The 91,136-nt window shown below is 63.4% G+C and carries 73 protein-coding genes, 1 tRNA gene, 1 pseudogene and 1 other annotated feature (1 of these 76 only partly in view); of the genes and pseudogenes, 31 read left to right on the top strand and 44 right to left on the bottom strand.

The annotated features are described in order from the left end of the window. Positions 1–346: 346 nt before the first annotated feature. From prfA to HGB41_RS14750, 3 genes are all read right to left on the bottom strand, one after another. The gene (prfA, locus tag HGB41_RS14760) at positions 347–1,423 is read right to left on the bottom strand and encodes a peptide chain release factor 1 (RefSeq protein WP_171085657.1); all 1,077 of its coding nucleotides are present in this window, start codon (positions 1,421–1,423) and stop codon (positions 347–349) included. A gap of 91 nt (positions 1,424–1,514) precedes the next feature. Beyond that, positions 1,515–2,795: a glutamyl-tRNA reductase gene (hemA, locus tag HGB41_RS14755; protein ID WP_171085655.1), complete on the bottom strand. Its 1,281-nt coding sequence runs from the start codon at positions 2,793–2,795 to the stop codon at positions 1,515–1,517. 85 nt (positions 2,796–2,880) lie between these two features. After that, positions 2,881–3,570 carry a response regulator transcription factor gene (locus HGB41_RS14750; protein WP_171085653.1) on the bottom strand — a complete coding sequence of 230 codons (690 nt, stop codon included), beginning with the start codon at positions 3,568–3,570 and terminating at the stop codon, positions 2,881–2,883. Positions 3,571–3,756: 186 nt separating this feature from the next. Here HGB41_RS14750 and HGB41_RS14745 point away from each other — a divergent pair, with 186 nt between their 5' ends. Beyond that, the gene (locus tag HGB41_RS14745) at positions 3,757–4,305 is read left to right on the top strand and encodes a hypothetical protein (protein WP_212760947.1); all 549 of its coding nucleotides are present in this window, start codon (positions 3,757–3,759) and stop codon (positions 4,303–4,305) included. A gap of 234 nt (positions 4,306–4,539) precedes the next feature. Here the strand turns inward: HGB41_RS14745 and minE are convergent, their stop codons facing one another. Genes minE through minC form a run of 3 tightly spaced genes read right to left on the bottom strand, consistent with a single transcriptional unit; the run spans position 4,540 to position 6,459 of the window. Beyond that, a complete protein-coding gene (gene minE, locus HGB41_RS14740; protein WP_171085651.1) occupies positions 4,540–4,791 on the bottom strand; it encodes a cell division topological specificity factor MinE in 252 nt (83 codons plus the stop codon). A 1-nt stretch (position 4,792) separates the two neighbouring features. Then, entirely contained in the window at positions 4,793–5,608 is an 816-nt protein-coding gene (gene minD, locus HGB41_RS14735) for a septum site-determining protein MinD (protein ID WP_171085648.1), read from the bottom strand. Between the two features lie 41 nt (positions 5,609–5,649). Next, the gene (gene minC, locus HGB41_RS14730) at positions 5,650–6,459 is read right to left on the bottom strand and encodes a septum site-determining protein MinC (protein ID WP_171085646.1); all 810 of its coding nucleotides are present in this window, start codon (positions 6,457–6,459) and stop codon (positions 5,650–5,652) included. A 282-nt stretch (positions 6,460–6,741) separates the two neighbouring features. Between minC and HGB41_RS14725 the strand changes: the two genes are divergently transcribed. From HGB41_RS14725 to HGB41_RS14695, 7 genes are all read left to right on the top strand, one after another. Next, positions 6,742–7,920 (top strand): acetyl-CoA C-acetyltransferase, encoded by a 1,179-nt coding sequence (locus HGB41_RS14725; RefSeq protein ID WP_171085644.1) that lies wholly within the window; start codon positions 6,742–6,744, stop codon positions 7,918–7,920. An 86-nt stretch (positions 7,921–8,006) separates the two neighbouring features. Further along, positions 8,007–8,747: an acetoacetyl-CoA reductase gene (gene phbB / locus HGB41_RS14720; protein WP_171085642.1), complete on the top strand. Its 741-nt coding sequence runs from the start codon at positions 8,007–8,009 to the stop codon at positions 8,745–8,747. A 171-nt stretch (positions 8,748–8,918) separates the two neighbouring features. After that, complete coding sequence (locus HGB41_RS14715; protein ID WP_171085640.1) at positions 8,919–10,238, top strand: amino acid deaminase; 1,320 nt, start codon at positions 8,919–8,921, stop codon at positions 10,236–10,238. Positions 10,239–10,286: 48 nt separating this feature from the next. After that, positions 10,287–11,243 (top strand): prolyl aminopeptidase, encoded by a 957-nt coding sequence (pip, locus tag HGB41_RS14710; protein WP_171085638.1) that lies wholly within the window; start codon positions 10,287–10,289, stop codon positions 11,241–11,243. A gap of 75 nt (positions 11,244–11,318) precedes the next feature. Beyond that, positions 11,319–11,765: a DUF2721 domain-containing protein gene (locus HGB41_RS14705; protein WP_171085636.1), complete on the top strand. Its 447-nt coding sequence runs from the start codon at positions 11,319–11,321 to the stop codon at positions 11,763–11,765. Positions 11,766–11,790: 25 nt separating this feature from the next. Continuing rightward, complete coding sequence (locus tag HGB41_RS14700) at positions 11,791–12,243, top strand: hypothetical protein (protein ID WP_171085634.1); 453 nt, start codon at positions 11,791–11,793, stop codon at positions 12,241–12,243. A 54-nt stretch (positions 12,244–12,297) separates the two neighbouring features. After that, entirely contained in the window at positions 12,298–14,331 is a 2,034-nt protein-coding gene (locus tag HGB41_RS14695) for an NADPH-dependent 2,4-dienoyl-CoA reductase (protein ID WP_171085725.1), read from the top strand. A gap of 197 nt (positions 14,332–14,528) precedes the next feature. On the opposite strand, the gene HGB41_RS14690 is transcribed toward HGB41_RS14695, so the two are convergent. Next, the gene (locus HGB41_RS14690; RefSeq protein ID WP_171085631.1) at positions 14,529–15,650 is read right to left on the bottom strand and encodes a beta-ketoacyl-ACP synthase III; all 1,122 of its coding nucleotides are present in this window, start codon (positions 15,648–15,650) and stop codon (positions 14,529–14,531) included. A 112-nt stretch (positions 15,651–15,762) separates the two neighbouring features. Further along, positions 15,763–17,184 carry a S41 family peptidase gene (locus tag HGB41_RS14685; protein ID WP_171085629.1) on the bottom strand — a complete coding sequence of 474 codons (1,422 nt, stop codon included), beginning with the start codon at positions 17,182–17,184 and terminating at the stop codon, positions 15,763–15,765. A 740-nt stretch (positions 17,185–17,924) separates the two neighbouring features. Here HGB41_RS14685 and HGB41_RS14680 point away from each other — a divergent pair. Both HGB41_RS14680 and HGB41_RS14675 read left to right on the top strand, forming a co-directional pair. Then, positions 17,925–19,976 (top strand): M13 family metallopeptidase, encoded by a 2,052-nt coding sequence (locus tag HGB41_RS14680; protein ID WP_371868523.1) that lies wholly within the window; start codon positions 17,925–17,927, stop codon positions 19,974–19,976. A gap of 86 nt (positions 19,977–20,062) precedes the next feature. After that, entirely contained in the window at positions 20,063–22,135 is a 2,073-nt protein-coding gene (locus HGB41_RS14675; protein ID WP_171085627.1) for a M13 family metallopeptidase, read from the top strand. 93 nt (positions 22,136–22,228) lie between these two features. On the opposite strand, the gene HGB41_RS23240 is transcribed toward HGB41_RS14675, so the two are convergent. Both HGB41_RS23240 and HGB41_RS14660 read right to left on the bottom strand, forming a co-directional pair. Then, a complete protein-coding gene (locus HGB41_RS23240; protein ID WP_212760946.1) occupies positions 22,229–23,971 on the bottom strand; it encodes a hypothetical protein in 1,743 nt (580 codons plus the stop codon). Positions 23,972–24,464: 493 nt separating this feature from the next. Continuing rightward, positions 24,465–24,907 (bottom strand): annotated as a pseudogene (locus tag HGB41_RS14660) (transposase); the annotation flags it as partial. Beyond that, positions 24,513–24,629: a sequence feature (AL1L pseudoknot), on the bottom strand. It overlaps the preceding pseudogene by 117 nt. Positions 24,908–25,322: 415 nt before the next feature. Here HGB41_RS14660 and HGB41_RS14655 point away from each other — a divergent pair. Continuing rightward, positions 25,323–26,222 carry a galactosyl transferase gene (locus tag HGB41_RS14655; RefSeq protein WP_212760945.1) on the top strand — a complete coding sequence of 300 codons (900 nt, stop codon included), beginning with the start codon at positions 25,323–25,325 and terminating at the stop codon, positions 26,220–26,222. Between the two features lie 659 nt (positions 26,223–26,881). Here HGB41_RS14655 and HGB41_RS14650 read toward each other — a convergent pair. The 3 genes from HGB41_RS14650 to HGB41_RS14640 form a co-directional block, all read right to left on the bottom strand. Then, complete coding sequence (locus tag HGB41_RS14650) at positions 26,882–27,085, bottom strand: hypothetical protein (RefSeq protein ID WP_171085624.1); 204 nt, start codon at positions 27,083–27,085, stop codon at positions 26,882–26,884. A gap of 153 nt (positions 27,086–27,238) precedes the next feature. Further along, positions 27,239–29,458 carry a hypothetical protein gene (locus tag HGB41_RS14645; protein ID WP_229423029.1) on the bottom strand — a complete coding sequence of 740 codons (2,220 nt, stop codon included), beginning with the start codon at positions 29,456–29,458 and terminating at the stop codon, positions 27,239–27,241. A gap of 226 nt (positions 29,459–29,684) precedes the next feature. Continuing rightward, positions 29,685–30,575 carry a c-type cytochrome gene (locus HGB41_RS14640; RefSeq protein ID WP_171085622.1) on the bottom strand — a complete coding sequence of 297 codons (891 nt, stop codon included), beginning with the start codon at positions 30,573–30,575 and terminating at the stop codon, positions 29,685–29,687. A gap of 195 nt (positions 30,576–30,770) precedes the next feature. Between HGB41_RS14640 and HGB41_RS14635 the strand changes: the two genes are divergently transcribed. Together HGB41_RS14635 and HGB41_RS14630 are read left to right on the top strand one after the other, a co-directional pair. Then, positions 30,771–30,846: transfer RNA gene (locus HGB41_RS14635), tRNA-Arg, on the top strand. A 129-nt stretch (positions 30,847–30,975) separates the two neighbouring features. Next, positions 30,976–31,986, top strand: a complete 1,011-nt coding sequence (locus HGB41_RS14630) for an acyltransferase family protein (RefSeq protein WP_171085620.1) — start codon at positions 30,976–30,978, stop codon at positions 31,984–31,986. A gap of 9 nt (positions 31,987–31,995) precedes the next feature. Here HGB41_RS14630 and HGB41_RS14625 read toward each other — a convergent pair whose 3' ends face one another. Together HGB41_RS14625 and HGB41_RS14620 are read right to left on the bottom strand one after the other, a co-directional pair. Then, the gene (locus HGB41_RS14625) at positions 31,996–32,637 is read right to left on the bottom strand and encodes a hypothetical protein (RefSeq protein WP_171085618.1); all 642 of its coding nucleotides are present in this window, start codon (positions 32,635–32,637) and stop codon (positions 31,996–31,998) included. Between the two features lie 553 nt (positions 32,638–33,190). After that, positions 33,191–34,159: a hypothetical protein gene (locus HGB41_RS14620; protein ID WP_171085616.1), complete on the bottom strand. Its 969-nt coding sequence runs from the start codon at positions 34,157–34,159 to the stop codon at positions 33,191–33,193. Positions 34,160–34,586: 427 nt separating this feature from the next. On the opposite strand from HGB41_RS14620, the gene HGB41_RS14615 reads away from it, so the two are divergent. The 6 genes from HGB41_RS14615 (at position 34,587) to HGB41_RS14590 (ending at position 43,459) form a co-directional block, all read left to right on the top strand. Beyond that, entirely contained in the window at positions 34,587–35,876 is a 1,290-nt protein-coding gene (locus HGB41_RS14615; RefSeq protein ID WP_171085613.1) for a nucleotide sugar dehydrogenase, read from the top strand. A gap of 84 nt (positions 35,877–35,960) precedes the next feature. Further along, complete coding sequence (locus tag HGB41_RS14610; RefSeq protein ID WP_171085605.1) at positions 35,961–37,022, top strand: SDR family oxidoreductase; 1,062 nt, start codon at positions 35,961–35,963, stop codon at positions 37,020–37,022. Between the two features lie 17 nt (positions 37,023–37,039). Then, entirely contained in the window at positions 37,040–38,443 is a 1,404-nt protein-coding gene (locus tag HGB41_RS14605) for a TIGR03013 family XrtA/PEP-CTERM system glycosyltransferase (RefSeq protein ID WP_171085603.1), read from the top strand. A gap of 78 nt (positions 38,444–38,521) precedes the next feature. Next, positions 38,522–40,627, top strand: a complete 2,106-nt coding sequence (prsK, locus tag HGB41_RS14600) for an XrtA/PEP-CTERM system histidine kinase PrsK (RefSeq protein ID WP_171085601.1) — start codon at positions 38,522–38,524, stop codon at positions 40,625–40,627. A gap of 13 nt (positions 40,628–40,640) precedes the next feature. Continuing rightward, on the top strand, positions 40,641–42,002 hold the full coding sequence (gene prsR / locus HGB41_RS14595; RefSeq protein ID WP_171085599.1) for a PEP-CTERM-box response regulator transcription factor: 1,362 nt from the start codon (positions 40,641–40,643) through the stop codon (positions 42,000–42,002). Then, positions 41,999–43,459: a right-handed parallel beta-helix repeat-containing protein gene (locus tag HGB41_RS14590; RefSeq protein WP_171085597.1), complete on the top strand. Its 1,461-nt coding sequence runs from the start codon at positions 41,999–42,001 to the stop codon at positions 43,457–43,459. The genes prsR and HGB41_RS14590 overlap by 4 nt, the downstream gene beginning before the upstream one ends. Here the strand turns inward: HGB41_RS14590 and HGB41_RS14585 are convergent. From HGB41_RS14585 to HGB41_RS14560, 6 genes are read right to left on the bottom strand one after another with little or no spacing between them, the layout of a single operon-like run. After that, a complete protein-coding gene (locus tag HGB41_RS14585; RefSeq protein ID WP_171085595.1) occupies positions 43,369–44,664 on the bottom strand; it encodes a glycosyltransferase in 1,296 nt (431 codons plus the stop codon). The genes HGB41_RS14590 and HGB41_RS14585 overlap by 91 nt on opposite strands. After that, positions 44,658–45,515 carry a hydrolase 1, exosortase A system-associated gene (locus HGB41_RS14580; protein WP_171085593.1) on the bottom strand — a complete coding sequence of 286 codons (858 nt, stop codon included), beginning with the start codon at positions 45,513–45,515 and terminating at the stop codon, positions 44,658–44,660. Before HGB41_RS14580 ends, HGB41_RS14585 begins: the two co-directional genes overlap by 7 nt. Next, positions 45,505–46,353, bottom strand: coding sequence for a hydrolase 2, exosortase A system-associated (locus tag HGB41_RS14575; protein ID WP_171085591.1), 849 nt, complete (start codon positions 46,351–46,353; stop codon positions 45,505–45,507). Before HGB41_RS14575 ends, HGB41_RS14580 begins: the two co-directional genes overlap by 11 nt. Beyond that, complete coding sequence (locus HGB41_RS14570) at positions 46,350–46,598, bottom strand: acyl carrier protein (protein ID WP_171085588.1); 249 nt, start codon at positions 46,596–46,598, stop codon at positions 46,350–46,352. The genes HGB41_RS14575 and HGB41_RS14570 overlap by 4 nt, the downstream gene beginning before the upstream one ends. A gap of 10 nt (positions 46,599–46,608) precedes the next feature. Further along, complete coding sequence (locus HGB41_RS14565; protein WP_171085586.1) at positions 46,609–47,649, bottom strand: GNAT family N-acetyltransferase; 1,041 nt, start codon at positions 47,647–47,649, stop codon at positions 46,609–46,611. Continuing rightward, positions 47,646–48,863, bottom strand: coding sequence for a DegT/DnrJ/EryC1/StrS family aminotransferase (locus HGB41_RS14560; protein ID WP_229423028.1), 1,218 nt, complete (start codon positions 48,861–48,863; stop codon positions 47,646–47,648). Before HGB41_RS14560 ends, HGB41_RS14565 begins: the two co-directional genes overlap by 4 nt. Positions 48,864–48,992: 129 nt before the next feature. Here HGB41_RS14560 and HGB41_RS14555 point away from each other — a divergent pair, with 129 nt between their 5' ends. Further along, a complete protein-coding gene (locus tag HGB41_RS14555) occupies positions 48,993–50,567 on the top strand; it encodes an acyl-CoA ligase (AMP-forming), exosortase A system-associated (RefSeq protein WP_171085582.1) in 1,575 nt (524 codons plus the stop codon). A gap of 4 nt (positions 50,568–50,571) precedes the next feature. Next, complete coding sequence (locus tag HGB41_RS14550) at positions 50,572–51,807, top strand: pyridoxal-dependent decarboxylase, exosortase A system-associated (RefSeq protein ID WP_171085580.1); 1,236 nt, start codon at positions 50,572–50,574, stop codon at positions 51,805–51,807. A gap of 14 nt (positions 51,808–51,821) precedes the next feature. On the opposite strand, the gene HGB41_RS14545 is transcribed toward HGB41_RS14550, so the two are convergent. From HGB41_RS14545 to HGB41_RS14465, 17 genes are all read right to left on the bottom strand, one after another. After that, positions 51,822–52,763 carry a polysaccharide pyruvyl transferase family protein gene (locus HGB41_RS14545; RefSeq protein ID WP_171085578.1) on the bottom strand — a complete coding sequence of 314 codons (942 nt, stop codon included), beginning with the start codon at positions 52,761–52,763 and terminating at the stop codon, positions 51,822–51,824. Continuing rightward, entirely contained in the window at positions 52,760–53,971 is a 1,212-nt protein-coding gene (locus HGB41_RS14540) for a glycosyltransferase family 4 protein (protein ID WP_171085576.1), read from the bottom strand. The genes HGB41_RS14545 and HGB41_RS14540 overlap by 4 nt, the downstream gene beginning before the upstream one ends. A 26-nt stretch (positions 53,972–53,997) precedes the next feature. Continuing rightward, positions 53,998–55,443, bottom strand: coding sequence for a lipopolysaccharide biosynthesis protein (locus HGB41_RS14535; protein ID WP_171085574.1), 1,446 nt, complete (start codon positions 55,441–55,443; stop codon positions 53,998–54,000). Continuing rightward, complete coding sequence (locus HGB41_RS14530) at positions 55,440–56,432, bottom strand: polysaccharide deacetylase family protein (protein ID WP_229423027.1); 993 nt, start codon at positions 56,430–56,432, stop codon at positions 55,440–55,442. Before HGB41_RS14530 ends, HGB41_RS14535 begins: the two co-directional genes overlap by 4 nt. A gap of 13 nt (positions 56,433–56,445) precedes the next feature. Then, positions 56,446–57,855, bottom strand: a complete 1,410-nt coding sequence (locus HGB41_RS14525; protein WP_171085572.1) for a putative O-glycosylation ligase, exosortase A system-associated — start codon at positions 57,853–57,855, stop codon at positions 56,446–56,448. Positions 57,856–57,980: 125 nt separating this feature from the next. After that, positions 57,981–59,174 carry a glycosyltransferase family 4 protein gene (locus HGB41_RS14520; RefSeq protein ID WP_171085570.1) on the bottom strand — a complete coding sequence of 398 codons (1,194 nt, stop codon included), beginning with the start codon at positions 59,172–59,174 and terminating at the stop codon, positions 57,981–57,983. Continuing rightward, the gene (locus HGB41_RS14515; RefSeq protein ID WP_171085568.1) at positions 59,171–60,385 is read right to left on the bottom strand and encodes a TIGR04063 family PEP-CTERM/XrtA system glycosyltransferase; all 1,215 of its coding nucleotides are present in this window, start codon (positions 60,383–60,385) and stop codon (positions 59,171–59,173) included. Before HGB41_RS14515 ends, HGB41_RS14520 begins: the two co-directional genes overlap by 4 nt. Before the next feature lie 51 nt (positions 60,386–60,436). Beyond that, positions 60,437–62,389, bottom strand: a complete 1,953-nt coding sequence (locus HGB41_RS14510; RefSeq protein WP_171085566.1) for an XrtA/PEP-CTERM system amidotransferase — start codon at positions 62,387–62,389, stop codon at positions 60,437–60,439. After that, positions 62,377–63,558 (bottom strand): TIGR03088 family PEP-CTERM/XrtA system glycosyltransferase, encoded by a 1,182-nt coding sequence (locus tag HGB41_RS14505; RefSeq protein ID WP_171085564.1) that lies wholly within the window; start codon positions 63,556–63,558, stop codon positions 62,377–62,379. Before HGB41_RS14505 ends, HGB41_RS14510 begins: the two co-directional genes overlap by 13 nt. 1 nt (position 63,559) lies before the next feature. Then, entirely contained in the window at positions 63,560–65,119 is a 1,560-nt protein-coding gene (gene xrtA / locus HGB41_RS14500; protein WP_171085562.1) for an exosortase A, read from the bottom strand. Then, positions 65,110–66,303: a TIGR03087 family PEP-CTERM/XrtA system glycosyltransferase gene (locus HGB41_RS14495; protein WP_171085560.1), complete on the bottom strand. Its 1,194-nt coding sequence runs from the start codon at positions 66,301–66,303 to the stop codon at positions 65,110–65,112. The genes xrtA and HGB41_RS14495 overlap by 10 nt, the downstream gene beginning before the upstream one ends. Positions 66,304–66,306: 3 nt before the next feature. Then, a complete protein-coding gene (locus tag HGB41_RS14490; protein ID WP_171085559.1) occupies positions 66,307–67,404 on the bottom strand; it encodes a FemAB family XrtA/PEP-CTERM system-associated protein in 1,098 nt (365 codons plus the stop codon). A 20-nt stretch (positions 67,405–67,424) separates the two neighbouring features. Continuing rightward, positions 67,425–68,309: an XrtA system polysaccharide deacetylase gene (locus tag HGB41_RS14485; RefSeq protein WP_171085557.1), complete on the bottom strand. Its 885-nt coding sequence runs from the start codon at positions 68,307–68,309 to the stop codon at positions 67,425–67,427. After that, positions 68,306–69,346: an XrtA/PEP-CTERM system-associated ATPase gene (locus HGB41_RS14480; protein ID WP_171085555.1), complete on the bottom strand. Its 1,041-nt coding sequence runs from the start codon at positions 69,344–69,346 to the stop codon at positions 68,306–68,308. The genes HGB41_RS14485 and HGB41_RS14480 overlap by 4 nt, the downstream gene beginning before the upstream one ends. Positions 69,347–69,360: 14 nt before the next feature. Continuing rightward, positions 69,361–70,950, bottom strand: a complete 1,590-nt coding sequence (locus HGB41_RS14475) for a TIGR03016 family PEP-CTERM system-associated outer membrane protein (RefSeq protein WP_229423026.1) — start codon at positions 70,948–70,950, stop codon at positions 69,361–69,363. Continuing rightward, positions 70,931–71,911, bottom strand: coding sequence for an XrtA-associated tyrosine autokinase (locus HGB41_RS14470; protein ID WP_171085552.1), 981 nt, complete (start codon positions 71,909–71,911; stop codon positions 70,931–70,933). Before HGB41_RS14470 ends, HGB41_RS14475 begins: the two co-directional genes overlap by 20 nt. Before the next feature lie 19 nt (positions 71,912–71,930). Beyond that, positions 71,931–73,460, bottom strand: a complete 1,530-nt coding sequence (locus HGB41_RS14465) for an XrtA system polysaccharide chain length determinant (protein WP_171085550.1) — start codon at positions 73,458–73,460, stop codon at positions 71,931–71,933. Positions 73,461–73,842: 382 nt separating this feature from the next. Between HGB41_RS14465 and HGB41_RS14460 the strand changes: the two genes are divergently transcribed. The 7 genes from HGB41_RS14460 (at position 73,843) to HGB41_RS14430 (ending at position 79,398) form a co-directional block, all read left to right on the top strand. Then, on the top strand, positions 73,843–74,658 hold the full coding sequence (locus tag HGB41_RS14460) for a S1 family peptidase (RefSeq protein ID WP_171085548.1): 816 nt from the start codon (positions 73,843–73,845) through the stop codon (positions 74,656–74,658). Between the two features lie 140 nt (positions 74,659–74,798). Next, positions 74,799–75,410 carry an XrtA/PEP-CTERM system exopolysaccharide export protein gene (locus HGB41_RS14455; protein WP_171085715.1) on the top strand — a complete coding sequence of 204 codons (612 nt, stop codon included), beginning with the start codon at positions 74,799–74,801 and terminating at the stop codon, positions 75,408–75,410. Between the two features lie 182 nt (positions 75,411–75,592). Next, complete coding sequence (locus tag HGB41_RS14450; protein WP_171085546.1) at positions 75,593–76,153, top strand: hypothetical protein; 561 nt, start codon at positions 75,593–75,595, stop codon at positions 76,151–76,153. 24 nt (positions 76,154–76,177) lie between these two features. Then, positions 76,178–76,450, top strand: coding sequence for an HPr-rel-A system PqqD family peptide chaperone (locus tag HGB41_RS14445; RefSeq protein ID WP_171085544.1), 273 nt, complete (start codon positions 76,178–76,180; stop codon positions 76,448–76,450). Further along, positions 76,444–77,397 carry an HprK-related kinase A gene (locus HGB41_RS14440; RefSeq protein WP_171085542.1) on the top strand — a complete coding sequence of 318 codons (954 nt, stop codon included), beginning with the start codon at positions 76,444–76,446 and terminating at the stop codon, positions 77,395–77,397. The genes HGB41_RS14445 and HGB41_RS14440 overlap by 7 nt, the downstream gene beginning before the upstream one ends. Beyond that, a complete protein-coding gene (locus tag HGB41_RS14435; protein ID WP_171085540.1) occupies positions 77,394–78,527 on the top strand; it encodes a nucleotidyltransferase domain-containing protein in 1,134 nt (377 codons plus the stop codon). The genes HGB41_RS14440 and HGB41_RS14435 overlap by 4 nt, the downstream gene beginning before the upstream one ends. 133 nt (positions 78,528–78,660) lie before the next feature. Next, complete coding sequence (locus HGB41_RS14430) at positions 78,661–79,398, top strand: GAF domain-containing protein (protein ID WP_171085538.1); 738 nt, start codon at positions 78,661–78,663, stop codon at positions 79,396–79,398. Positions 79,399–79,501: 103 nt separating this feature from the next. Here the strand turns inward: HGB41_RS14430 and HGB41_RS23550 are convergent, their stop codons facing one another. Beyond that, entirely contained in the window at positions 79,502–80,380 is an 879-nt protein-coding gene (locus tag HGB41_RS23550) for a PEP-CTERM sorting domain-containing protein (protein ID WP_229423025.1), read from the bottom strand. A 247-nt stretch (positions 80,381–80,627) separates the two neighbouring features. On the opposite strand from HGB41_RS23550, the gene HGB41_RS14420 reads away from it, so the two are divergent. Further along, positions 80,628–81,452: a HesA/MoeB/ThiF family protein gene (locus tag HGB41_RS14420; RefSeq protein ID WP_171085536.1), complete on the top strand. Its 825-nt coding sequence runs from the start codon at positions 80,628–80,630 to the stop codon at positions 81,450–81,452. Here the strand turns inward: HGB41_RS14420 and HGB41_RS14415 are convergent. The 4 genes from HGB41_RS14415 to HGB41_RS14400 all read right to left on the bottom strand — a co-directional run bounded on the left by HGB41_RS14415 (position 81,449) and on the right by HGB41_RS14400 (position 86,571). Next, a complete protein-coding gene (locus HGB41_RS14415; RefSeq protein ID WP_171085534.1) occupies positions 81,449–82,303 on the bottom strand; it encodes a PEP-CTERM/exosortase system-associated acyltransferase in 855 nt (284 codons plus the stop codon). The genes HGB41_RS14420 and HGB41_RS14415 overlap by 4 nt on opposite strands. A 27-nt stretch (positions 82,304–82,330) precedes the next feature. After that, positions 82,331–83,200 carry a PEP-CTERM/exosortase system-associated acyltransferase gene (locus tag HGB41_RS14410; RefSeq protein ID WP_171085532.1) on the bottom strand — a complete coding sequence of 290 codons (870 nt, stop codon included), beginning with the start codon at positions 83,198–83,200 and terminating at the stop codon, positions 82,331–82,333. 61 nt (positions 83,201–83,261) lie between these two features. Further along, complete coding sequence (prsT, locus tag HGB41_RS14405) at positions 83,262–86,042, bottom strand: XrtA/PEP-CTERM system TPR-repeat protein PrsT (RefSeq protein WP_171085531.1); 2,781 nt, start codon at positions 86,040–86,042, stop codon at positions 83,262–83,264. A gap of 226 nt (positions 86,043–86,268) precedes the next feature. Beyond that, positions 86,269–86,571: a hypothetical protein gene (locus HGB41_RS14400; protein WP_171085524.1), complete on the bottom strand. Its 303-nt coding sequence runs from the start codon at positions 86,569–86,571 to the stop codon at positions 86,269–86,271. 121 nt (positions 86,572–86,692) lie between these two features. On the opposite strand from HGB41_RS14400, the gene HGB41_RS14395 reads away from it, so the two are divergent. Together HGB41_RS14395 and HGB41_RS14390 are read left to right on the top strand one after the other, a co-directional pair. Further along, positions 86,693–86,962, top strand: a complete 270-nt coding sequence (locus HGB41_RS14395) for a MoaD/ThiS family protein (RefSeq protein ID WP_171085522.1) — start codon at positions 86,693–86,695, stop codon at positions 86,960–86,962. Between the two features lie 4 nt (positions 86,963–86,966). Continuing rightward, complete coding sequence (locus HGB41_RS14390; RefSeq protein ID WP_171085520.1) at positions 86,967–88,055, top strand: WD40/YVTN/BNR-like repeat-containing protein; 1,089 nt, start codon at positions 86,967–86,969, stop codon at positions 88,053–88,055. A gap of 44 nt (positions 88,056–88,099) precedes the next feature. On the opposite strand, the gene icmF is transcribed toward HGB41_RS14390, so the two are convergent. After that, positions 88,100–91,136 carry the 3' portion of a fused isobutyryl-CoA mutase/GTPase IcmF gene (icmF, locus tag HGB41_RS14385; RefSeq protein ID WP_171085517.1) on the bottom strand. The gene runs 251 nt beyond the window's last position, so 3,037 of the gene's 3,288 nt are visible here — the last part of the coding sequence; its start codon lies off the right edge, out of view; it ends in the stop codon at positions 88,100–88,102.

The following is a 91,136-nucleotide window of genomic DNA, read 5'->3' as shown; positions in this document are numbered from 1 at the left end:
AACGAGCATCACCGATACTGATCCAAAATCGCTGCACGCGACGCTCGACAAGAGACAACGTGCCCGCCCCTATCGCGTCGATTTACCAGCCGCCATCATCACGCAGGGCACCACGGCAGCGAAGAAAGCATCCGCTCAAAAGCGAGTGTGACTTTTGGAAAACGGACATTTTAACTTTGCTAAAAGCGGACATTTCTACTTTGCTGTTACAGGGTGGGCAGATTCTGCCCACGCGTTCAAATCCCATATGAACAGACACAAGATGGTTGATCACGGGCCGGTTGAACGCGCGGGCGGGAGTGATTCAGGCCAGTGGCCTGAATCACAAACCGCCCACCCTACAACATCAATCCCCCAACGCCGCCAGCAATTCCGCCTGGTGCTCCGCCGCCAGCGCATTGGTCAGGTCGATCAAATCGCCATCCATGATGAAGTCCAGCTTGTACAAGGTCAGGTTGATGCGGTGGTCGGTCAGCCGTCCCTGCGGGAAGTTGTAGGTCCGGATACGCTCGCTGCGGTCGCCCGAGCCGATCAGGCTCTTGCGGGTGGCCGCTTCTTTCGACTGCTGCTCACGCAGCTGCACGTCCTTGATGCGCGCCGCCAGCACTTTCAGCGCCTGCGCCTTGTTCTTGTGCTGGCTGCGGTCGTCCTGGCATTCCACCACGATGCCGGTCGGCAGGTGGGTCAGGCGCACCGCCGAATCGGTCTTGTTGATGTGCTGCCCGCCGGCGCCCGAGGCGCGGTAGGTGTCGATGCGCAGGTCGGCCGGGTTGATGTTCACGTCCTCGACCTCGTCGGCTTCCGGCATCACGGCCACGGTGCAGGCCGAGGTGTGGATGCGGCCTTGCGTCTCGGTGGCCGGCACGCGCTGCACGCGGTGGCCGCCCGATTCGAATTTCAGTTTCGAATACACGCCGTTGCCGATGATGCGCACGATGACTTCGCGGTAGCCGCCCAGGTCCGAACTCGATTCCGACACGACTTCCACCTGCCAGCGGTTGCGTTCCGCGAAGCGCGTGTACATGCGCAGCAGGTCGCCGGCGAACAGCGCCGATTCGTCGCCGCCGGTGCCGGCGCGGATCTCGAGGAAGATGTTGCGCTCGTCGTTGACGTCCTTCGGCAGCAGCATTTTTTGAAGATCGAGCTCCAGCGCGGCCAGGCGCGCCTTGGCTGCTTCGATCTCGTCCTGCGCGAACTCCTTCATCTCCGGGTCCTGCGCCATCTCCTGGGCTGCGGCCATGTCGCCCTGGGCGGCGCCGTACTGGTGGAACAGCTCGACCAGTGGCGCGAGCTCGGCGCGTTCGCGCGTGAGCTTGCGGTAGCTGTCCATGTTGGCGGTGGCGCCTTCGCACATCAGGAGCTCGTCGAGTTCGACGAAGCGGTTGGCCAGTTGCTCCAGCTTGGCCAGCATGGATGGTTTCATGGGAATACTCGGTAAAGTCGGATGAATTCGGAAGCCGCAATGCGGCCGGCACGCGTCTCGTGAAAGACGCACAACGAAGGGGGAAGGGCCGCTAACGGCGGCCGCGGAACAGCTGCGGCAGCAGGGCTGCCAGGCGGGCGCGCTCGTCGCCCTGGGCATGGTGCAGCGCCTGCTGCGGGCCATGCAGGAACTTGGCGGTCAGGCCGCGCGACAGCGCCTCTAGCACCGCTTCGGGATCTTCGCCGCGCGCCAGCAGCTTGCGTGCGCGTTCGAGTTCGGCCAGGCGCAGCGCCTCGCTCGACTCGTGCAGGTCGCGGATCACCGGCACCACGGCGCGGTCGCCGACCCAGTGCATGAAGGACTGGACCCGGGTCTCGATGATGGCTTCGGCCTGCGACACGGCGGCCTGGCGGCTCTCCATGCCCGTTTGCACCACCTGCGCGAGGTCGTCGACGGTGTACAGGAAAACGTCGTCGAGGCGCGCGACTTCGGGTTCGATATCGCGCGGCACGGCCAGGTCGGCCATGAAGACGGGACGGTGGCGGCGCGCCTTGATCGCGCGTTCGACCATGCCCAGGCCCAGCAGCGGCAAAGTAGAGGCGGTGCAGGAGACCACGATGTCGAACTGGTGCAGGCGTTCGGGCAGGTCGGCCAGCAGGATCGCCTCGCCGTTGTAGCGGGTGGCCAGGTCCTGGCCGCGTGCCAATGAACGGTTGGCGATGGTGACCGATTTCGGGTTCTGCGCCGCGAAGTGGGCGGCGCACAGTTCGATCATTTCGCCGGCGCCGATGAACAGCACGTGCTGGTCGGCGATGGAATCAAAAATGCGCTGCGACAGGCGCACCGCGGCAGCTGCCATGGAGACGCTATGGGCGCCGATCTCGGTGGTGCTGCGCACTTCCTTGGCCACCGCGAAGCTGCGCTGGAACAGCTGGTGCAGATAGGTGCCCAGGCCGCCGGCCTGGTCGGCGGTGCGCACGGCATCCTTCATCTGGCCCAGGATCTGCGGCTCGCCCAGCACCATCGAATCGAGCCCGGAGGCGACGCGGAAGGCATGGCGCACCGCGCTGTCGTGCGGCAGCATGTACAGGTGGGGGCGCAGCTCGGAGAAATTGAGGGCGTGGTAATGGGCCAGGAACTGGGCCGAGGCGTCGAGCGGATTGGGCGCGTCGCAGGCCGCGTACATCTCGGTGCGGTTGCAGGTCGACAGGATGGCGGCCTCGTTGCTGGCGCCGCTGCCGCCGCCTTGGCGCGCAAACCAGCCGCGCGCCGCCTGCACTGCCCCGCCGAGCTGCTCAGGCCCGAGCGCCAGCTGCTCGCGGAGCGAGACCGGTGCGGTCGTGTGGTTCAGGCCAACGGCAAGCAGTTGCATGGAGGGACGGGGTGGACGGTATGCGCCCATTATACCCTTGTCCGAGCAGGGTTTCAGCGGCCGCGGGGGGCCGCCATGAGGATGCTCAGGCGCCCAGTTTTTCCAGGCGGTAGCCGTAGCTGTACACCGGCACCAGGCGGAAACCGTTTTCAGGACGCAGGCTCAGCTTGTTGCGCACGCGCGAGACGTGGGTGTCCATGGTGCGCGAAGGCACGTCGGTATCGCGGACCCAGACCGACTCGTGGATGTAGGCGCGCGACAGCGGGCGGCCGATGTTGCGGAAAAACAGCAGCGCCAGCGAGAATTCCTTCTGGGTGACGTCGACCACCGAACCATCCTTGATCAGGCGGCCCGGGCGGGTTTCGAAGATATACGGGCCGAACTGCAGCTGTTCGGCGCTGTTTTGCGACGGGTAGGCGCGGCGCAGCAGGGCCGAGACGCGTGCCACCAGCTCGCCGCGGCGCAGTGGCTTGACCAGGTAGTCGTCGGCGCCGGCAGTCACGCCCGCGATGATGTCGTCCTCGGCATTGTTCGCCACCAGGAAGATGGTCGGGGCATTCGACGCCATCTTTTCCTTGGCGCGGCGCAGCACTTCGGCGCCTTCCATATCCGGGACATTCCAGTCCATGACGAGCATGTCGGCAGTTTCCTTGCGCAACTGTGCCAGGCATTCCCGGGCGCTGTCGAACGCCTGGCAGCTATGGCCGGCAGCGGTCAGCACCTGGCAAATAAGCTCTGCCTGGGCACGGTCTTGTTCCAGAATCGCAATCTTCATGGGTCATTTACTGGTAAGGTTACTGTTGTAGGAAGACTCCTACAAAGTTAAACCGAATATATCAGACTTTCACAAAATAGTGCTATAGGAAAACTAGGAATTTGCAATCGGAACCTTTGTTCTGTTGTGTTAAGGGGATAGCAGGCTCCGCGTTACACTTTGTTCAAACAGTAACCAGGAGGCGATATGTTGTTTCGACGCAAAAACAAGGACATTCTTTCGACGGAAGCGCCATTGGTGCCGGTCAGTGGCATCGGGGTCGAACTGGCGCGCGAGCGCTGCCGCGAGATGGTGCGCAAGCGGGCGATGGTGTCGGCCGGCGTGGCTGCCATTCCCCTGCCGGGCGTGGATATCCTGTCGGACCTGACCACCTTCGCGGTGCTGGTCGAAGAGGTGAACAAGGAGTTCGGGCTCAGCCAGAAGCAGATCGAGCGCCTGAACCCACAGCGGCAAGTGCTGATCTACCGTGCAGCAGCTTCGGTCGGCGGCATGTTGGTGGGTAAATTGGTAACACGCAAGCTGGTGCTGGCTGTGTTCCAGCGCGCCGGCATCCGGATCGCGGCCAAGACAGTGGCCAAGGTGGTGCCGATCGCGGGGCAGGTGGCCTCGGCTGCGATCGGGTTCGCGCTGTTTCGCAAGATGGGCAACCAGCACGTGGAGGCCTGCGCGCAGGTGGCGCGGGAGCTGGAGAGCTTGAACGTGATCGATACGGGGAGTACGGTGGCGCCGATGTGAGCTGCTGGCACACCAGCAACGTGGGTTCCGGCCTTTGCCGGAAGTCGTAGCCGCCAGTGGCGCGTACGACGGTTTCCAGGCCATTAGAGGAACAGCGTTAACGGTCTGTTGACCAATTCTCCAAGAACGTCACCCCGGCGCAGGCCGGGATCCAAGTTCTTATCGCAGCCACAGCCGTCACACCTAAACAAATGCCCGCATCAAACGGGCATTTGTTTATTCAAAACACCGGAATCACGCGTCCGGCAACACCACGTTCACGTCCAGCACTTCCAGGTTGCCCTGGCGGTCGAGCGAGATCTTGATGTCGTCCGCGTTGACCTTGGTGTACTTCGAAATCACCTCGATCAGCTCGCGGTGCAGCGCCGGAAGGAAGTCGGGGCCGGCACGGTTGGTCCGCTCGCGCGCGATGATGATCTGCAGGCGTTCCTTGGCAGCTGTGGCGCTCTTCTTCTTCTCCGGGAACAGGAAATTGAGCAGTGGCATATCACTTGGCTCCAAAGATGCGCTGGAACAGGCCCGGCTTTTCGTAGTTGGTGAAACGCAGCGGACGGTCTTCGCCCAGGAAGCGGGCGATCACGTCCTCGTAGGCGTCGGCCACGTCGGTCCCCTTGAAGTGGATCGCCGGGTTGCCCTGGTTCGAGGCGTGCAGCACCGATTCCGATTCCGGAATGATGCCGATCAGCGGGATGCGCAGGATTTCCTGCACGTCCTGGTAGGACAGCATTTCGTCGGCTTCGACGCGCTTCGGCGAGTAGCGGGTGATCAGGAGGTGCTCCTTGACCGGCTCCGAACCGCTCTGGGCGCGGCGCGACTTGGCCTGGATGATGCCGAGGATGCGGTCCGAATCGCGCACCGACGATACTTCGGGGTTGGTGACGATGATCGCCTCGTCGGCAAAGGTCAGCGCCATCAGGGCGCCGTGCTCGATGCCGGCCGGCGAATCGCAGATAATGAACTCGAAGCCCATCTGGACCAGGTCGTTCAGCACGCGTTCCACGCCTTCTTCGCCCAGTGCATCCTTGTCGCGCGTCTGCGACGCCGGCAGGATGAACAGGTTGTCGGTGTGCTTGTCCTTGATCAGCGCCTGGTTCAGGGTCGCTTCGCCATTGATGACGTTGATCAGGTCGTAGACGACGCGGCGTTCGCAGCCCATGATCAGGTCGAGGTTGCGCAGGCCGACGTCGAAGTCGATGACCACGGTCTTGTGGCCGCGCAGGGCCAGGCCGCTGGAGAAGCTCGCGCTCGAGGTGGTTTTGCCCACTCCGCCCTTGCCGGACGTTACAACAATAATTCGTGCCACAAAAAATCCTTTACAGTATCTAGCAGTATCTAGGCCGGGGGTTACGCGCGCGACGAAGCCGGAGCCAGCGATGATATATCGAGACGGTCGCCGACCAGCCGGATTTGTGCAGGCTGGCGGGTCAGGTCATTGGGGAAACCGTCGTCGAAGGTGCGGTACACGCCCGCGATCGACACCAGTTCCGGCTGCATCGACAGGGCGAAGATGCGCGCCTCCGGATTGCCGGACGCGCCCGCGAGAGCCCGGCCATTCAATGGTGCGTACACATGGATGCTGCCGTCAGCAATAATTTCCGCACCATTGTTGACGACGGCGGTAATGATCAGGTCGCTGCCGCGCGCATAGACACGCTGGCCGGCACGCACCGGGGTGTCGATGATCATGGCCGACACGGGCAGCGGCGCCGCAGCCGGCGCCGGGATCGGTTCCGCCGGCGCCGGGGCAGGCGCTGCAGCGGTTTCCACCACGGGCGCAGCAACCGGGGCTGCGGTCGTTTCCGGCGCACGCACGCCGCTCGAGCCATCGTCCAGCGACAGGCCATGGGCGCGGATTGCGTCTTCCATGCCTGGTGCGGCGCCGCGCACGGCAACCGCGTTCAGGCGGTATTTCTTCAGCAGCGCCACCAGGGCCGGCCAGTCGATGGCCGGGGCCGCGGTGGCGGACCATTCATGCGCAATGGCGGCGACGTCGATTACCGCGAACTCGTCGTCGAAGAAGTCCGCGACCCCGCCGGTCATCTGGTGCAGCGCCCCATCGATCGTGGCCGGATCGGCCGAATGCAGGATCGTCGAAATGGCGACGACCGTGGAGATCTTGATTTCAATGGGCAGCGAGCTTGGGGTTTTGGTCATAAAGCAGTCTGGTTGGCGTTGCGCTCGTGCATTCTACTGTGAAATTTGACCGAAAGGAGAGTTGCGTACACATCATTCCAGTAGGAAACGAACCTTGCTGGGATGTTCAAAAACCACCTGACAACACCGCTAGGGCGCTCGCATCAGGCGGTTGTAATCTGTGGATTAGCTGATAATATTGGTTTTCCTCAAACGTCGTTACAGCACGCACTTTAAGATGCATGGTTTCGCAACCTGCAGTCTCAACAAATCCCCGGCCAGACCGGGACTAGGGAGATCCAAATGGAAGACGTCGTCATCGTGGCCGCCGGCCGCACCGCGGTCGGTAAATTCGGTGGTTCGCTGGCCAAGATCCCTGCGACCGAGCTCGGCGCACAGGTGATTCGCCAGCTGCTGGCCAAGACCGGTATCGATCCCGCCTCGGTCAGCGAGGTCATCATGGGCCAGGTCCTTACCGCCGGCGCCGGCCAGAACCCGGCGCGCCAGGCCGTGATCAAGGGCGGGCTGCCCGACATGGTGCCGGGCATGACCATCAACGCTGTCTGCGGCAGCGGCCTCAAGGCCACCCACCTGGCGGCCCAGGCCATCAAGAGCGGCGACGCCCAGATCGTCATCGCCGGCGGCCAGGAAAACATGTCCGCCTCGCCGCACGTGCTCAACGGCTCGCGCGACGGCTTCCGCATGGGCGACGCCAAGCTGGTCGACACCATGATCGTCGACGGCCTGTGGGACGTCTACAACCAGTACCACATGGGCGTGACCGCCGAGAACGTCGCGCGCAAATACGACGTCTCGCGCGCCGAGCAGGACGACTTCGCGCTGCAGTCGCAGCTCAAGGCCGAAGCTGCCCAAAAAGAAGGCAAATTCAAGGACGAAATCCTGCCGATCGAGATCCCGTCTAAAAAAGGCGCGACCGTCTTCGACACCGACGAATATCCGAAGCACGGCTCGACGCTCGAGGCGCTGTCCGGCCTGCGCCCTGCCTTCAACAAGGAAGGCAGCGTCACCGCCGGTAACGCTTCCGGCCTGAACGACGGCGCCGCCGCTGTCATCATGATGAGCGCTTCGAAAGCCAAAGAACTCGGCTTGAAACCGCTGGCGCGCATCAAGGCCTACGCCTCGGCCGGCCTGGACCCGTCGATCATGGGCATGGGCCCGGTGTCGGCCACCCGCCTGTGCCTGCAGAAGGCCGGCTGGACCCACGAAGACGTCGACCTGATGGAAATCAATGAAGCCTTCGCCGCCCAGGCCATCGCCGTCAACAAGGAAATGGGCTGGGACACCTCGAAGATCAACGTGAACGGCGGCGCGATCGCGCTGGGCCACCCGATCGGCGCCTCCGGTTGCCGCGTGCTGGTCACCTTGCTGCACGAAATGGTGCGCCGCGACGCCAAGCGCGGGCTGGCCAGCCTGTGCATCGGCGGCGGGATGGGCGTGGCGCTGGCGGTCGAGCGCGACTGATTGCAAGACGGAGGGGAGCTGGCAGCCGCGCACGGTTGCCCGGCTCGATGATGAGGTAGTGACTGACAATAAAACTGGAGAAGACAATGGCTAGAGTTGCATTAGTAACGGGTGGCATGGGCGGTCTGGGCGAAGCGGTCTGCATCAAGCTGGCCGCCTTGGGATACCGTGTTGTCACCACCTTTTCGCCAGGTAGCAAGAAGGCGGACACCTGGCTGGGCACGATGCGCGAGCAGGGCTTTGACTTCAAGGCCTATGCCTGCGACGTGTCCGACTACGACTCGGCCCAGGAATGCGTGCGCCAGGTCGAGAAGGACGTCGGCCCGATCGACGTGCTGGTCAACAACGCCGGCATCACGCGCGACATGACTTTCAAGAAGATGGACAAGCCGAACTGGGACCTGGTCATGAAGACTAACCTGGATTCCGTGTTCAACATGACCAAGCCGGTCTGCGACGGCATGGTCGAGCGCGGCTGGGGCCGGATCATCAACATCTCGTCCGTCAACGGCCAGAAGGGCGCCTTCGGCCAGACCAACTATTCGGCCGCCAAGGCCGGCATGCACGGCTTCACCAAGGCCCTGGCCCTGGAAGTGGCGCGCAAGGGCGTGACCGTCAACACCATCTCGCCAGGCTATATCGGCACCAAGATGGTGATGGACATCCCGAGCGAAGTGCTGGAAACCAAGATCATCCCGCAAATCCCGATGGGCCGCCTGGGCAAGCCGGAAGAAGTCGCCGGCCTGGTGGCTTACCTGTCGTCGGACGAAGCAGCATTCGTCACCGGCGCGAACATCGCGATCAACGGCGGGCAGCACATGTCGTAATCGCGGCCGCGTGCCACCGAGAGCACCGCTGCGGCGGTGCTTTTTTTTGCGCCGCCATTCCTGAGGCGCTTGAGCAGCCGAGCTTCGTAGGGTGGGCAGATTCTGCCCACGCGTTCAACCACCGTTAGAATAGCCGTACTGGCATTCCACACCCGTGTAACCGGAAAACCCATGCACACCCTCCCCCGCGACGGCCTCGCCCTCTCCAGCCTCGACGAACAACTCCTCCCACCCGGCACCAAGGGTCTCCCGATCACCGAACCCCTGCGCCAAGGCGCCATCGGCGTCCAGGGCTGGAACGTCCTGCGCGGCGACACCTCCTTCCCCGTCGCCGTGCTCAAGGAATCCGCCCTGCAGCACAACCTCGCGTGGATGAAGAATTTTTGCGAGCGCCACGGCGCCACGCTGGCGCCGCACGGCAAGACCACCATGAGCCCGCAGCTGTTCGGCGCCCAGCTGGCCAATGGCGCCTGGGGCATCACGCTGGCCAGCGCCACCCAGGTGCAGGTGGCGCACCGGTTCAACGTACGCCGCGTGCTGTTGGCCAACCAGCTGGTGGCGCGTGCCGACATCGAAGCCGTGCTGGCCCTGCTGCACGACGATCCCGATTTCGAGTGCTTCGTGCTGGCCGACTCCATCGAGGGCGTGACGCGCCTGTCACAAGCGGTGCAGGCGCGCGGCCTGGCGCGCCCGCTGCCGGTGCTGGTCGAACTGGGCCTGCCTGGGAAGCGCGCCGGCTGCCGCACGCCCCAGGACGCACTGGATGTGGCGCGCGCGATCGCCGGCGCCGATGGCCTCCTGCTTGCCGGCATCGAAGGCTACGAGGGCCTGCTGGTCAGCGACGACTTCGACGCCGACGTGCGCGCCGTGAACGCCTTCCTGGCCGGGCTGGTGGACTTGGTGAACTCGGCCGATGCCGAAGGCTTGTTCGGCAGCGCCGAGATCCTGCTGTCGGCCGGCGGCTCGGCCTATTTCGACCTGGTGGCGCGCGGCTTCGCCGGCGTGGAGGGATTGTCGCGCCCGGTACGCGCCGTGCTGCGCAGCGGCTGCTACCTCACCAGCGACCACGGCTCGTACAAGCGCCTTCTGTCCAGGCTCGATGCGCGCGAGGCCCATGGCGAAGGCCTGCGCCCCGCGCTGGAAGTGTGGAGCACCGTGCAATCGCGTCCCGAGCCTAGCCTGGCCATCCTCACCATGGGCAAGCGCGACGCGTCCTACGACATCGACCTGCCGGTGCCGCTGTTCATGCACCGCCCGGGCAGCGATGACAAACAGCCGACCGCGCTGCCGCCAGGCTGCGCCATCGTCAAGATGAACGACCAGCACGCCTACCTCACACTGCCGGAAGGCGAGGTCCGCGAACAGGTCAAGGTGGGCGACCTGGTCGGCTGCGGCATCTCGCACCCGTGCACGACCTTCGACAAATGGCAGGTGCTGCTGGCGGTCGACGACGCCTACACGGTGACCCAGGCCCTGAACACCTTCTTCTGAAAGGGGGCGTACGCTACAATCGGCACCTAGCCTGCAGAGAGAGCCGCCATGCCCGCCACACCGCCGTCACTGTTCCCCCCGATCCAGCCCATCCGCCACGGCATGCTCGCCGTCGACGAGCTGCACACGATCTATTGGGAAGAAGTCGGCAACCCCAACGGCATCCCGGTGCTGTTCCTGCACGGCGGGCCGGGCGCCGGCCTGTCGCCCCAGCACCGGCGCTTCTTCGACCCGAACGCCTACCGCGTGATCCTGTTCGACCAGCGCGGCGCCGGCAAGTCCACGCCGCTGGGCGAATGGCGCAACAACACCACCCAGCTGCTGATCGACGACATCGAGCGTCTGCGCGCCATGTTCGGGATCCAGCAATGGCTGGTGTTCGGCGGTTCCTGGGGCTCGACCCTGGCGCTGGCCTATGGCCAGGCCCACCCCGAGCGCTGCCTCGGCTTCGTGCTGCGCGGGATCTTCCTGTGCACGAAAGCAGAAGTCGACTGGTTCCTGAACGGCGTCCAGTGGTTCTATCCCGAGCTGTACGAAGAATTCGTGGCGCCGATCCCGGTGGCCGAACGCGGCGACCTGCTCACTGCCTATACCTCGCGCCTGCTGTGCGACGACCCGGAGGTCTACTGGCCGGCAGCGCGCGCCTGGAGCCGCTTCGAAGGACGCCGCGTGTTCCTGCTGCCGCAGCCCGAGGAAGCTTCGTCCGACGCGCTCGACCTGGGCGTCGGCCGGCTCGAATCGCACTACATGCTGCACGGCGCCTTCCTGGAAGAAGACCAGCTGCTGCGCGACATTGGCCGCATCAGCCACCTGCCGGCGGTCATCGTGCAGGGCCGCTACGACGTGATCTGTCCGCCGCTGTCGGCCTGGCGCCTGCACCAGGCTTGGGCCGGCGCGAAGCTGCGCATGGTTCCCGACGGCGGCCATGGCGCGCTGGAGACCGGCATCGCGCGCGCGCTGGTGGGCGCCACGGAGCAGTTCAAGCGCCACGGACGCTTCGATTGACCGCTTTTGGCTGCCCGGGCCGCACCGCGGCTGCTACACTAAGGCCAACTTGACAATCATTTCTCACGTGTTCCCATGAATATCCAGATCAGCGACATCGGCCACGTCATCCAGCTGGCGATCGCGCCGGTCTTCCTGCTGACTGGCGTGGCGACCAAGCTGACGGTCCTGACCAACCGCCTGGCGCGCATCATCGACCGCACCCGCGTGCTCGACGACCAGCTCAAGGAAGGCGCCAACGCGGAATATTCGGCCGAGCGCGAGACGCTCTACACCCGCGCCCACCTGATCAACACCGCCATCACGTCCAGCACTGCCTGCGGCCTCATGGTCTGCCTCGTGATTGCCCTGCTGTTCCTGGGAGATACCACCAATCTGCCGCTCGACCAGTACATCGCCGGCCTGTTCGTGATCGCCATGCTCGGCCTGATCAGCAGCTTCGTCTTTTTCCTGCGCGAGATCTTCATCGCCTCGCGCTTCATGCGCCTGCAGCACACGCTGTCGCTCCAGCAGTCCCGCTAACGCTTTACTCGAACGGTTTTATCTTATGCACGACTACCAACGCCCCCCGACCCTGTACCGCTACGCGCCGCAGGACGAACTCGAAGCCGCGCTGCGCGGCCAGTTCCGCCTCCTGCCCGACGGCGGCTTCCTGGCCCTGTCGTTTTCGACCGCCTGGGACAAGCAGCTGTTCGACGTCTTCAGCCCGGCCGACCGCTGCCTGGTGATCCACAATACCGAGGAATTCGGCGAACGCCTGCACCGCGCGGTACAGCGCACGCTGCCCAACTGGGCCGGCATCGACGGCGAGGTCGCCTACGGCGTGCGCTCGCCGCTCGGCGCCGCCTTCACCAAGAGCCTGGGCCAGTCGCGCGAACAGGAATGGCAGTTCGCCTGGCGCTCGATGTCGCCCGGCGCCAGCCTGAATCCGGTCGTCATCAATATCGGCAACATCGAGCAGTTCGCCGAACTGCGCGAACCCGACAGCCGCCTGTCCTGAGGCGGAAAAGCCGTTTAGTAACATCCCTCCACGAAATCACGGTGTAATGCCGTGATGACGCATCCTACCTATCCACATCTCCTCGCCCCGCTCGACCTCGGCTTCACCACCCTGAAGAACCGCGTGATCATGGGCTCCATGCACACCGGGCTCGAAGACCGCTTCTACAACTACGGCAAGCTCGCCGCCTTCTACGCCGAACGTGCGCGTGGCGGCGCGGGCCTGATCGTCACCGGCGGCATCTCGCCGAACCGCCAGGGCTGGCTGCTGCCTTTCGGCGGCACCCTGAACTTCCTCGGCGACGTGCCCAACCACCGGCGCGTCACGCGCGCGGTGCACGAAGAGGGCGGCAAGATCGTGCTGCAGATCCTGCACGCGGGCCGCTACGGCTACCAGCCCTTCGTGGTGTCGGCCTCCAGCATCAAATCGCCGATCTCGAAATTCAAGCCGAAGGCGCTGGATGCGCGCGGCATCGAGCACACCATCGCTTCCTACGCGCGCTGCGCGAAGCTGGCGAAGATGGCCGGCTATGACGGCGTCGAGGTGATGGGCAGCGAAGGCTATTTGCTGAACCAGTTCCTGTGCGCGCGCACCAACAAGCGCACGGACGAATGGGGCGGTTCGATCGAGAACCGCATGCGCCTCGCGGTCGAGGTGGTGCGCCGCATCCGCGCAGCAAGCGGTCCCGAGTTTATCCTGATGTACCGCCATTCGGTGCTCGACCTGGTCGAAGGCGGCAATACCTGGGACGAAGTGGTGGCGGTGGCCAAGGCTTTGGAGGCGGCCGGCGTGACGATCCTGAACACCGGCTACGGCTGGCACGAGGCGCGCGTTCCCACCATCGTCACCTCGGTGCCGCGCGCGGCATTCGCGCAAGTGGCGGGGCGCCTGCGCCGCGAAGTGAACATTCCTGTGGTGGCTTCCAACCGCATCAACATGCCGGATGATGCCGAAGCGCTGCTGGCGCAGGGCAGCGCCGACATGGTGTCGATGGCGCGCCCCTTCCTGGCCGACGCCGACTGGGTCGCCAAGGCGGCGGGCGGCCGGGTCGACGAGATCAATACCTGCATCGCCTGCAACCAGGCCTGCCTCGACCACACCTTTCAAAACAAGCGCGCCAGCTGCCTGGTGAATCCGCGCGCCTGCCACGAGACCGAACTGGTGTTCCGCAAATCCGCGCGCCCGCGCCGCGTCGCCGTGGTTGGCGCCGGCCCGGCCGGCCTGTCGGCCGCCACCGTCGCCGCCGAATGCGGGCACCGTGTCACGCTGTTCGACGCACTCGGCCATATCGGCGGCCAGTTCAACGTCGCGATGCGCGTGCCGGGCAAGGAGGAATTCGCCGAGACCATCCGCTACTTCGGGCGCAAGCTGGAATTGACTGGCGTGGATGTGCGCCTGGGCGAACGCGTCACGCGCGAAGCATTGCTGGCCGAGGGCTATGACGACGTGATCGTCGCCACCGGCATCGTCACGCGCAAGCCGAAGATCGAGGGGATCGACCACCCGAAGGTCCTGAGCTATCTTGACGTGCTGCGCGACGGCCAGCCGGTGGGCCGGAAGGTGGCGATCATCGGCGCCGGCGGTATCGGTTTCGACATGGGCGAGTTCCTGGTACACGACCCGAGCGTGCCGCTGCCGGTGCCGGCCGGGCACTGGATGGCGGAGTGGGGCGTCGATCCGGCATCCAACGAGCCGGGCGGCCTGGCGCCGCAGGTAGCACCGCATCCGCCGCGCCAGGTCTGGCTCCTGCAGCGCAAGACCACGCGTCCCGGCGCAGGCCTGGGCAAGACTTCGGGCTGGGTGCATCGCGCCACCCTGGTGCGCAACGGCGTGCAGATGCTGGCCGGGGTGCAGTACGACCGCATCGACGACGCGGGCCTGCACATCACGGTCGGCGGCGAGCAGCGCCTGCTGGAGGTAGACAACGTGGTGATCTGCGCGGGGCAGGAAAGCCTGGCGGAGCTGATGCCGGCCGAAGGGACTACCGGCGGGCCGCGCTTCCACAAGATCGGTGGGGCGGCGCTGGCGGCGGAGCTGGATGCGAAGCGGGCAATACGGGAGGGGGCGGAATTGGCTGCGCGGCTTTGATGTTGCCGGTGCCGGCTGTTCACTAAACTTGGGTCTCGGCCTTTGCGGGACGATTGCGAATTTGTAGGGTGGGCGGGTCTCCCGCCCACGCGGTGATAGTTGGCGGGTGATGAGCCGCGCCGATTGTTTTAACGTGATTTGAACGCGTGGGCAGAATCTGCCCACCCTACGGTTCGTGGCAGATCCGACGCGAACGATTACTTTTTGCGCACTACCACACACCCGATCGAATACCCCGCCCCGAACGAGCAGATCACGCCGTTGGCGCCGCTCGGCATGTCGTCCTGGTACTTGTGGAAGGCGATGATCGAGCCCGCCGACGAGGTGTTGGCATAGGTATCGAGGATCACCGGCGCCTCGTTTGGCTCGGCGTCGCGCCCCAGCAGGGTGCGGGCGATCAGCAAATTCATGTTCAGGTTCGCCTGGTGCAGCCAGTAGCGCGAGACGTCCTTGATCTCCAGGCCGGCGTTCTTCACCGTGTCGGTGATCATCTCGGCGGCCATCGGGCAGACTTCCTTGAACACCTTGCGGCCCTGCTGGCGGAACAGCTTGTCCGGCGCGCCGATGCCGGCTTCGTCGAAGCGGTTCATGAAACCGAAGTTGTTGCGGATGTTGTTCGAGAACTTGGTCTTGAGTTTCGTGTCCAGGATCTCGAACTGGTAGCGGCTGGTGGCCGTTTCCGCCGCTTCGATGACGACCGCGGTGCAGGCATCGCCGAAAATGAAATGGCTGTCGCGGTCGCGGAAGTTCAGGTGGCCGCTGGTGATTTCCGGGTTCAGCATCAGGACGGCGCGAGCGCGGCCGCTCTGCACCGCGTCGACCGCGGTGGCGATGCCGAAGGTGGCCGACGAGCAGGCCACGTTCATGTCGAAGCCGAAGCCCTCGATGCCGAGCGCTTCCTGCACCTCGACTGCCATGGCCGGATAGGGACGCTGCATGTTGCTGCAGGCGACCAGCACCATGTCGATGTCGGACGGCTGTTTGCCCGCACGGTCCAGCGCTTCACGCGCAGCCGCCACGCACATCTCGGCCTGCAGCGAGACCTGGTCGTCGGCGCGCTCGGGGATACGGGCGGTCATGCGCGCCGGGTCGAGGATGCCTTCCTTTTCCATCACGTAGCGCGACTTGATGCCGGACGCCTTTTCGATGAAGCCGCTGCTCGACGCTTCGAGCGCGGTCACCTCGCCGGCAGCGATCGCCGCGGCGTTTTCCTGGTTGAACAGCTCGACATAGGCGTTATAGGCCGTCACCAGCTCGTCGTTCGAGATGGAAAACGGTGGCGTAAACAGGCCGGTGCCGCTGATGACGACAGGTTTCATGGTGGGGACTTTCAAAGAAAATAACAGGCGTTACCTGGGAGATGCGGCGATTCTACACGCTCGCGCCGGGCCTGGGAATTGGCTGGCCCGACAACAAAGACGCCCGCTGCGTTCAGCGCGCGTGCTGGGCCAGGGTGGCGCCGCCGGCCCGGCGCGACAGCTGGACCTTCTGGCCTTTCAGGTGGCGTAGCGCTTGCGCCAGCTGGAAGTCGCTGGCGCTGCCGTAATCGAGCGGCTTGCGCTGGCGCGCCTCGGCCAGCAGCCGCATCTGCTCTTCGATATCGTCTTCGCGGGTCGCGGCCTCTTTGTCGCGGTCGTTCGACAGGTGGCGCTCGAGGTCGGCCTCGCGCATGCGCAGCGCGTTCAGGCCGTCGCCATCAAGGGTTTCGTCGACCGGGAGGTCGGGCAGGATGCCGCGCGCCTGGATCGAGCGCCCCGCCGGGGTGTAGTAGCGCGCAGTGGTCAGCTTGACCGCGGCATCGTGGCCGATCGGGCGGATGGTCTGGACCGAGCCCTTGCCGAAGGTCTGGCTGCCAAGGATGGTCGCGCGCTTGTAGTCCTGCAGCGCGCCGGCCACGATTTCGGAGGCCGAGGCGGAGCCGGTATTGACCAGCACGACCATCGGCAGGGTTTTAAAAGTCTCGGGCAGGTTCGAGAGCGGATCGCCCCCGCTGCGCAGCATGTAGAACTCGGGCCGGCCATAGAAGCGCTGGCGCGAATCGGCCAGCTGGCCATTGGTCGAGACGATTTCGGCGTCTTTCGGCAAGAAGGCGGCGGCCACGCCGATAGCGCCCTGCAGCAGGCCGCCGGGATCGTTGCGCAAATCGAGCACGATACCTTTCAGGTCCGGGTCCTGGCGGTACAGCGCCTGCAGCTTGGCGGCCATGTCGTCCACGGTCGGTTCCTGGAATTGCGAGATACGCAACCAGGCATAGCCCGGTTCGACCATTTTTGCCTTGACGCTTTTCTGGACGATTTCGCTGCGCGCGATGGTGAAGCGCAGCGGGGCAGGGGCGTCCTTGCGCGCGATGGTGAGCGTGACCCGGGTGCCCGGTTCGCCGCGCATGCGCTTGATCGCTTCGTCGATCGGCAGGCCCTGCACCGGATGGCCGTCGATCTGGGTAATCAGGTCGCCTTCCTTGATGCCGGCGCGCCAGGCGGGGGAGTCTTCGATGGGGGCGACGATCTCCACGAAACCCTCGTCGCTTTCGGAAATCTCGATGCCGAGGCCGACGAAGCGGCCCTCGGTGCCTTCGCGCAGCTCGCGGTAGGCGCGCGGGTCGAGGTAGGCGGAATGCGGATCGAGCGAGGCGACCATGCCGGAAATGGCTTGCGACAGCAGCGCCTTGTCTTCGACCGGCTCGACATAGGTGGACTTGATGACGCCATAGACGTCGGCCAGCTGGCGCAGCTCGGCCAGCGGCATGCCGGCGTCGACCGGCTTCTGGGCCAGGGCGGAGAACTGCATGGTAAGGGCGACCCCGGTGATGGCGCCGAGGCCGACGAGACAGGAATTCTTGAAAGTGGAGCCCATGGTTCACCCGGTGTGGCCGCATACGGCCGTCGCGCATGAGATAGCGCCAGTCCAGTATAAACCTGAAATTTGGAGGCTGCCCTGAACCTGGCCAAACTTCGAAGCAATACATATGCGTGGCCTGCCTTGAGGCTTCCCTGTTACGACATCTTTAGCTTGGTAAGCAATTGTAAGAGTCTAAGCGAGCGCGAGGGGTGCGTCCTATAGTCAATCTCAGTTTTTCTCTCTCTCCACTTTTTTGAAGTGGTCTTGCCCGCGGCCCCCTCCGCGGGCTTTTTTGTGTCCCTCGCTTCCTGCGCTCCCCCTGTTGCATGCCATGAATTTGCCTTTCGCTAGCGTGTTGTTGTGGCGTACCAACACATGCATACGCGATAACACCCGTCTTGCATGTATCGAAAAGTAAAAAAGCACTGCTGGGCGTTGCCGCCTCATGCGCACGGGCTAGAATGGAGATGGCCCCTGCCGTCCTGGACGGTGGGAGCACTACCGGGATAAGCCCCTAAGTAAAACAATAAAGACGCATGAAGAGACTCGTATCGATCGCCTGCTGGCGACGCCCGCCCAACCGGGCCCGACGGCGCGTTTCATGACCCTGCCCGCAGTCTTTACCTCGACCCAGGCGCGCACCTACGCGACTGTCGGTGTGCGCCTGGAGCTCAAGCTCCGATGACGCACGTTTTGAAGAACGGCCACAAGCCGCTCATTTTCCAGCAACCTTCCCAGCAACTGAGGACACCCCCGTGAAGCGACTCCTTTTGAGCACCCTGACCCTGTCGATGATGGCGGCTTTCGCCCATGCGGCGGATCCTGCCCCAGCCAAGCCGTCCGGCGCGCCGATCTCGGGCATCGACACGCAGTTTATCGACACCAGCGTGCGCCCGCAGGACGACTTCTTCACCCACCTGAACGGCAAATGGCTGAAGACCACCGAGATCCCGAGCGACAAGGCCAGCTGGGGCACCTTCATGAAGCTGCGCGACGACACCACGCCGCAGATCAAGGCCATCATCGAGGCCGCGCAGGCCGACAAGACCGCCAAGGCCGGGTCTGAAACCCAGAAGATCGGCGACCTGTACGCCAGCTACATGGACGAAGCGCGCCGCGAAGCGCTCGGCACCAAGCCTTTGAGTAGCGAACTGCAGAAAATCCGTTCGCTCAAGGACAAAAAGGGCCTGCCGAAGCTGGTGGCGCACCTGTCGAAGATCGGCGTATCGACCCCGTACGGCATTTATGTCAACCAGGACATGCGCAAGTCGACCGAGCATGCCGTGTACATCTCGCAGAGCGGCCTTGGCATGCCTGACCGCGACTACTACCTGAAGCAGGACGACGCCAAGCTGGCCGAAGTGCGCGCCAAATACCTGAAGCACGTCGAGCAGACCCTGGCGCTTGCCGGCGAGAAGAACGCCGCGGAGCAGGCCAAGGACATCGTCGATTTCGAGACCGAGCTGGCCAAGGTGCAGTGGACCCGCGTCGAGAACCGCGACCCGGTCAAGCGCTACAACAAGATGACCGTGGCCGAGCTGGGCAAGCTGGCGCCGGGCTATGACTGGAACGCAGCCCTGGCCGCGGCTGGCGCGGGCAACAAGGTCGACACCATTATCGTCAACCAGCCGAGCTATTTCACCGGCCTGAACGAGGTGCTGGCCAAGACCGAGCTGTCGACCCTGAAGTCCTATTTCGAATGGCAGCTGCTGCGCGAATTCTCGCCGGTCCTGTCGAAGGCCTTCGTGGCGCAGAGCTTCTCGTTCTACGGTACCGCGCTGTCGGGCGTGAGCGAGCAGGCGCCGTTGTGGAAGCGCGGCGTGGGCACGGTCGAAAGCTCGCTGGGCGAAGCGCTCGGCAAGCTGTACGTGAAGGAGCATTTCCCGGCCGAGCGCAAGGCGCGCATGGAAGAACTGGTGAAGAACCTGATCATCGCCTATGGCCAGTCGATCGACAACCTGGAGTGGATGAGCCCGGACACCAAGAAGGAAGCCCGCGCCAAGCTGGCCAAGTTCACGCCGAAGATCGGCTACCCGGACAAGTGGCGCGATTATTCGAAGCTGAGCATCAAGCGTGACGACCTGGTCGGCAACGCGATGCGCACCGCGACCTTCCGCTACAACTACCAGCTGAACAAGCTGGGCAAGCCGGTCGACCGCACCGAATGGGGCATGACGCCGCAAACCGTCAACGCCTACTACCGCAGCACCACCAACGAGATCGTGTTCCCGGCCGCGATCCTGCAGCCGCCGTTCTTCGACATGCGCGCCGACGATGCGGTGAATTACGGCGGCATCGGCGCCGTAATCGGCCACGAAATCGGCCACGGCTTCGACGACAAGGGCAGCCAGTCGGACGGCGACGGCAACCTGCGCGACTGGTGGAGCGAAGCGGACCGCGTCGCCTTCAAGGCCCGCACCGACAAGCTGGTCAAGCAGTTCAACGGCTTCTCGCCGCTGCCGGGCTATAACGTGAACGGCGAACTGACCCTGGGCGAGAACATCGGCGACAACGCCGGCCTGTCGATCGCCTACAAGGCCTACAAGATCTCGCTGAACGGCAAACCGGCCCCGGTGCTCGACGGCCTGACCGGCGACCAGCGCTTCTTCATGGGCTTCGGCCAGGTGTGGCGCTCGAAGATGCGCGAAGCCCAGCAGATCAACCAGGTCAAGACCGATCCGCACTCGCCGGGCCAGTTCCGCGCCAACGGCACCGTGATGAACATGCCGGAGTTCTACGAGGCCTTCGGCGTGAAACCGGGCGACAAGATGTACCTGGCGCCGCAAGATCGCGTGATCATCTGGTAATCTCGCAATAGCAAGCACAATCTGGACGGGTCGGCGCAAGCCGGCCCGTTCAGCATGACGACAATAGAAAACACACGGAGAGACGCATGAAACGACATTTGCTCAGCGCTGCGGCGCTGGTCCTGGTGGCCTCGATGGCCCAGGCCGAAACCGGCGCCGGCGCTGCAGCCAGCGCCAAGAGCGGCGCCAAGGCGGCCGCGCTATCGTCTGGCATCGCGCTGGAATACGTGGAACCTGCGGTGCGCCCGCAGGACGACTTCTTCCAGCACCTGAACGGCAAATGGCTCAAGACGGTCGAGATCCCGGCCGACAAGTCGACCTGGGGCGCCTTCCACCAGCTGCGCGACGATACCCTGCCGCAACTGCGCGCGATCATCGAACGGGCCGCCGCCGACAAGAACGCGGCCGCCGGTTCGGAAACCCGCAAGATCGGCGACTTCTACGCCAGCTACATGGATGAAGCGCGCCTGGAGCAACTGGGCATCTCGCCCCTGAACGGCGAACTGGGCAAGATTGCCGCCCTGAAGGACAAATCCGAGCTGCCGGCAGCCTTTGCCCGCCTCGGCCGCCTCGGCGTGACCGTGCCCTTCGTGTTTTACATCCACCAGGATGCCAAGGATTCGACCAAGTACGTGGCCGACCTGTACCAGGCCGGCCTGGGCATGCCGGACCGTGACTACTACCTGAAGGGCGACGACGCCAAGCTGGCTGACATCCGCGCCAAATACCAGCAGCACGTCGAAAAGCTGCTGACCATGGCCGGCAACAAGAACGCTGCCGCCGACTCCAAGGCGGTCGTCGACCTGGAAACCGAACTGGCCAAGGTCCAGTGGACCAAGGTCGAGAACCGCGACCCGGTCAAGACCTATAACAAGGTCGAGCTGGCCAAGCTGGCCGAGCTGGCGCCCGGCTATGACTGGAACGCCTGGCTGGATGCGGCCGGGCTAAAGGGCAAGGCGTCCTACCTGATCGTGAGCCAGCCGAGCTACCTGAAGGGCTTCGCCGAAGTCCTGAACCGCGTGCCGCTCGAGACCTGGAAGACCTACCTGCAACTGCATACCGTGAACGGTTATGCCGGCTTCCTGTCGAAAGCCTTCGTCGACCAGCGCTTTGCCTTCAACGGCACCGTCCTGTCCGGCATTCCGCAGCTCGAACCGCGCTGGAAGCGCGCGGTATCGACCCTGGAAACGGGCGTGGGCGAAGCAGTCGGCAAGCTGTACGTGAAAGAGCACTTTCCGGCCGAGCGCAAGGCGCGCATGGAAACCCTGGTGAAGAACCTGCTGGCGGCATACAAGGACTCGATTAATACCCTCGACTGGATGAGCCCGGCGACCAAGAAGGAAGCCCAGGCCAAGCTGGCCAAGTTCACCCCGAAGATCGGCTACCCGAACAAGTGGAAGGATTACTCGGCGCTGAGCGTCAAGCGCGATGACCTGGTCGGCAACGTGATGCGTTCGCGCGAAGTGGAATACAACCGCGAGATCAACAAGCTGGGTAAACCGATCGACCGCGACGAATGGGGCATGACGCCGCAGACCATCAACGCCTACTACAACCCGGAACTGAACGAGATCGTGTTCCCGGCGGCGATCCTGCAGCCGCCGTTCTTCGATGCGAAGGCCGATGACGCGGTCAACTACGGCGGCATCGGCGCGGTGATCGGCCACGAGATCAGCCACGGCTTCGACGACCAGGGTTCGCAGTACGACGGTGACGGCAACATGCGCAACTGGTGGACCGCCGAAGACGGCAAGCGCTTCGCCGAAAAGACCAAGGTGCTGGTCAGCCAGTACGCCGGCTACAGCCCGCTGCCTGGCTATAACGTCAACGGCGAACTGACCCTGGGCGAGAACATCGGCGACAACTCGGGCCTGGCGATTGCCTACAAGGCCTACAAGCTCTCGCTCAAGGGCAAGAAGGCGCCGGTCATCAACGGCTTGACAGGCGACCAGCGCTTCTACATGGGCTGGGGCCAGGTGTGGCGCACCAAGATGCGCGAGCCGGCGCAGATCGCCCAGATCAAGACCGACCCGCACTCGCCGGGCCAGTACCGCGCCAACGGCACGCTGAAGAACCAGCCGGGCTTTTACGAGGCGTTCGGCGTCAAGCCGGGGGACAAGATGTACCTGGCGCCGAAGGATCGTGTGATTATCTGGTAGGCAGATAGGTTTGCGCAGGCGTTAAAAAGGGGCCGCGATGAAGATCGCGGCCCCTTTTCTATTGGTGGCGCCGGTATGGCGCTGCGCTGCTGATTAACGTACGAGGCTGGAGTAGCTGCACGATTTTGTCATGCCGAGCTTCGGGTCGCCAAAGACGGCATTGGAGCATGCAACCGAACCGGTCACGATCTTTGTTGCAAAACTGCCGGCAACACCGTAGCGTACTTCACGTGTACCCGGCACGACACAGGTGCCGAATTCACCGGCGCAATGGGTCCAGGTTGCCGTCGTTGGCGTTGGCGAAGGTACTGGCGCAGGTGCCGGAGCTGGAGCTGGAGCCGGGGTTGTGGTCGTCGGCGTCACGGTCGTGTTGCCGTAGCTGCAGCTCTTCACGGAGCCTGGAGCCGGATCACCGAACACGGTATTGGTGCAGATCGTCGGACCAGTCAGGGTCTTGGTGACATACTTCGTCGCCGTGCCGTAGCGGACCTGGCGGGTGCCAGTGAACGAACAGGTGCTCCATTCGGCAGCGCAGGTGGTCCAGCCAGTTGGGGTTGGCGCAGGTGCGGGCGCCGGTGCTGGTGCAGGCGTTGGCGCAGGAGCCGGCGAAGGGGTTGGTGCCGGGGTTGGTGTTGGTAGGGTAGTAACCGCAGCCGCTTCGTACGCGCCGATATCGAGCAAGCCTGACACCGGGCGGGTTTCACCCGATGCCGAATGCTTGTACTGCGCAACTGCTGCCAAGGAGAAGCCCGAGGTTGCATTGCCCGGCGCCGAACCGGCATTGATGACCAACGCGCTTGCCGTCGGACGCAAATCGTACGCTGCACGGTTGACGAAGCCCGGCGCGGTGGCACGGTAGTTGGTCTTTTCAATTGCGCCAACCTGGTTCGTCAAGGTACCAATACCGGCGAAGATATTGTTTTGCAACAAAATTTTCTTGGTAACGCCGGAGCCGACCATCACAAAATTGCCGCGCGAGCTGTCATCGTTCAGGAATGTATTGTTGACGACATACAGGTCGTGACCAGGGTTGCTCGCACCTTCGGCGCCATAGGCGACCAGGTTCGGGTTGTCGTGCGCGGCCGGCTGCTGGATAACGTTACCGATGATGTAGGAAGTGCCTGCATTTGGCAGGTCGATCTCGTAGCTCGGCCGACCGGTAGCAGTTGTGCCCGTCTGGCCAGGCGCCGTGCTAGAGAAGCGGCTGTAGACAATGGTGTTGACGCGTGCGCGCGACTTCAGGTTGTGGCCGATGACGGCGTCATGTGAGAAGTTGTAGCGGAAGGTCAGGCTGCCGACGTTGCCGATGTATAGGTTGTGGGTCTGGCCAGTGCCATTGCCGTTGTGACCGAACTCGCTATATTCAATCAAGATGTTGCTGGCAGTATTAGCACCGGTCAGAATACCGTTCTCGTTATCATGGAGGAAAGCGTTGCGCAGAGTGAAGTTCGTCCCTTCTAGACGCAAGGCAGCGCCGTTCCGGTCGGGAACCTTCGCACCGAACATCTCGACATTATCGATGGTGATGTTCTGGCCGCTCACGACCCAAGTGCCCTTGCCAAGCGCATTCATGCCGTTGGCGTTAATTTTTGGACGACCGTTAACGCCGCGGATTGTCAATTTGTTCGCGTAAATACCGCAGACGTCACCGGTATAGGTTTGATTTCCCTGGATCTCGACAAGGTCGCCTTCCTTAGCGACTGCGAAAGCTTTGCACGGCGTGGCATAGGTCTTACCAGTGCCAACCGACAACGTCGCAGCCGAAGCCGGAATGGCCGATAAGATACCTGCAAGAACGATGGTGGTTTGCAGAACAGAACGGGAAGATTGGCGCATCACGATACCTCTGGTCAGAATAACAAAGTTTGTGTCTGAAAGAAATTTCCTGCGACACATTTCTGGCCAGCATATATGATGCCGTGCGTAAAATCACGTAACCAATTGTAACAATAAGGGATTCAAGCAAATTTTTACAAAATCTGAGTTGGCCGTTCTACTGCGATCTGTGCGTCATCGTGATCTCTTCTACGGAATATCAAGAATAAAGTGCTAGGTATAGGTACACCGCTGGCGAAGTTTATTTTTTACAAACTGTCAAAACTGTTCTATAAGTCGCGCTCTACGTTCAGCGGCATCGATCCTCGTTAAAGACATGCAGAAGAGCTGGAGGAGGAAGCCGGTCTCGAAAGGATGTACGTCGAGGAGCGTCTCAAGGCTGGATCGCGGCAGACATGCTCACAAAAAATGGTTATCGCCATCTCAGCGACGTGAGGTGGCGCATGTGAATCGCCGGCTTTTGTGGAGGCCGGATAGTGTGAGTCAGGCCGGAACGCCTTGACGGGTTGTGCTGTGCCGCCGCGTTGCGCCAGTAGCCCGACGGCGCGACCTGCATCACCTTGCAGATCGGCTCGACACCTTCGGCATGACGGTACCGATCGATGAACGCTCTCACGGCTTGAAGTGGCGGGCGAGCTCCGCCTGGGCGAAAAAAGCACTCGCAAGGCGCAGGATCTCGTTAGCCTTGCGCAGCTCGCGAACTTCTCGCTCGAGCGCCTTGACGCGTTCTTCTTCGGCAGTGATTGGTCCTGGACGCTGGCCGGTATTACGTTCCTGCTGGCGTACCCAGCGACGCAGCGTCTCCGGAGAGCAGCCGATCTTGGCGGCGATCGACGTGATCGCCGCCCACTGGGACCCATACTGGCTGCCAGCTTCGCTGACCATGCGCACGGCGCTCTCGATGACTTCAGGGGAGTACTTGGGTTGCTTTTTCATAGCTCCATTTTCTCAAAGAATGGCCTCTACCAAACCCGGGGCAATTCACATGTGCGGTAACGGAGCAGCCAACCATAGTCAAACTGACGTGTGAGGCACAGAAGCCCGAAGTGAGTCCGGAGCGCCGAAAGGCCCACGAAAGACAGTCCATTCATTCAAACACCGGCGGTCGCGGAGCCAAAAATTGCATTCAGGAATGCGCGGCGACCTCGTCGAAAGAATCTCGACTATGCGGCGAAATCGTTAGCTGATCAGTACTTCTTTAGGCAGAAGAGCTACCCGCACGAATCCATTTGTGTCACCGCATTTTACGGGGTTTGCATTCCGTGGCGGAAACGTATCAGTTTCATAAATGTGTTTACATTCGGAAAGCCCATCGTTAATCTGACAAGTACAAAAATTATTAAAATTCATCATGCAGCCTACCCTTACCTTTGTCATCCCTGTCCGCCATCCGTCCAATGCTCGAGATTGGAAAGAATTAAAAAGCAATCTTGCAATAACGCTGCGGTCGATTAGTAATCAAGCGGAAATTGGCTGGAGCGCAATTTTGGTAGCCAATCGAGGCTCCGATCTACCGGCATTGCCACCGGGTGTGCGTGTCAAGTGGGTAGATTTTCCGCCCAACCCGCTGCATGAACAGGGATTGGCGCACAAAGAGCAATTTCTTGAAGCAGTTAGGCTGGACAAGGGCCGTCGTATCCTTGCAGGCATGCTTGATGCAAGTGCGACCGACTATTTCATGGTCACTGACGACGATGATTTAGTCAGCAGTAGATTGACCGGTTTCGTTAAAACGAACCGTGGTCAAAACGGCTGGTTCGTCCGTCATGGTTATATATGGAGTCCGGGTAGCCGCCTGCTTTACCGCCATCCTGACTTTTCAATGGTATGTGGGACGTCGCATATCGTACGCGCTGATCTGTTCGAACTTCCGCAGAGTATAGAGGAGGCGAGTGACGAGTATATTAAGCAAATGCTTGGTAGTCATATATTTATCACCAAACATCTGAAAGAACATCAGACGCCGTTATTACCCTTGCCCTTTGTTGGAGCGGTTTATCGCACTGGCCATGTGGGTGCTCACAGTCGTTCAAAGGACATATTTTCGACCTATCTCATGGATGCGTGGCTTTTGAAGAGCCCTGGCGAATTGTCGCGTCGTATTTCCCGCCTGCGCATTTTGGGGCAAGGCATTCGTCATGAATTTTTTGGCCCCTATGCGACAGCCGCTCATGCACAACGTTCCCTTTCGGAGAGCAACGAAATGGTACTTGACGACGACATTTTGCAAGCGAGCGACAACAACGCCTGACAAGCTGCCTGACTTCACGTAACTGCACGTTTCAGCATGATGACACTTGAAAGAATTGCAGGCGTGCGGGCGCCTTGCCGCAAACCACATTGCGTCAGTGTAAACCCTCCTACTAGGGGCCACTGCCGGCACGGCGTATTGCGTTCCATGACTGATGGTTAAGATCGCTACCAGAACACTCTGGCTGACCGAATTAAAGGTACCTTGAACCTAGCTCTTGACTGCACTACCTTAAAGTCGGTACCACGCAGCAGTCTTGGTGCGCCAGTCCGTACGCATCGATAACATGAGGAGCCGCATACGGCGTTGAAATACAAAACGCCCGATATAGTTCATTGCGCATCATTAATCTTGGATTCAAAAGGAACGAAAGAGGACGTAACTTTCAACCTATCCCAGGATGAGACACTAGGAAGTTACAGTGTTTCGTGTAGTAAGTTCCTGCTCACATGGACACGGACGAGATACAGCGCTCGTGGGCCCAAACCTCCAGACATAGCTCTTCTGCACTGTGGTCTTATCAAAGTGTTGATTCGTAGGCCCTGATGTCTAGCGCCCCCACTTTCGAGCGGCGCGCCCGCGGCTGGGGTGATACACAGCACAAGACTTCAGGTCCACGCCGATAGCAGCATAACCCGGCGCCGAGGCTGTGCCGCTCGTTAAGGCGTGGCGATTGGGCGTAGATCGAAGGCGCCACAGTTGACGAAACCCGGCGCCAGTGCACCGTAGTCGGCCTTCTCCGATGCGTCAACCTGGGTTGTCAAGGTGCCGGTGTTGCCAAATATGTTGTTCTGCAGGAGAACTTTCCTGGTCACGCCTGAGCCGACGAGCAACGGGGTGTCGCTGAAACGGCTGTCGTTCATGGTATTTAGCGCCATATTGCTAATTTTTAAAAACATAAAGCAGTTTTTCTATGTAACGACAGGCCAGACAATTGCAGAACGTAAAGGCCGAGAAAGCCCGATGGATCCACCGGGCTTGCGGAATCAGGCAGAGCGTGGCGCCTGCTTTTGAACTTAGCGAGGGACGATGTCGAACTGTGGACCGAATCGGTAATCCGGCTTGACGGTACGGGCCATAAACACCGACCAAGCTTTGGCGCCGTCCGCGCCGCCGACATCGGCCGCATAAGCCAGTGCAGGCTGCATGTTCGACGGGTAGCCGGCATAAGCAGCCGAGTAACCGGTCATCTCGCCTACTTTCAGTTTAAGTGCAGTGGCCATCGCTGCGCTGCCGCACTGCATGGTCGAGAACCCTGCTGGCATTTCTGCTGCATCGCTAGCCTTGAAGGCCTGGCCGATCGTCGTATAGTACGGGCTGGTTTGGCTGTCGCGGACCATCATCGAGTACATCGCGCCGCGGATATAGCAGGTGCCTTCGCCCATCATGCGCTGGATCGGGAACTGCGCTTTCCACTTCAGCATCGTTGTCGCTTTCGTGAAGCCGAGGTCATGCGCATGGCCGATCGCCGCAGTGAAGAAGTCATCCATCCAGGGAGCCATGCCGCGGTTGCTCGAATAGACCACTGCATACCCGTTGACGATGATGCCCAGCTTGTTGGCATTCGGATTGTTCGGGTAGTTCTGGTTATACCAGTCGAGATTGCTGTCCAGGATGCGGTTGAAGTGTTCCTTCAGGCGGTCATTGTCTGGCGTGATGTATGCCGCTTCCGCCAGCGTACGCAGTGCCCATGCCTGGCCACGCACCTGTTCCGGCTTGAGCAGGCCTTTGATGTTCTCGCGGTAGCCCGGGTTCGAATTGAACACGTTGTACATGCCCCAGAACTGCAGCTCTTCTAAGAAGAAATGGTCGCCCGTAAGCATGTATGGCATGTAAGCGAAGGCCGGCTGGTGCGATACGTCATGGGTGTACGGGGTCGTGCACGCTGTCGTGGTCGCGCATTTCGGAAACGACTCGTACTGCTTCGTCGCAGGATTCATCGTGTCGCCAGGCGTACCCACCAGCGTCATGTATGGGTAGTCGATCAGGCTGACGGGCTGGCCGGTCTTCTTGTCGCGGTAGTGCGCCGAATAGCTGCCGGCCTGTTCGGCCGTACCTAAGGTAACATCGCGTGCGCGGCGGTCCATGCTCAGCAGGTGCACCACAGCCCATTGCGGCAGCATGCCGATGTCGTCGCGGCCACCAGTTGTTGGCATATAAGGAATGGCTAGGCCGCTACCCATCGGTTCGATGGCGGCACCCGTCCATTTCGACTTCAGGTTGTTCAAGACGCTTTCCGGGATGCTCAGCGTGCGGTTGTAGTTCGGCAGCGCACGGCTGTCGATCAGGTAGCCCGAGTTGTGTTTGATATTGATTTCCGGTGCAGCGCCATTCCACCAGAACATCTTGCGCCAGCGGGCATGGTGGAAGTGCTGCAGCGCGGGCTTGGCGTAGACCGACTTGCCGCCCACCAGGATGTCGGCATCATAGGTGACGTTTTGCGGCGCCGCTTCATAGGCCCAGTTATTTTCGATCACGACATCGACGCGGGCTTTCTTGACCGCGTCATACCAGCGCACCGAGAAGCGGGCGGTTAAGTGAGGGTGGGCCACGCCGGCGCTGGTGGTCAGCGGGGCCGATACCTGCCATTCGCTGGCGGTCGAGCCGTTCAGCCATGCCGTCGCCAGGGCTTTCTTGATCAGCTCATCGGCCGAAGCGGAATAGCGCACGCCGGCAATGGTGGCGTTGACCGATGCGGTGAAGCCGGAATTCATCAGCGCCGCGGTGGTCGCCGTAGTGGACGCGGTAGCCGCGTCGCGGTTCAGCGTCATGGTGCGGACTTCGCCGGCGGCCAGCGAAGGCAGGACGGCGGAGATAATGGCGTGACGCACACTACCGTCGGGATGCTTGGCCTTAACATCGAGCTGCAGCGGGATCGTAACGCCGTTGTCGAGGCGGCCGGACAGCGAGGCGGCCGAGGCCAGGTGGCCGGGCGCGAATACCTGGCCGAAGGTCACGGGCACGTTTGATTGCGCTGCTGCGGCCGTGCTTTCGAAGCGCACGTCGGTGATACTCGAGGTGGCTGTGCTGGTCGTGCTGGTCGAAGTGGCGGCCGTGGCGCGGCTCTGCGGAATATAGGTGGACGATGAAGTAGCGGCCAGGGAACGGGTGCCGTCGATGCTGGCAGATAGAGTTGCTGGCGGTTCAGAAGTCGAACCGCCGCAAGCAGCCAGGGCTGCGCCGAGCAGCAGGGCGGTGGCAGTGCGGAACTTCAGGGAGTGCACAGAATTTTTCATTTGGAATCTCTTCAGGAATGCGGGGTATTGGTACCCCTGTCAGACCTAAAGGTTACTCCATGAAAAAATAGATTCCTAGAGGAATCTCAAATTCCTGTTCGAAATTTTTCCCATGCGCAACGTAAAATTATCGGATATTTAACCAATATTATTTGGCAGCAATCGTTTATAGCTATTTTTTCACTGGCGGTTTGACAACCTTAAGCAATTATGTAAAAGCGAGGTTTTACTTCGACGATGCGACCATATAGTCGACTGCCGCCTTCACATCGGCATCCGGAGCCGGCGATCCGCCTTTTGGCGGCATGACGCCGGCCTTGCCTTGGAAGCCCTTGATGGCGTGTTCATACAGTACGGCGCTGCCCTGGCCGATGCGAGCCGTCCAGGCGGCCTTGTCGCCGAGCTTCGGCGCACCGGCGATGCCGGCGCCGTGGCAGGCCACGCATGCACTGTTATAAAGGGTTTTGCCTACGTCGGCTGCCGAGGCGACGGCCGGGGCCGGGGAGACCGGTGCAACGGCGGCCGCAGCCGCAGGTGCGGCAACCGGGGTAGCAGCAGGTGCTGCAGCCGCTGCCGCTGCCGCTGCCGGGGCAGCCGTGGCTGCTGGCGCAGGCGCTGCTGGTTCCTTGAACGATGCGCCGCTTTTGTTGGCGAGGTAGACGACCGCGCGTTCGACTTCGAGGTTGTCGAGATCCGGGTTGCCGCCCTTGGCAGGCATGGCGCGGATACCTTCGATGGCGTGCTTGACGACGGTATCGTAACCCTGGGCCAGGCGCGCGCTCCAGGCGCCGCTGTCGCCCAGTTTCGGCGCACCGGCCGCGCCGCTGTCGTGGCAGGCCGCGCACACTGCCGCGTAGACGGAATTACCCGCTTGCAGCACTTTCGGCGCATTCGCGTCGACCAGCGTGAAGCCCTCTTCGGCGACCGGGCGCAGGCGGGCATTTACCGCCTCGGCGCCCTGGCTGTTGCTGCCGGCGCCGACCAGGCGGTCATTGGTAGCGAAAATCACGAGCAGGATGATGCCGATGACGATAACCAGGAAGAACCCTGCGACGGCAGCAATGAGCTGTTTCGGGGTACGGATCAGGGATTGGTGTTCATTATGTGCGTCGCTCATGATTTCCTTAATTCTATTAAAAAAACCTGCCACTACCGGGGCGTGCAATTACATGTTTTTTTTGCAAATGCCATCAAACGGCCGATTATAGACGTAAAGCTGCCGTAGTGTAACGAAATTCAAATACACCGAGAGCTTGCCCATGGACGCAGTGGGCGAAAGACTGTATCCTTCGCATCACTTCTTTCCCTTCACGCGGCTGTAGCTCAGTGGATAGAGTATTGGCCTCCGAAGCCAAGGGTCGTGGGTTCGATCCCCGCCAGCCGCACCATCTTCCCCCCGTTTGTTAGCATGTTTCCGTTCCTGTGTACGTCTAACCTCAGGGACAGATCCTGGCAGTTGAGCTGGCAGCATGTTGTATGTTACGGTGGAAAGTATTTACTCCATCTGCATACCAGCCATGTCACTGAACATCCTGATTGAGCCGTGTACCGTCCCGGCTGGCACCGAGGTGGCACGGCCCCCGGCAGAAACGTCCGCGGTCAGCGTCAATTATTCGCTCGCCAAGGTCGTTGCCATTTTAACGGTCACGGCAGGACACTGGTTCACGGGAACCATCCTCTGGATCCCAGTCACGTTCGGCCTGATGGTATTCGCTTTTTCTTCCGGCTATTTCACCTCCGCGCACTACGGCCCCCGCGTCGACCGCCAGCGCTTCTGGCGCAAGAAGCTCGAACGCCTGGGCCTGCGCTACTGGATACTGCTTGGTTTTATTGCTGCGCTGGTCGCGCTGAAAGGCGGCACGGTTGCCCATTGGCATTCGCTGGTACACCTGTTCGGATTGTCCGGCGTGCTGAACTGGGCAAACGTTTCCAGCGCCAGCGGAATGGGCGCCGGACTGTGGTTTTTCACCCTGCTGTTGCTGTTCTACCTCACCTATCCCTATCTTGCCCAGGCGGTTGCCTCGAAACGGGCGGCGGTGATGGTGGTGGCCGGCGGCTTCGTGTTGGCGGTGCTGCTCGAAGAGCAGGTAAAGGTTGGGCATGAACTGTGGCTGACCACGTTTGGTTTTGTCGCGGGCGTTGCGTGGGGTGCGCACCGGCCCCGCCTGCCTGCAGGGTGGATGCTGGCACTGACGATGCTGCTCTGGGGATTGCTGCTCGCGCTGAATGTGCTCGGCATCAAATATATGAATACCGTGCTGATTGCGTCTGGTGGACTGGCGGTGGCGATCTGGCTGACCGTCGCCGAACTGCCGCGTTTGCGCGTCCTGAAAGGGGTGGCCATCCTCGACAAGTACCTGCTCGAGATTTTCCTCGTGCACACTTACCTGTTCGTCCATCCGACCGGCGTCTCGGGCATGGACTTCGCCATCTCGCTGGTGCTCATTATGGCCGTGTCCGTCCTGCTATCCGTACTGGCCGATAAAGTGTCGGCCCGGATGTTCCGTGAGCGGGCCGGCGAAAGGTAGGCAACCGTGCTAGCCGGCGGCAGCCGCCTTCGTCGTTCCTTCTGCGCCGTACAGCAGTTCAGGGGCATGCTCGGCCGCGGACCAGTCTTGCGGCGCGCGCATCTTGCGGGCCGCGTGAAGGCACAACGGGTTCTGCATATAGAGCTGGCGCGCTTGGTCCGGATGCGTCTCGATCCAGGACAGCACCAGCTCGCGCACGGTCTTCGGCATCAGGTGGATGGGCAGGCTGCGCACGGCGAGATGTTCGCGTGCGGCGCGGTTCTCGAGATCGCCCTGTGCCTGGCGGAAGCGGCGCTTGAACTGCCCGGTGATGTTCTTGATGGTCAGGTCTGCCAGGCCGGGAACATCCCAGGTCGCTTCCGGATTGACGACGATCCGGCGCGGCTCCCAGCCGTGTGCGGCAGGGTCGAGGCCGAACATCAGCACCGCACCGATCAGCGAATCGGTACGGTAGAGTCCGAGCGGCAGGCGAAATCCGATGGCGCGCAGTTGCGCCATTGCGTGTGCGGCGATCGCGTGCATGTTGCCATGAAAGCCGCCGATACGCAGCATCTCGGCGCGCAGCGCCGGGGCCGAGCGCCCGCTGCTGGGAACGCCGGTGGCGCCGCAGGCTTCCGGCGCCTGCGCCAGGCTCGCGGCCAGTTGCGACAAGCCGTTCGCCCGCGGCTGGGCATAGCCGTCGAGGAAGAAGGCGGTTCGGCCGGCCGGCCAGATGCGGTGTACATACTCGTTCCAGGTATGTGCTTTGTCGCCTTGCGGAATCGACCAGACCCTGATTGCGGCATTCGGAGAGGAAACACGAACCCAAGATGCTATTTCCCCAGCCAGGACGGAATTTCCATTGACTAGTACATCGATGATCACATCTTGTCCGGCCGATGCACTGCGGGCCGCGCCGATGGTTTGCTTCAGTGTCTCCGGGATTTCGCGTGCGGCGATAATGGCCAGGGCCCAAGGGAGGTTGGTAGGCATGTACTCAATACGATGGATGCAATCTTGGCATTTTAATCGAACTCGCTACCTGCCATGACAGCTTACCGGGACGCGCACTTCTTGCTGAAGTTACTGCCGTGGCGAGGGCTACTCATCTTTCATGTGCTTGGCATTGCGTCTTGGATACTGTGCTAATTGCAGCTGGTGGTCGGGCTGTAGCGGTCCGTGTAAGCCGACGAAGCGTTTGCCTGGATCGGTGACGGATATGGAGCTAGCTGACGGCTGTCGTTTTCATCGTAATTTTTGCGGAGTATAGTAATTCTGGAGGATAATTTGCTCTCGACCAATTCCGTAATACGCGAACTTTCCAAGCGGCGTAGTAGCAGAGCGGACGCTTTAGGAACAGCGAGCGTGCCTGGACCGGTTGAGCTGTTAGCCATTGGGCGATCAGGTCGGCAACCGTGAGTGGGAGTTGATTGGAAGGAAGTTGCTGTACGGCTAGATGTTCACGCGCAGCGCGATTTTCCAACTCCCCCTGCGCCTGACGCAACATGCGCTTGAAATGCGCTTTTACATTCCCCCAAGTAATATCTTCGATCCCATCAACGTGCCAGGTGGCAGTTGGCTCAACAGCAATACGGCGTGGATCCCACGTGTTGTTTGCCGGATCCAGCCGGAACATCAAGACAGAGCCGATCAGCGGGTCGGTTCGATAAATTCCCAAAGGTAGTTTGAAGCCGACCCGGCGAATCCCACGCATGCCCTCTGCAGAAATAGCAAAAAGGTTACCGTGAATGCCGCCCTTGCGCTTCATCTGCTCGCGAATTGCTGTTGCAGAGCGACCACAAGTTGGCACACCTGTAGCGCCCAGTGCGTCAGGCGTCATCGCAAGGCGTCGTTCCATCGCCGAAAGCGCATCAGTCCGCACCTGTGCATACCCATCAATGAAGAACGTTATGCTTTCGGGCTCCCAGATCCGGTAGACATACTCATTCCAAGTGTGGGCTTTGTCGGGCTCTGAGATTGACCAAACGCGCAGTTTGGCTTCTCCACAATCGAGATTTCGTGCGATAGCTAAAAATTTTTCGGCAAGCTCGGCGTTTCCATTGATCAAGACATCGATGACTAATTGCCGCCCAATAGAAGCTGCAAGCGCAGCGCGTACACAACGTGCCAGAGTATCAGTAGTTTCGCGCGCCGCAAAAATCGCAATCGACCAAGAGATAAGAGTGGTAGTCATATGTGGAAACTTAATTTTTTATGACAAGCTATTCTAGTCTGGAATTCAGAGCAGAAACTTCTTCACAAGGAGGCATACCTTGTGAAGGGCGCACGATTGAAGTGTCAAGAAACTTGATTCTCAGAAAATGCTAAAATTGCATTGATTGCAGTAGCGAAACAACAGCAGCTACAAGGCATCATTTTGGTACTATGAGGAACGCGTACAAAGCATAAAGCGCTGGGCCAACTTGGCTGCGTGCAAACATGCCAGTAACAAAGAGTCAATGCGGGATACTAAGGTGGTTTAGTAGTATTTAGATACTATTTTCCGGTGTTTGTTGTTGCGCCCAGCCAAATCTGTGTGCCTTGTTGAGTACGGCTGAGCTTCCGTGATATATTGGAAGTTAGCATAATAGCAAAATCTAATTCTTGAACGGAATCCGATAATGAAAGTAGATGAAGTAGTCGCCGTAGTAGGGCTGGGATATGTCGGTTTGCCGCTGGCAGTTGAGTTCGGCAAGAAGGGACGCACCATCGGCTTTGATCTCTCGAGCGCGAAGATCGAGAACTACAAGCAATTCGTGGATCCCACCGGCGAAGTCTCGGGCGACGAACTGAAAGCAGCACGCCACCTCGAGGTCACGACCGACCCGGCGATGCTCGCACAGGCGGACTACATCGTGGTTGCCGTGCCGACCCCGGTCGACATCGCGCACAATCCGGATTTCACGCCGCTGATCGGCGCCAGCAAGTCGGTCGGCATGCACATGAAGCGTGGCGCCATCGTCATCTATGAATCGACCGTCTATCCTGGCGCGACGGAAGAGGTCTGCATCCCGCTGCTGGAAGAGAAATCGGGCCTGAAGTGGAAGCAGGACTTCCACGTCGGCTTCTCGCCGGAGCGCATCAACCCGGGCGACAAGGAACACACCCTGACCACGATCCTCAAGGTCGTCTCGGGTGACGACGACGAGTCGCTCGAGCGCATCGCCCAGCTGTACGAGTCGGTGATCACCGCCGGCGTGCACCGCGCGTCCAGCATCAAGGTGGCCGAGGCCGCGAAGGTCATCGAGAACACCCAGCGCGACCTGAACATCGCACTGATGAACGAGCTGGCCATCATCTTCGACAAGATCGGCATCGACACGCTCGAAGTGCTGAAGGCCGCGGGCACCAAGTGGAACTTCCTGCCCTTCCGCCCGGGCCTGGTCGGCGGCCACTGCATCGGCGTCGATCCCTACTACCTGACCCACAAGGCAGAGATGGTCGGCTACCACCCGCAGGTGATTCTGGCTGGCCGCCGCATCAACGATGGCATGGCCAAGTTCGTGGCCGAGAAGACCGTCAAGTCGATGATCTCGTCGGGCTTCCACGTCAAGGGCTCGAAGGTCAACGTGATCGGCCTGACCTTCAAGGAAAACTGCCCGGACCTGCGCAATTCGAAAGTGGCCGACATCGTCCACGAACTCGAATCGTATGGCGTCGAGGTGCACGTGTTCGATCCGCAGGCCGATGCCGCCGAAGCGCAGCACGAATATGGCATCAAGCTGGAAAGCTGGGACGACCTGCCGCAGGCCGACGCGCTCATCGCTGCCGTCCCGCACAAGGAAGTGCTGGCCATGTCGCTGGCCGATTTCCAGTCCAAGCTCAACCCGAACGGCTGCTTCATCGACGTGAAGTCGCAATTCGATGCGAAGGCCCTGCAGGAAGCCGGCTACTGCGTCTGGCGCCTGTAACCCGCTAGCCCCGCCCCGGCCGCTGTGCGCAAGCGCGGCGGCAACGCCGGCCACGGGCCGGCGTGACCGAGAAAGTATTCGAACGTGAACAAGTTTCAAGACGTCCAGCAACACCTGCTGCAGCACCGTTACCACTGGCTCGTGACCGGTGCGGCTGGCTTCATCGGTTCGAACCTGGTCGAGGCGCTGCTCCGGCTCGGCCAGCAGGTGACCGGCCTGGACAATTTCGCGACCGGACACCGCTACAACCTCGACCTGGTACGCGACGCCGTCGGCGCCGAGGCGTGGTCGCGCTTCTCCTTCATCGAAGGCGACATCCGCAGTGAAGCCGACTGCACCACGGCCTGCGGTGGCGTCGATTTCGTATTGCACCAGGCGGCACTGGGTTCGGTCTCGCGCTCGATCGACAACCCGGCCATGACCAACGAGGTCAATGTCACCGGCTTCCTCAACATGCTGGTCGCCGCACGCGACGCCAAGGTGAAGCGCTTCGTCTATGCCGCCTCGAGCTCGACCTATGGCGACCATCCCGACCTGCCGAAGATCGAGGAACGCATCGGTAACCCGCTGTCGCCCTATGCCGTGACCAAATACGTCAACGAACTGTATGCGAACGTGTTCGGCCGCACCTACGGGATGGAATCGATCGGCCTGCGTTACTTCAACGTATTCGGCCCGCGCCAGGATCCGAACGGCGCCTATGCTGCCGTGATCCCGCAATGGGTCGCGGCGCTGATCCGGAATGACGCGCTGCGTATCAACGGCGACGGCGAGACAAGCCGCGACTTCTGCTACATCGACAATGTGGTGCAGGCGAACATCCTGTCGGCGCTGTCTGCAAGCGAGGCCGCGAACCAGGTATTCAACATCGCGGTCGGCGACCAGACCACCCTGAACCAGCTGTATGAGACCATGCGCGGCCTGTTGCGCGGGCAGTTCCCGCACCTGGACGCGCACCAGCCGCAATACGTCGACTTCCGGCGCGGCGACGTGCGCCACTCGCAGGCGGACATTTCGAAGGCGGGAACCCTGTTGGGTTACCAGCCCACGCACCGGATCGGGGAAGGCCTGCAACAGGCGATGGCGTGGTACGTGCAGCACCTTGCGCCATCTGAGAGCACTAATGCACAAACAAACAAGCAATAAAAATCGGGGGCGCTACCGTGTTCAGGATCTCTAACCACTACGTGTCGAAGATCGTCTTTCTTCTGCTGTTCGTCGAAGTAATCGTGCTGCTGGGCGCGGCCTACATTGGCGCGGCGGTACGCATGCTGGAGTTCGGTGACGTTTCGACGGTGGCGCACCTCGATCACTTCTTCACCTCGGCCGTCGCATTCACCGTCGCGATCATCTTCAGCATGAGCGCGATGGGCATGTACCAGCTCGACTACGACGAAGGCCTGCGCCACCCGTTCTTCATGAAGCTGATGCCGTCGTTCATGATGGCCTTCGCCATCCTGGCGCTGGTGTTCTACATGGCGCCGGAGCTGTCGTTCGGGCGCGGCACCATGGCCGTCGTGTTCATCCTGGCCGCCGTCGGCATCTTCCTGGCCCGCATGGCCTTCTTCAAGTCGTCCGAGGCGCGCATCCTGCAGTCGCGCATCATGTTCCTCGGTGGCGGCCCGCTGGCCAAGGAATGCAGCGAGCTGGCGGCCAAGAATTCGAACTACCACAAGTACAACATCGCCGGCTTCATCCCGAGCCCGAGCGAAGAGCTGTGCGTCCCGGCCGAGAACCTGCTGAAGGTGCGCGACGGCGATTCGCTGGTCTCTCTGGCGCGCCAGTACAACGTGTCGGAAATCGTGGTCTCGGTGCAGAACCGCCGTGGCGGCTTCCCGATCAAGGAGCTGCTCGACTGCAAACTGCAGGGCATCCGTGTTACCGACGCCGCTACATTCTTCGAACGCGAGACCTGCCAAATCCGGGTCGACTCGCTGCAACCGTCGTGGCTGGTGTTCGGCGGCGGCTTCGACCAGAGTTTCGTCCGTACCTTCATGAAGCGCACCTTCGACCTGGTGTGCAGCCTGCTGATCCTGCTGATGGCCTTCCCGCTGATGCTGCTGGCGGCACTGGCCGTGAAGCTCGAGGATGGCGGCCCGGTGTTCTACTCGCAGGAACGGGTCGGCAAGGATGGCAAGACCTTCCGCGTCCACAAGTTCCGCAGCATGCGCGCCGATGCAGAAAAATGCGGCAAACCGCAATGGGCCGCGCAGAACGACCCGCGCGTCACCCGCTTCGGCAACTTCATGCGCAAGACCCGGATCGACGAGCTGCCGCAGATCCTCAACGTGTTCAAGGGCGAGATGTCCTTCGTCGGCCCGCGTCCGGAGCGTCCATATTTCGTCGAGCAGCTGATCGAGGTGGTCCCGTATTACAATGTGCGCCACAGCGTCAAGCCGGGCATCACCGGCTGGGCCCAGGTGCGCTACGGTTACGGCTCGTCGGCCGAAGACGCACTGCAGAAACTGCAGTACGACCTCTACTATGTGAAGAACAACAGCCTGTTCCTCGACGTGCTGATCCTGATTAACACCCTCAAGGTCGTCCTGTTCCGCAGCGGCCGCTAACGCGTCTACGCCCCCGGCAGGGTACACCTGCCGGGGACAACCCAACCGCCACCGCACCGCGCCGCCACCATCGACTTCATGGATGTTTCCCTGACCAGCATTGCGGCCTACAGCTACGCGCTGGTAGCCGTCTGCTTCCTCGTGCTGGGCGCGCCACTGGCCGTACGCCAGCGGCGCCGCCACGACGTCGCGCTCGGCCTGGCCTGCCTGTCCAGCGTGCTGTGGGGCGCGGCGCTGGCCTGGGAGGCTGCAGCCGGAAACATGTGGTCGCCGCTGACCGATTGCGCCGAACTGCTGCGCAATGCCGGCTGGTCGGTATTCCTGGTGGTGTTGCGCGGCCATTTCACCGATCCTGCCAGCCGCATGCCGCTGCGCCTGCAACCGGCGCTGGTGCTGGGCGCGCTCGTCTACCTCGGCTGCCTCGGCGCCGCGCTCACCGGCCACTGGGACCTGGCGCAGCTCGAGAGCTCGGGCGCGATCCCGATCGCGGTGCGGGTCGCCATGGCGGTGTCGGGCATGGTGCTGGTCGAGCACGTGTACCGCAACCGCACGCTGCACGAGCGCTGGGCAGTAAAATTTGCCTGCCTAGGCATCGGCGCCATGTTCGCCTATGACTTCTACCTCTACAGCCATACCATGCTGTTCCGCAGTGTGGATCCCGATATCTGGGCGGCGCGCGGGATCGTCAACGCCGTCACCGTCCCACTGATCGCCGTCTCGCTCGGGCGCAGCAAGCTCTGGTCATCGCCGCTGGCGGTGTCGCGCCGCGCGATGTTCCATTCGGCCACGCTGTTCGGCTCGGCCCTGTACCTGCTGGCGATGGGCTCGGCCGGTTACTACCTGCGCTACTTCGGCGGCAGCTGGGGCACCGTGATGCAGGTCACCTTCCTGTTCGCCGCGCTGATCCTGCTGGCCGGGGTGCTGTTCTCGGGCAGCTTCCGGGCCCGCCTAAAGGTCTTCATCAGCAAGCACTTCTATCGCTATAACTACGACTACCGCGAAGAATGGATGCGCTTCACGCGCACCCTGTCCAAGCCGGGACCGGACCTGGGCGAGCGCGTCATCGAGGCCGTCGCCGCACTGGTGGAAAGCCCGGGCGGCGCGCTGTGGCAGCGCCGCGAATCGGGCAGCTACGAGCCGGTGGCGCATTGGCAGGTACCGGTGGTGGCCGCGCTCGAACCGGCCGATTCCGCATTTTGCCAGTTCCTCGAGTCCAGCCAGTGGGTAGTCGACCTGCACGAGTACGCGCACACTCCCGACAAGTACGACGCCCTGGTGCTGCCGGAATGGCTGGGTGGCTACCTGCGCGCCTGGCTGGTGGTGCCGCTGATCCTGCACGGGCGCCTGTTCGGCTTCGTGCTGCTGCAGAATGCGCGCAGCCCGGTGAAACTGAACTGGGAAGTCATCGACGTGCTCGAGATCGCGGGCAGCCAGGCCGCCAGCCAACTGGCGCAGCAGGACACCGCCAACGCCCTGATGGTGGCGCGCCAGTTCGAGTCGTTCAACCGCATGTCCACCTTCGTCGTGCACGACCTGAAAAACCTGGTGCTGCAGCTGTCGCTGATGAATGCCAACGCGGCGAAGCACAAGGACAATCCCGAGTTCCAGGCCGACATGCTGGAAACCGTCGACTATTCGGTGCAGAAGATGAAGATCATGCTGCAAAAGCTCAGCCGCACCGAGAACCACGAGCAGCCCTTGCCGCTGGCAGTGGAGAAAGTCGTGGGCCAGGCGGTGGCGCTCAAGGCCGCGTTCGAGCCGCGTCCGCAGCTGCTGGTCGAGGATCCTTCGCTGCGCGTGCTGGCCGACCGCGAACGCCTCGAGCGTGTGGTGGGCCATTTGATCCAGAACGCGATCGAAGCGACCCCGCGCACCGGCAGCGTCCGGATCCGCCTGGCGCGCGAAGGCAAGCCGGGCGAGGCGGCGCAGGCGCTGATCGAGATCGTCGATACCGGCGAAGGCATGAGCGAAGAGTTCGTCCGCGAGCGCCTGTTCAAGCCGTTCGACTCGACCAAGTCGGCCGGCATGGGCATCGGCGTGTTCGAAAGCCGTGAATACATCTATGAACTGGGCGGCAGCCTGGAGGTGAGCAGCACGCCGGGCGCCGGCACCACTTTCCGGGTCATGCTGCCGCTCCACCAACAAGAAATGCAGGCGGAGCACAATGCACCGCGCGCCGCCTGATACGAGGAATACCGTGACCCAGACCAAACAGAAACTGCTCATCATCGAAGACGACCCGGGCCTGCAGAAGCAGCTGCGCTGGAGCCTCGATGCCTATGACGTGGTGGTAGCCAGCGACCGCGAGGCGGCCCTGGCCCAGATCCGGCGCCACGAGCCGGCGGTATGCACGATGGACCTCGGGCTGCCGCCCGATCCGGACGGCTCGACCGAAGGCCTGGCGACGCTGCAGCAGATCCTGGCGCTGGCGCCGGATACCCGCGTCATCGTCCTGACCGGCAACCAGGACCATGCCAACGCGGTCAAGGCGATCGCCATGGGCGCCTACGATTTCCACCAGAAGCCGTGCGACCCGGAAGTGCTCAACCTGGTGATCCAGCGTGCCTTCTTCCTGAACAACCTGCAGCTGGAAAATCGCCGCATGCAGCAGTCGCAGGCCGATTCGCCGATGTCCGGCGTGATCTCGCGCGACCCCGGCATGCTCAAGGTCTGCCGCAACATCGAAAAAGTCGCGCCAACCTCGGCCTCGGTCATGCTGCTGGGCGAGTCGGGCACCGGCAAGGAAGTGCTGGCGCGCGCGCTGCACCAGCTGTCGCCGCGCTCCAAGGAGCGCTTCATGGCGATCAACTGCGCGGCGATTCCGGAAAACCTGCTCGAGAGCGAACTGTTCGGCTACGAAAAAGGCGCCTTCACCGGCGCGGCCAAGCAGACCAAGGGCAAGGTCGAGCTGGCGCACGGCGGCACCTTCTTCCTCGATGAAGTGGGCGACCTGCCGATGCCGTTGCAGGCCAAGCTGCTGCGCTTCCTGCAGGAGCGCGTGATCGAGCGCATCGGCGGGCACGAGGAAATCCCGGTGGACGTGCGCATCGTCTGCGCAACCCACCAGAAGCTCAAGGAACTGTGCGCCCAGGGCCGCTTCCGCGAAGACTTGTACTACCGCCTGTCCGAGATCGTGGTGACCATCCCGCCGCTGCGCCAGCGCGAAGGCGACGCGGCGCTGCTGGCCCACCATTTCAAGAACAAGTTCTGCGCGGCGGAGTCGCGTCCATCGCTGCACTTTGCGCCGGATGCGATCGCCGCGATCGAAGCCTACGGCTGGCCGGGCAACGTGCGCGAGATGGAGAATTACATCAAGCGCGCGGTGATCATGGCCGACGGGAACACCATCGTCGCCGACGACCTCGGGCTGCCGGGCGAGGATGCGGAAGAAGAACCGATCAACCTGCGCCAGGTACGCGACGAAGCCGAGTACAAGGCCATCATCAAGGCGCTGGCACGGGTGGACGGCAACATCGTCAAGGCGTCCGAAGTGCTGGGCGTGAGCCGCCCGACCCTGTATGACTTGATGGGGCGCCACGGCATCAAGACCGGGGCATGAAGGCGCGCTGGTTGCTGGCCCTGCCAGTGCTGGCCGCCCTGGCCGGCGCCGTCGGCGGGGTGCTGTACCTGCAAGGCGAGGGCGTGACGCCGCGTGCACTGGCTCCGTATATCGAAAAGCGTACGTCGGGCCATAACGCGGTGATCGTCGCCGGCGGCCGGTGGGCCGGCGCCGTCCTGCGCCGGCTCGACCGCGGCGAGCAGGCGCCATATGCGCTGCCTGCCCTGGCCATCGGCGCCCAGCCCGTTCCGGCCGCGGCGCCCGTCGCCGGCACGCCGATGCTGGTGGCCTCGGTGGACGCGGCGCGGCGTGCCTTCGCAGCGGCCCTTCCGGGCGAGGTCATCACCTTTGCCCCGGGCGTGTACCGGATTAACGGATCCCTCCACGCCGCCCGTCCAGGCACCGCCGGCATGCCGGTCGTGGTGCGTGCCGAACGGCCGGGCAGCGTCACCATCGAATTCGCCACCCGCGAAGGCTTCGTGGTCGCGGCCCCGTACTGGACTTTCGAAAACCTCGATATTCGCGGCGCCTGCGCCCAGCCGGCATTCTGCGAACATGCCTTCCACGTGATCGGCCGGGGCGCGCATTTCGTCGCCCGTAACAACACCATCACCGACTTCAATGCCCATTTCAAGATCAATGGCGACCGTAACGGCTTCCCTGACAATGGCCTGATCGAAGCCAATACCCTCACGAACAGCGCGCCGCGGCCGACCCACAATCCGGTGACGCCGGTCGACCTGGTGGCCGCCAACGGCTGGATCATCCGCGGCAACCTGATCACCGACTTTATCAAGGCCGACGGTGACCGCGTCAGCTACGGCGCCTTCGCCAAAGGCGCCGCCGCCAACACCGTGTTCGAACGCAACGTGGTGCTGTGCGAGCAAAAGCTGCAAGGCCTGCCCGGCCAGCGGGTCGGCCTGTCGTTCGGCGGCGGCGGCACCGGCAAGCAGTATTGCCGCGACCGCAAATGCATCACCGAGCACGATAAGGGCGTGATGCGCGCGAACCTGGTGGCCGCCTGTTCCGACGCCGGCATCTACGTCAACAGCGCCGCCGGCAGCCGGTTGACGGACAACACGCTGCTTGACACCGCCGGCGTGCAGGTGCGCTACCCGGAAAGCAGCGCGCAGCTCGACGGCAACCTGATCGACGGCGCGGTCACCAACCGTGACGGTGGGGTGGTGCGGGAAGGCGACAACCGCAGCGGCTCGGTCGCGGCGCTGTATGCGGGGCTGCATCCGCAACGCGCCCTGTTTGCGGCGCCAGGCATGCTCGACCTGCGCTGGAGCGGCGCCGCGCCGCGGCACAGCGTCCAGGAACGCCTGCCGGACCTGTGCGGGGCCGCGCGCCCGGCATCGATGGCCTACGGCGCCTTCGAGGATTTCGCGGCCTGCCTGGCGCCGCGCAGCGCGCTGTCTTCGGCCAGCACCGCGTCGAACAGCGCGCCCAACTGAACGGTGCGGGCGCCACGTTCCTGGGTCCGCACCATCGCATCGGTTGCCAGCGGCGCGCTGCCTTGCGCCACCAGGTCGAGGAAGCGCTCCAGCGCCTGGGCGATGCCCTCGGCGTCGTCGAGCGGCCCGATGGTGTCGATGCCCAGCTTGCGCAGCGTCCGGGCGGTGTCGCCGTTCTCGTCGGTCAGCGCCAGCACCGGGCGCCCCGCGCGCAGGTATTCATACAGCTTGGCCGGCACCTGGTCGTTGCAATTGGACGCCTGCAGCACCAGCAGGGCGCCGGCGCCGAGCATCTCCGCCAGCGCGGCGCGATAGGGCAGGGCCGGCGCAATCGTCACGATGTCGTCGATGCCATGCTCGCTGGCCAGCGTGGCCAGCCAGTCGTCGTGCACCGGCGCGCGCAGCACCAAGCGGAAGGTGGCCGGCGTGATCCTGCCGCGTGCGCGCAGCGCGGCCAGGGCTCCGAACAGCGGGCGCGGATCGCGCTCGGAGGGGTAGACGATCCCGCTGTGAAGCAGGACCAACGGGCCTGCGGCCGGCGCCGGCGGCGTCTCCTGGCTGGCCGCGGCGAAGGCCGCTTCGTCATAGCCGTTCTCGATCAGGCAAATGCGCTCCGGCGGCAGCGCAGGATAGCGCGCGCGGTAGGAGCGCACCGCCCCGGGCGTGGTGCAGACGGCGCGGGTGCAGTGCGCAAGGGTCTGCGCTTCGATCCAGCCGACGATCGCGCGCTTGAGGCGGCCGGACGGGTGGCTGGCGTCGATCATCGGGTCGCGCAGGTCGGCCACCCAGGGCAGGCCGGTCAGGCGGCGCAGGGCGAGCCCGATCAGGTGCGCGCTGGCGATCGGGTAGGTCGACCAGATGAGCTGCGGGCGGTAGCGGCGGATCATGGCCAGGCCCGCGGGCACGGCGCCAAGCACCCACGACACCCAGCGGTCGGGCAACGCCATCGTGCCCAGGTAGCGGCCGCGCCAGGCCAGGTGGCGCGCCGTGTCGAGCGCAAATGCGCGGCGCACCACCACGCTGGAAGCGATATCTTTCATCTGGTCGGGTTCGGTGTCGGCATGGGCGCGCGGATGCGCGGTCAGCACCAGCGGTTCCCAGCCCAGGCCCGGCAAGTGCTGGACGAACTTGAGGGTGCGCTGGATCCCGCTGCTGCCGCGCTGCGGCGGGAAGTGGAAGGCAATCATCAGGGCACGTTTCACCATGAACGCAGCCAGTCCGCGGTCCAGGCGGCCACCTGGTCGCGCCATTCGCGGCGCGAGAAGGTATGGTCGGCCGGCGCCAGCTCGTGCCGTGTGAAGCGCGACGACTCCATCAGGGCCTGCCACCCCGGCGTGGCGGCCGTATCGGCGAATTCGCGCGCCGTCAGGTCGGCGCTGCTGAGCACCACCAGCACCTTGCCGCCGAAGCGAGACAGGGCGCCGTGCATGCGTTCGGGCAGCGCACGGCCGCTTCCGCTGCAGTCCTGGTCCTGTCCACTGCCCGGGCGCGGCCTGCTGGCTCGCGCCAGGATGTCGGCCAGCGAACGGACGGCGGCACGTACGTCGAAGCGGCCCGAGGCGATTTTTTTCCACAGGGCGGGCGACCGGATGCGCTCGCGGTAATAATGCTTGAGTGTGCTGCGCGCCAGCCCCTCGTCGGTACGCACCCAGGGGTTGAGCAGCACCATGCCGCTCACGCGCGCATCGCTTCCCGCGTACAGGGCCGCTGCCGAGGCGCCGTCGCACAAGCCCCACAGCACGACCTCTTCGAGCTCAGGCACGCCAGCGAAAAAGGCATCGATGGCGCTGCGTACATCGGGCGCGACGTCCTCGAAGCTGCGCATGTCGCCGCTGCTGTCGCCCATCCCGCGATAGTCGAAACGCATCGCCGCGATGCCCTGTGCGGCGAGGGCCCGCGCGAGCAGGGTGAACTGGCGGTGGCTGCCGGCTCGGTATTGCGGGCCGCCGACGATCACCAGTACGCCGCGGCGTGCCGGCTGTTCGGGCACGGTTGCCACGCCGTACAGCCCATCGTCATCGCAGGCGAAGACCAGCGCCTTGTCCTCATACCGCATGGTCCGGCTCCCGGATGGCGTCGCAGGTGGCGGCCACCAGGGCCGGGCATTCGGTGATCTCCTGGGTCGACCAGAAAGGCTGGCCGACCACCTGCCTTGCCTGCACCGGCACGCGCGCACGGCGCCAGCGCTCGATGGTGCTGGACGCCCCGGCCGGCAGCGGGCGGTCGGCGGAGGTGGCCAGTTCGAACCAGTGCACCGGGATCGCACGCGGCGCCAGCAGGGCCGGATCGAGCGTGTCGATCGCCTGTGCAAGTTCCGGATGCAGGTCGTAACCGGCAATTTCGAGCGTCTCGCCCCGCGCCAGCGCGGCACGCAGGCTGGCAGTGCCGGCCTTGGCGTCGCCGCCGCCGGACAGCATGTCGTTGGCCACCCGCAAGCGCAGGAACTGGGTCATGAATGCCTGTCCAGACAGCGCCGGCTGCCACAGGACGATGGCCGCCGGCGCTTTTGCGGCGCCGCGCACGAAGTCGAGCGCGAGTGCGCCGCCCAGCCGCAGTCCCAGCAGCGTCAGCGGTTGGCCGAGGCGGGCGTCGAGCCAGGCGCTGGCCGCCGCCAGGTCGCGTTTCCAGCCTTCCCAGCGCGCGTCGCCGAAGTCGCCGCTGCTGTCGCCGCAGCCGTGCAGGTCGATCTGCAGCACGCCGTAGCCGAGCGCCGCCAGCGCGCGCGCCTGCAGCGCGGCCATGCGGCGCGAGCGGTTCATTTCTTCGGCAAACGGATGCACGTACAGCACCGCGCCGCGGCAGGCGCCGGCAGCGGGGTGGAACAGGCAAAAGCGCTGCCCGCCGTCGACCACCAGGAAGAAAGGCTCCGCGGCGGCTGCGCGCGCCAGGGTCATGCGCCGCGCTTTTCTTGTACGAAGGCGGCCAGGCTGCCGAGCGTGGCAAAGGTGCTGGCGCTGATGTCGTCATCGTCCACCATGATGCCGAAGTGGTCTTCGAGTGCGCCGATCAGGCTCACGACCGCCATCGAGTCGAGTTCCGGCAGGCTGCCCAGCAGCGGCGAGTCTTCGGTGAGTGCATTGCCGGCAGCGCCCAGGTTCAGCACGTCGGTGAGGATATTCCTGACTTCGTTCAAATACATTCTTGCTCCGTTAATCCAGTGCAGGGGCCGTCGCGCGGGGTGCGCGCTGCAGCTTGCGGTGCCAGCTGCGCAGTGCGGGCCAGCGGTAAGTATTCAGATGGTAGAGCGTGCGCACCTCGTCCGTCCAGCGCAGGTGCCATTCCATCACCTTGCCATAGAATTCGATGCGCTTGAAGCGGCCTTCGTCGAACAGCTGGCGGGTTTCTTCCTCGCGCATCAGGAGGGTCGGCGACAGCGACCCGGCGACGCGTTCGTCATAAGTGGTCTTGAGCACCACGATGCAGTCGGGCCCTTCGATGCACAGGTCGGTCGCGGCGAGCTGTTCGCCGAACCAGTAGCGGTAGATGCTGCCGGCGCCACGCCGGCAGAACGCTTCCAGCATGTCGCGGTAAAACCGTCCCTGCGCATTGTCGGCATGGACCGCGGTGCCGCCGCCGGCTTTCCAGCCGGTGCTTTCGAGCCTGCCGTAATCGGCGACCGCGGCGGCCACCGCGTCGGGCGTGCGCACCACTTCCAGGCGCAGGCCGATGCCTTCGCGCTCGAGGCGGGCACGCTGCTTTTTCAGGTTGCCGCGCAAGTTCTTGCCGCGCGCGCTCCAGTAATCGTCGAAACTGCCCTGCACGGTGATGCGGGCGGTCTCGATGTAGTCGAGCGCCTGCAGGCAGCCGCCGTCCGATGGACGCGGCAGCAGTTCCGGGTCGCACTGGGTAATGGCGGCCACCAGCGCCAGGCCGGGCAGGGCGCGCACCAGTCCCTCGGCCAGCGTGGCGGTGTCGGTGCCGGGTGCTTGCAGCCAGATGCCGACCGGCGCCTGGGCCGGCTGGAAGGTCTGCCAGCGCGCGCGGCCGTTGGGCGACAACACCGCCATCGCCACTACCTGCTGTCCGAAGCGGCAGGTCGCCAGCAGCTCGTCGCCGCCGGCGAAGTGCGCCAGCAGTGGCAGCACGAAATCAGGCGCCAGCAGCGGCGAGACCGCGCCGGCCGCATGGAGGCGCGTCCATTCGGGGACGTGTTCCGCAAACCTGCGCGCCGGGACGAAGCTCCAGTTCACGCCGCCACCGCCTGTGCCAACAGCACCTGGCGCAGCTGGCCGGCCATCCACGCCAGCTCGTTCGGCCGCAGCTCCTGATGGCAAGGGAAGGCGATGACGCGTTGCGCCAGCATGCTGCTGTTGGCGCAGGTGCCGGCATCCACGCCCGGCCAGCGCGCGTGAGCGAAGCGCACCAGCGGCACCCCGGCCGCATGCAGCCGCGCAAACACGAATTCCGGATCGTCCAGCAGCAGCGGGAACTGCCACGGCACCACGCCCTCGGGCAGGGTAAAGAATAGCGGCCGGCAGCCGGGCAGGCCACGGGTCGCTTCCTCCAGCGCCAGGTAGTGGCGGCGCCGCAAGGTACAGATGCGGCGGCTAGAGGCCAGCTTCATGACCGCGCGCGAAAACCAGGCCGAGCGCTTGTCGACCCAGCGCGGTTCGAAATCGAAGCCGCTGTCCGACGAGGCCGGCGCCAGCGCGGCCCCGGCGCCCGTGCCGGAAGCGCCGCTGCGGCGCGCCTTGAGCGCGCGCCATGCCAGGTCCTTCAGTCCCATCGGTAGGCGCAGCAGGGCGCGCACGGCCGGCAGGCGCCCGTAGGCGAAGCTGTTCTCCAGCGTGGCCAGCGCGGCCTTGGCCTCGAAGCCCAGGCCGCCCGGCTGCAGCGCGACCGCGTCGAGCCGGTGGCGTGCCGAGACCAGGGCCCCGCCTTCGTAGGTCGGGAAGAATTTCATGCTGCTGGCAATGGCATAGTCGCCCCAGGAGCCGACCGGCTTGCCGCGGTGCTCGCCGAAGAAGCAGTGCGCGCAGTCTTCCAGCAACTGCAGGCCGCGCGCGTCGCAAAAAGCGCGAATCGTTTCCAGCTGCTGCGGGAAGCCGAAATAATTGGTGACCATGATGGCGCGCGTGGCGGGGCCGATGCGGGCCGCCACATCGGCCAGGTCGACCGAGGCATCCGGACCGACGCGGTAGAATACCGGGGTCGCCCCGCACCACAGCACCGGCGGCACCATCGAGGGGCTGTGGTAGGCCGGCACCAGTACTTCGTCGCCCTGCCGCACGCCCATCTGGCGCAGCGCCAGCGCGATCGCCACGCGGCCGCTAGTGACCATGCGTACCTGCCCGGCGTCGAGCACCGAGGGCGGCCGCGCGCCGCCGGCGGCCCCCGGCGCGCCGCTGAACGACGCGCGCGACAGCACGGGGGCGATCGGCAGGCTGGGATGGTGTGCGGTCATGTCGTTCATCTTCAGTTTGGGCAACACAGTATAACGGTGGCTGCCGCTTTTGCTGTTCTGGTATGAAACGAAAATGTTAAGATGGCGCCCGCTTTTCCCGTCCCTGCTGGCCTGTACAAGAAGGTTTGAATGAGCGACCTGGTTCACGATTTGATTTTCACGGCGGCGCACCGGGTTCCTGGCGCCGAGGCGCTGGTGTACGGCGCCGAGCGGCTCGACTACGCCGCGCTCGAACGCGCCGTGCGCGGCGCGGCGGCGCAGTTGCTGCGCGCCGGGCTCAAACCGCGCGAACGGGTCGCGGTCTATCTTGAAAAACGCGTCGAGAACGTCGCGGCGATGTTCGGCGCGTCCGCGGCCGGCGCCGTGTTCGTGCCTGTCAATCCGCTGCTGAAGGCGGCGCAGGTAGCGCATATCCTGGCCGACTGCGATGCGCGCGTGCTGGTCACCTCGAGCGAGCGCCTGCACGGGCTGGCTGAGGTGCTGGCGCAGTGCCCGGGACTGCGCACCATCATCGTGGTGGGCGCCGCGGCCCTGCCGCAGGCGCCGGGCGCGCTCCAGGTGCTGGCCTGGGAACGGGGCGCGGCACCGGCGCCGGGCGCAGCCCATCCGGCGATCGACGCCGACATGGCCGCGATCCTGTACACCTCCGGCAGCACCGGCAAGCCGAAAGGCGTGGTGCTGTCGCACCGGAACATCGTGGCGGGCGCGCGCAGCGTCGCGGGCTACCTCGGCAACACGGGCGGCGACCGCATCCTGGCGGTGCTGCCGCTCAGCTTCGACTACGGCCTGAGCCAGCTGACCACGGCTTTCCACTCTGGCGCCGCCGTGGTGCTGATCAACCATCTGTTCGCGCGCGACCTGCTCAAGGCCGTCTTCGCGGAACGGATCACCGGGCTGGCCGCGGTGCCGCCGCTGTGGATCCAGCTCGCGCAGCTGGACTGGCCGGCCGGCTGCAGCCTGCGCTACCTGACCAATTCGGGCGGCGCCATGCCGCGCGCCACCGTGGCCGCGCTGCGCGCCCGGCTGCCGGAGGCCGAATTGTTCCTGATGTACGGCCTGACCGAAGCTTTCCGCTCGACTTACCTGCCGCCGTCCGAGCTGGCGCGTCGTCCCGATTCGATGGGACGCGCGATCCCGAATGCCGAGGTGCTGGTGGTGCGTCCGGACGGCAGCCTGTGCGAGGCCAACGAACCCGGCGAGCTGGTGCACCGCGGCGCCCTGGTGTCGCTGGGCTACTGGAACGATCCCGCCAAGACTGCGCAGCGCTTCCGCCCGGCGCCCGGCCAGGATCCGGCGCTGCCGCTGGCCGAGCTGGCGGTGTGGTCCGGCGACACCGTGCGCCGCGACGAAGAAGGCTACCTGTACTTCATCGGCCGCAGCGACGACATGATCAAGGTGTCGGGCTACCGGGTCAGCCCGGCCGAGGTCGAGGAAGCCTTGCACGAGAGCGGCCTGGTCGAGGAAGCGGTCGCCTTCGGCGTGCCGCATCCGGTGATGGGCCAGGCCATCGTCCTGCTGGCGGTAGCGCGCGAGGCCGGTCTCACGCCCGCCCTGCTGCAGAAAGAATGCCAGCGGCGCCTGCCGGTTTGGATGGTGCCGGCCCATATCGCGCTGCTCCCCGGCCCATTGCCGCGCAATCCCAACGGCAAGTTCGACCGTCCGGCGCTGCGCGCGCCCCTTGTTGCGCTGTTCGAAAGCGAATGATCCCATGAGCGTCACCAAACCAATCCATGCCGCGCAAACCGGCTTTCCCGTCGCCGACGGCTGCCTGCAGGTCGGCGGCATTCCCGTCACGCGCCTGGCGCAACGGGTCGGCAGCACGCCTTTCTATGCCTATGACCGACGCCTGCTGTCGGAGCGCGTCGCCCAGGTGCGCACACACATGCCGGCGGCACTCGAGCTGCATTATTCGGTCAAGGCCAACCCGATGCCGGCGCTGGTCCAGCACCTGGCAGGCCTGGTCGACGGCCTCGACGTGGCTTCCGGCGGTGAACTCAAGGTGGCGCTCGACACCGGCATGGTTCCGGGGCGCATCAGCTTTGCCGGTCCCGGCAAGTCCGAGGCCGAGCTGCGCCAGGCCATCGCCGCCGGCGCCTGCATCCACGCCGAATCGGAACGCGAGCTGCGCACCGTGGCGCGCCTCGGCGCGGACTTGGGCATCGCGCCCCAGCTGGTATTGCGGATCAACCCGGATTTCGAACTGAAGGGCTCCGGCATGCGCATGGGCGGCGGCGCCAAGCAGTTCGGCATCGACGCCGAGGAAGCGCCGCGCATGCTGGCGCTGGCGGCCACGCTCGGGTTGGACGTGCAGGGCTTCCACATCTTCAGCGGCTCGCAAAGCCTGAAAGCCGATGCGATCATCGAGGCGCAGGCGCAGACCGTGGAGCTGGCGCTGCGCCTGGCCGAGGCCAGCAGCAACCCGGTGCGGATGCTCAATATCGGCGGCGGTTTCGGGATTCCTTATTTCCCGGGTGAGGCGCGCCTTGACCTGGCGCCGATCGGCGCCGCCCTCGACCTGCTGCTGCCGCGGGTGCAGTCAGCGCTGCCCCAGGCCAAGGTGTCGATCGAACTGGGACGCTACCTGGTGGGCGAAGCGGGCGTGTACGTGGCGCGCGTGGTCGACCGCAAGGTCTCGCGCGGCCAGGTCTTCCTCGTCACCGATGGCGGGCTGCACCACCACTTGGCGGCATCGGGCAATTTCGGGCAGGTGATCCGCAAGAATTATCCGGTGGCGATCGGTAACCGGATGGGTTCCGGCGACACCGAGGCGGTGTCGGTGGTGGGGCCGCTGTGCACGCCGCTCGACGTGCTGGCCGACCGGATGGAACTGCCGCGCGCCGATGTGGGTGACTTGGTGGTCGTGTTCCAGTCGGGCGCGTATGGCCTGAGCGCCAGTCCGACAGCCTTTCTGGGTCACGCGACGCCATCTGAAGTGCTGGTCTAATCGCGTCAGGCGCCTTACACGGCTATGCGCGGATAAACGCCGCCGCTGCGTCGCGCCACGTCGCGCCGCACGACATCAAGTTTTTCCATCAGACGCTCGATCGACTCGAAGTGCTTGCCCTCATCACTCAGGCACGAGGACGCCTGCTGCGCGAGGTTGCTGAGCGCGGCCACGACCTTGTCTTCCATCTCGAAACGGTTCGTTTCCGGTACCGGCGGCGTCCAGTTCTCGGTCCAAATACCCCTCTTGCGCAGCCCGCGTTTAACCGAGGTCTTGATCTTTTCAGTTGCAGTAAAATTGCGTTCCATGTCGTAAATGCTCGCAATCGTGTGCGGCGAGTAGGACATGTTCAGCGACTGGCACCAGTCGTTCCACTTGAAGTCGAGGATGTGGTCATAGCATGTAACCGGAATCCAAGGCACGCGCAGCGCGTCCGCCACGATCGCCGCGTGCATCGCCTCCGCGATCACCAGCCGCGACTGGCGCAGCTGGAAGATCGTTTCGTTGATGTCATAGGCCGGATCGATGTAGTTGATGCCGGCCTTCTCGCATAATGCCTTCCAGTCGGCAAATCGCGAACTAGCATGATGCGGCATGAAGGACACCATGCCGGTCGGCCTGACAGGGCGGTTAGGCAAGACCTGGGTCAGCAGAACAGCGGGGTCGGTAATCGCCAGCGAAGGATCGATGCCCAGGCGTTGCGCCGACAGGGGGCCGCGTACGCAGTAGAACTGCCACTTGTCGTCGATTTTTGGGAACTGGTGGTAGCCCACGCCAGAGCCGAATACGTACTTGGTCGGCATGACCGGCGCGCGGCTGTTAATGAGCGTGCCGATCCCGACTAGCACTTCTGAATCGTCGTTATCGAACAGTTCCGGCGCCAAGTTGTACCAGATCAAAGAATTCAGGTCGTCGCCAAAATTGCCGATCGGGTCTTTATAGTAAAAAAGTTTCATTCTTCGTGGGGTCGCTGTGAGGGGGGAGGAAAGCCGGTACGGCGCGACTGCATGACACGGTGCAGCACCGTGCTGATGGTCTTGGTGTGATGTTCGATCGAATAATTGCGTGCCTTGCGTGCTGCATGTTCGCCGAGTGAGGCGGAGAGGACCGGATCGGACAGCAGGCGTTTGACCGCAGTTGCCAGCACTGCTGGCTTGCGCGGTTCGATCAGAAGGCCGTCGACTTCATGCTCGATGACGTCGAGCGGCCCGCCTTCATTCGAAGCGATTGTTGGCTTGCCCATCGCCATGCCCTCGAGGAAGGTCCGACCAAACGGTTCCGGCTTGGTCGACGCATGTAGGACGACCGAACTGATCGACAGAATTACAGGGATGTCCTGGCGCGCGCCCAGCAGGCGCACGCGTCCGCGCAATGCAGGTGCGCCGGCCTTGCGCGTGATGTCCTCGGCATAGCGGTTGTCTTTGCCATACGCCGAGCCGACTAGCAGAATCACTGCGTCGGGGAACGCCTCTAGGATGGCGGGGGTGGCCTCGATCAACACGTCCTGGCCCTTCCAGTCGATCAGACCACCAACCAGCGTAATCACCGGCTCATCTTCGGCCAGGCCGAGCTCTCCACGAAGTACGGCGTCCGGCGCCTGCGGATGGAACTGTGTCAGGTCGAGCCCTTCCGGAACGACGGTGCATTTCTCGGCCGGCAGCCCAAGTTCGATGAGTTCCCGCTTGACCGCGCGCGACACGGCGATGCAGTGGTCGATGTGTTGCAAGACCCAGCGGTTGCCGCGAGTATCCGCATTGAAGCCGCGTGCGTGTAGTACCAACGGCAAGCGCGCCAGGCGAGCACCGACGGCCGCCGCCATGTTGCAGCTGCAGTCGTTGTTCAAGTATACGAGGTCGACCCCACCCTTGCGGAACGCACGGTAGTATCTCAATGCGTACGGCAGCATGTTGAACACATTGTCCAGGGTCGACGCGAATGGAGCCCCATGACGCAGCCGGGCAGGATCCAGAAGCGACTGAGCGGGCATATGGCGCCAGCGGCCCAGCCGCTCGAGGCGCCGGTAGGGATCGGTGCCCAGGCTGGTGAAGAGGTGAGGCCTGAACTCGGACGGAATCTTTTCGAGGAAAGCGGCAAGCGAAATGATCGCGCCGCCATAGCCAGCGCCGTTCTCGCAGAATCCGACGTTGATGCTGTTGTTGTTCATGGATGTCTTGTGCATATACCTGCCATTTATCCCCGCACCCGCGTGGCTACCCACTGGTGCGCCTGATATAGATGGATCCTAACAGGGTGTCTGGTCCAGACAATCCCAATGAGCCACCCGATCAGGGCGCTGAGCCCGCCGACGACGAGTTCAAGCCAGGCATGCTCGCTATTCATGAAGGCCCACATGACAAGCGCTGGGCCGGCTGCACTGCACAAAGTGACGAGGGCGCTTTTGAATGTTGAGCGCAGCACGCCGCGCAGCCCGATGCCAGTGGCCGCGTGCAAGCGACGTGAGATAATTGCAGCGGTATAGCACTCCGCGAGGACCAGCGCGGCGGCAATCGCAACCAGACCGAATGGGCTGGCAAGGAGGATCGCTCCGATGCGCACCGGCTGGGTCAACACCTGGCTTACCGTCGCCTGGCCCACTTTTCCATGCGCGATCATGACGTCGGCCGCGAAGGTCGTCAGGCTGGTGATGGCGCCAGCCACGCATAGGACCTGCACGACCGGTACCGAAGCGTCCCATTGCAGACCGTACAGCACGCGTATGATGGGCAGGGCTAGCAAGCCGATAACAGTGAAGAATGGCCAGGCAAAGACGCTCAAGTACTCGACAGCGGAGCGGTAAGCTTGGCTGATATCGCCTTTCTCGCGCCGCAGTTGCGAAAAGTAAGGTAGTACGAGCGGCACGATGGCCCCGTTGACGAGCGTCCTGAACATCTGGACCATGCCGTTGGCCCGGCTGAAATAGCCCGATGCCGCCAGGCTGATCACCTTCCCGATAATGACGTCTGGACCGTTGGTGCCGAGGACGCCGACAAGGTTCCCCAGACTGTTGATGCTACCAAACGACAGGATTTCGCGCATCTTCTTAAAACTTGGAATAAAGGGCGTGCCCTTCGTGCGCAAGATCATGGCGGCAATCCCGAAGGACAAGATGCCGGCAAAATTCGCCCATGCCAGGCTGAGCGCGCCAAAGTCCTGGATGGCTAACGTAACTGCGGTAATGACGTGACATACCGAACTTGTGACACGGACAATCAGGATTTTTTTGAACTCCATGTTGCGCCGGAAGATCGCGGTCAAGAGGCCACCCAGCGGCGTCAGCGCGAAACTGGCCGACATAACAACGAGGATGTCGGCTACGCGCGGCTCGTGGTAGAAATCGGCGACCAGCGGGGCGGACGAATATAGCAACAAGGCAATGGCTCCGGCCAAGATAATTGCCACGCCATACGCCGATCGGATGCGCTCGGGCGTTAGTTCTTCGACTGCGATGAGGTATTTTCCGACACCGAAATCGCGAAACACATGCAGCATGGCCATTAGAAAGGCTGCAACTGAATAAATTCCGATTTCTTCCGGGGTAATCAGCCGGGCCAAGAACATGACGCCGATAAACTGTATTGCCATCTCAGTATATTGTGTGGCAAACGACAGGCCGAGCGATTTTTTTAGATAACTCATGATACTTTTCCACTCAACCAATACAGCAACCGTCCAGCAAACAAAAGCGGATGGCTGTCCCAAGGGCGGCTGCGCGGAATGGTGAAACGGCCGCTGTGGCGGGTGGCCGGGCCAACGGCCGTGGTGAAGGCCGCGTCATAGCCTGCTTCCTCGACTATGCGTGCGTGCCGCATATCGAAATCAATGTTCTGTTTACCGTTTGGATAGGCAAACAGACGCAAGGGTTTGCCAAGGATCGATTCGAGCTCTTGTTTGTTACCGACAATTTCGGCATGTGCTTCATCATCGCTAATGCAGTTGAGAATGGGGTGTGTGATGGTATGTCCACCTATTTCGATGTTGTTACGGTCCAGCGTCAGCAGCATGTCACGCGTGAGCATCAGTTCCTGTTCCAATGGAGAGCCCACTAGGGTCTCGAGCTTACGATTCAGACGCGCACGCATGGGGGGCGGCAAGTATTTGGAACGCTCCGTCAATGCACGGGCGGTCTGCTGGCGGTCTTGCATCGTATGCAGGGGATAGCTGCCAAAGCCAATATCATGCAATTCCAATTTCTCCCCTGAAAGCCGCCTAGTAGCTTCAAGAATGACGTCGTTCCACATGCTGCCATGATCGATATGGCCGGTCGTTACGAAAACAGTGGCCGCAAGTCCGTATTCCCGCAGGATGGGCAGTGCAAGATCGTGGGTCGAGCGGTAGCCGTCATCAAACGTAATTGCAATCGCACGCGGCGGCATGCGTCCCGTTCCTAGCAGCTGGATCGCATTGTACAAAGGCAGAACATTGAAGCAGTTGGCGAGTAGATCCATCTGCCAGCGGAAGGTGTCGATAGTCGGTTCGGAGTCCAGTAGTGGGTCAGCTTGTTCCAGGATCCGGTGGTAATTGACGATACAAAGACGGCCTTCTCCCAAGGAAGTGGGTGCGATTGTATTGCCCAGCTTGCGGAGCAGGGCGCCGGCAAGCTTGATCGTAGTTGTGGCCTTGGTCATGTTCCCCATAATGTCAAGCTGCGTTTTCGTGTCCGAACTTGCGGCGGGCAAGATCGTTCGCCGGTCGCGTCGGCGAAGGGTATGCATGAATTGTTCCATCAGCATCTTCAGCGGCATTCGTAAGCTTGGCCAGCTCAGCTGGAACGATACGGGATTCGAGCACAATCACTAGTCCGAAAAGCGTAAAAATAAGATCGAAATAGGCGAAGCTAAGAGCGGCGCCGCCGAAAGCGAAGGCAAAAATGCTCAGCTGGATCATGGTCGATACTGTCGCCAACCAGGCCGGACCACCTGCGCGCTTGACTGTGCGTGCTGCGCGGCCCGCTTTGCGCCACGCAGTGATTAGGCATGCAACGTAAATAAATAAGCCGACGAAACCATGATCGCCTAGCACCTGAAAATAAACACTGTGGGCAGCGCGGGCGAAGTTGGCAGGCGGTAAGGCATCGCCAGTATAGAACCAGGCATATTCATAAAAATGCCTGGTTAGCTCTGAATAGACCGAAAACGTTTCAAGTGCTTTGAAGCCGCCGCCGAAGAGAGGATGTTGGGTAGCCATAATAAAGCTCAGCTTCCAGGCGACCACGCGACCCATGAACGATGCATCTTCATTGGCCGATTCGATGGTGTCGATACGAGCGGTCCACTCGGAAGAAACGTAATTAGCCAGCACTGTAACCAGAATCACAGTGAAAACGGCCATTAGTGCCTTTCTTTCACTCTTCATGAAAAGATAAGCACCGAGGGTGAGCAGTGCGATAAAACCACCGCGCGACTGGGTGCCAATGACGGCAAATATGAGCAGGCACATGGTGCCAATGAGGCTTATCTGCAGGATGCGAGAGCGCCAGCCGTACTCTCCAAGCAAATAAACGCAGATCGGCAATGTCATTACGAAGGCCAGGGCCAATTCGTTGCGGTCGCCTAGCACGTGTCCACTAAGACCCGTAATCATGTGACTCCCGCCACTCGCGATGAACTTGAGCGCTTCCAAATTTCCATAAAAACCGACCGACAAGACGATGCCCCATAGAAGCACATCGATGTGAAGTTTCTTCTCGATGATCGCTAGGACGAACATGAAGAGCACTACTACCTTCAAGAAGCGGTTCCAGTATTCCCACGCAATTTCAGGCCGGCCAATCGTCATGATCGTACTGAGCGTGGTCCAGATGAAGAAAAGCAGAACCAACACACCAAGCCCGGTTAAGCGGAATTTTGGTTTGTCTTTTTGCGCTAGGTAAGTAAAGATTGTTACCCCAGCAAAGAGCAGGTTGTAGCGAATACTACCGGCAATGCCATACACCCAACCGTTAGGGAAGAACAATGCCGTCCATGGCCACATTGCGAGCGCAATGAATGACCGTTGTGCCATTGCGTAGAGCATCAGCGGCAGCATTGCCAGAAGAAAGATGTCCCTCATCGTGTCAGCCTTTCCCGCCTTTTCTGTGATTTTTCTTGTCTTCTCGGAGAGCCCATAGGCACAAGAAAACCACTCCCAGGAGATCCGAGCACCACAATATCGTTTCCATGTGTGACCAACTATCCTTAAAGTGATGTGTGCGCAAATATGCGTGCGCGTTGCGGCTGTGTACGAGTCAATATGGCATCGAAGATGCGTAGTTGGCCGGTGCTGGTATCGTCCCAGCTGAAACCCTCGGCATAACGGCGCGTCGCCGCACGGTCCGGGTAGGCGGCGCGCAGCGCATTGACGGCATCGGCTACGCCGCGCGGGCTGCGCTCGGCCATCAGGACACCGGCTTCCGGCGCGGCCACCACCTCGGGCGTGCCGTACACGCGGCTAGCCACCACAGGGGTGCCGCAGGCCATCGATTCGAGCAGCACGTTGGCCCAGCCTTCGCGGCTCGAGGCCAGCACCAGCGCATCGGCGCGGCCGTAATGTTCGCGCAGTTGCGCCTGCGGCACGGCGCCGAGGAAGCTGACGCGCCCGTCGACCTTCAGCTCGCGCGCCAGGTTTTCCAGCATGCCGCGGTTGGGACCGTCGCCGGCCACCACCAGGCGCACGCCCGGCAGCAGCGGCAGCGCGCCAATGATCAGTTCCTGCGCCTTGACCGGTACCAGATGGCCCACCGTCAGCAGCGTGAACGTGGCATCGGCAGCGCGTTCCACGGGTTGGAACAGTTCCAGGTCGACGCCGTTGCGCAGCGAGGTCACGCGGTCGGCGTCGACGCCCAGCGCCACCACCTCGTCGCGCAGCGCGTTGCAGACCGTGATCACGGCGTCGGCACGGCGCGCCGCCCACCGGATCATGCGGCGCGGCAGCGGGTACTGCGGCAGCAGGGTGATGTCCGAGCCGCGCGCGGTGATGACGAGCGGTTTGTTGAAGTGGCGCGCCAGCATGGCCGCGGCCACGCCGTCCGGATAGAAGTAGTGGGCGTCAATCAGGTCGAAGTCATAGCCTTCGTCGATCAGGCGCGCGATCGCCGGCTTGACCGCCTGCGCCAGCAGCAGCGGCGCGAGGTTCATGCCGACCTTCGGCAAGACGGGGTAGCGCGGGTGCGCGACCTGCAAGCCGTGGCGGGTTTCATGGCGCGGCACGCGCGCCTGCTTCGCATAGCTGCCAAAACGCGGGTGGCTCGAGGGGAACCACGCCACCGGCGCCACCACGCGCGCCTCGACCTGGCCGCTGGCGACCAGGTGGCGCAGGCGCGTTTCCACGAAAATCCCGTGGCCGGGCTTTTCCGCGTTCGGGAACAGCGTACTAAACGTCAGGATCTTCATGCAGCGACGGACCCCGTCAGGCGGCCGTAGATGTTCTTGTAGCGCGCGACGCTGACGGGCCAGTTGCGTTCGCTCTCGACGTATTCGCGGCCGGCTGCGCGTAGCGCCGGCCAGCGCTCCTGGGCGCCCAGCAGGGCGCCGACCTTCTCGGCCAGCGACACCGGGTCGTCGGCCTTGAACAGCACGCCGGTCTTGCCGTCGGCGATCAGCTCGAGGTGGCCGCCGACGTCCGAGGCGGCCAGGATGCGGCCCTGGGCCATCGCTTCGAGCGGCTTGAGCGGCGTGACCAGATCGGTCAGGCGCATCGAGAGGCGCGGATAGACCAGCACGTCGAGCAGGTCGTAATAGGTCTGCACCTGCTCATGCGGCACGCGGCCGGTGAACACCACCTTGTCGGTGATGCCGAGGTCTTGCGCCAGCTGGCGCAGCTGGGCGTCTTGCGGGCCGCCGCCGACCAGCAGCACGCGCAGGTCGGGCAGGGAAGCAGCCAGTTGCGGCACGGCGCGCAGCAGGATGTCGAGGCCCTCGTAGGCATAGAACGAGCCGATGAAACCGATCAGGCGGGTGCCCTGCAGGCCGAGCTTGGCCTTGAGTTCCTGGTCGGCGCTGCCGCCGACCGAGAACTTGTCGATGTCGACCGCATTCGGGATCACCGTGACCTTGTCGGCCGGGATGCCGCGCGCGACGATGTCCTTGCGCAGGCCTTCGCAGATCGTGGTGACGGCGTCGGCGCGCTTGAGCGCCCAGGTCTCGAGCGCGCGGGTGGCGCGGTAGCGCAGGCCGTTCTCGCTGCTGGTGCCGTGGTCGACCGCGGCGTCTTCCCAGAAGGCGCGCACTTCATACACCACCGGGATGCCGAAACGCTTGCCGGCGCGCAGCGCGGCGATCGCGTTGAGGCTCGGCGAATGCGCATGCAGCACGTCGGGTTTCACCTGCGGGATGATCTCGGCCAGGCGGCGCGTGAGGCCGTCGATGACTTCCTTCTGATTCAGTACCGGCAATTTGGCCAGCGCGCTTTTCGAGGCCGGGGTGCGGTAGAAGTGCAGGCCGTCCACGGTGTCTTCGAGCTGCTCGCCCGAATGCTGCTTGGAGCCGGTGACGTGGAAGGTTTCCCAGCCGAGCGCGCGCTGCTCGCGCAGGATCGAACGGGTGCGGAAGGTATACCCGCTGTGCAGCGGGATCGAGTGGTCGAGGACGTGGAGGACTCGCATGATTCTTGTGGTTCCGGTTACGCGGTTGTGCGTTTTATTCTGCGTTGAGATTCAAGCGGCTGCGACGGCGATGGCCGGGGCGGCGACGGTGGCGGCGGCCGGACTGGCTCCGGCGGCACCGTTCTTGCGCAGGAAGGCGTCGAACATGAGCACCGACCACAGGGTCGTGCTGTGGTCCTTGGCGCTGGACTGGTGTTCATCGACCATCTGCTTGAGGAAGGCCGGGTTGAAGATGCCGGTGTCGAGCAGGGCGGGATTGAGCACCGCGCGCCGCATCGTCTCAAGCAGCGGGCCGCGCAGCCAGGCCGCCAGCGGGATCGAGAAGCCCTGCTTCTTGCGGTACAGGATGTCGTCCGACAGGTGCGGCTGCAATGCCTTCTTGAAGATGTACTTGCCTTCGCCGTTGCGCAGCTTCGAGCTCGATGGCAGGCCCGACACCCATTCGACGAACTTGTGGTCCAGCAGCGGCACGCGCACTTCGAGGGCGTGCGCCATGCTGGCGCGGTCGACCTTGGTCAGGATGTCGCCCGGCAGGTAGGTCTTCATGTCGAGGTACTGGATCAGCGACAGCGGGTCGTCGGTCGGCGCATTCGCCGCATAGCCGCGCATCACTTCGACCGCGCGGTAGCCCTGCAGGCGGCGCTTGAAGCCGTCCGAGAACAGCTGGCCGCGGAGCCGGTCGTTGTTGATCGACACGCCGTGGAAATAGCCTTCGGTGAGGTCGCGCGACAGCGACTCGAACGTGGTCTTGGCGCGGAAGATGCGCGGCGCCCAGTCAGCCTTCGGGTAGGCCGCGCCGAGCAGGCCGAAGACAGGTTTGCGCACCGCCAGCGGCAGCAGCGAGCGCACGCGCTCCTCGCCCATGGCCATGCGGTGGCGGCGGTAGCCGGCGAAGCTCTCGTCGCCGCCGTCGCCCGACAGCGCAACGGTGACGCGTTTCCTGGCCAGCTGGCAGACGCGGTAGGTCGGGATCGCCGAGCTGTCGGCATACGGTTCGTCGTACAGCGCGGCCAGGGTATCGAGCAGGCCGTAGTCGTCGGTGTCGACGGTTTCGCACTGGTGGCGCGTCTTGTACTGCTCTGCCACCTGGCGTGCGTAGTCGGATTCGTCGAAGGCCGGGTCGTTGAAGGCGATCGAGCAGGTGTTCACCGGGCCATCGGTCACGCCGGCCATCATCGCCACCACCGCGCTCGAATCGACGCCGCCCGACAGGAAGGCGCCCAGCGGCACGTCCGAAATCAGGTGGCTCTGCACCGCTTCGCGCAGGCGATTGATGAGTTCTTCTTCCATCTCACGCTCGGACATGGCCGCGTGCGGGGTGAACGGCACGTCCCAATACTGCTTCGACTTCGGCAGCGGCTGGCCGACGCGCAGGGTCAAGGTGTGGCCCGGCAGCAGCTTGAAGGCGTCGGTGAAGATGGTGCGCGGCTCCGGCACGTAGCCGTAGGCGAAATAATCCTCGACCGCGAGCGGGTCGATCTCGCGCCTGAGGTTCGGCAGCGAGAGCAGCGACTTGAGTTCCGAGCCGAAGGCGAACATCCCGTCCGGCAGCACCGCGTAGTGCATTGGCTTGATGCCGATACGGTCGCGCGCGAGGAACAGGGTTTGCTTCAGGCGGTCCCAGATTGCAAAGGCGAACATGCCGCGCAGGTGGCCGACGCAGTCTTCGCCCCATTGTTCATAGGCGTGGACGATGGTTTCGCTGTCCGACGGCGTGCGGAAGCTGTGCCCGAGGCCTTGCAGCTCGGTGCGCAGTTCTCGGAAGTTGTAGATCTCTCCGTTGAACACGAGGGCGATGGTTTCGTCCTCGTTGAACAGCGGCTGCAGCCCGGCTTCGAGCGCGATGATCGACAGCCGGCGGTGGCCGAAGCCCAGTCCCGGCTCGAGGTGGAGGTCGCCTTCCACCGGGCCGCGGTGGAACTGGCTTTCGTTCATCCGGTGCAGCAGCTCGCGGTCGATCGCGCGGTTGCCCTGCATGTCAAAAATTCCAACTATTCCGCACATGGTGTAATCGCTTTTTTTCGTGTTGTCTTGGTCTGGCACAGTTCGTCGTACAGGGCGACGTAGGCGGCCAGCATGGCCTGCATGCTGTACTGCTGTTCGACGCGGGCGCGTCCGGCGGCGCCGTGGCGGCGCGCCAGCGCGCGGTCACGCACATAAGGGGCGATCGCCGCGGCCATGGCGCGCGGGTCGGCGGCCGGCACCAGGGTGCCGGCGACGCCGTGTTCGACCAGGTCGGGAATGCCGCCTACGGCGGTGGACACCACGGGCAGTTCGCTGGCCATGGCTTCCAGCAGGGTGACCGGGGTGCCCTCGGCAATCGAGGACAGCGCGAACAGCGAGAAGCTGCGCATCACCGGCGCGACGTCGCTGCGCGGACCGGCGAACCAGACGCTGTCCTGAAGGCCGTTTTGCGCCACCTGCGCCTCGAGCTGTAGGCGCAGCGGGCCATCGCCGACCAGCACCAGGCGCAGGCGCTCGTCCGGCAGCAGCTGGCACAGCTGGGCGAAGGCCTCGACCAGGGTGAACTGGTCCTTGACGTCCTGCAGGCGTCCGACGGTGCCGATCACGAAGGATTCCCGGTCTTGCCACGGCTCGCCATTGGTCGCACCTGCGGCGCGGAAGCGTTCGGTGTCGACGCCGTTGTCGATCAGCTGCAGCTTGTGGGCGGGAATGCGCACCCCCCGCTCGAGCCAGCTGCGCAGGTCGCGCGACACCGGCACGTAGCGGTCGATGAAGGGCGTGACCAGGCGGCGCAGCAGGTTGTGCTTCGGGTTGACGCCCTGCGGGTCGCGCGCGTCGCGGCCGTGTTCCGCGTGCACCCGCACCGGCACGCCGGCAGCCCAGGCGGTGGCGGCGTATTCGATGGTGCCGAGGTTATAGGTGTGCAGGACCGCCGGGCGCAGGCGCCGCAGGAGGCGGAACATGTCCGTGTGGGTACCCAGTCCCAGCCCGGCCGGCTTGTGCAGCGCGAACAGCTCGACGCCAGGACGCGTGATGCGCTGGGCGAAGTCGGTATAGTCGGTCAGGCAGATCACGGCGTGGCGGTAGCAGCCCGGCGGCATCCGGTTGATCGTATCGACCAGCAGCGTCTCCAGCCCACCGATGTCGAGGCGGTAGATCAGGTGCGCAACCAGTTGCGGCTGCTGCAGCGAGGCTGGTACACCCATCATCTCAACGCCCTCGCGCCGCTGCCAGCGTGGCGTCGACCGCGCTGAAATGCTGCGCCAGGAAGGCGCGCAGTGCGGTACGCGCGGCGTCCGGGTTGTCCCCGGCCGGGGTGGCGATCGACACCAGGGCGCCGTCATCGCCGCGGAACTGCAGCTTGCCCTGGGCCTGGCGCAGCTTGCCGAGCACGTTGCTGGACAGGTAGCGGCCGTCGACCCACATCACGTTCCAGACCACTAGTTGCCCGCCAGGGCCGTCCAGCAGCACCTCGCGCAGCGGCAGCTTGTGGTTGCTGGCGTCTTCGGTACGCAGCACCGAAGCGGTTTCGTGGTACGCGTTCTTCTCACCCGCCATGCGGTTGACGGAGCTGATCAGGCCCTTTTGCTTGGTCTGGTTGCGGTAGTACAGCAGTTGCAGTTGCACCGGGCGGCCTTCCGGCGCGGCGTACACGCGCTCCAGGCGCGCATCCGGTTCCAGGTAGTCGACTTTCCAGTCGGGGAAGGACTGCGCCGGCGGCAGGGCCACGGCCGGCTCGGCAAGCGTAACCGCCTGTGAATTGTGGTTGGCGCGGTCGTTGAATGCCGCGAATGCCGGCCACACCGCGGCCAGCGCGACCACGGTAATGGCCATCGGGACCAGGCTGGCGCCCGATTGGTGGTCGGCGCGGGCGGCGGCTGCCGCAGCTGAAGCCGCAGGCAGAGGCTGGTCGTCTTCGCGCCAGTAGCTGCCGATCCAGAACATGATGAACATGATGACCCCGAAGAACAGCCAGCCGTAGACCAAGTGGTCGACACCGGTCGCCATCGTCATGCCGCTGGTGTGGCCGATCATGACGATGCCGTAGGCGCGCAGCCAGTTGGCGACGATCGGCACCACGATCGACAGGGCGATGAACATGGCGCGCTTTGTGTTCGAGCGGTAGGTCAGGTAGGCGTACAGGCATCCCAGGGTGATCGACGAGATCAGGTAGCGGATGCCGCTGCAGGCCTCGACCACCGACCAGCTGCCGGTAGGCAGTTCGAAACGGGTGCCGTTGCGCAGCACCGGGATGCCGGTAGCCTGCACCGCCCAGACCGTGAAGTCGGCGGTGTAGTTGATCAGCGGGTTGACGAAGATTTCGCCGAAGGGCACCGCGAACAGCAGGAACAGCAGCGGAAAAGTGAATTTCGCGGCCAGGCGCGGGCCCAACAGGGTCAATGCGGCGAGCGGGAACATGGCCACGAAGGCGTATTGCATCACCACCTGCACGTCGCCCATGCGGCCCGCCAGCCAGGCGGCGCCGGCGCCCGCCAGCAGGATCAGGCCGGGGCGCCATGGTTGCGGCGGCAGCTGGGCGAACCAGGCGCGCTGGCGCCAGATCAGCGCCAGGCTGATCGGCAGGATGATGTAGCCGTGGGCGAAAGTCTCTGAGCTGTTCCAGATCGACACCATCGAGGCGGCGGTGGCGAAATACAGCGCAAATGGCGCCAGCAGCGCCATTACCAGCGCGACCAGGCTGGCGCGCGCCAGCGGCGAAGGAAGATCGAGGCCGGCGTGGGCGACGCCCGGTGGAGGTGTCAGATGCATTCGAGTCGCTCCCCGATGCAGGCCAGGTTGCTCGGCCAGCTGTATTTGTTTTCGACCTTGGCGCGTGCGGCCAGACCGATCTCGTTGCCGTTGCGTGCCAGCAGTGCGGCGACCGCGTCGGAAAAACCGGCGGCGTCCTGTGCCAGCACCAGTTCCAGGCCCGGCTCGGCGTCGATGCCTTCGAGCGCCTGCGGCGAGACCACCACCGGGGTGGCCATCGCCATCGCCTCGAGCACCTTGTTCTGGATGCCGCGCGCGATGCGCAGCGGCGCTACGGCCGCTTGCGCGTGCGCGATATAGGGACGTACGTCCGGCACGGTGCCGGTGACGACGATGTTCGGCTGCTTCGCCAGTTCCAGCACCGCCGGGGACGGGCGCGCGCCGACGATATAGAAGCGCAGGTCAGGGAAGCGGGCGCGCAGCAGCGGCATCACGTCGTCCGCAAACCACTGTACTGCATCCACGTTCGGCCAGTAATCCATGGCGCCGGTGAACACAATGGCGCGCTCGCCTTCGGCGAACGGGCTGGTGTCGACTGCCTCGGGAGAAAAGTAGTCGGTGTCGACGCCATTGCTGAAGAAGCCGATCTTGGCGTCGCTTTCCGGCGCCAGTTGGCGGAACAGGTCCGCTTCGGGCCCGGAGACGAACAGCGAGGCGTCGTAGTCGCGCGCCACCTTGCGCTCGTAGGACAGCAGCTGGCGTGCCTCGTGGCGGTACAGCCAGCTCATCGGCCAGGATTTCTTGTCGGCGTACTGGCGCCACTTGTCCGAGTCGACGTCGCAGAAGTCGACCACGCGGCGCGCGCTTGGGTATTTGTCGGCGTACTGCGCCATCGCCGACGAGAACACCAGCACGCGCTCGATGCCGTGCGCGGCGACGGTTTCGTCGACCCAGCGCTGCAGGCCGGCATCACTGTAATAGTCGAGCGACAGCGAGCGGTTGGTGGCCAGCGCCTTTAAACTGCGCACGCGCGCCAGCAGCGGGTTCAGGCCGGCGTAATGGCTGCTCGCGCACAGCTTTTCCACGGTCGGCACGTGCTGCCAATCGTCGGCATCGTCGACAAAGGTCGCCAGGTGCACGCGGTAGTCGCGCGCCAGGTGCTTGAGCAGGTGGTAGGAACGAATCTTGTCGCCCTTGTTCGGCGGGTAGGGGATCCGGTGGATCAGCAGGAGCAGGTCTTCCACGGTTTATCCCAGGTTGCGCACGATGTAAGGGCCGAGGAAGTTCGCCACCGGCAGCGGCAGCTTCTTCCACATCTTGATGAACAGCTGGTACTTCGGATTCAGCGGATTATTGTCCGGCAGCGCACTCGATGCGTACAGCTTGTATTCATACGGCAGGGGTTCTGCGGTGAAGCCCCAGTTCTTCTTGAAATCATAGGCGCCGGTGCCCAGCTTGCTGCGGCCGTAGTCGAAGATGCGGCAACCGCGGGCAGCGGCAGCCTGCATCAGGTTCCAGTACATGAAGTCGTTGCCGGCCACTTCGCGCGCCAGGTCCATGCCGCCGCCGTAGTAGGGCACCACTTCGTCGCGCCAGTAGAAGGACAGCACCGAAGCCACCAGGCGGTCGTCGGTGGTGTAGATGCTGCGCACTTCGCATTCGGCACCGAACACCTGCTGCAGCTTGGCGAAGTATTTTTTCGGGAACACTGGGGTGCCCAGGCGCAGCACGCTGTTGGCATAGGCCTCGAACATGCGGTCGACGTTATCCTCGATTACGCCCTTCAGGCCCAGCTTGATCCCCTTGCGCACCATGGCGCGCTGCTTGCGCGGGATGGCGTTCAGGTTGGCCTCGTCGTCGCTCGAGATCTCCTTGCGGAAGGTGACGTAGAGTTCCTTGGTATGCCAGCTGTCGTCGCCCGGGTGGGCGCGCTGCATGCCGCGGTATTCCAGGTGGCCGACGCCGAGCTCGCGCGCCAGCTTGTCGGCCGCTTCGTCGAGCAGGCGGCGCGCACCCTCGTCGAGCGCGGCCACGCCGCCATACACGCAGAAGGGCATCGCGCCGAGCGAGTGGCCGAACAGGCGGCTCTTGATCTCGGCCAGCGGCAGCACACCCTGGATCTGGCCGTCCTGCTGGACGTAGTAGAACCAGGTCTTGATGCCGAACGATTCCTCGATCACCTTCTGCCAGCCCGACAGGTGAAAGAAGGTGGCGTCAGGGCAGGCGCGCACGAAAGCGTCCCAGCGGGCATAGTCCTGCGGCTGCAGCAGGTGCAGGGTTTGCGGTCCGGCTGCAAGCAGCGGGGCGGCGCGTTTGGCCTGGGCGGCTTCGATGATCGAGTTCATGGTGCGGTGTGCCTAATTCTTTATTTCTTGTCCAGGAAGATGCGGTCCATGCGGTCCCACGCGAAATCGCGCGCCAGCCGTTCGAGGCGGCCTTCCATGCGTTCGATGTTGACGTAGTGGCGGAAGCGCGACTTGGCATCCAGGCCTTCAGGGCGCGGCTGGCCGGGGTCGAGTTCCCACGGGTGGAAGTAGAACAGCGCAGGCTGGCCGTCTTCGCGATTCACCTTCTGCATCATCCAGCGCGAGAGCGCGTAGGGCAGCAGGCGGAAATAGCCGCCGCCGCCGGCCGGCAGGTTGCGGCCGAACATGTTGACCGTGGTGACCGGCACTTCCAGCAGGCCGTCCGGCCCGTGCGGATAAAAAGCGAAGCGCGGCGCGTCGGGCATGCCGTAGTGGTCGTGCGCGATCGGGTAGATGCTCGAGCTGTAGCGGTAGCCGGCGTCGTGCAGCGCTTCCAGCGCCCACAGGTTGGCGTGGCCGATCGAGAAGCTCGGCGCGCGGTAACCCAGCACGGCTTGGCCGCCGATGTCTTCCAGCAGCGCCTTGGCCGAGCGGATATCGTTGCTGAATTCGGCCTGGGTCTGGTCGGATGCGCGCAGGTGGCCGTAGCCGTGGCTGGCCAGTTCGTGGCCGGCGGCGACGATCTGCTTCACCATCTGGGGATAACGCTCGGCGATCCAGCCGAGGGTGAAGAAGGTCGCTTTCACGCCGTGGCGCTCGTACAGCGCCAGGATGCGTTCGATGTTGGCTTCGACCCGGCATTCGCGCGCAGGCCAGCTGGCGCGGTCGATGTAGGGCGCGAAGGCCGACACCTGGAAGTAATCCTCGACGTCGCAGGTCATGGCGTTCTTGATGCGCTGGCCCGGCACGGGGGCAAGGCGGGCGACCGGTTCGTAGGGTTTCATTCCTGGTTGTCCATGTGCTGGGTCGCCGCGCCCTGGGGCGTAGCAACGATTTTCTTCAGGATCGACAGTACCGAGACGATCGATTTTTCGAGCCGCATCATGCGTTCATCGAGCAGTTCCACGCTGGCGCGGCGTTCTCCGCCACGGGTGTCCATGGTGCGCAGCTCGTGCTGCGCCATCGCAGCCGATCCGGCAGGGTCGTCGATGCCGGCGCCCTCGGGCAGCTCGAATTCTTCCGAGATGTCGCGCACCACTTCGCTGATGTCCGCTTCGGTGAACGCGTGCATCTCTTCCAGGTAGCCCATCAGCAGCACGCGGTCCATCAGCGTATTGGTCTTGCGCGGGATGCCGCCGCTGTAGGCGAAGATCGCCGCATGGGCGCCCTCGTCAAAGGCGGGGTCGCCCTGCCAGCCGACCGTGGCCAGGCGGTGCTCGATGTAGGCGCGGGTTTCCTGCGCATCCATCGGTCCCAGGTGGTAGCTGGCGATCACGCGCTGGCGCAGTTGCTGCATGCCGGGGCTGTGCAGGGTGGTGCGGAATTCCGGCTGGCCGAGCAGGAAGGTCTGCAGCAGCGAGCGGTCGTCGGTCTGGAAGTTCGACAGCATGCGCAGTTCTTCGACCGTGCGCGCGTTCAGGTTCTGGGCCTCGTCGATCAGGAGCAGGGCGCGCTTGCCCTGGCGGTCGACGCTGCGCAGGAACTGCTCGAGGCGGTTGAGCAGCTCGGCCTTGCTGGCGCCTTCGTACGGCAAGCCGAAGCTGGAGACCACCATGCGCAGCGTGTCTTCCGGATCGAGGCTGGTGTTGACGATGTGGGCGGCGACGATCTGGTCGAGCGGGATCTTGTTGAGCAGGTTGCGCACCAGCGTGGTCTTGCCCGCACCGACTTCGCCGGTGATGACGATGAAGCCCTCGCCCTGCGACATGCCGTACTCGAGGTAGGCCATGGCGCGCTTGTGACCCTTGCTGCCGAAGAAGAAGTGGGGGTCCGGGCGCAGCTGGAATGGCTTGGCGGACAGTCCGTAGTAGGTTTCGTACATCGCTTGCTGGCTCCTTAAAGCTGGAAGGTCAGGCTGGCGGACACCGCGTTTTCGCGGTAGTTGCCGGCCGTCGGACCCAGGCCGCCGCGCATGTTGCGCAGTTCGACCGCGCCGCGCAGGTTGTTGCCGAGCTGGCGGGTCAGGCCGGCGCGCAATTCGCGGTTGGACGATTCATAGCCGGTGGTTTGCGACAGGCTGCGCGAGAACACCGCCGTGGCGAGCACGCTGGTGCGCGAGTTCATGCGGTAGTTGTAGGTCAGGCTGGCGCCCTTCTGGTGCACGTTGTCGTTCAAGCTGGAGAGCTGGCTGCCGAGCAGTTCGCTGTCGCTTTGCTGGTCCGACAGAGCGGTGCGTTCAGTGCGGTACAGGGTCAGCACCCCACTGCTGCGGCCCTTGGTGTAGGCGCTCGAGGCCTGCAGGCGCTTTTCGCGCAGGTAGCGGTTGCTCAGGTAGTTGACACTGTCGGCCAGGCTCGGCGGCAGGCCCGTCTGCTGGATATAGTTGGCCACAGCCTGCTGGCGCAGCAGCGGGTCGCTGATCGTCGCCGAGAACAGGCGGTCGAGCAGGGCCGCGGTATCGATCGTCGACGGCAGCAAAAATTGCTGGCGGCTGTTGGTAATCACGTCGTCGTAGGAAATGTTCCAGACGGTATGGCGGCTGCGGTGCAGGGCGAACAGCTTGCCGGTCTGGCCGTAGAAGTGGCGGCCGATCTCGGCACTCAGGCGGCTACGCTGCGAAGGCGTCCAGTCAATCCCGGCCGCCCAGTTGCGTCCTTCGGTGCGGCCCCCCAGGGCCTGGTAGTCGTAACGGTCATAGCCGGCGTTGGCGGTCAGCCAGAAGCGCTTGTTGAGGGCGTAGCGCAGGTTACCGCTGGCGCTTTCGCTCGACGAGTCGCCGCCGATCGCGCTGGTGAGGTCCTGGCGCGTGTAGGTCAGGCCCCAGCCGAGGGCGTCGAAGGATTTGCCGCTGGTGAGGCTGGCAAGGACGCTGTCGCCCACGCTGTTGCCGAAGCTGTTGATATCCGAGTTGACCGAATCGCGCGCATAGCGCACCGACACCAGCGCGGTGTTGCCGAGGCGCTGGGTGAGGTAAGGGCTGACGCGCCAGGTCTTGACCTGGGCGCGGTTGCCCAGCGCGTACAGGCTGGAATTCGATTGCTGGCCGAAGGCCGAGATGCTCTGCGGAGACGACGAGGCGCTGGCCTCGACGAACAGCAGGTCCTCGACGAGTTCGCCGCGGCCGTTGAGGCCATAGTCATAAACGCGGTCGGCAGTGCCCGGCACCTTGCCGTTGCTGTAGGCATATTGGCGGGCCTGGCCGGAGGCCGCGACCTCGAAACGTCGGCCTTTGCCGAACAGCACCAGAGCCGGGGTGATCTCGGTGACGAATTGCGAATGCGCGCGTGAGTCGTCCGTCCGGCTGACATTGTCGGTGAAGGTGCCGCTCACGCCGATGATCGGCTGGACGCGCCAGTCGGCCCGGCATTCGCCGGCCAGCAGCATGGCTGCGGCGGCAAGGGGCGCCAGGCGCAGGGCCAGGCGTGGCGCAGATTGCGCCAGGGCGGCAGGTGGCCGTCCCGCCAGCTTACCCATAGTGATAGTCATACGTCTCTTCAATGCCAGGAATATCCCTGGTCTTGTTATAGATGAGGTTGACGTTGGGGCAGCCTTCCAGCTGGTGCAGCGCTTCCTTGACCGCGTGCTGGGTCGTGGTCTGGCTTTCGACGACGACCACGATCTGGCCCATGTGAGAGGCCAGTGCGCGCGCTTCGCTGGTCAACAGCAGCGGCGGCGAATCGAAGATGACGATCCGGTCCGGATAGCGGTTGGCGATTTCGTGCACCAGCGAGGTCATGGTCGAGCTGGCCAGCAACTCGGTCGCGCGCGGCGTGCTGGTGCCGGCGGCCAGGATGCTCAGCGTGTCGACGTTGGTACGCAACAGCACGTCGGACATGTCGAGCTTGTCGTCGATCAGCAGGTCCATCAGGCCGCGTTCGGCGGGCAGGCCGAGCGTGCGCAGCACCGACGGGCGCGCAACGTCGGCATCGACCAGCAATACGGTGTGGTCGAGTTCCATCGCGATGCTCATCGCCAGGTTGATCGCGCAATAGGTCTTGCCTTCACCTGGCAGCGAGCTGGTCAGCATGATCAGGTTGCCCGGGTTGTCGCCGGCGGTGCGCTCGGCGAATGCGCGCTTGAGCAGCGGGCGCTTGATGAGGCGGAAGTCTTCCAGCAGGCTGGTGCGTCCGCCGGCGGCGGTGACCATGCCGGTGGCGCGCATCTTGGCCAGGTCGAGGTCAACCTTGCGGGTGCTGCCGCGCACGGCCGAACCGGGCGCCGCGGCGTGCTCGTCGTCGGGCGCCGGCAATGCCGGTGCTGCTGCGGTAACGGGGGCGACTGCCGGCGCGACCATGCCTGGCGCTGCCAGTGTTTCAACGGTGTCGCTGCCGGCCTGCGGCACGGGTGCGATGACCGGCGCCGCTGCCTGTGGCGGCACGGGCGCCGGTACGTTGGCCTGGCCGCGGTCCAGGTCGATGCGGCGGGCCGCTTTTTCGATAATGCTCACAGCTGCTCCTTGGATTCGGTTACAGGCCGTTCGGACGGACCAGGATGGCCGTCACGCCCGCGCCATAGAGGGCCAGCAGCAGCAGGATGGCCGCGCCCAGCGCCAACAGGCGGCGCTTGCGGCGGACGGTCTGCTCGCCGGTCCAGTTCATGCTGATCGAGCCCAGGATCGGCAGGCCAGTGGCATCGCGCAGGGCGGCCTGGCTCAGGAAGGTCGGGCGCAACTGGCTCATCAGGAAGGCAGCGGCCAGGCCGGCGCCGAGCGCGGCGGCGAACACCAGCGAGAACAGGCGCAGGCGGTTCGGGCCGGATGGCAGCAGCGGCGCGGTCGGCGGGTCGATCACGCGGAAGGTCAGCATGTCGGTGACCGAGGACAGGTCGCCGGACAGCTTGGCCGATTCGCGGCGCTCCACCAGCTTCTGGTAATTGTCGCGGTTGACTTCATAGTCGCGGTTCAGCTGGGCCAGCTGGGCCTCGATCTCGGGCGCCAGGGTGCTCTGGGTGCGCAGCTGCGCGACGCGCGAGCTGTATTCGTTGACGCGGGCCTGCAGCGAAGCCACGCGCGCTTCCGCTTCCGACAGCGACACATTGAGCTGCTGGAACATCGGGCTGTAGCCGGCGCCCGGGTCGGCGCTGCGCTTGGTGTTCTTCGCCTCGTCGCGCTTGCGGGCAAGCAGCTGCTCGAGCAGGCGGGAATTGGCGACGATGTCGGGGTGGGCTTCGGTGTACTGCGTGCGCAGGACGTCGAGCGCCTTGGTGGTGGCGGTGATGCGTTCGTCGAGTTCGGGATTGTTGATGACCGGTGCGGAGGTCTCGCCCGGCTTCGATTCGCCCGAAATCTGGCGGCGGATCGCGTTGCGCGCCTGCACCGCCTCGGACAGTTCCAGACGCGCTGAGTTCAGTGCGTCGCTCGTGGACAGCATGCGCGAACCGAAATCGGCGCCTTCCGACGGCAGCATGCCAACGTGGCGGATCTTGAATTCCTTCAGGCTGTTTTCGGCGGCCGACAGCTTCTGTTCGTAGTTGCGGATCTGGTCGTCGATGAACTGGACGGCCTTGTCCGAATCCTGCTTCTTGCCGGCGCCGCCTTCGACGAAGATCGTCAGCAGGGCCTGCACGACGTCCTTGCCCAGCTTGGGATCGGGCGCGGTATAGCTGATGGTATAGATGTCGTCGCGCTCGGTGCCGCCGATCTTGATCTGCGACATCAGCTCGTCGACAATCTCGTCGTGCTCCTTGGTCGTCGTGGCCTTGACGTCGAGGTCGACCATGCGCATGACGCGTTCGACGTTCGGACGGCTGATCAGGGTGCCGCGCATGAACATCACCTGCTGCTCGATGTTCGGCAGCGTAGTCATGCCCGACAGCAGCGGCTTGAGGATACTCTGGGTATCCACATAGACGCGCGCCGAGGTTTCATACTGGTTCGGCAGCTTGAGCACCACGGCCCAGCCGACAACGGCGACGGCCCAGGTGATGAAAACTGCATGCCAACGGTACTTTCCAATTGCCTTGAGGAAAGTAAGAATTGAGGCTGTGATTTCTGCCATGTCGTGGATCTCGCCATAATGGCCTGCGTGAAAAAACGCAAGCCCATCAATCAATAAATAGTGTGCATGATCGCTTGTTGACTGAGCAATTGCAATTGCAGGTCGGAAAAATAAGCGCCTTGTGTCACAAAAATGGTGTTCATGCAACGGCAATTCCCAAGGACAACACCAAAACCTTGGGTTCAGAGCACTTTAGCAGCAGGTTATTACCGTTTTGCAACGATTAACCGAAGAAAATGTTCTTTGAAGTCAACATCACCTCCACGGTTTTCGACTTCCTCGGATATCTTGTACAACGAGTATTGCTTTGAATCAAACGCTGTATTTTAATGTCGGAAATGCAAAAGAGGCCACACAATTGATTCCTAATCGAAATGGCAACATGCCGTCCAGGCGCCTGCGCCGACTTCTGCTGGGCGCGCCCTTTGTGCTGTGCACCATCGCAGCTCCCGTGGCGGCGCAAGCCCTGGCTTCGCAAGCGCCACAGGAATTGCTGCAAGGGCTGCCGCGTACGGTCGCCCGCGTCAAGCCATCGGTGGTCGGCGTCGGCACCTTGCTCAAGACACGCCAGCCTGCCATCGTCTTTACCGGTACCGGCTTCATCGTCGGCGATGGCCTGAGCGTGATCACGAATGCCCACGTCATCCCGAATACCCTCGACGTGGCGCGCATGGAAGAAATCGGGATTGTCATCGGCAACGGCGGGGAAGCCGTCAGTTTCCGTGGCGCGCGTGTCGCCGGACTCGACCGGGAGCACGACCTGGCCCACCTGCGCCTGAGCGGGACGCCTCTGGCACCGCTGGTGCTGGCCGGGGAGGGCGCGGTGGCGGAGGGCCAGGCGCTGGCATTTACCGGCTATCCGCTCGGCATGCGGCTGGGACTGCATGCGGCCACCCACCGCGCCTTGCTGGCCGCCATTGCGCCGGTGGTGCGGCCCTCGCTCACCTCGCGCCAGCTCGACCCGCGCGCCATCACCCAATTGCAGCGCCGCCCTTTCGATATCTATCACCTCGACGGGACCGCCTACCCCGGCAACAGCGGTAGCCCGCTGTACGATCCGGCCAGCGGAGCCGTCGTCGGCGTCATTAACATGGTGTTCCTCAAGGGCTTGAAGGAAAGCGCGGTGTCGGATCCGAGTGGCATTACCTACGCGATCCCCGTACGCCATGTGCATGAGCTGTTGCAAAGATCCCAATGACCGTATTTCAGTTGTGCACAAGATTGCCGAAGTGCTATGGTATAAAATAATGCTCGACAATTTTGCGAGCACGGCAGCGGCCTCGGCCAGATGGCTGCCGCCATGCCAACCAGGGGATTTTAGACGTGAGCACGAATACGATGCATGGAATGAAACGCGCAGCCCAGGCTGCAGCGCTCGGCTGCCTGTTCGCACTGGCCGGCTGCGCAAGCACCCGGCCAGCGGCTGTGGAAACGCAGGTTATCAACCCGGAATACCTGATCGGCCCGGGCGACAGCATCAATATCATTGTCTGGCGCAATCCGGAAGTGTCGATGTCGGTCCCGGTCCGCCCGGACGGCAAGATCACCACGCCACTGGTCGAAGACCTGCCGGCCGCCGGCAAGACCTCGACCCAGCTCGCGCGCGACATCGAAGCGGCGCTCGCCAAGTTCATCCAGCAGCCCGTGGTCACCGTCGTAGTGACCAACTTCGTCGGCAATTACAGCGAACAGATCCGCGTAATCGGCCAGGCCGCCAAACCACAGTCACTGCCATACCGTAAAGAAATGTCCCTAATGGACGTTCTGATTGCGGTTGGCGGCGTTACCGAATTCGCGTCGGGCAACAAGGCCAGCGTGATCCGCACGGTCGATGGCAAGCAGCAGCGCCTGAACGTGCGCCTCGATGACCTGATCAAGGATGGCGACATTTCGGCCAACATGCCGATGCGTCCAGGCGACATTCTGGTGATCCCTGAGAGCTTTTTCTGAGTTGCTGTCGAAAATTCTTACACAGCGCTAAGCTAACTGGCTAGACTGTTGGCATAAGGATGAGCATTTTCTCGTAGACGCTTGTTTTACAACGAGTTTCGCTGCAAATGCTCCGAAGGCATAATTCTTGCTTATTCGAAATGCCAGCCTTCTCGGCATAACATACTTGTGAGGATGCATCCGTGTCGACCGAAGACCAACCAGTCCAAGCCCCTACCACGCCGCAGATGAGCGAGCGCGGCGCCGCGCGTCGCCGCCTGACCAAGGCGGGGCTGGGTGCAGCCGGCGTCCTGTTGAGCCTCGAGAGCCGTGCGACCATGAAGCCGATGGTTTGCTTTTCGCCGTCGGCCGGTTATTCAGGCAAGCTGAGCAGCAACTACAACAGGAACGTGGTCTGCGGCGGCAAGTCGCCCGGCTACTGGAAAAACCACAGCGGCTGGCCTTGCTCGCGCGGCAAGGAATTCGACAGCGTTTTCACCTGCAGCGGACGCAACCAGTCGACCTACGGCAGCAAGACCATGCTGCAGATCGTCCAGGGCTGCGATTTCGACAAGTACAACCTGGGCAGGCACCTGATTGCCACCTACCTGAACGTCCTGTCCGGGCGCATCTCCTTCCTGTCGGTGAAAACCCTGACGGACATGTGGACCCAGCTCCAGAACACCGGTTTCTACAAACCGTCGGCGAACGTCTTCTGGAATGCCGAGCAGACCAAGGTCTACCTCGAGGCCACGCACGACTGATGGCCGACTGAAGTGGCATGTGAGATGTGGCGCGTCATTCCCGGCCAGTTGCTGGTCCACCGTTGCTGGGACGATGAGGCGGTGCTGTACAACGACCTCTCGGGCGCCACCCATCTGCTCGGGCCGGCAGCCTTGTGCGTGCTGGAAGCCCTGCGCGGCGGCCCGGCGCCCGACACCGCGTTGTCGGCGGCGCTGCTGGACGAATTCGAGATCGACCCCTCCCTCCTGCACGAAGAACTAGCCGGCCTGCTCGACAGCCTCGCGCGGCTGGACCTGATCGAACGCTGCGCATGCTGAACACGCAGTCCACCGTGTCCTCGCTCGCCGCGCCCGAGCTGCGCCGCCGCTGCGCCGGGACGGGACTGGTACTGCGCACCGGACCGTTCAGCTGCCGGGTCCGCACCGACATCCCCCACCTGGTCGATACGATCGCGCTGCTGTACGCGGATTATCCACTGGCGCCGGACGATGGCTTCGCCGACTTCGACGTCACGTTGCGCCGTTCGGGTGGACTGCGCCGCTGGTTCCACCCCCAGGTCGGTTTCGAGCAGGATGGCATCACGCCTTTCCTGCCACTGCCGCTGGCGCAGGCACACCCGATGTTCGAATGGGTGATGAACTGGTGCGTGTCCACCAAGGCGCATAGCTATCTCCTCATCCACGCCGCGGTGCTCGAGCGCGACGGCTGCGCGGTGATCCTTCCCGCGCCACCTGGATCGGGCAAGAGCACCCTGTGCGCGGCACTTGCCAGCCGCGGCTGGCGCCTGCTGTCGGATGAAATGACGCTGGTGCGTCCGACCGACGTAGCGCTGGTGCCGATGCCGCGCCCGGTCAGCCTCAAGAATGCGTCGATCGGCGTCATGCAGGCTTTCGCGCCGCAAGCCGTGTTCGGGCCGGCGGTGCCGGAAACGGTGAAGGGCACGATCGCCCACATGCGCCCTTCGGCCGCCAGCATCGCCGCCGCCGGCCGGGTGGCGCGCCCGACCCACATCATGTTCCCGCGCTACCAGGCCGGCGCCGCGACCAGCCTGGCCCCGATGCCCAAGGCCCGCATGTTCATGGGCGTGGCCGACAATGCCTTCAACTACCCGATCCTGGGCGCCACCGGTTTCGATACGCTGGCTCGCATGGTCGACGCCTGCGAAGGCTTCGAGTTCTGCTACAGCAGCCTGGACGAAGCGATGGCGGTGTTCGATGGTCTGGCCGGATCTACGGCCCCACTGGCGGCCTGGGATGCGGCATGAGTCGCGCTAAAACCCGCCTGCCTGTGCTGATCGAGGTGGTGCGCGACCCGGCCTGCCTGCGCACGCTCGCGCTGCGCGACTGGGACCTGCTCCTGCGCCAGGCCGCCAGTGCCGACATGACCGCGACCTTGCTCGGCATCATTGAAGGCGCCGGCCTGCTCGACGAGGTTCCTGCCGCCCCGCGCGAGCAGCTCGAATGGATGCGCGTCGTCGCCACCCGGCACCAACGCGCGGTGCGCTTCGAAGTGGCGCAGATCGCGCGTGCCCTGGACGGACTGGGGCTGCCGCTGCTGCTGCTCAAGGGTGCAGCATATGCGATGGCCGGCCTGCCGCCGGCGGCGGGCCGCATGTTCTCGGATGTCGATATCCTGGTGCCGAAGGAGCGCATCGGCGAGGTCGAAGCGGCCCTGATGCTGCATGGCTGGGCCGGCACCCACCAGGACGACTACGACCAGCGCTATTACCGCGAATGGATGCATGAACTACCGCCGATGGAGCATGTCCACCGCGGCAACGCCATCGACGTGCACCACGCGATCCTTCCGGAGACGGCAGCCGTGCGTCCCGATCCGGCGCTGTTGCGCGCGGCAGCCGTGCCGGTTCGTCCCCCCGAGACTGGTCCGGCCATCGACAAGCTGTGGATGCTGGCGCCGCACGACATGGTGCTGCACAGCGCGGTGCACCTGTTCTCGGAAGGCGAGATGAACCACGGCCTGCGCGACCTGCTCGATCTCCACCGCCTGCTGCTGCACTTCGGCGCCACGCCCGGCTTCTGGGAAGCGCTGCCGGCGCGTGCGGTCCGGCTGGAGTTGGCGCGGCCGCTGTTCTATGCCCTGCGCTATGCCGCGCGCCTGCTCGGCACGCCGGTGCCCCCGGGCGTGATGGCCGCGGCCGCGGCTGCCGGCCGCCCGCCCGCTGCGCTGCTGGCCCTGATGGACGCCTTGTTCCTGCGCGCGCTGCTGCCGTTGCATCCGAGCTGCGCCGACCGCCTTACCCCGGCCGCGCTCGCTGCGCTCTACCTGCGTGGGAACTGGCTGCGGATGCCGCCGCTGATGCTCGCGCACCACCTGTTCCACAAGGCCTTCGTATCCCCGCGCAAGGAACATGATCAGCCGCAAGCGCAGGCCTGAATACTCCCCTCCAAGCGTTTGAACTTCCGGATACATTCCCGGCAATACCGCTTGTTGCAGGGTTTGAACTAACTTATCATCAATTGCCGCGCTCAGCCGGCACAGCGTCGACCCTTTATCCGGAAGGTGATCCATGACTGACAATGCGAAGCGCCTGGTGCGCCTGCAGGATGTGCAGGCCCTGCTCGCCAGCGGCACCCTCGGCGACAACCTGCACAGCCATGCCGAGCTGGCCAAGCGCCTGGTCGGCGCGACCAGCTGCTCGGTCATGCTGCTCAACAGCGAATCCCCCGACGACTTGCGCATGCGCCTGTGCGCCAGCGCGGGCGAACTGCCGCCCGGCGCCGCCGAAGCGCAGGTTGCGAGTGGCGAAGGCATTTGCGGACAGGTGCTGGCGAACGGCCGCGCGCTGCTGGTCGAGGACATCGCCTGCTCGGAATTTGCCGGTCTGGCGCGGCGCGGGTGTGCTGCGCTGCCGGCCCTGATGTCGGCGCCAGTGCGCATCGACGGCCGTCTGGTCGGAGTGGTCAACGTCACCGGGGCGGCCTTCAGCGAGTCAGAACTGCACCTGCTCGAGGTGATGGCGCTGTTCATCGGGAAATCGGTGCAGGTGATCCAGCTGCAACACCTGTTGGCCTCGCGCTTCGCGCAAATGGCGTTGGTACGCGAAGCGCATGAACGGGGCCAGGACAGCGCCGCGCCCGGCACTGCTTACCAGAATCCGGAAGACGTCGCGCGCATCCTGGCGCGTTCCTTCTATAAAGAGATGACGCGGGCAGGCTTTGCGCCCGGCCAGATCGTCAGCGCGGCGACCGAGCTGATCGGCCAGCTCAAGGGCACGCTGCAGGAAGGCGCCCGCGGCGCCAGTTGATCGTCGCGGTTGCCGAAGCAATGAAAAAGGCCGGATCCCTTGCAAGATCCGGCCTCTTCAGCCTTCGTGCAGCAGCCGGGTTGCCCCGGCCGTGTGCAAGAAATTACTTGGCAGCTTTGCGGCGGCGCAGGCCAGCCAGACCGGCGAAGCCCAGGCCCAGCAGGGCCAGCGAACCTGGCTCAGGGACTGCACCCTGCACGTCGCCGGTTGCGTCAACGGTCCAGCCGTATTGCGCAGCCAGGGTACGTCCGAAGGTGGCCTTCAGGAACAGGTCGTGTGCGTTGCCGTTCAGGTCGAACTGACCGTTGGTGTTGAACTCGTCAGCCAGGTCGCCGGCGACCACGTCCAGGAAACCCTGGCTGTTGCCCGACAGGGTCTGGTTGTTGTAGTTCGAGAAGTAGGTGTAGTCGTTGTCGCCCGCGATCGGGCTGACGCCGAAGTTGGCCGACAGGGCCAGCGCGCCACCGGTGTTGGTGATACCGTTGTAACCCATTAGGCCCAGACGGGCGGCAGGGCCCTGCGATGCATTGTAGTCGACGGTGTTGTAGTACATGTTCAGGAAGCCACCAGTGCTGCCGATCGACGTCGTCGTGGTCCCCAGGAACGGGTCGCTCGACACGCCTACCAGGGCGTCGGTCAGGCCACCGAAGATGCCGGTCAGGTAGTTGCCTGGACCTGCGGTGAACAGTGCGGTGCCGGTGGTCAGGTTGGTGATCGACTGAACCGAGAAGATACCCCAGGTATCTTCGCTGCCGATGCGGTTTGGCGCCTTGGTGGCATCAGGAACAGCTGCGTCGCAGGCGACTACGCCATTGCACTTCAGGCCAGGGGTGTTGCCGTAGCCTACGGTGCCAGCGTCGAAAGCGTTAAAAGTGATTTTGTAGTTGCCAGCGTTCAGTTCCACTGCTGCCTGCGCCGGAGCGGTCAGACCGAAAGCCAGTGCGACACCAGCAGCGATTCCCGAAATTTTCTTCATGTTCATTTTGTTTCCTCACAAGGGGTAGTTGTACTCAACCGCGACACAGTACACTAAGCATGAGTCGTGCCAGCTTCAATAATAATCTGCAAGTACCTGATTTTAAACAGATTTAAATAAAGAGAAGGTAGTCATGGCGCAGATGGGATGTGACGCTGTAAGAATTTCCGACAGTTAACTGCCACACATAGCCATCGCGTTCTCTGGGAAATTGCACTACGATGCAAAGCTCCTTACCCATCAGGGAGTTCCCATGGCATTTCAATACGACGAATTCGTCAAGCGCAACAACGGTTATATTAGTAACGACATCCAAGGCAAGATCCGCAATGCACGAGTTCTGTTCGCCGGCTGTGGCCTGGGCAGCGGCCCCGTCATCTGCGCCGCCCGTACCGGTTTCCAGCATTTCGTGCTGATCGATGGCGATACGGTCGATGCGCACAACCTGAACCGTCAATTCTTCGATTTCGACGATGTCGGCACACCGAAGGTCGAGGCGCTCAAAAAACACATCCTCCGTATTAATCCCGAAGCGAAAGTCGAGGCGCACGTCGCCATGCTCGACAAGGCCAACGCAGCCGAGCTGGTGAGCAAGGTCGACATGATCTTCGACACCATCGATTTCGTCGACCTGGAAGCCGTGCTGGCCCTGCACGGAAACGCAGCGGCGCTGGCCAAGCCGATCTTTACGGCAATGAACATTGGATTTGGCGCCGGCGTACTGTATTTCCCGCCGGGCTCGGGTCAGTCGCTGCCGGAACTCCTGCAGAAGGATGTGGAAGCGGCCGCGGCGGAAGGAAACCTGAGTTATACCGCTGTGTTTACGCGCGTCATGTCACGCATCGGTGCGCACCTGGATCGCCAGGTCATGGAAGAAGTCGCCAAGGCGCTAACTATTATGGAAGACGGCACTGCCTGCCCGGCTTCGCAGATCGCCGTGGGAAGTTTCTCGGTAGCAGCTCTGGCGATGGCGATGATGCACGACATGCTGGCCGGGCTGGAAGTGCCGGGGGCGCCGCACATGGTCATTCATAGCTTCCGCAACCACACGACCAAGTTGGTCAATATTGCCGGCTAGTTGATATCGCTGGGGTTTCCCGGCTTACGTACCACGTGCATCCGCGATGGATGGACATGCTCGACAACCGGGGGCTTTTCGCTGAACCAGGCCGCCAGTGCCGGGTTGCTGGTCGCCAGCTTGCGGCGCAGGTCGTGCAGGTCGAGCACGTAAGGCGTCACCGAGCCGTAGTAGTTCGCTTCCGGGCCAATTGCCATGAAGCGGAAACCCATTTTCTTCAACGCATGCGCGAGCGAACGCTCCATGGCGGCATACCAGTAGCGGATGCCGCCTTCCTCGCTATACCGGAACATTTCGCGGTACATGCCGAGAAGTAACATCGGCGAAGTGTGGTCGCGCCGGTCGACGGCGGGATCGAACTCGATCGCCGGCTCTTGGCTGGACATGAATCCGGGAATGCCGAGCACGCTGTCAGCGCGGCGGCGGCGGTGGCTTTTCTTGACGACCAGGCGCGAGATCTCTGCCGCCTGCTCGCGCTCGGGCATTTCGTAATCGCTGAACACTTCGCAATGCAACTCGAAGGGGTAAGGCTTGGATGCATTTGGCTGCACCAGCCTGACGGCTCCGACCAGCTTCTCGTCCATCGTATAGGCAGCGAAATGGGTGGAAACATCATCGTAGTCGTCGAGTTCCATCCCATCCACATACTGTTCGGGATGGAGAAATGCGCATTCCAGGCAATACACCTGATGGCGCAGCCTGAAGATGTCGTTTGGAATGTTGTCGGGGTGGCAGCCCCGGTAAGCGCGGAAAATCTTGCGATTAACGTGATCAATTGTTTCCTGGTGTGCCCCGAAATCTACACGGGACAGGAAGGCGTCAGGGTCGACGCGTTGTTTTCCGTTGTCCATCTATGCTTGTCCAGTTCTGGACCCTAGTTATTTTTTCCTGAAGCCTCCCACGAAATTTCCGGCCATGGTTTTCACCATGATCCAGAAGGGGATCGGTTCGTCGTTGAACCATGCAGCCAGGAACTTGTTTTCTCGTTTTAAACGCTCGATCAGTTCATCCAGGTCCGCCATATGGGGGGTGACCGGCCCGTAATAATCGACCTGGGGCCCAATCGGCACGAACTTGAATCCCATCTTTCCCAGCGAGCGCGCCAGTGACCTTTCCATAGCCGCGTACCAGTATCGGATCCCGTTCTGGCGGCTATAGCGGTACATCTCTCGGTACATGCCCAATAATAATAGCGGACTATTGCTGCGCTTGTCGCGCCGCACGCTTGAGCCGGGCTGGATACTCCTGGCGCTCCCCTTTTCAACGAAGTCCTGCGAAATCCCTTCCATCGAATCGCCGCGGCGGCGGCGGTGGGTCTTCCTCACGACCAGGCGCGAGACCTCGGCCACTGATTCGCGCGCCGGAGCGACAAAGTCCGGGAACGGCACGCAGTGCGATTCGAAGGGATATTCCTGACCAGGGTGGGGCTGCACCAGGCGCACCGTGCCGATGATATTGTTGTCGAGCGTGTAAGCGGCGAAATGGATCGAACAGTCGTCGTACTCGTCGATTTCCATCTCTTCCTGGCAGTCACTTGCCTCGAGATAATTCCGTTCAAGGCAATAGACTTCGTAGCGCAGCTTGAAGATTTCCTTTAAGACATATGATTCCATGTTCCCCTTCAATACTCTTCGGAAGTTGAAGTAGGGGATCAAAATGTCGCGTTTGCCGTTCAGACGCTCAGCCAGCCGGGACAGGAAACCCGTCGGTGCACGTTCGCATTCTTGCTTTTGTGTGATGGAGGTCATTGTCAAAGCGCCGTGGAGCTGCTAAGGATCAATGGGCGGCCGCAGGCGGCCGCCCGCGGTTTTACAGCTGGCGCAGCAGGGCCTTGGCCTCATCCATGGCGGCGAAAGACTGGCCACCGGCCAGGGACTGCTCTACTTCCTTGCGGGCGCCGGCCTTGTCGCCGGATTTGGCGAGCCCGGCAGCCAGGTGATAGCGGATTTCCGGCGCCTTGGGGGCAGCGGCCACGGCCTTGCGCAGCAGGTCGACGCCGCGCGCGGTTTCGCCTTTTTGCACCAGGATCCAGCCGAGCGTGTCCATGACCGCCGGGTTTTGCGCATTCAGCTTATATGCCTGCTCGGCAGTCGGGAGGGCGCGCGCATCGGCTTCTTGTTGGTAAGCCCAGGCCAGGTTATTCAGTGCGGTTGGATTCGACGGATTGGTCTTCAAGGCCGCTTGCAGGGCTGCGATGGCCGGCTTGAACTCGCGCTTCGCCAGGTGCTTGTCGGCCACGAGCATAGCGATCAGGTCATTGCCCGGATGGGCCGCATGATATTTCGCCAGGCGCGCTTCCGCCTCGGCAGCCTTGCCGTTCAGTGCCAGCACCTCGGAAAGCTTGGCCAGTACCTGAGCCGAATTCGATATCGCAAACGCTTTTTCCAACGCTGTCAGTGCCGGCGCAACTTTCTTCTGGGCCAGCAACAGGTCGCTTTCAACGAGCAGACCGTTGACCTTTTTCGGGTCGTCCGCCTGCATTTGGCGTGCAATCGCCAGCGCCTCGTCGTGTTTGCCGCTCCGGGAGGCCAGGTCGATCTGGCCCATGCGCGCGGGCAGGAAGGCGGGATCGATCGCCAGCGCACGCTTCAGGTCCTCCGCGGCCGCTGTATCGTTTTTCATCAGGATGTGCACGGCTGCAAGGCGTACCTGGGCTTGGGCCGATTTCGGCAAGGCGGCCGCCAGCTTGCTATACGACTCGAGCGCGCCGGCATGGTCCTTGGCAACAATCTGGGCCTGGCCCATCAGGTCCAGCACGTCAGGCGATGAAGGGTTTGCCACTAGGGTCTTGCGTAGCAGCGCCTGTGCCTTGTCCGCCTGCTTTTGGCGCAGGTAGTGCGCGGCCAGGTTCAGGGCCGGAGGTACAGCTTGCGGCTGCGCGGCTTGCGCCTTCTCGAGCCAGGCGGTCGCCTCGGCCGGACGGCCCTGCATCATCTCGATGCTGGCCAGCGCATTCATCGCATCGACATTGTTCTTGTCCTTGGCCAGCAGGGTGTTAAACCGCTGCTTGGCGCCGGCGACGTTCTTGTCGGCCAGGTCCAGCTTGGCCAGGGCCGATGCCGCCGGGAAGAAACCTGGCTCCAGCGTCAGCGCCTTTTCCAGGCTGGCGCGGGCATTCTTGCGGTCGCCCTGGCGCAGATAGACATCGCCCTTGACGGCATGGACCGCAGCGCTGCCCGGCTGCTCTTTCTCGAGCGCCTGTACGGCAAGCAAGGCCTTGTCGAGCTGGCCGCGGCCAACTTCGGCCTGCACCAGCGCAAAGCCGGCTTCCAACGATTTCGGCGCCAGGGTGGTAGCGCGCTTGAGTTCGTCAACTGCCTCATTCAGGTCGCCTTCGCCCATTTTCGACATGCCGAGCGAGGTACGGATGCTGGCCGCTTCCGGCGCCAGCGCGCTGGCCTGCCCGAAATAGACCGATGCCTTGGCAAAATCGCGGGTCTGTAAATAGGACTGGCCGGTCAGCGCCAGAAGCTGCGGGTCCTTGCCGCCGTCCTTCAGTGCCGGCGACAGCACCTTGGTCGCTTCGGCCGGTTGGCCTTGCTTGAGCAATGCCTGGGCTAGCAGCTTGCGGGCATAGACGTTGGACGGGTTCGCATCCAGGTAGCGGCGCAGGTGCTGTTCGGCCTGTTTTGTGCCGTCAAGGTTGAGCTCGACCGCTCCGGCCAGCAGGACACTCGGCATGTGGTCAGGTGCGACTTTCAGGACCTTTTGCAGGGATTCGCGCGCTTCGGAATGCTTCCCGGCAGTGAAGTCCAGCAAAGCCTGGACATAGGTGACGTTCAAGTTTCCGGGGCTGTACTTGCGCGCCGCCTCGATGTCGGCCTTGGCGGCGACCAGGTCCTTGCTGCCGATGTGGATATAGGCTTTTTCGATGTGCGCGCTGCGGTGGGCCGGTTCGATCGCCAGCGCCTTGTCGTAGGCGGCCAGCGCTTCCTTGCCTTTGCCCTGGGTGCGCAGCAGGCTGCCCTTGAGCATCCAACTCTCTGCATTCTTCGGGTCGCGGGTGATGGCTTCGTCGGCGAAACGTTCTGCGGTGGCCAGGTCGTTCCCGATCGCAGCGTGGCGCGCCATGCCGCTCAGGGCGTCGCCCAGGTTCGGATTGAGCGCCAGCGCAGCTTCATAGGCGCTACGCGACTTGCTTGCGTCATCCAGTCCAAGAAAAGCGTCGCCGCGGCGCGCCAGCAGCAGCGCCGAAGCCTTGGCCTTGTCTTCGCTGATTTCATCGAGCAGGGGTTGAAATTTGCCCTGCATCAGCAGCGTCTGGGCCAGCATTGGGAGAATCTTATCGTCGGCGACGCCCAGACTGCCCGCCTTGCGCAGCTCTTTTTCAGCCGATGGCGCGTCGCCCAGCGTGAGGTGCAGCGTGCCCAGGCGCAAGCGCGCCTCGGCGTTTTCTGGATTTTGCGCCACTGCATTCTTGAGCTGGATAAGCGCGGCCTTGCGGTCACCCTTCTGTTCGTATTCTTTGGCTTCCGTCAGCAGCTCTTCGGCTGGCCGCGTACGGTCGCAGCCCGTCATGCCAGCGCTGAGCAGGATAGCGCCGGAGACTACGGCAACGGCAAATTGTTTTTTGGTGAGATTACCCGGCATTGTCTTTCCCTGTGATAAAGGTGCTTGCACAAATCGTTCATGGGTGGCAAGCGAAGTTTCCCGAGTGTTAATAATACCCTAAGGAATACTCCTGAAACGTCCACAGGCCAACGGTGGTCATAATTAGCCTTTCGCTGTTGCTATCATGCGCGATTCGGCTGAGATAAGTGTTGATTTATGGAAAGATAGCGGAAGTTCGATACCGATGCAGCCTACCCAGGAGGATTCAGGATTTGCGCAGGCGGCCAAGCAGTGCTTCAACGTCGTTGCCAACTGGCAGGCCATGGCGGCGCAGCAGCTGGACATGCAGCACGAGGTTCTCCAGCACCAGCTTGGCCGATACCGCGAGCAGGGTCATCAGGCGGTCTTCGGTGCTGAAATTCTCCATCGCGGCCGCCATTTCGCACAGGTGGGTAGCGACCAGCGAGCGCAATTCATCTTCAGAGAAGGGCAGGTCGGCGAAATCGATCGGGTCTTCCTGTTCGACCTCGTGCATCAGGGCGGCTAGCTGCTCGGGCTGGATCGGCATGGTGAACTCCGCTGGACAAGTGACGTTCATTCTAGGCCAGTACCGTCCGCCGAGGCGACCGGATTGGACAGTAGCCGCGCACGTCCGGTGCGCATACAATCTGGCGGTCTGGAGGAGACCCATGGCGCAGTTATTCTTTACGCAGCAACTGGCACGGTTCACGAGCGTGCCGCAGGTCGAAACCGACGCGTCAAGCCTGCGCGCCGGGCTCGACGCAGCCTTTGCGGTCAATCCGCGCTTGCGCGGCTATATCCTCGACGACCAGGGCGCCTTGCGCGCCAACGTAACGATCTTTATCGACGGCCGGCGCTGCCGCGACACGCAGCGCCTGGACGACCCGCTTCTCCCCGGCAGCCAGGTGTACGTGCTGCAGGCCCTTTCCGGAGGTTGAACCCATGAGCCAGCGTGCCTACCTGTCGACCCGCAAGGGCCTGTTCGAACTAAGCAAGGAGAGCGGCCGCTGGGAATTCGGCCCGGTCCATTTCCTGGGCGAGCCGGTGTCGATGACGCTGGCGGACCGGCGCGACGGCGCCCTGTACGCGGCGCTGAACCTGGGTCATTTCGGCGTCAAGCTGCACCGCCGCCATGCCGGCGTCGAGACCTGGACCGAATTGCCGGCGCCCGCGTATCCCCCCAAACCGGAGGGTAGCGAAGACAAGGTCGAGTGGAACAACCGCCTGGTCTGGAGCCTGGAAGCGGGCCTGCCCGGGCAGCCCGGCCTGCTGTGGGCGGGCACGCTGCCGGGTGGCCTGTTCGTCTCGCGCGACCATGGCGATTCCTGGCAGCTGGTGCGCTCGCTATGGGACGTGCCGGAGCGTGCCAACTGGTTCGGCGGCGGCTACGACGTGCCGGGCATCCACAGCATCTGCGTCGACCCACGCGATGGCCGCCAACTGCTGGTCGGCGTGTCTTGCGGCGGCGCCTGGCGCAGTGAAGATGGCGGCGACAGCTGGGCCCTCAGCGCAACCGGCATGCGCGCCGACTACATGCCGCCCGAGATGAACGAGAACGAGGAAGTGCAGGACCCGCACCGGATCGTGCGCTGCGCAGGCCATCCGGACGTGCTCTGGTGCCAGCACCACAACGGCATGTGGCGCTCGACCGACGGCGGCCGGCGCTGGCAGCAAATCACCGGTGTGCCGCTGTCGCATTTCGGCTTCGCCGTGGCGGCGCACCCGACGAAGGGAGGCACGGCCTGGTTCGTGCCGGCGGAAGCCGACCAGCGCCGCATCCCGGTCGGCGCCGCGCTGGCCGTGCTGCGCACCCAGGATGGCGGCAAGAGCTTCGAGGTGTTGAGCAAGGGTCTGCCGCAGGAGCACTGCTACGACCTGGTCTACCGCCACGGCCTGGCGGTGAGCGACGACGGCCATACCCTGTTGATGGGGTCGACGACGGGCGGGGTATGGATTTCGGAGAACGGCGGCGACAGCTGGCAGACTTTGTCTACTTCGCTGCCGCCGGTGTATGCGGTGACCTTCGGCTAGCGAGGGTCACCGGCGCCGCCCGGGGAACCCGGACGGCGAAAGGCTTACATATTGCGGCGGTACTGCCCACCCACCTCGAACAGCGCGGTCGTGATCTGGCCCAGCGAGCAGACGCGCACCGCATCCATCAACCTGGCGAACACGTTCTCGTTGTCGATCGCAGCCTGCTGCAGCGCCGCCAGGGCCGCTGGTGCCGCGCCGGCGTTGCGGCTGTGGAACTCGTCCAGGCGGGTCAGCTGCGACTGCTTTTCGTCGTCGGTCGAGCGTGCCAGCTCGATGATGGCAGGGGCGCCGGTGCTGTTCGGGTTGCGGAAGGTGTTCACACCGATGATCGGCAGGGTGCCGTCGTGCTTCTGGTGCTCGTACAACATCGACTCTTCCTGGATCTTGCCGCGCTGGTAGCCGGTTTCCATCGCACCCAGCACGCCGCCGCGCTCGGCGATGCGCTCGAACTCCTGCATCACCTGTTCTTCGACCAGGTCGGTCAGCTCGTCCATGATGAACGAACCCTGGTTCGGGTTCTCGTTCTTGGCCAGGCCCCATTCGCGGTTGATGATCAGCTGGATGGCCAAGGCACGGCGGACGGATTCGTCGGTCGGCGTGGTGATCGCTTCGTCATAGGCGTTGGTATGGAGCGAATTGCAGTTGTCGTAGATCGCGATCAGCGCCTGCAGCGTGGTGCGGATGTCGTTGAAGTCGATTTCCTGCGCGTGCAGCGAGCGGCCCGAGGTCTGGATGTGGTACTTGAGCTTCTGCGAACGCTCGTTGGCGCCGTACTTGTCGCGCATCGCCACGGCCCAGATACGGCGTGCCACGCGGCCCAGCACCGTGTATTCCGGGTCCATGCCGTTCGAGAAGAAGAACGACAGGTTCGGTGCGAAATCGTCGATGTGCATGCCGCGCGCCAGGTAGGCTTCCACGAAGGTGAAGCCGTTCGACAGCGTAAAGGCGAGCTGCGAGATCGGGTTCGCACCGGCTTCGGCGATGTGGTAGCCCGAGATCGACACCGAGTAGAAGTTGCGTACCTGGTGGTGCACGAAGTATTCCTGGATGTCGCCCATGACCTTCAGCGAGAACTCGGTCGAGAAGATGCAGGTGTTCTGGCCCTGGTCTTCCTTCAGGATGTCGGCCTGCACGGTGCCGCGCACGTTCATCAAGACCCAGTCCTTGATCTTCTGGGCTTCGTCGTCGGTCGGCTGGCGGCCGTTGTCCGCCACGAACTTGTCGATCTGCTGGTCGATGGCGGTGTTCATGAACATCGCCAGGATCGTCGGCGCCGGGCCGTTGATCGTCATCGACACCGAGGTCGACGGGCTGCACAGGTCGAAGCCGTCGTACAGCACCTTCATGTCGTCCAGGGTCGCGATCGACACGCCCGAGTTGCCGACCTTGCCGTAGATGTCGGGACGGATCGCCGGGTCAGCGCCGTAAAGGGTGACGGAGTCGAAGGCGGTCGACAGGCGCTTGGCGTCCATACCAGTCGAGACCAGCTTGAAGCGGCGGTTGGTGCGGAAGGCATCGCCTTCGCCCGCGAACATGCGGGTCGGGTCTTCGCCCTCGCGCTTGAAGGCGAACACGCCGGCCGTGTACGGGAAGGAGCCCGGTACGTTTTCCAGCATCAGGAACCGCAGCACTTCGCCGTGGTCTTCGAAGCGCGGCAGCGCCACCTTGCGGATCGGGTTGCCCGACAGGGTCTTCGAGACCAGGCGGGTGCGGATTTCCTTGTCGCGGATTTTCACCACGTAATCGTCGCCGGCATAGGCGGCCTGCATGTCGGGCCACATGGCCAGCAGTTTTTTCGCGCCGCCTTCCATGGCGTTGTCACGCTCGGTGATCAGGTCGTCCAGCACCACTTCACGGCTGGCAAGCGCCAGCATGCGCTTGGTCTCGCTCAGCTGCTGGCGCTCGCGCGCCAGCGTGACCTGCTTTTTCACGTTGCGGTGGTAGCCGCGCACGGTGTCGGCAATTTCGGCGAGGTAGCGCGCGCGTGCCGGTGGCACGATGACGTTCTTGCCGCTCGAGTACTTCGACGTTGGCGGGGTAAGGCGGCTGACCTCGACCTGCAGGCCGAGTTCCGCCAGCTTCGGCAGCAGGCCGTGGTACAGCGCCGTGACGCCGTCGTCGTTGAAGCGCGATGCCTGGGTGCCGTAGACCGGCATCTCGTCAGGGCTCTTGCTCCACTGTTCGCGGTTGCGCTGGTATTGCTTCGCGACGTCTCGCAGCGCATCCTGGGCGCCCTTGCGGTCGAATTTGTTAATCGCGATGAAGTCGGCAAAATCGAGCATGTCGATTTTCTCCAGCTGCGAGGCCGCGCCGAATTCCGGCGTCATCACATACATCGAGGTGTCGACGTGCGGGACGATGGCGGCGTCGCCCTGGCCGATGCCCGAGGTCTCGACGATCACCAGATCAAAACCCGCCACCTTGCAGGCGGCGATCACGTCGGGCAGGGCCTGCGAGATTTCTGAGCCGGCTTCGCGCGTGGCGAGCGAGCGCATGAACACGCGGGCCTGGCCGTTCCACGGGTTGATCGCATTCATGCGAATCCGGTCGCCCAGCAGAGCGCCACCCGACTTGCGGCGCGACGGATCGATCGAGATGACGGCGATGTTCAGTCGGTCGCCCTGGTCGAGGCGGATGCGGCGGATCAGTTCATCGGTCAGTGAAGATTTGCCCGCGCCGCCGGTGCCGGTGATGCCGAGTGTCGGCACCTTGAGCGTTTCGGCGGTGTCGATGACCTGCTTGCGCAGTTCAGGATCGACCTTGTCGCTTTCCAGCGCGGTGATCAACTGGGCCAGCGGACGGTGACGCTGGCCGATGTCGCCTTCGCGGAGCAGATCGATGCTGGTCGGCGCGTACGACGACAAATCGACGTCGCAGGTTTCCAGCATCGAGCGGATCATGCCCACCAGGCCCATGCGCTGGCCGTCTTCCGGGCTGAAGATGCGGGTGACTCCGTAGGCGTGCAGTTCTTCGATCTCGCTCGCGACGATCACGCCGCCGCCGCCGCCGAACACCTTGATGTGGGCGCCGCCGCGCTGGCGCAGCAGGTCGATCATGTACTTGAAGTATTCGACGTGG

Source organism: Telluria aromaticivorans (genome assembly GCF_013003915.1).
GTDB lineage: Bacteria > Pseudomonadota > Gammaproteobacteria > Burkholderiales > Burkholderiaceae_D > Telluria > Telluria aromaticivorans.
This window is presented reverse-complemented; position numbering and strand designations above follow the sequence as displayed.

Bases quoted from the DNA above. Each gene is read 5' to 3' on its own strand.
- prfA (WP_171085657.1), bottom strand. From the start codon at position 1,423: ATGAAACCATCCATGCTGGCCAAGCTGGAGCAACTGGCCAACCGCTTC.
- hemA (WP_171085655.1), bottom strand. From the start codon at position 2,795: ATGCAACTGCTTGCCGTTGGCCTGAACCACACGACCGCACCGGTCTCG.
- HGB41_RS14750 (WP_171085653.1), bottom strand. From the start codon at position 3,570: ATGAAGATTGCGATTCTGGAACAAGACCGTGCCCAGGCAGAGCTTATT.
- HGB41_RS14745 (WP_212760947.1), top strand. From the start codon at position 3,757: ATGTTGTTTCGACGCAAAAACAAGGACATTCTTTCGACGGAAGCGCCA.
- minE (WP_171085651.1), bottom strand. From the start codon at position 4,791: ATGCCACTGCTCAATTTCCTGTTCCCGGAGAAGAAGAAGAGCGCCACA.
- minC (WP_171085646.1), bottom strand. From the start codon at position 6,459: ATGACCAAAACCCCAAGCTCGCTGCCCATTGAAATCAAGATCTCCACG.
- HGB41_RS14725 (WP_171085644.1), top strand. From the start codon at position 6,742: ATGGAAGACGTCGTCATCGTGGCCGCCGGCCGCACCGCGGTCGGTAAA.
- phbB (WP_171085642.1), top strand. From the start codon at position 8,007: ATGGCTAGAGTTGCATTAGTAACGGGTGGCATGGGCGGTCTGGGCGAA.
- HGB41_RS14715 (WP_171085640.1), top strand. From the start codon at position 8,919: ATGCACACCCTCCCCCGCGACGGCCTCGCCCTCTCCAGCCTCGACGAA.
- pip (WP_171085638.1), top strand. From the start codon at position 10,287: ATGCCCGCCACACCGCCGTCACTGTTCCCCCCGATCCAGCCCATCCGC.
- HGB41_RS14705 (WP_171085636.1), top strand. From the start codon at position 11,319: ATGAATATCCAGATCAGCGACATCGGCCACGTCATCCAGCTGGCGATC.
- HGB41_RS14700 (WP_171085634.1), top strand. From the start codon at position 11,791: ATGCACGACTACCAACGCCCCCCGACCCTGTACCGCTACGCGCCGCAG.
- HGB41_RS14695 (WP_171085725.1), top strand. From the start codon at position 12,298: ATGACGCATCCTACCTATCCACATCTCCTCGCCCCGCTCGACCTCGGC.
- HGB41_RS14690 (WP_171085631.1), bottom strand. From the start codon at position 15,650: ATGAAACCTGTCGTCATCAGCGGCACCGGCCTGTTTACGCCACCGTTT.
- HGB41_RS14685 (WP_171085629.1), bottom strand. From the start codon at position 17,184: ATGGGCTCCACTTTCAAGAATTCCTGTCTCGTCGGCCTCGGCGCCATC.
- HGB41_RS14675 (WP_171085627.1), top strand. From the start codon at position 20,063: ATGAAACGACATTTGCTCAGCGCTGCGGCGCTGGTCCTGGTGGCCTCG.
- HGB41_RS23240 (WP_212760946.1), bottom strand. From the start codon at position 23,971: ATGCGCCAATCTTCCCGTTCTGTTCTGCAAACCACCATCGTTCTTGCA.
- HGB41_RS14655 (WP_212760945.1), top strand. From the start codon at position 25,323: ATGCAGCCTACCCTTACCTTTGTCATCCCTGTCCGCCATCCGTCCAAT.
- HGB41_RS14650 (WP_171085624.1), bottom strand. From the start codon at position 27,085: ATGAACGACAGCCGTTTCAGCGACACCCCGTTGCTCGTCGGCTCAGGC.
- HGB41_RS14645 (WP_229423029.1), bottom strand. From the start codon at position 29,458: ATGAAAAATTCTGTGCACTCCCTGAAGTTCCGCACTGCCACCGCCCTG.
- HGB41_RS14640 (WP_171085622.1), bottom strand. From the start codon at position 30,575: ATGAGCGACGCACATAATGAACACCAATCCCTGATCCGTACCCCGAAA.
- HGB41_RS14630 (WP_171085620.1), top strand. From the start codon at position 30,976: ATGTCACTGAACATCCTGATTGAGCCGTGTACCGTCCCGGCTGGCACC.
- HGB41_RS14620 (WP_171085616.1), bottom strand. From the start codon at position 34,159: ATGACTACCACTCTTATCTCTTGGTCGATTGCGATTTTTGCGGCGCGC.
- HGB41_RS14615 (WP_171085613.1), top strand. From the start codon at position 34,587: ATGAAAGTAGATGAAGTAGTCGCCGTAGTAGGGCTGGGATATGTCGGT.
- prsK (WP_171085601.1), top strand. From the start codon at position 38,522: ATGGATGTTTCCCTGACCAGCATTGCGGCCTACAGCTACGCGCTGGTA.
- HGB41_RS14590 (WP_171085597.1), top strand. From the start codon at position 41,999: ATGAAGGCGCGCTGGTTGCTGGCCCTGCCAGTGCTGGCCGCCCTGGCC.
- HGB41_RS14585 (WP_171085595.1), bottom strand. From the start codon at position 44,664: ATGGTGAAACGTGCCCTGATGATTGCCTTCCACTTCCCGCCGCAGCGC.
- HGB41_RS14580 (WP_171085593.1), bottom strand. From the start codon at position 45,515: ATGCGGTATGAGGACAAGGCGCTGGTCTTCGCCTGCGATGACGATGGG.
- HGB41_RS14575 (WP_171085591.1), bottom strand. From the start codon at position 46,353: ATGACCCTGGCGCGCGCAGCCGCCGCGGAGCCTTTCTTCCTGGTGGTC.
- HGB41_RS14570 (WP_171085588.1), bottom strand. From the start codon at position 46,598: ATGTATTTGAACGAAGTCAGGAATATCCTCACCGACGTGCTGAACCTG.
- HGB41_RS14560 (WP_229423028.1), bottom strand. From the start codon at position 48,863: ATGACCGCACACCATCCCAGCCTGCCGATCGCCCCCGTGCTGTCGCGC.
- HGB41_RS14555 (WP_171085582.1), top strand. From the start codon at position 48,993: ATGAGCGACCTGGTTCACGATTTGATTTTCACGGCGGCGCACCGGGTT.
- HGB41_RS14550 (WP_171085580.1), top strand. From the start codon at position 50,572: ATGAGCGTCACCAAACCAATCCATGCCGCGCAAACCGGCTTTCCCGTC.
- HGB41_RS14545 (WP_171085578.1), bottom strand. From the start codon at position 52,763: ATGAAACTTTTTTACTATAAAGACCCGATCGGCAATTTTGGCGACGAC.
- HGB41_RS14540 (WP_171085576.1), bottom strand. From the start codon at position 53,971: ATGAACAACAACAGCATCAACGTCGGATTCTGCGAGAACGGCGCTGGC.
- HGB41_RS14535 (WP_171085574.1), bottom strand. From the start codon at position 55,443: ATGAGTTATCTAAAAAAATCGCTCGGCCTGTCGTTTGCCACACAATAT.
- HGB41_RS14530 (WP_229423027.1), bottom strand. From the start codon at position 56,432: ATGACCAAGGCCACAACTACGATCAAGCTTGCCGGCGCCCTGCTCCGC.
- HGB41_RS14525 (WP_171085572.1), bottom strand. From the start codon at position 57,855: ATGAGGGACATCTTTCTTCTGGCAATGCTGCCGCTGATGCTCTACGCA.
- HGB41_RS14520 (WP_171085570.1), bottom strand. From the start codon at position 59,174: ATGAAGATCCTGACGTTTAGTACGCTGTTCCCGAACGCGGAAAAGCCC.
- HGB41_RS14515 (WP_171085568.1), bottom strand. From the start codon at position 60,385: ATGCGAGTCCTCCACGTCCTCGACCACTCGATCCCGCTGCACAGCGGG.
- HGB41_RS14510 (WP_171085566.1), bottom strand. From the start codon at position 62,389: ATGTGCGGAATAGTTGGAATTTTTGACATGCAGGGCAACCGCGCGATC.
- HGB41_RS14505 (WP_171085564.1), bottom strand. From the start codon at position 63,558: ATGATGGGTGTACCAGCCTCGCTGCAGCAGCCGCAACTGGTTGCGCAC.
- xrtA (WP_171085562.1), bottom strand. From the start codon at position 65,119: ATGCATCTGACACCTCCACCGGGCGTCGCCCACGCCGGCCTCGATCTT.
- HGB41_RS14490 (WP_171085559.1), bottom strand. From the start codon at position 67,404: ATGAACTCGATCATCGAAGCCGCCCAGGCCAAACGCGCCGCCCCGCTG.
- HGB41_RS14485 (WP_171085557.1), bottom strand. From the start codon at position 68,309: ATGAAACCCTACGAACCGGTCGCCCGCCTTGCCCCCGTGCCGGGCCAG.
- HGB41_RS14480 (WP_171085555.1), bottom strand. From the start codon at position 69,346: ATGTACGAAACCTACTACGGACTGTCCGCCAAGCCATTCCAGCTGCGC.
- HGB41_RS14475 (WP_229423026.1), bottom strand. From the start codon at position 70,950: ATGACTATCACTATGGGTAAGCTGGCGGGACGGCCACCTGCCGCCCTG.
- HGB41_RS14465 (WP_171085550.1), bottom strand. From the start codon at position 73,460: ATGGCAGAAATCACAGCCTCAATTCTTACTTTCCTCAAGGCAATTGGA.
- HGB41_RS14460 (WP_171085548.1), top strand. From the start codon at position 73,843: ATGCCGTCCAGGCGCCTGCGCCGACTTCTGCTGGGCGCGCCCTTTGTG.
- HGB41_RS14455 (WP_171085715.1), top strand. From the start codon at position 74,799: ATGCATGGAATGAAACGCGCAGCCCAGGCTGCAGCGCTCGGCTGCCTG.
- HGB41_RS14445 (WP_171085544.1), top strand. From the start codon at position 76,178: ATGTGGCGCGTCATTCCCGGCCAGTTGCTGGTCCACCGTTGCTGGGAC.
- HGB41_RS14440 (WP_171085542.1), top strand. From the start codon at position 76,444: ATGCTGAACACGCAGTCCACCGTGTCCTCGCTCGCCGCGCCCGAGCTG.
- HGB41_RS14435 (WP_171085540.1), top strand. From the start codon at position 77,394: ATGAGTCGCGCTAAAACCCGCCTGCCTGTGCTGATCGAGGTGGTGCGC.
- HGB41_RS14430 (WP_171085538.1), top strand. From the start codon at position 78,661: ATGACTGACAATGCGAAGCGCCTGGTGCGCCTGCAGGATGTGCAGGCC.
- HGB41_RS23550 (WP_229423025.1), bottom strand. From the start codon at position 80,380: ATGAACATGAAGAAAATTTCGGGAATCGCTGCTGGTGTCGCACTGGCT.
- HGB41_RS14420 (WP_171085536.1), top strand. From the start codon at position 80,628: ATGGCATTTCAATACGACGAATTCGTCAAGCGCAACAACGGTTATATT.
- HGB41_RS14415 (WP_171085534.1), bottom strand. From the start codon at position 82,303: ATGGACAACGGAAAACAACGCGTCGACCCTGACGCCTTCCTGTCCCGT.
- HGB41_RS14410 (WP_171085532.1), bottom strand. From the start codon at position 83,200: ATGACCTCCATCACACAAAAGCAAGAATGCGAACGTGCACCGACGGGT.
- prsT (WP_171085531.1), bottom strand. From the start codon at position 86,042: ATGCCGGGTAATCTCACCAAAAAACAATTTGCCGTTGCCGTAGTCTCC.
- HGB41_RS14400 (WP_171085524.1), bottom strand. From the start codon at position 86,571: ATGCCGATCCAGCCCGAGCAGCTAGCCGCCCTGATGCACGAGGTCGAA.
- HGB41_RS14395 (WP_171085522.1), top strand. From the start codon at position 86,693: ATGGCGCAGTTATTCTTTACGCAGCAACTGGCACGGTTCACGAGCGTG.
- HGB41_RS14390 (WP_171085520.1), top strand. From the start codon at position 86,967: ATGAGCCAGCGTGCCTACCTGTCGACCCGCAAGGGCCTGTTCGAACTA.